We start from the raw sequence: 113,948 nt of genomic DNA, 5'->3' as shown, positions 1-113,948 counted from the left end.
TGTTCGGCGTATCCATGCATCTCATCCTAGGAGCGCCGAGAGGTTATGCCGTCCTGCCGCGCACCACTGTGCGAGATCGTGTCAAAAGCGCCGCGAGCAGGGCCGCGAGGATCGGCGGCACGATCAGCGCGAGGCCCGGTTGCGACCACGGAATCACCGGTTCGGGGGCATGCGGCAGGCTCTCGGCCTCGGCGGACATCACGTCCCACAGGGCGGACTTTTCGCCCCGCCGCACGACCACCCCCAAAGCGGATCAGCCGGCGAACGGGCCAGTCGTCAATGGTCGTTGGAGATCCCGTTGCGGCAGTTGAAGTTGAACGTGTACCGCTCGGTCTGGGCGTTGGCGACCGGTTGCAGGATCAGCAGCTGCACGACCCCGCTCACCTCGCCGAAGAGTTGCGGCGGGATCCGCCAGGGGAGCGGAATGGTCTGCTGACGCGGGCCGCTACCGGTGAAGTGCAGGATGTCCGGTGTCATCGTGAACGGCACATCGGATACCCACTGGAAGATCACGTCACCGGGGCCCTGCCCGTCCACGACCACGGTGCCGAGGAACTCCACCTGGTCGATCCCGTTGCAGCGCACCCAGGAGCCGTTCGCCCGGTCGGCGCCGAGCCGCAGGTCGCTCACCCGGAACCGCTGGCCCAGCGGTGGCGGCGCGGTCGGCGAGGCGCCGCCGGGGCCGGCCGTCGTGGTGGTGCCGCCGGATCCGCCGGACTGCCCGCCGGGAGCCCGCGTGGCGGGCGAGTCTCCCGGCCGATCACCCGAGGCGGGAGCGTTCCCCGGCGGTGCGGTCACCGTCTCGGTCACGGTGACCGTCGGCACCGGGACGGGCTGTCCGTTCGGGGTCGGCGATCCGCCGGACGTGGGCGCGGCGCCGGAGGGCACCGGGGTCGCCTCGATGCTCTGGTCCTGGGCGGGCAGTTGCGGTGGGATGCCCGCGGGTGAGGGGCCGGCTCCGTTGTGCCGGGCCTGCATTCCGGGGCCGGAGCCGCAGACGTTCGTGAGCACGAGCAGCGTGATGAGGGTCAGCGCGATGATCGTCGGGCCCAGCGGTATCCGCCTGTGAAACCCGCCGATCGACCACATCACGCCTCCTTCCCCCACCACCGGTCGGACGTTTCCGGAAGGTACCGATGTATCACGATCCGCATCCTCGACGAGCCTGCACCCTTCATCCGCGATGCGCCAGACACACAGTCTGCCCGGCTGGACCGACGCCCGTCGCGACTCTCAGCGTTGTCGCGTCGCCGGAAAACACCGGACAAGCAGTCCACCGGCGCAGACGATACCGGCTCCTCCGAGGGCGATCAGAGTCAAATTCACAACGGATGGACCGGTTCTGGGCAGCGTGGACGGCGCATCGAAGGCCGGAGGGGTGACAGGAGTGGAGGCGTCGGTCGAGGCATTCGGGTCGGACTCGATCAGATACCGCGCCACGATTCGCCCGCCGGAGCGCACGGCGTACACCCCGGGCCGATCGTCCTCGGTGATCTCCGCCCCCCAGGAGCGGAGTTCGTCCAGGCCGTCGGTGCCCCCGGTGAGCAGGAGTTCGTGCTCGACGTCGAGCACCGCCCGGCCCGACTCGTCGGTCAGCGGACGGGCACCGTGTGCGGCCAGCCGGTCCAGGAATCGATCCCACTCCTGTTGCGTCGGCGGGTCCGTGACCGGGGCCGGCTTCGGCGGGCCGGTGGGCTCGGCCGGCGCATGCCCGTGTACCGGTGGATCGGGGTGCAGTTCGGCCGCGGCCGGCGCCCGACCGCGTGGGGAGGCGGCCGCGTCCGCGTCGCCGGTCGGGGCGCTCGCCGGCGGCGACCCGCCGATCGGGGCGGGCGGGGGAGCGGACGCCGCGCTCGCGCGGACCGGGACGGCAGCCGGCGACGCGACACCGGGAAGCGCCGACCCACCGGCGAGCGCATCGGTCAGGGCCGGGGCACCGGAAAGGGCGAGGGCCGCCGCGAGCACACACCCGGCAGCCAATCGACGTGCGAAGCCGCCGGGGGTAGGCATGCCGCCAGACTAAGGAAAATCGACAAAAGACCCATCCAGCGACATTCGCCGCACCGGGATGGTCATCCGATTTTCATTCGTCCGGCGGCAGGCCGGCCCGACCGCCGCACCGGCACCCACCCGCGGCGCCGTCTCGCCCCGCCCGCGACACCCCGACGGCCCGCGCCCGCCGGGTCAGCGCACCTTCAGCAGCACCTTGCCGATGTGCCCGCTCGCCTCGACCACGCGGTGCGCCTCGGCCGCGTCGGCCACCGGCAACACCCGATCGATGATCGGCCGGATCCGGCCCGCGTCCAGGAGCGGCCACACGTGCTCGCGTACGGCCGCCACGATCGCGGACTTCTCCGACATCGGGCGCCCCCGCAGCGAGGTCGCCGCGATCGCGGCCCGCTTCATCAGCAGCTTGTTCAGGTCCAGTTCGCCGCGGGCACCACCCTGAAGACCGATCACCACGAGCCGGCCGTTGACCGCAAGCGCGTCCACGTTGCGATCGAGGTACTTGGCGCCCATGTTGTCCAGGATCACGTCCACCCCGGCCCCGTCGGTGGCCTCGCGGACCCGGGCCACGAAGTCCTCGTCCCGATAGTTGATCGTGACGTCGGCGCCCAGTTCGCGGCAGCGGGCCAACTTGGCCGCCGACCCCGCCGTGGCGAACACCCGGGCACCCGCCGCCGAGGCCAACTGGATCGCCATCGTGCCGATGCCACTGGAGCCGCCGTGCACCAGGAAGGTCTCGCCCTTGCGCAGGTGGGCGACCATGAACACGTTCGACCAGACCGTGCACACCACCTCGGGCAGTGCCGCGGCCGAGACCAGGTCCATCCCGTCGGGCACGGGCAGCAGTTGGCCGGTGGGCACCCGGACCCGCTCGGCGTACCCGCCACCCGCGAGCAGCGCACACACCTCGTCGCCGACCGCCCAGCCGGACACCCCCGCGCCGACCTCGACGATCCGGCCGGACGCCTCCAGACCGGGGTGGGCGGACGCACCCGCGGGTGGATGGTAGAACCCCTGGCGCTGCAACAGGTCGGCCCGGTTGACCGCCGACGCGGCCACCTCCACCAGCACCTCGCCGGGTTCGGGTTTCTCGTCCGGAACCTCGGTCCAGGTCAGTACCTCGGGCCCGCCCGGTTCGGCAATCGTGATCGCGTACATGGCATCCAGCCTATGAGTCGCCCGTCTTCGGCTGCGGTTTGTGTGTTTTGATCACCACGAGTCGGTCGCCTGCCCCGAGTACCGCTGCCTCGGGGTCATCGTGCCGCAACGTACGGTGTCCGCGCACCACGGCCACCACCAGATCGCCGCACTCGCCCGGCGACTTGCCCGCCTCGCGCTTGTCGATCGGCCGCTCGACCAGGTCCATGCCCTCGCCGTAGTGCATGAGGTCCTCCATCACCTCACCGACGTTCGGGCTGAGCAGCGAGACCCCGAGCAGTCGGCCCGCCGCGCTCGCGGTGGTGACCACCGAGTCGGCTCCGCTCTGCCGGATCAGCGGCGCGTTCTCGTCCTCGCGCACCGCCACCACGATCCAGGCCCGCCGGTTCAACTGCCGCGCGGTCAGCGTGACCAGGGCCGCGGTGTCGTCCCGGTTGACCGAGACGATGATGTTCCGCGCCCGCTCCACCTCGGCCCGGCGCAGCACCTCCGCCCGGGTCGCGTCGCCGGAGACCACCACGAGCTTGTCGTCGTCGCTCGCCTCGGTGACCGCCTCGGGGTCGGAGTCGACGACGACTATGTTCTCGCGCGAGATCCCCTGTGCCATCAGCGTGTGCACCGCGCTGTATCCGGTCGTGCCGTAGCCGACCAGGATCGTGTGGTCGCGCAACGTGGACCTCCAACGGTTGAGCCGCAACTGCTCCCGCGTGCGCTCGGTGAGCACCTCGAGGGTCGTGCCGACCAGGATGATCAGGAAGATCACCCGCAGCGGGGTGATCAGGACGACGTTCACCAGGCGGGCGCCGTCACTGGCGGGGGTGATGTCGCCGTAGCCGGTCGTGGACAGGGTGACCGTCGCGTAGTAGATCGCGTCGAGCAGCGAGACCCGCTCGTCCACGGCATCGCGGTAGCCGTCCCGATCGAGGTAGACCACCAGGATGGTGACCGCCAGGACCAGCAGCGCCATCCCGAACCGGCGCAACACCTGCATCAGCGGACCGGGACGGTCCTTGGGGATGTGTACGGTCGCGCCCGCCTGCCCGGCCAGGCCCGCCGGTTCGTCGGAGCGTTTCTTCAGCGCCGGCAGCGGCCGGGCGAGCGCGCCGCGCGGCCCGCGGCGATCGGCCGGCCGGTCGTCGGGAAAGCGCACGGTCTTCATCGCGGTGCCCCGAGCACCTCGACCCGCTCGCCCGCACGCGCGCCGCCGGGCGGCACCACCGCGATGCCGTCGGCGATCGCGAGTCCGCGCAGCATCGCCGGGCCGGAGAAGGCCAGCGGGCGATCCCCGCGCATCGGCACCAGGCGGGTGTCGCACGGGTGGCCGGCGATGTCGACGCCGACCCTGATCCGGCGCGGGCGCGGTTCCGGGCGCCCGGAGAGCCGGCGCAGCAGCGGCACCGCGAGGGTGAGCATGCCGGCCACCGCGGCCAGCGGGTTGCCGGGCAGGCCGACCAGATAGCGGCCCGCGCCCGGGCGCTCGCCGGGCAGGTGGGCGAGCAACATCGGATGCCCGGGCCGGACCGCCACGCCGTCCACCAGGATGTCCGCCTCCAGATCGGCGAGCAGCCGGTGCACGTGATCGCGCGGGCCGTCGGCGGTGCCGCCGGTGGTGATCACCACGTCGGCGCGGGATGCGCTCACGAGTCCGCGCAGCGTGTCCAGGTTGTCCCCGACCCGGCGAACCCGCAGCAGGTCGGCGCCGAGGGTACGCAGCCACGGCGTGATCAGCGGGCCGAGCGCGTCCCGGATCCGGCCCTCCCTCGGCAGCCCGGCATCGAGCAACTCGTCGCCCAGCACCAAGAGTTCCACCCGCGGCCGGTCGACCACCACGAGTTCGTCGTAGCCGGAGGCGGCGGCCAGCCCGGTGACCCCGGGGGTGACCGTGGTGCCGGCCGGCAACAATTCGTCGCCGCGCCGGCACTCCTGACCGCACGCGCGGATGTCGGTGCCCTGCTGGATGTGCACGTCGGCGAACAGCGTGCGGCCCTCGACCCGGCTCTGCTCGCTGCGCAGCACGGCGGTGGCCCCGTGCGGGACCCGCGCGCCGGTGGCGATCTCGACCGCGTCCCCGTCGCGCATCACGCCGATCTCCGCGCCCGCGTCGCCCGCGAGCAGCCGCCCGCGCACCCGCCACGGCCCGGGGCCGGCGACTGCCCACCCGTCCATCGCCGAGGTGTCGAAGGAGGGCAGATCGGTGAGCGCGACGATGGGCCGGGCCAGTACGTGATCGCGCGCGTGGTGCAGCGTGCGCGAGACGGCGGGCAGCGGTCGGCCGGCCGCGCGGGCGGTGGCCCGGGCCTCGGGCCAGCCCAGTGCCTGTTGCGGGTGCGGCTCGGAACGCGCCATGGTCCGACTCTCCCGAGAGATCATCGGGCGTCCGGCTCGGAGCCCGTGCCGCGGCGCTCGGCGAGGTCCTGTGCCTGGCGCAGTGCCTCGGCCACCGCCGCCGCGCCGCCGCCCCGACTCGCCGCCGCGTAACCGACCAGGAAGGAGGTGAGCGGCGCGGCCGGTCGCTGTACGTTGTGCGCCGCCACCCGGGTCATGTCCAGCAGCGCCGCGATGTCCACGTCCAGCTCGATGCCCAGTTCCTGCTTGACCGCTTCGGTCCACTCTTCCAAGCCAGTCATGTCTCTCCTCTTCGGGGCTGTGTCCATCCTCCCCGACCGTGCTCGCGCGTCGCGCACATCGGCCCAGGTGTCGCAGTCGAACACGGCGTCGGGGTCGGCCCGGATCCGGCGCGGCGCGAGCGGCTCGACCACCCGGCGCAGCGGCGCCCCGGCCGGTTCGGCCAGGGCCGCGACGCCGGCCCGGAGCGCGGCGGTGCGATAGGCGCCGAGCAGGATCTGATCGCGCCCGTCGGCATCGACCGCGACCGCGCCGGCCGGACCGGGCTCCCGGTCCAGCGCGGCCACCAGGCGCTCGATCAACTCGGCGGGCACGAACGGCAGATCTGCGGCGAGCAGCACCACCACCTCGGCCCGGACCAGCGGCAGTGCGGCGGCCAGCGCGGCCACCGGGCCGCCGCCGGGCGGATCCTCGCGCACCCACACCACCTCGCGCCCGGTGGCCCGGCGCGGCCCGGCGACCACGATCCGCTCGGCCCCGGCCAGCGCGGTGAGCACCCGGTCGAGCAGCGAGACGCCCGCCACGAGCAGGCCCGGCTTGTCGGCGCCGGCCAGCCGACGGGCCGCGCCGCCGGCCAGGACGACCGCGTCCCAGCCGCTCACGTCGGTGCGTTCGCGGAGGTCGTGGACCAGCGGAAGAGCGTCATCGCGACGCTGGTCGCGAGGTTGTAGCTGGACACCTTCGGCCGCATCGGGATGGCCACGAGCCGGTCGGCGCGCTCGCGCAGCGCCGCCGAGACGCCGTGTCGCTCGGTGCCGAACGCCAGGATCGCGTCGTCCGGGATCTCGATGTCGCGCAGGTCGGCGCCCTCGGGATCGAGCACGAAGACCGGTCCGGCCGGCAACGCGTGCGGATCCACCCGGGCGACCGTGGTCGCGAAGTGCAGCCCCGCACTGCCGCGGACCACGTTGGGGTGCCACGGGTCCAGGTCGCCGGTGGTCAGCACGGCGGCGACGCCGAATCCGGCGGCCAGCCGCACCACCGCCCCGACGTTGCCCAGGTTGCGCGGGTTCTCCAAGAGCACGATCGGCGCGCTGCGGGCCCGTCCCGGCTCGGGCTCGGGGCGACCGGCCAGTGCCACCACCCCGGTCGGGCTGCCGCGCGGGACCAGGTCGCGCAGGAACGGCTCGGACACCTCGTGCGCCGTCTCCTGCAGGTAATCGCCCACGTCGGCCGCGAGTTCGTCGGCCAGGGCGACAACCGCCGCCCGGTCGGTGGTCACCACGAGTTCGATCTCGGCGCCGAACCGCAACGCGTGCTTGACCGCGTGGAAGCCGTCGAGCAGCACCGCCCCGGGCGAGGCGGCCCGCCACAGTGCGAGGGTCTGCGTCTCCTGGGGGTTCATGGCAGCAGCGTAGGACCTGTCGAACCGGGTCCCGGACGCGCGGCGGCGGCATGCGCCGCCCGGCCCGGGACCCTGCGGGCACGGTCGGATCAGGCCCGGCTCGACGCCGAGGCCACCCCTTCGAGTCCGTCGGACGTATTTTGCGCGGGTGGCTCCGTGCCGACCACGGGCGCCGGTTTCGCCGCGGCCGGTCCGCGGCGCAGCCGAGCCGTCAGCCGGGTGAGCACTCGCGATCGGGTCCAGATCAGGAACGCGGTGGGCAGGAACAGCGCGTCGCCCACGGACATGGACGCGGAGAATGCGGGCAGGCCCAGCATGATCGCGATGCCGAAGTGCATGCCGAGCAGGATCACGATCGCGACGTACTTGACCCGCTTGGCGAACAGCATGAACACGAAGCCGACCTGGATGAACACCGTGAGGTAGCTGATCAGCACGCCCATCTCGGCGTTCTCGCCGAGCATGTGGCTGAGCCCGGGCCACGGTGCGAAGTACTCCAGGTTGAGCACGTAGTGCATCGCTGTGCCGTCCTGCCAGTACGAGCCCTGCACCTTGTACAGCCCGGCCGCGCCGTAGATGAAGCACACCTCGGCGGCGATCACGAACAGCGCGCAGTTGTGCACGGCGGTCACCAGGCCGGCCCGTACCTGCTCGACCTGGCGGGGCAGCCGCCACAGCGCGCCGAAGGCGATCGCGATCCCGGGGATCCAGATCCAGCGGCAGACGAACGCGAAGGAGAACTCCGGGTCCAAGGCCCACGAGTCGCCTCGGCAGGTGGTGCCGAGCGCGACCATCGCGATCAGCGCGACCAGCACGCCGATCTCGTGTCCGGGTCCGGTGCCGGGGCGGATCCCGGTGCGCCTGGCCCGGCGGGCGTCCAGCGACCAGACCCGTCCGCATGCGGTGAAGGCGAGGTAGATCGACATCAGCAGCAGGACGGTGTCGCCGCCGTCGGTCATCAGGATGGACCGGCTGTTGAAGGACACGACCATGATCGCGAACAGGATGCTCGTCGCCCGGGTGTGCCATCCGAGCACGAACAGCGCGCTGATCACGATCGCCGCGATGTAGACGCCTTCGAACCACATCCGCGAGTCGCTCTCCAGGAGCAGGCTCACCCCGCCGATGCCGCCCAGCAACTCCCGGGCCATGTCCGGCGACCAGGCCGACTGGTCGCCCCAGATCTCCCGGCGGTTGAAGTACTCGCGGATCAGGCCGACCAGGAAGACCAGGCCGTAGCCGATCCGCAGCAGGGCCGCCTGGTGCACGGCGAAGGTACGGGTGCTGACCGTGTCGAGGGCGTGCACCAACCACCCGCCGACGGCGTCCTCGACCCGGCGGTACGCACTTGCCGCGCCGCGCGGCTGCGGCTCAGCGGAAGTCATCGGGCTTCGTCTCCCACCAGCCGAGCGTGCGATACGAGGTTTCCGGCCCGACCTTCGCGTCCGGCTTGCCGATCGGCGTGGTCGCGACCCGGATCCGGACGGATTCGAGTCCGCGGCCGGCTCCCGCGTCCTGGAAGCGGTGCACCACGATCCGGCGCAGGTAGCGCTGGGTCAGCGGGCCGCGCGTGCCGATCGCCGACTCGTCCTTGGCCTCGTGCGCGTCGGCATAGCTCGACCACGCGCGTCGGATCATGTTCTGGTCGGCCTTGCTGGGATAGGGGTTGCCCCGGATGTGCTCCAGGTCGTTTCCGGTCAGGTCGGACCAGTCGGACTCGACGACGCTGCCGTCCGCGCCGCGTATCCGCGACTGGGCCTGGAGGCGGAAGTTCTCCGACATCGGATTGGGCGCGAACAGCGCCCAGTTCTGCTCGAAGTACGGGTAGATCCAGGTGCCGGTCGGCTTGCGGTACTCCTGGCTCAGCGTGTTGCTCGGGGCGACGTGCAGGAAGACGAAGAACACGTGCACCAGGGTCACCAGGATCGCGAGCACGGCGAACAGCGCGGAGATCGAACGCACCGCGGTCGAGCGCTGTTCGTCCGAGGGCACCGCCGTCTCGATCGGGGTGTCCACGGGGGCGCGTTCCCCCGCCTGTGCCGGGATCCGCGCCGGCGGCCGGTCCGGATCCGGTGCCGGGCCCCGGTCCGCCGTCGTGTCGGCGGTCGAGGTGCCCACCGCCGCCGCACCCGCCTCGAGTCCGGGCTTCGACCGATCCGCCGGTTGCCCGGGCGTCGCGTCGTCAGGCGACTGCATGCCTCTCCCGTGGTCGATGGGCCCACCGGTCCGGACCCGTGCTGCCGGCACGCTACCGGGTCCGGTCCGCCGGTCGTACCGAAACCGTTGCCAACCACTCGGTCGAGACGGTTTCCGTGACCATAGAACGTGTTCTACTCTGAGCGGCGGTGCGATCCCGGCCCGACCACGATGTCCGGCACGGGGGTGCGGGCATACCGGGCCGGGGTCGCACCGTCACGACCGAGTCACCGGCTCACCTGCTCACAGGTCCAGCACGCCCTCACGGCCGTGCGCCCGATAGCGGCCGAGCAGTTCCTCCCGCCCCGCGTCGTCGAGCAGCCGGTACGCCGCGCCGCGCTCGGGCCGCCACCACACCTGCCCCGCCGCCCGGAAGCCCGCCCGCCGCAGGCCGACCTTGTGCACCTTGTTGGTCGCGGTGGTCGGCACCTCGTCCACCACCCGCACGAACATCGGCGCCATCTTGGTGCCCAGGTCCGGCTGCTCGGCCATGAAGGCGGCGAACTCCCCCGGGTCGAACTCGGCGCCCTCGCGCACCTGCACGCACGCCATCACCTGGTCCCCGGTCACCGGGTCCGGAACCCCGTACACGACCACGACCTCGAACGGCGCGAAGCGGGCGAGGATGCCCTCGATGCCGGCCACCGCCAAATTCTCGCCGTCCACCCGCAACTTGTCATCGGCGCGGGCGGCGAAGTAGAGGTATCCGGCCGCGTCCCGGTAGAAGTGGTCGCCCGTCCAGTACTGCCCGTCGCGCGCCCGGGCCGCCGACGCCTCCTCGTTGCGCCAGTACCCCTCGAACCCGTTGCGCCCGGTGTTGACCAACTCCCCGATCGCCGCGTCCCCGTTGACGAGTCGACCCGCCGCGTCGAACTCGGCCCGGGCGCACTCCCGGCCGGTCGCCGGATCGAGCACCGCGGCGTGCTCGGGACACGGCCCGACCGCGCCCGCGGGCGTGCCCGGCCGCCAGTTGACGCTCATGCCGCCCTCCGAGGAGCCGTACCCCTCGGTCAGCGCGCACCCGAACCGGGCCTCGAAGCGCGCCATGTCCACCGCACCCGCCTCGGTGCCGAACCCGGCGCGCAGCGGATTGTCCCGGTCGTCCGGCCGCTCCGGGGTGGCCAGCAGATAGGAGATCGCCCGGCCCACGTAGGTGAAGTAGGAGGCGTTGTAGCGGCGGATGTCGGGCAGGAACGCGGACGCCGAGAACCGCCGGCGCAGCGCGACCGCACCGCCCGCCCGCAGCGCCGGCGACCAGTTGGCCATCAACGCGTTGCCGTGGAACATCGGCATGCAGATGTAGTTGACGTCGTCCGGCCCGAAGCCGAACTGCTCGGACAACACGGTCCCGGCGCCGGCCAACCGGCCCTGCGAGCAGACCACGCCCTTGGGCGCGCCGGTGGACCCGGAGGTGAACACGATCAGCAGGCGATCTGCGGGATCCGCGACCAGGGCGGGCAGCGCGGCGTCCGCGTACGGGCGCAGCAGGTCGTCGTACGCGGGGTCGTCGACCACCAGGATCCGCTCCGCCGGGATCCCCAGGTCGAGCCCTTCGAGCAGGGGCAGGTGGGCGCGCTCGGTGACGATCACCCGGCACTCGGCGTGCGTGATGTCGCGCGCCAGCTCCGCGCCGCGCCGCGTGGAGTTCACCCCCACGAGGGTGGCGCCCGCCACCGCCGCGCCGGAGAGCCAGTGCGGGAACTCGGGCACGTTGTCGAGCAGGACGCCCACGTGCGGCTCGGCCCCGCTCGGGAGCAGGTCGGTGAGCAGCGCCGCCCGGGCGGCGGCGGCTCGGGCGAGTTCGTGGTGCGTCCAGGTCCGATCCTCGAAGTACAGCCCGGTCCGTTGGTCGCCCCACTGGTGATGGACGAGTTCCGCGATCGTCACCATGCCGCACTCCCTCACCGAGATCCGGTCGAGCCAGATCTGATAGACCGTTAGATCTGATGCACCGTCATATTCTTTGCCCGCATTCTTGGCAAGATCAAGAAAAGTGTCACGGAGGTACGGGTATGAACTCGAACACCAGGCCGCTGCCGCCGGCCTCGGCCACCGCACTCGCCGAGCTGATGGCCGGCAATCTGCCCGGCCCCGACGACGTGACCGCGGAGGCGCTGGACCTCGCCGACCGGGTGCGCGATCTGGTCGAGGCGGTGGTGTGGACGGACGTGGACGCGGCGGTGCGCGCGGACGCCGCCCGCCGGGTCGCCGAACTGACCGCGCTGCTGAATGCCGCCCGGCGCCCGCAGGCGGTGTCGCTGATCCGGCATCCGAACGGCCGGCTGGAGCACCTGACCCAGATGGGCTCGGGTCGGCTCAACCCGCAGGCGCCCAGGCTGATCTTCGAGGAGGTCGAGCCGAGGCCGGACCCCACGGCCGACCCGGAATCGGTGGAGATCCGCGCGCACTGCACGCTGACCGCGGCCCACGGCGGGCCGCCCGCCCGGGCGCACGGCGGGATCGTGGCGGTCGTGCTCGACCAGTTGCTCGGCGTCGCCGCGTCCGCGGCCGGGGCGCCCGGGCTGACCGCCGGGCTGGACATCCGCTACCGCCGGGCCACGCCCTACGACGTGCCGCTGGAGCTGACCGGTCGCTGGACCGGTCGCGAAGGGCGCAAGAGCTTCGCGACCGGTGAGATCCGCGCCGACGGCGAACCGACCGCCGAGGCGACCGCGGTGTTCATCGCGGAACGCCGGTCCTGACCTGGCCTGCGGCCGGTCCTGCGGTCACACCACCACAGGGGCGGCCTGCGTCTCGCTCACCATGGGCCGTCCGGCGGCCTCCCACGCCAGCATGCCGCCGTCGACGTTGACCGCGTCCCAGCCCTGCTGACCCAGATAGTGGGTGACCTGGGCGGATCGGCCGCCGACGCGGCACATCACGTACACACGCGTGTCGTGCGGCACCTCGTCGATCCGCTCCAGGAGCGTGCTCATCGGGAGGTGCCGGGCACCGGCGACATGACCGGCGTCCCATTCGTGCACCTCCCGTACGTCCAGGACGAAGGCGTCGTCAGGGACCGCGGCGGCGGGCACGGCCGGCGGGGGCGACAGGTGCATCGAATCTCCGGGAGGTCAGGCGTCCGGAACCCGTCCGGCCGCGCTCATCGCACATTGTCGGCCATCGGCGCCGTGCACACGTGCCTCGAAAGAGCGAACCACCCGGCCCACGCGCACGACACGCGGCCGAAATGACGGCTGTGTGCCACCGGGCGAGCAGGATGGGCGAGCGGCGAGGGCCGCAACCCTCCCGGGCCGGCCGACGCCCATCCGGCCGGCCCGGGAGGGTCGCCGGCGCGCCGCGATCCGCTCGGCGCGGCCCCGCCGGGAGCCGCCGGACGGGCCGGAGCAGCGGTCAGGGATCGACCAGCGTGCCGAGCACCTTCTCCTTCTCCGCGATGTCGTGCAGGAGCTGATCGGCCAGGTGCTCCAGCAGCCCGTCGGGGTCGTTCGGCGCGAGCTGGAGCAGCTGCCCCATCGCGCCCTCCATCAGCTGATCGCGCAGGCCCGCCAGCTCGGCCCGCCGGTGGGTGAGCCAGGCCAGCCGGCTGCGCAGCCACTGCCCCCGACTCTCCGCGTCCGGACCGATCGCGCCCTCCGGGGAGGTGGCCCATTCCGTACCGAGAGCGAGCAGCTCGGTCACGTCGCCGCGCGCGTAGGCGGCGTTCACCCGGGCGATGAAGGTGCCTCGGCGCTGCTTCTCCTCGGGATCCTGGACCAGGTCCGGGTGGGCCCGCCGGGCCAGCTCGCGAAAGAGCTTGCGCGCCTCGGCACCGGGGCTGACCCGGTGCACCTCCGGCACCGGCATCGGCTCTTCGGCCGCCTCGCCGGCGCCGCCCGACGCCCCGCCCGACCCCCCGCCCGCGCCGTCGAGGGCGCCCAGCAACGAGTCCAGGTCCGGCATATCCGTGACCACACCACGCAATTCGACCGCGCGCCGGATGTCCGTGGGATCGCCGGTGTGCGCCGCGATCGCCTCCGCGATCAGCGCGTCCAGCTCGTCGAGTCGCTCGTACAGCGGTCCCAGTCGGCGGTGGTGCACGATCGCCAGGTTGTCCAGCTCGACCTGAAGGGTCGTCACATCCACTTCGTCGTCGAGCAGCGCGGTCTCCGCGGCGGCGACCTGTCGTTCCAACTCGGCGATTTCGGGGTCCGACCAGGGGGTCGGCGCGCTGACCTCGTCCATCACGTCCCTTGTGTGCTGTTCTGTTCCCGCGCGACACCGGCCGGCGGGCGCGTCTGCCGGACTTTGAAGATCAAATCACTCGCAACACCCCCCAGCAGCCTATGTGGTAGGGCAGCATGGTCAGGCCGTCCCTGGCCAGTCGATCCAACAAAGCAGTTGGCTAGAGGGGATAAGATCCAGCCATGCCGCCCGACACCGCACGCACCCGAGCCAAACTTCTCGACGCCGCCCGCGCGGAGTTCGCCGAGCACGGCATCGCCGGCGCCCGCGTCGACCGCATCGCCCTGCGCGCCGGGGTGAACAAGGAGCGCATCTACGCGTACTTCGGCAACAAGGAGCAGCTCTTCCAGCACGTGCTGACGGAGTCGCTCCAGGAACTCAACACGGTCGTCACGATGCCCAACGACGACCCGGCCGAGTACATCGCCCAGGTCTACGACTTCTACTGCGCCCGCCCGGAGCTGCTCCGGTTGCTGGTGTGGGAGGCGTTGTACTACGGCCACGACCCGGTTCCGGACGAGGAGCGGCGAGTCACGAGCTACGCCGCGAAACTTCAGGAGTTCGCCGATCATCTCGGCGTGAAGCCCTCGCCGGAGGTCGCCCAGCTGCTCTTCTCGCTCATCGGCGTCGCCGCCTGGCAACAGACGATGCCGCAGATGTCGCGGGTACTGCTGGGGGCCGACTCGGAATCCGAGGAGGCCCGGGCGAACCGGCGCAAGCACCTCATCGAGTTCACGCGAGCGTCCATCGCGTCGATGAAGCAGTCATAGGCGCACGGCCGGATGAAGGGTCCACCCTTCATCCGGCATGCCCACGCAATACCGTCCTTCCCATGACTCCCCCGGGGAAGGCGCACCCGAGGTCCTGCTCGTCCCCGCGGATCCCCTGAACCCCCGTCGCACCGACCCGCACTTCGTCCCCGAGGCAACGGCCGCGCTCGCGTCGGGGATCCCGGTGGCGCGGGTGGACCACGAAGCCCTCGTGCGCGGCGACGCGCACGAGGCGCTGCACCGCGCGTGCCCCACGATCGGGGACCGCGCCGGCGGCACGGTTGTTCGCCGGCCGCCCGTGACCCTGGGTCAGACCCCGGTCTCGGCCGGCAGCCGCCCCGATCGCACGGCCGCGAGCAATTGTTCGTGGTCGGCCTCGGTGCGATCTGCGTAGCGCACCGCGAACCGCGCGAACGCGTCGTCCAGCCGGTCGCTCTTGCCGCAGTAGCCCGCGAGCACCTTGGGGTCCACCGAGTGACTGTGCGCGCGGGCCAGCAGCGCGCCGGTCATCCGGGCGTAGTCGTCTATCTCGTGCGCCGCCAGCACGCTCGGGTCGATGCTCCCCTTCATGTTGCGGAACCGGCGCACCATGTACGCGCGCCCGTCGATCGAGGTCCACCCGAGCAGCGAGTCGGTACCGGCCTGCATCCATTTCTGGCCCACCACGACCCGGCGCCCCTCGTGCTCGACGTGCGCGGGCGGCAGATACGGCGCGAGCGCCGAGGGCCGGGCCTCCTTCACCTGGAGCACCAGCGGCTCGTCACCGTTGCCCAGCAGCAGCACCACGTAGGCCCGGGTACCGACGCTGCCCGTGCCCACCACCCGAAACGCCACGTCCTCGATCGCGAACCGGGCCAACAGCGGCCGGCGTTCGGTGGAGAGCGTGTCCACATAGCTCTCCAGGCCGGCCGCCACCGCGTGGGCGAGCGCGTCGTCCACCGCGGTGAGCACCGGCGGCTCCGGAACGAAGTGCCAGGTGCCGTCGGAGCGCCGCCGGGTCGCCTTGGCCGCGAACCGGGCGCTGGTGTTGCGCCGGGCCTTCGCGGTGACCTGGGCCAACAGACCGGACAGTTCGGCCGCGTCCGCGTGCGCCACCAGCGACTCGTCCGCGATCGCGTGCCACGCCTGCAACACCGGCATCTTCGCCAGCACCTTCATCGTCTTGCGATAGGAGGCCGCGGCGTCGTAGGCCGCCCGGTGACACGCGTCCGCATCCAGACCGCCGACCCGGCCGGCCACCACGAGCGAGGCGGTCAGTCGTTTCAGGTCCCACTCCCACGGGCCCTGTACGGTCTCGTCGAAGTCGTTGAGGTCCATCACCAGCCGGCCCTCGGCGGTGCCGAACACCCCGAAGTTCCCGGCGTGCGCGTCACCGCAGATCTGCCCGGTCAATCCGGTGACCGGCTGCGCCGCGAGATCGGCCGCCATCAACCCGGCCGAGCCGCGCAGGAACGCGAACGGCGAGGCCGCCATGCGGCCGATCCGCAGCGGCACCAGGTGTTCGAGCCGGCCGAGGTTGGCCCGCTCGACGCTCTCCACCACGTCGGGCCGGTCCACCGCGGGTTCGAAACTCGCGTGCGCGGCCCGCGACACCCGCTCGCGCAGCCCCTTGCCCAGCGCCTTCGACGCCACATCCGACCTGTCCCGAAAACCCGGAACGATGAATTCCCGCCCCACCGAAGTCCCCGACATGTACCGATCCTCCCCGGATCAAGCGCACGGCCCACCACCACGACACAGCCGGGCTCCCCCGGCCGGAGATACAGAAAGGCCCCAGGTCGATGACCTGGGGCCTTTGCTCGGTGCGCGAGGGGGGAGTTGAACCCCCACGCCCTTTCGGGCACTGGAACCTGAATCCAGCGCGTCTGCCTATTCCGCCACCCGCGCGAGCAATCAAAGATTAGCACGGGCTCCAGGCCCGATACGAATCCATACCCGCAGGCCCCACCGCTCACACCATGAGCATCCGTATGGACACCCACAGCAACCAACGGTTCATCTTTGTGGACCGGGATCCCCACGACCCCCGCCTCTCCGGCATGCTTGCCCTGCACCGTACGGTGAACGGGCTTCGACCCCGGCCACGCACACGGTCGCGGCACAACTACTGCAAGCGAGCCACGGAGGGGGCAACAGGGTGTAGGAATCCCTGTGAAAGCCAACACTCCTTACAGTGGCCACGGTAGGGAACCGCGCCCGTTTCCCACGCGTGGATACGATCAGTGAGCAGACTGTAGGACCGGACCGGCCGATCGCGTACGGAAGGAGGTGCCCGTGGGTCCCCTGAAGAAGTTCGAGCAACGGCTTGAGGGCCTGGTCAACGGCGCCTTCGCCAAGGCGTTCAAGTCGGATGTCCAGCCCGTCGAGATCGCCAGCGCGCTCAAGCGCGAGTGCGACAACAACGCGACGATCTGGAACCGCGACCGAACCATGGTCCCGAACGACTTCGTCGTCGAGCTCGGCCAACACGACTATGAGCGCCTGAGCCCGTACGTGCAGCAACTCGGCGGCGAGCTGGCGACCGTGGTGCGGGACTACGCGCAACAGCAGCGCTATTCCTTCATCGGTCCGGTCGAGGTCCACTTCGAGCATGCCGACGACTTGGACACGGGTCTGTACCGTGTGCGCAGTCAGGCACTCGCGGGCAGTCAGTCGCACGAACTACAGCAGCCCCCACAACAACCGCCCTTCCCGGGCGGGGGGCCGCAACCGGAGCAGCCACCGCAGGGTTACGGATACGGTCGACCCGGCGGGCCACCCCCGCCCGGGGTGCCCGCACCACCGCCCTTCGGTCCGCCCGGGACCCCGGGAACGCCGACGCCTCCCCGGCCGCAGCCGGGGGAGCAGGCCGCCTACGGCCAGAATCCGCAGCCCGCACCACGGCTGCGTACCTGGCTGGAGGTCAACGGGGTACGTCACGAGCTCACTGCCCCGGTCGTGAAGTTGGGCCGCAGCACCGATGTGGAAGTTCGCGTGGACGATCCGAGCGTCTCGCGGCACCACGCCGAGATCCGCATCGGCGCTCCGGCGTCGATCACGGACCTCGGTTCGACCAACGGGATCGTCGTCGACGGCCAGCACTGTCAGCGTGCCGGTCTGCGGGACGGATCGCGCATCGTGCTCGGCAGCACCACTGTCGTGTTCCGCCAAGCCGAGGGGTGACAACGGGCGCATGTCTGAGCTGACCCTCACCGTTATGCGGTTGGGTTTCCTCGCTGTGCTGTGGTTGTTCGTGATCGTCGCCGTACAGGTGATCCGTAGCGACCTCTTCGGCACACGCGTGACCCAACGACCCGCGCGGCGCAGAACCGCCGCGCCCGCCGCCGGTGGAGGAGGTGCCGCTCCGCCTCAGCAGGCGCAGCCGGCCCCGCCCCCGCAGCGGCAGCAGGCCCGGCCCCGCCGCGGCCAGCGCAACAATCCCAGCAAGTTGGTGATCACCGAGGGCTCGCTGACCGGCACGACGATAAATCTGACGGATCAGCAGATCACCATCGGCCGGGCGCACGACTCGACCATCGTGCTCGACGACGACTACGCGTCGAGTCGGCACGCCCGCATCTACCCTGCGCCCGACGGCAGCTGGGTGGTCGAAGACCTCGGGTCGACGAACGGTACCTACTTGGACCGTACGCGCCTGACCGGTCCGACCCCCGTACCGCTCGGAGCGCCGATCCGTATCGGCAAGACCGTTATCGAGCTGCGCAGGTAGCCTGAATGAGCCTCTCTCTCCGCTTCGCCGCCGGATCCCACAAGGGCATGATCCGAGAAGGCAACGAGGACTCCGGCTACGCCGGCCCTCGCCTGCTCGCGGTCGCCGACGGCATGGGCGGGCAGGCAGCGGGCGAAGTCGCCAGCTCCGAAGTCCTGTCCACCATCGTCGAACTCGACGAGGACGTGCCCGGAGCCGATCTGCTGGACGCGCTGCGTTCGGCGGTCGATCGCGCCAACGACCGACTGCGTGTGATGGTCGACGACGACCCCCAGCTCGAGGGCATGGGGACCACGTTGACCGCGCTGCTGTGGACGGGGAGCCGACTCGGCCTCGCCCACATCGGCGACTCCCGTGCCTACCTCCTGCGTGACGGCGTCCTGGAACAGATCACCCAGGACCACACCTGGGTGCAGCGCCTGGTCGACGAGGGCCGCATCACCGAGGAGGAAGCCGACCACCATCCGCAGCGCTCGCTGTTGATGCGTGCCCTGGACGGGCGCGGCCACGTCGAGCCGGACCTGTCGGTGCGCGAGGCCCGCCCCGGCGATCGTTATCTGATCTGCAGCGACGGCCTGTCGGGGGTGGTCAGCCGGGAGACCATGGAGGCCACCCTCCTGACCTACGCCAACCCCGGCGACGCGGTGCAGGAGCTGATCCAGCTCGCGCTGCGCGGCGGCGGCCCCGACAACATCACCTGCATCGTCGCGGATGTGGTGGACCCGGCCGATCAGCCCTCCGACAGCCCGATCGTGGTCGGCGCGGTGGCCAGCGTCGTGGACGACACCACGACACTGCCGACCACACCCGCCTCCCGGGCCCGCGAGTTGACCGCCGGCGAGTACGAGACCGAGGCCCTGGTCTCCGAGCCGGGCAGTCGGCGCAAGCCCAAGCCGAAGTCCACGCTGCGCCGGACGCTGCCGATCTGGGGCGGGGTCGCGGTGCTCGTGGCCGCTCTCGGCGGCGCCTACTACTGGACGCAGACGCAGTACTTCGTGGCCGACAAAGGAGACCACGTCGCGATCTACCGGGGGATCGACTCCAAGATCCTGGGCCTCAACCTCGCGAGCACCTACCAGAGCTACGACGAGCTGAAGCTCACGATGATCGGCCAGACCAACCGGGACGCGGTCAACAGCACGCTCGACGCGGCCAGCCTGACCGAGGCCCGGCACACCATCGACCGGCTCAAGCGGCAGGCCGACGTGTGTCGCAGGGCGTATGCGGCGGACGACGCGAAGAAGGCGATCGAGGGCAACCCGGGCGCCCAGCCCGCGGGCAGCGTGGACACGTTCCCGCAGCAGAACCCGGGCTTGCCGGCCGCGCTGCAGACCAACGCGCCGGTCGCCAAGCACACCCCGACCACCGCATCGCGAAGCACTCGAAGCTCGTCCACGGCCGACCCGGGATCCAAGGGCCGCGGTGCCACGGCGACCAGCCCGACCGCACCGACGAGTTCGGCGCCACCGAGTTCGCCGCCGCCGGCCGCGGTGCCCGAGGCGCCCGGATCGAAGCTCTCCGCCGAAGAGGCCGACCTGGCCAAGCAGTGCTATCCGCGACTGCCCGGAACCACCGGAACGAACTGAGGGGAGCGCCGTGAGCAACACGACGATCACCCCCCAAGCCGCACCGAATCGCCGCAACACCGAGTTGATGATGCTCGGCTTCGCGGTTCTGGTGCCGATGCTGGCTTATGCCAACGTGGGACTGGCGGGGGACGGGTCACTGCCGGTGGGGAGCCTGGTCAAGTACGGGCTCGGCCTGGGCGTCTTCGCGGGCCTCGCGCACCTGTTGGTGCGCAAGTTCGCGCCGTACGCCGACCCGCTGCTGCTGCCGTTGGCCACCTTCCTCAACGGCATGGGCCTGATGTTCATCAATCGGCTCGACCTGGACATCGTCAAGGGGGTCGGCCTCCCCGGCAACCTCAAGGGCACCGCGGCGGCCGGATCCCAGCTGATGTACTCGGCGATCGGTGTCGCACTGTTCGCGGTCGTGGTGGTCGCCTTGCGCGACCACCGTCTGCTGCAGCGCTACACCTACACGTTCATGGCGTTGGCCCTGGTACTGCTGGTGTCCCCCATCCCGTTCCCGGGTGACACGTACGGCGCCAAGATCTGGATCCGACTCGGACCGTTCTCGATCCAGCCCGGCGAGTTCACCAAGATCGTGATCACCATCTTCTTCGCGGGCTACCTGATGGCCAAGCGCGACGCGCTGGCGCTGGCCAGCCGCAAGGTGATGGGCCTGTACTTCCCGCGTGGCCGGGACATGGGCCCGATCATCGTGGTCTGGTTGCTGAGCATCCTGATCCTGGTCTTCGAACGCGACCTCGGTACCTCGCTGCTGTTCTTCGGCGTCTTCGTGGTGATGCTCTACGTCGCCACGGAGCGCACCAGTTGGCTGCTGTTCGGTGTCGTGATGGCCGTTGCCGGCGCGGTGGTGGTCGGCACGCTCGAACCGCACGTGCACGACCGGGTCGCGGCCTGGATGGACCCGATGGACGCGTACGCGAACCCGGCACCGGGCAAGTCGCAGCAGCTGGCCCAGGCACTGTTCGGTTACGGCACCGGCGGCCTGCTCGGCACCGGTCTCAACCAGGGTCACCCCACCGAGATCGGTTTCGCGGCGCGCAGCGACTTCATCCTCACCACAGTCGGTGAAGAGCTGGGTCTCGCCGGAATGATGGCCATCTTCATGGTGTACGCCCTGCTGATCGAACGCGGCCTGCGTACCGCGTTGGCCGCTCGCGATCCGTTCGGCAAACTGCTCGCGGCGGGCCTGTCGATCGCGCTCGCGCTCCAGGTCTTCATCGTGGCCGGCGGTGTCACCGGACTGATCCCGCTCACCGGTATGACGATGCCCTTCCTGGCGCAGGGTGGTTCGTCCGTGATCACCAACTGGGCCCTGGTGGCGATCCTGATCCGGATCAGCGATACGGCCCGCCGACCGGCGCCACCGCCCGGCGCGTTCGACCCGAGCGAGGGCGTCGCACCCAGGCGCGGCTCGCGTGCCTCGGGCCGGGGCGACACGCCCGCCGCCGGCTCCACCCCGCCGCCGCCGAGTTCGACACCGGCCGAAGGCTCCGCCTCCCCCGAGGCGCTGACGGTCGCGGGCGGGGTGCCGAGCGCACCCGGCGGGCCGGCACCCTCGGGCGGATCCCCGACGCCACCCAGACCATTCGTTCCGCCGCCGAGTCCCGGCGGCGGAACGCCATACGGCCCACCGGGCCAGAGCGGCACCGGCGGGCAGAACCCGTGACCGCCGCCGCAACGCACGCCCAGGGGAGGGACATACCGTGAACAAGCCTTTGAGGCGGGTCTCCGTCTTCTGCCTGATCCTGGTCGCGGCGCTGATGCTGCGGGCCAACTGGGTCCAGGTCGTCAAGGCCGACGACTACGCGGACAACAAGAACAACAGACGCGCGGCGTACGAGAAGTACTCGCACCCACGCGGCGACTTCCTGGTCGAGGGCAAGCCGATCACCAGCTCGGTCAAGACCGACAATCGGCAGTACGAGTACCTGCGCAAGTACGAGTTCGGCCCGATGTACGCGCCGATCACCGGCTTCATCTCGCCCTACGTCGGCAGCAACCTCCTGGAGAACCTCGAGGACGACATCCTCAGCGGCAAGGACAGCCGGCTGTTCGTCCGCAAGGTGCTCGACACCGTGACGAACAAGGGCACCCGGGGCGGCAACGTCGCGCTGACGATCAACGCCAAGGCCCAGGAGGCCGCGTTCAACGGCCTCGACGGCAAGACCGGCGCCGCGGTCGCGATCGACCCCGACACCGGCAAGGTGCTCGCGATGGCCAGCACGCCGTCCTACGACCCGAACGCACTTGCCTCCAACGACCGCAACGCGGCCGCGAAGGCGTACGACGAGCTGACGTTCGACAAGGACAAGAAGGACGACAAGTTCGACCCGAAGAAGCCGATGGACAACCGGGCGATCCGGTACACCTACGCGCCCGGCTCGACCTTCAAGCTGGTCACCGCCGCGGCGGCGCTGTCCTCGGGGCAGTTCAAGCCGGAGACCGTGCCGAACGTCCCGCTCGTGGGGGGCAAGCTGTTCTACCCGAACTCGACCCAGTTCCTCCCGGACTCGCACCCCACCGAGTGCGCCGGCGCAACGTTGCAGAAGGCGCTCGAACTGTCCTGCAACACCGTGTTCGCCAGCGTCGGTCAGCAGTTGTCCCAGGAGAAGGTGAAGGCCCAGGCCGACGCCTTCGGCTTCAACAACTTCGGCAAGGGCACCAACCAGAACCCGTTGGACATCCCGAGCCGGGTCTCCCCCAGCGTGTTCCCCGCCGGGCTGGACCAGGGCCAGCTGATGCGCTCGTCGATCGGCCAGGACAGCGTGGCCTCGACCCCGATGCAGATGGCCATGGTCGTCGCCGGGATCGTCAACAACGGCAAGGTGATGAAGCCCTACGTCGTCGACGAGTTGCGTGCGCAGAACCTCTCGGTGCTGGAGAAGACCCAGCCGCAGGTGGCGAACCAGGCCATCACGCCCGAGGTCGCGCAGATGCTCCAGGACATGATGAAGGGCGTCGTCGAGAACGGCACCGGCAAGTCGGCCCGGATTCCCGGGGTCACCGTCGGCGGCAAGACCGGCACGGCGCAGCGCGGGGTCAAGAACAGCGAGCCGCCCTACGCGTGGTTCGTCTCCTACGCCAAGGGCGCCGACGGCAAGAAGGTCGCCGTCGCGGTCGTGGTGGAGGACAGTGACGCCGAGCGCAACGAGGTCAGCGGCAGCAGCCTCGCCGCTCCGATCGCCAAGGCAATGATGGAAGCCGTGGTCAAGAAGTGAGCCATGGCCTGCAATCACACCGATAGCAACTCCGACCACTACTGCAATCAGATACCGACGTGTCCTGGTGACTCGGGTGTGACGACGACCCGGGCCGTCACACCGGTACCGTGTCGGAGAACGTGCCGGACCGGTCGGGCAACCGCCCCGGTCCCGGCCGGCCGAAGACCGAAGGCCGTGGACCGGTAAGGGAAGGGCTGGAAGTTATGGAAGAGCCGCGTCGCCTCGGCGACCGGTACGAGATCGGCGCGGTCCTCGGCCGTGGTGGCATGGCCGAGGTGTACATGGGCCGTGACATTCGTCTGGGACGCAGTGTGGCGGTCAAGACACTGCGCGCCGATCTCGCCCGTGACCCTACGTTCCAGGCCCGGTTCCGCCGCGAGGCGCAATCCGCCGCCTCGCTGAACCACCCGGCGATCGTCGCGGTCTACGACACCGGCGAGGACTACATCGACGGGATCTCGATCCCGTACATCGTGATGGAGTACGTGGACGGCTCGACGCTGCGCGAGCTGTTGCACTCCGGTCGCCGGCTGCTGCCCGAACGGGCGCTGGAGATGACGGCCGGCGTGCTCCAGGCTCTGGAGTACAGCCACCGCAACGGAATCATCCACCGCGACATCAAGCCCGCCAACGTCATGCTGACGCGGCAGGGCACGGTCAAGGTGATGGACTTCGGCATCGCCCGGTCCATGGCCGACAACGGCATGACGATGACCCAGACCGCGGCCGTGATCGGCACCGCCCAGTACCTCTCCCCGGAGCAGGCCCGCGGCGAGACCGTGGACGCCCGTACCGACCTGTACTCCACCGGCTGCCTGCTCTACGAGCTGCTCACCGAACGCCCGCCGTTCATCGGCGACTCGCCGGTCGCGGTGGCCTATCAGCACGTCCGCGAGGACCCGCTGCCGCCGAGCACCTTCGACCCGGAGGTCTCGCCGACGATCGACTCGATCGTGCTCAAGTCGCTGGCGAAGAACCCGGACAACCGGTACCAGAGCGCCGACGAGATGCGAGCCGACATCGAGCGGGCCCTGCACGGGCTCCCGGTGGGCGCGCCGAGCGTGATGGCCGCGCCGATGGGGGCCGACCCGGCGACGCAGTACCTGCCGCCGACCGCGGGCGGGGCGACCCAGGTCATCCCGGCGCACGGCCGCGGGCCGAACACCGGGCAGTACGAGCTCGACGACAACGATCGCCACCGGGACGAGCCCGGGAAGTCCCGCGGCGGCGCGTGGATCCTGCTCGCCCTGGCCTGTATCGCCGTCCTGGTCGCCGCGTTCTTCGTGGGCAAGACCCTGATGGGCGACGGCGAGGACAAGTCGGCGAGCACGCCGACGCTGGTCGGGAAGAGCCTGGACGAGGCCAGAACGGCGGTGGAGAACGCCGGCTTCAAGATCAACTTGAACGACGATCCGTCGAAGTGTCCGCCGGGCGCCACCGGCACGAAGGGGAACATCTGCGAGCAGACCCCCAAGGCCGGCACGAGTGCCAAGAAGGGCGACACGATCCAGGTGTGGGCCTTCGGCGGCCCGAAGAAGACCACCGTGCCCACCGGCCTCAAGGGTCTGTCCGAGGAAGAGGCCACGGCCAAGCTCAAGGCCGCGAACCTGGTGGCCGAGGTGACGCGCAGCCAGACGCTGACCAGCTGCCAGCGCGACACGGTGTGCTCGACCAGCCCCGACTCCGGCACCGAGCTGAACGAGGGCAGCACGGTCAACCTGACGATCTTCAGCGGCAAGCAGCAGGTACAGGTGCCGAGTGTGGTCGGGCTCTCCTACGAGGAAGCCAAGGCCAAGCTCGAGAACCTCGGGTTCAAGGTCACCAAGTCGCCCGACCAGTACTCGACGGACAAGCCGGTGGGCCAGGTCATCAAGCAGAGCGAGACCGCGAACTCGAAGATCAACGAGGGCAGCACGGTCAACCTGACGGTGTCCAAGGGCCCGCAGCCGGCCAGCACATCGCCGCCGCCCCCGACGGGCAACCCCGGCGGCAACACCGGCGGCACCACGTCCCCGCCCCCCTCCGGTGACAACCGGGGCGGTGGCAACCCGATCATGGGCGGCGACCTCCGCGGCGGCCACGGCAACTGGCCCAACTGAGCCGAGCGTCACTCCACACCGAGGCCCGAGGCCCCGGAAGCGTTGCTTCCGGGGCCTCGGGCCTGTTCATTGCGCGGATATCGTGCACGTCCCTCGGCGGCGCGATCGGCGGGGCGACGCAGGAGCACCCGTCCCGCTCGGTGGCGCACCTCGCTCAGTGGCGCAGCGCCGCCGGCTTGGATTTGCCCTGTTTGGCGTCGGTGGCGGTGAGTTCGCCCCAGTAGATCATCCGGTTCCGGGAGGTGAACTCCGGATCGCACGTGGTCAGGGTGATCAGCCGACGACCGGCCGGGCCGCCCAGGTCCGGCGGTCGCGCGGTGAGCACCGAGCCGTTGGAGGGCTTGGTGATGAACGGGCCCTTGACGATCGTGTAGGTGAACCACTGGTTCTTGGTCTCGACGACCACCTTGTCGCCCGCCCTGAGCTTGTTGAGGTACCGGAACGGCTCACCGTGTCCGTTGCGGTGCCCCGCGAGCCCGAAGTTGCCCGGGCCACCGGGGCCGATGTAGGGCGGATAGGTGTAGTGGCCGACGCCCTTCGACAACGATGCCAGGCTGGATCCCTCGATGATCGGCTGGGCCCAGTCCGAGCCGAGTCTGGGAATCCACAGGATGGCCAGCGTCTCACCGCGAATACTGTACGAACCGGGCACCCGCTGGCCGTCCTTGCCACCGTCGACGCTGACGTCGGTGGGGCCGTCCACGACGTCGCTCGGCGGCAGCGCCTCGGGCACCGCAGACTCCGGCGCGGAGACCGGCGCGGGTGCCTTGGCCCAGTTCTTGCGCAGTTGCTCCACTTCGCTGCGGGCCTCGGCCCGGGCCTCGAAGTTGGTCCAGTAGAGCTGGTGGACACACAGCAGCAGACCGACCAGGCCGAGTGTCAGGAGGAGTTCCGCCCCGACGCGAATCGTCTTGCGTACAACGCCCATGAGCCGACAGCTTGGCATAGCCAAGCAGTTAGGTCAGGTCCCGGAGACCGGAATGTGATGCATCCTCACTTGGCCGCGGCGAGCAGCGCGTCCGGTTTCCCCTGCGACCGGGGCCGCTCCTCCTCCAGATGTCCCCAGACGATCAGCCGGTAGGTCGACGCCCCATCGGGGGTACACGTGGTGAGCGTGATGTACCGGCCGGCCTTCTTGTACGGCCCCTGGTCCGGGATCGGGTCGATCACCTCGATGTGCTGCGGCGAGGTCTGCGGCAGGTCGGCGTCGACGGTGTACGTGAAGTACGTCGTGGCGGTCTCCACGACCAGCTTGTCGCCGGGCTTGAGCTTGTTGATGTAGCGGAACGGCTCACCGTGCCCGTTGCGGTGTGCGGCCACCGCGAAGTTGCCCTGGGCATCCCACGGCATCGCCGTCTGCGGGTCCGTGTAATGGCCCACCAGGCCGTTGTTGAGCACCTTGGCCCGATCGGTGCCCTCGGCTATCGCCTGCTTCTCCATCCCGATCCGGGGGATGTACAACAGCGCGAACCCCTTGTTCGGCGCGACGAATTGGCCGGGGTTGCGGGGATCCACCGCGGCCGGGTCGCCCCAGCTCTGCTGTATGTTGTGCGCCGTGTCCCGGGCCTTCTCCTCCGCCACGATGTTCGTCCACCACTTCAGGTAGACCACGTAGAGCACGAGCAGCAGGCCCACCGTCATGGCGAGTTCGCCGACGAATCGGGCACCCGCGGTCAACACCCGCGAACCCATCGACGGCTTGGCGGCCCGACGTCGGGCGGCCCGACCGGCCCCCTCGGCGACCGCCGGGCCCGCGGGCGGCCGGCCGCCGGTTCGACCGGGCTTCCTCCGTTGCGCCTTGCGCCGGGCCGCCCGCCCGCCGGGGGTGCTCGAAGCCGCGGTCGTCGGACTCGACCGCACCGCCGGGGCGGGGGACGGGTCGAGCGCCGGTTCGACGACCGGGTCGAGCACCGGCCCGCCGATCGGTACCTGCGCGTCGACCCGAAACCACGCGTCCGGGCCGTCCGTCGGCTCGGCCGCAGACGGTCGAGCCGCGGGCACTCCCGACACCGGTCGAACGGCCGGCAACCCGGCCGCCCCCGGCGTCGCGGGAAACGACCGCGTCGGCGCGTCCGGCGGTGTCCCGATCGGAGTCTGCGCCCCGGCCGCGGCCGCCCGGCTCTGCGCCGCCCGCCGCCGGGCCGCGCGACCACCGGGCATCGGCTCGGAAACGGCGGGTAGGGCCGTGGTCGGCGGTTCCGCGAAGCCGGGCTGGACCAGGTCGCCCGAGTACGCTCCGGCCGCGTACGGGGCGATCTCACCGGATCCGTACCCGCTCTCGGGTATCGGGGCGGCCTCGGTCAGGTCGGGAGCGGCGTGCGCCCGACGACGGGAGCCAGTCCCGCCGACCGGGCCGGCGCCGTCGGGTCCCCGCACGTCACCAGCCAGTTCGCCAGCATCCGGTGGCCGTACTCCGTCAGCACCGACTCCGGGTGGAACTGCACGCCTTCGACCGGTCGGTCGCGGTGCCGCAGGCCCATGATCACGCCGGTCTCGGTCCATGCGGTCACCTCCAGTTCGGCCGGAATCGTGTCCGGATCCACCGCGAGCGAGTGATAGCGCGTCGCGGTGAACGGCGACGGCAGGCCGGCGAACACGCCCGCCCCCTCATGCACCACAGGGCTGGTCTTGCCGTGCAGGAGCTCGGGGGCTCGGCCAACGGTAGCGCCGTGCGCCGCCGCGATGGACTGCATGCCCAGGCACACCCCGAAAACCGGCACCCGGCCGCCCTCGCGACGGACCATCTCCATGCAGATCCCGGCACCCTCGGGCGTCCCGGGGCCGGGCGAGAGCAGTACGCCGTCGAACTCCTCGGCCTCTTCGACGGTCACCGCGTCGTTGCGTCGGACCTCGCAGGTCGCGCCGAGTTGGTACAGGTACTGCACGAGGTTGAAGACGAAGCTGTCGTAGTTGTCCACGACGAGAACGCGCGCGCTCATCCGGGCAGCCCTCCCGGCAGCGCCGCGGGGGAGGTCCCACCGGTCGCACCGGCCGGGAGCGGTGCGCCGCCGGGACCGGTGGTGTTCGTGACGTTCTCCTGATCGACCGTCACATCGCTGAACGGGAGCAGGGGTTCCGCCCACGGGAAGACCCACGTGAACAGCGCGTACACGATCGCCAACACCAGGAGCAGGGAGATCAACAGCTTCACCCACGCGTTTCCCGGCAGAGTGCGCCAGATCCAGCCGTACATCAGGCCCAGGCCCTCTCTCGCTCGCCGCCCGCGCGGCTCGACTCGCTCATCCCTGCAACGCCGCCGGCTTGCCCGCAGCCAACGGAGTACGCGACTCCAGGTGGCCCCAGACGATCAACCGGTGCGTGCTGCCGAACTCAGGTTCGCAGGTGGTCAGGGTGATGTATTGCCCGGGAGTCGTATAGGCCTTCTCCGGGACCGCGTCGAGCACGTGCACGTCCTCGGGGATGGTCTTCAGGACCGCCTTGTCACCGCTGAGGCTGACCGGCTTGTCGATCGAGTAGACGAACCACTCGGTGATGCCCTCGATCACGATCTTGTCGCCCACCTGCAGCTTGGGCACGTTCAGGAACGGGTCGCCGTAGGTCTTGCGGTGCCCGGCGATCGCGAAGTTGCCGTCCTCGCCCGCCTGCGCGCTGCCCTTGTACCAGCCCAGGCCCTTCTGCAGTTCCTTGGGCGTCACGCCGGGGCGGATCGTCTTGTACCAGTCGCTCCCGAAGCGCGGCACGTACATGGTGCCGAACGGCTCGCCGTCCTGGTACGGAGCCTGCTTGGGGGTCTGCGCGACCGGTGTGTCCTTGGGCATCGCCGCCACGGTCCGCTTGCGCGCCTCGTCGAGCTTGTGCATCTCGTCGGCCCGCGCCCGATCGGCCAGCACGCCGGTCCAGTAGAGCTGATAGACGACGAACAACAGGATGACGACGCCCAGCGTGATGAAGACCTCCCCGAGGCCCCGCATCGTGGTCCGCAACACTGCCGTCAGACTCCCCTCGGTTCACCGCTGCCGATCACGTCCCGGAGACTTTCGCATACTCCAGGCCGAGGGGGCCCGTATACCCCGGCGCGTCCAGGCGCTTCCTGTCCTCGACCTTCCAGCCGAGTCCGAACGCCTCGACGTAGTCGGTGTAGTTGGACACGCTCTTGCTCTGGTCCAACGCGCGCCGCAGGGCACCGGTGTCGCCCACCGCCGAGATCACGTACGGCGGCGAGTACACCCGACCGTGCAGGATCAGCGTGTTGCCGACACACCGCACGGCGGAGGTGGCCACGATCCGCTGGTCCATGATCTGGATCGCCCGGGCGCCGCCGCTCCACAGCGCGTTCACCACGCCCTGGATGTCCTGCTGGTGCACCACCAGGTCGTCCGCGGTGGGCTCGCGTACCCCGGGCACGCGCGACTTCGCGTCCGGCGGGGCGTCGGTCAGGGTCACCGTCAGCCCCTCCCCGGACACCGGGGTGACCCCGGCCGGATCCGCGACCGCGTCGATCCGACCGCGTGCCTGCGGGTCGTTGGCCTGCTCCTGCACCAGCGAGTCCACGTCCTTTTGCAACTCGGACAGATCCTGCTGGGCGCTCTCGTTGCGCCTGCCCTGGTCCCGGATCACATCGGACAGCCGAAGCATCTGCGCGTCGCTGCGCAGATTGGTGCCGTGCGAGGTGTCCGCGCTGATCCAGAACAGCAGCCCGGCCAGGGCGAACACCACAAGAGCGGACAACCGGGGTACGATCGCACGCCAAGTCGTTCCGAACGGCCGCATGGCGAAGATACGCACGTCGCCGTACCCTCCTTCCGGACCTGACAGCGACTACGCTAACCGACACATCACCGGATCGTGTCGCGTGTGCTGCGCACCCACTCGTCCGGCTACATCGACAGGAGAGACTCTCGTGCCGAAGTCCCGGATCCGTAAGAAGGACGACTTCACCCCGCCGCCGCCCAAGAAGACGACCATAAAGCTGGACTCGCGCCGCTGGGTGGCGCCGTTCATGCTGGCTCTCTTCGCGATCGGCCTGCTGTGGATCGTGGTCTTCTACGTGACCGACATGCGCTTCCCGGTCGAGTCCCTGAAGAACTGGAACATCGTCGTCGGCTTCGGCTTCATCGCCGCCGGCTTCGGTGTGTCCACCCAGTGGAAGTAGCGCATCGGCGCAGCTCAGCGAGTTTTCCCCGGAAGACTCCACAGAGTTATCCACAGTGGGGATAACCCGGCAGATCCTGTGGATAACCCTTCATGGTCCAACGAGCGACCGGGATGCGGGCAACGGCTCGCATCCCGGATTCATCACTTCGGGTCATTGGAATGATTCACTGAGTAACCGCTTGGCGGCCTGGGTCGTTCGATCAGGCGATCTGCGCGGTCCGGACCAGCACGATCACCACGATGACCGCGGACACCGCGAGCAGTGTCCCCACCTGGATCAGCGTGCGATTGCGCTGTGGTGCGTAGACCAGGCCGATCGCCGCGAGGGTGCCCGCGACGAGTCCGCCGATGTGCGCACGCCAGTCGATCGTGCCCATGTTGAGAAACGTGATCATCAGGTTGAGCGCGAGCAGGATGCCCAGTGGTCGCAGGTCGTACCGGAGTCGGCGGCCGAGCACGATCATCGCGCCGAACAGCCCGAACAGCGCCCCGGAAGCACCCAGCGAGCCCTGCCGCGGGTCGGCGATCAGGTACGACAACGCGGTGCCGCCGAACGCGGAGACCAGATAGAGGGCGACGAACCGGGTACGGCCGAGCGCGGCCTCCAGCGGAGGCCCCAGCATCCACAGGCCGACCATGTTCAACCCGATGTGCCACACCTGCTGATGCAGGAACGCCGCGGTGAGCAGGCGGTACCACTGACCCTCGGCGACCCCTTGCCACTCGCCGCCGTCGAAGAACCGGCCGACCAGGATCATCCTGTCGACGAACTTGTCGCCGACCACCAGGACCAGCAGGAAGACCGCGAGGTTGAGCCCGATCAGGGTCTTGGTCACGATCGCGTTCGCGGTCGCGGTCGCCACCCGGCCGCCCGCCACGGTGCGCGCCTCGCGAACCTGACGGGTGCCCTGCCGTACACAGTCCGGGCACTGGAAACCGACCGACGCGCTCACCATGCAATCGCCGCAGACCGGGCGCTCACAGCGGGTACAGCGGATGTTCGTCTCGCGGTCGGGGTGCCGGTAACACACGGGCGGACCGGCCGGTCCGGCCGTACCCGGTCTTTGTTCGTCGGGGCTCATGCTCACCTTCGGGCACGTGACGCGGGCCGGGACCCGAAGGCCCCGGCCCGCGTACTCGGGGTTCAGGACGTGACGGTCTCGACCTCGACGGTGTTGATCAGGACATCGGAGGTCGGACGGTCCCGCATGTCGGTCTCGGTGCCGGCGATCGCGTCGACGACCTTGCGGCTGTCCACGTCGGCGACCTCGCCGAAGATGGTGTGCTTGTGGTTCAGGTGCGGCGTGACACCCACGGTGATGAAGAACTGGGAGCCGTTGGTGCCCGGTCCCGCGTTCGCCATCGCCAGGAGGTACGGCTTGGAGAACTGCAGGTCCGGGTGGAACTCGTCGGCGAAGCGGTAGCCGGGGCCACCGGTGCCGGTGCCCAGCGGGTCACCGCCCTGGATCATGAAGCCGGCGATGACGCGGTGGAAGACGGTGCCGTCGTACAGCCGGTCGGTGGTCTTCTGCCCCTTGCCGGGGTGGACCCACTCGCGCCGGCCCTGGGAGAGCTCCACGAAGTTCGCGACCGTCTTGGGTGCGTGGTTCGGGAACAGCCGGATACGGATGTCCCCGTGGTTGGTCTTGATGGTGGCGAAAAGGTCCTCGGCCACTGGTGCGCCTTCCCTACGGTTACACGGACGGTCTTCTTGAATCCTCGAAATCCTCGCACGCCGCGGTCGGCTCCTGCCACGAGACCACCGCGGGCACCTGTCCACCGTACGGATCCCCGGCCGATGCGCGGCGCATGATCCCGGGATCGTCGGGAACAGATAGCGGATGAACCCGGCGAGTAGGAGGATGTCGTGACCCGCATGGATCCGGTACGTGAGGCGACCGGCAGGACCAGGGAGCGGCTCGCCCCACACGCCGCCAACGCGAAGGACGCGGCGGCACACTACGCGGGCGCGGCTCGTGACCGAGCGGTCGAGACCACCCGCGAACGAGTGGTCCCCGCCCTGATGCATGCCAAGGACAGCGCCGCCCCGCGTGTGGAGCACGCCGTGGAGGTGGCCCGGCACCGGGTCCGCAACGACGTGGTGCCGCGCGTGTATCAGGCGGTCGACCAGGCCCGCGTGGCCGCCGAGCCGGTCCGCGACGAGGCCCTCTCCAGGGCCGGCGCGGCGCTTTCGGTGATCAAGGGCGAGGTGACGGCGGCGGAGATCGAGAAGGTCGCCCGCAAGAAGCGGCGGCGCGGACGCGGCCGGCGCTTCCTGCTGATCACCGCGGTCGCGGGCGGCGGCTACCTGGCCTTCACGTGGTGGCGTCGACGCAACGCACAGCCCGAGTGGCTGACCGACGAGCCCGATTCCACGTTCCAAGGCGCCGCGACCACGCCGAAGACCGCCGAGTCGCTCGACAATCTCGACAACGAGGCCAAGCCCGCAGAGGACGAGTTCCGCTCGACCACCCCGAAGAACGACTGACCAGCACGACCCCCGCGCCGCAGGGCCCGCCGCACCATCCGGTACGGCGGGCCCTGCGGCGTACGCGCGGGCGGGGCCCTGTGTGCGGGGATGCGGGGGTGCGGGCCGGCGTCGTGCGCGTGGGCCGGGCCGACGGTCAGGCCGGCCGGCCCAGCGCCGCCGCGTTCGCGCGTTCGCGGCGGTGTAGACGATGACCAGCTCGTCCGGGTCGCCCTTCGGTTGGAACGCCTCCCAGGCCAGGTCCAACGTTCCGACGGGTGGACGGTTGAGGTGGGTGATGTCGTGCGTGTGGTCGAGCACGAGCTGCGCCGCCCACAGCCGCCGGAAATCCGCGCCGGCCTCGGCCGGTTCCTCGATCTGCCGGGACAGTGCCGCGTCGTGCGGCCGTTTCCCCGACTCGGTCCGCAGGTAGGCCACCGCCTCCCGGGCCTTCACCTCCCAGTCCACGTAGAGGAGGCGGGCCCGGGGATCGGTGAAAACGAGCCGACCGACGGTGCGCCGAGCCGTCGGCACGCGCGCGAAGTCGACGAAGACGAGCACGGCCATGCGGTTCCAGGCGAGGATCGCCCCGCCGCGGCCGACGAGGTAGGCGGGCGTGTCGCACGCTGACGTTCCCGAGGACGGCGACCTCTTCCCGGCGTAGCCCCCGCACCCGGCGCATTCCCTGCCGCGGCAGCCCCAGATCCCGCGTCGGCGTCACCCGATCCCACCGACGATGGCTGGATCTGCGACGGCTACTACACGATCGGCACCTCCAACGGCATGGTGTTCGACATCTCGTTGGGCCACGACAACGCAGGATCGGTCCTGCAGTACCGCTACTGGGGTGGATACAACCAGCAGTGGCGGGTCTGCCACTGGCCCGGCGACACGGCCCAGTACATCTTCAAGTCCCGACACAACGGCAAGTGCCTCACGCTGTGGGCCCAGGAGGAAGGCGAGTGGGTCACCGAGGGCGACTGTAACGGCTGGATCTACGGAAACCAGATCTTCTGGCTATCCCGCGATGCCGCCACCGGCAAGGTCGCCCTACAGGCCGAGCACTCCGACATGTGGCTGACGACGGAGGCGGGCAAGTACACCGTCGAGCGATCCCACATCGTCCAATCGGCCACCCGAGCCGGCGCCTTCACGCTGAATCCCGTCTGATTCGATCACGCCCGATGCGATCAAAAAGACCCCGCCGACTGCGTGGTCGCAGTCGGCGGGGTCTGATCCTGTGGAGCCTAGGGGAGTCGAACCCCTGACATCTGCCTTGCAAAGGCAGCGCTCTACCAGCTGAGCTAAGGCCCCTCGGTGCCGAACCAGGTTACCGGTAATCGCGGTCGGCGTTGGACAATACCTCACCCGGGGAAACGGGCGTTTCACGTGAAACGTGCGTTTCCCCGGGCGGGTCAAGCTTCTGCGGGGTCTCCCACAGGATCTGCTCAGCGGGTGGCAGTACCCGCCGGAACCGCGTCCGTCGCCTCGGTCCACAGATCCTGCTCGGCCCGATCCGCCTGGATCTGGCGGTAGACCAACAGGCCACCTACAGCAGCCAAAGCCACCAGGATCAGCTTCTTCATCAGCGTGGCCTCTCCGTCCTGCGAGTGACGTTCGTGCACCTGTCCGCACGCCTGAGGCGCCGCGGTCGGGTTGGGCTCGACAATAACAGGTGCATCAAGGCACCGACCAATACCGAAAGACCCGGTCAGGCGCCAGTCGAGCCCCCCACGAGAACCGCGCGCCGACGAGCGCCGACCACCGGGCACCCCCACCCGCCCCCGGAAACGATCAAGGGCCCTTCCCCGAATCGCGGGGAAGGGCCCTTGAACTGCTTGCGCGAAAGTGGGCCTAACAGGACTTGAACCTGTGGCCTCTTCCTTATCAGGGAAGCGCTCTAACCGTCTGAGCTATAGGCCCGCGTGCGTGCTCAGAGAGCGTACCGCACCGCTTGCCCGCCTCCAAAATCGTTAGTCCTCCTCGGCCAGCGTGACCTCGATGCCACCCGTGAACGACGCGGTGAGGTTGTAGAGGAATGCTCCGAGTGTGGCCAGCGCCGTCACCAGGATGACGTCGACGATGGCCACGACGCCGCTGAAGAAGAGGGTGTTCTTCAGGGACAGGAAGTGCTGGAGATCGAAGCCGGCGTTGTTCTCCGACTGGGTGGCTTCCTTGACTGTGTCACCGACCGAGGCGAACACCCCCAGGCCGTCCAGGACCAGCCACAACACGGTCACCGCGACCATCAGCACCACGCCCAGTGCCAGGGACAGCAGGAAACCGACCTTCATCACCGACCACGGGTCCACCCGCGCCGCTCGCAGCCGGGCCCGCCGGGTGCGCGCGATCGGTCGGACCTGCGCCTCCGGCCCGGTCCGCCCTTGCTGCGCCATGGGCTGCCCCACTCGGTGAGCGGTCGACGGCGCACCGCCGGCCGGGGTGCCCCGGGTCGGGCGCGGCGAGGTCATCGTGCCGCCACCCGTCGGGCGGGTGGCGGCCTTGCTGCCGTTGACCGCGGCCGGCGGCCGCTCCGTGCCCTCGCCCGCCGCTGCCGCGGGCGGGAAGGGCGACGTGAACGGGGTGGGCGCCGAAGGACGCGGCGGGCGAGCCGCCGCGTCCCCGGTGGGCCCGGCCCCGCGCACGGGGGGTGGGGCCGCCGGCTTCGGCGGCACCGGTCCCGTGGGAGGCGGTGCCGCCTCGTTGCGGCTCGTGCTGTCAGCGCGCCCGCCGGCCCGACCCCGGTCGGCGCGCTCGCCTCTCCCGCCGGCCGACTTCCGGTCTGTGCTCACGCGTCACCCTTCCTGCCCGCCGGGCGCGACCTCCCCTTCGACGGTGGAGGTCGGCTCGTGCGTGCCATCGGCCGCACCGGCTTCGGCCCCGTCGACCTCAGGGTCGATCTCGGCCTCGGGCTCAGGTTCGGCGTTACGTGCGATGCCGACAACGGCGTCGCCCTTACCCAGGTTGATCAGCTGCACACCCATCGTGTCACGTCCGGTGTGCCGGACACCCGCGGCGCGGGTGCGGATCACTCCACCGCCGAGTGTGATGGCGAGGATTTCATCCGTGTCGTCCACGACGAGCGCCCCGACGAGTGAACCTCGGTCCTCGACGATCTTGGCAGCCTTGATACCCAGGCCGCCACGTCCCTGGACGCGATACTCGTCCACACTGGTTCGCTTTGCGAAGCCGCCATCGGTGGCGGTGAACACGAAAGTACCCTCGCGCACCACATTCATCGACAGCAGTTCGTCGCCTTCGCGGAAGCTCATCCCCTTCACTCCGGATGTCGCCCGACCCATCGGTCGCAGCGTCTCGTCCGTTGCGGTGAACCGGATCGACTGTGCCTTCTTGCTCACGAGCAGCAGATCGTCGTCCGCGGAGACCAGTTCGGCGCCGATCACCTCGTCGTCGTCACCGGCCTCGTCCGAGCGCAGGTTGATCGCGATCACGCCGGCCGCGCGGTTGGTGTCGTACTCCTTGAGCGCGGTCTTCTTCACCAGACCGGCCTTGGTCGCCAGCACCAGGTACGGCGCGACCTCGTAGTCGCGCAGGTCGAGCACCTGGGCGATCTTCTCGTCCGGCTGGAACGCGAGCAGGTTCGCCACGTGTTGTCCACGCGCGTCGCGACCGGTGTCCGGCAGCTCGTACGCCTTCGCCCGATAGACCCGGCCCTTGTTGGTGAAGAACAGGATCCAGTGGTGCGTGGTGGTCACGAAGAAGTGGTCGACGATGTCGTCCTGCTTCAGCTGCGCGCCGCGCACCCCCTTGCCGCCACGCTTCTGCGAGCGGTACAGGTCGGTCCGGGTGCGCTTGACGTAACCGCCGCGCGTGATCGTGATGACGATGTCCTCTTCGGCGATCAGGTCCTCGATGGACATGTCGCCGTCGAAGGGCACCAGCGCGCTGCGCCGGTCGTCGCCGAACTTGTCGACGATCGCGGCCAGTTCCTCGCTGATGATCTGCCGCTGCCGGTCCGGCGAGGCCAGGATCGCCTGGTAGTCGGTGATCTTCGCCATCAGCTCGTCGTGCTCGGCGGTGATCTTCTGGTGCTCCAGGGCGGCCAGCCGGCGAAGCTGCATCTCCAGGATCGCGTTGGCCTGGATCTCGTCGATCTCCAGGAGCCCGATCAGGCCGGTGCGCGCCTCGTCGACCGTGTTCGACGCCCGGATCAGCGCGATGACCTCCTCGATCGCGTCCAGGGCCTTGAGCAGACCACGCAGGATGTGCGCGCGCTCCTCGGCCTTGCGCAGCCGGAAGCGGGTCCGCCGGACGATCACCTCGATCTGGTGCTCCACCCAGTAGCGGATGAAGAGGTCGATCGAGAGCGTGCGCGGGACACCGTCCACCAGCGCGAGCATGTTCGCGCCGAAGGTGTCCTGCAGCTGGGTGTGCTTGTACAGGTTGTTCAGCACGACCTTGGCCACCGCGTCGCGCTTGAGCACGATCACCAGGCGCTGGCCGGTGCGCGAGGAGGTCTCGTCGCGGACGTCGGCGATGCCGCCGATCTTGCCGTCCTTGACCAGGTCGGCGATCTTCTGCGCGAGGTTGTCCGGGTTGACCTGGTAGGGCAGCTCGGTGACCACCAGGCACTGCCGGTTCTGGATCTCCTCGACCTCGACCACCGCGCGCATGGTGATCGAGCCGCGGCCGGTGCGGTACGCGTCCTCGATCCCGCGACGGCCGACGACGAGCGCGCCGCTGGGGAAGTCCGGGCCCTTGATCCGCTCGATCAGAGCGTCCTGGAGCTCTTCCGCGGAGACGTCCGGGTTCTGCAGGAACCACTGCGCGCCGGAGGCGACCTCACGCAGGTTGTGCGGCGGGATGTTGGTCGCCATGCCGACCGCGATGCCCGCGGAGCCGTTGACAAGCAGGTTCGGAAAGCGCGCCGGCAGGACCGTCGGCTCCTGGTTGCGGCCGTCGTAGTTGTCCTGGAGATCGACGGTGTCCTCGTCGATGTCCCGGAGCATCTCCATGGACAGCCACTTGAGCTTGCACTCGGTGTACCGCATGGCCGCGGCCGGGTCGTTGCCCGGCGAGCCGAAGTTGCCGTTGCTGTCCACCAGCGGCATCCGCATCGACCACGGCTGGGCCAGCCGGACCAGCGCGTCGTAGATCGAGGTGTCGCCGTGCGGGTGGTAGGTGCCCATCACGTCGCCGACGACGCGGGCGCACTTGTAGAAGCCCTTCTCGGGCCGATAGCCGCCGTCGTACATCGCGTAGAGCACGCGGCGGTGCACCGGCTTGAGGCCGTCGCGCACGTCGGGCAGGGCGCGCGAGACGATCACGCTCATCGCGTAGTCGAGGTAGCTGCGCTGCATCTCGGTTTCGAGCCCGACGGGCTCGATCCGCAGACCGCCGGTGCTGTTCACCGCGTCCGCCGGGTCGCCTTCGGGCGCCGGGGTGTTCTCTTCGGCCATTGCTGGTCAAAGTCCTTTCGAGGTGTGGCGTGGGGCCGACTCGGAGGTGGACATCCGCGCTGCCGCGGATCCCCCCGGCTGGTCAGATGTCCAGGAACCTGACGTCCTTGGCGTTGCGCTGGATGAAGGAGCGGCGGGCTTCGACGTCCTCGCCCATGAGCACCGAGAACAGTTCGTCGGCCTGGGCCGCGTCGTCGAGCGTGACCTGGCCCAGGACCCGGTGGTCGATGTCCATCGTGGTCACCCGAAGCTCCTCGGCGTTCATCTCGCCGAGACCCTTGAAGCGCTGGATCGAGTCGTCCTTCGCGCGCTTGCCGGCCTGTCGGCCGAGTTCGAGCAGCGCGTCGCGCTCTCGGTCGGAGTAGGCGTACTCGAAGTCGTCCCGGCTCCACTTGATCTTGTAGAGCGGCGGGCGCGACAGGTACACGTGACCGGCCTCGACCAGCGGGCGCATGAAGCGGAACAGGAAGGTCAGCAGCAGGGTGTTGATGTGCTGGCCGTCGACGTCGGCGTCCGCCATCAGGATGATCTTGTGATAGCGCAGCTTCTCGATGTCGAAGTCCTCGTGCACACCGGTGCCGAAGGCCGAGATGAGCGCCTGGACCTCGGTGTTCTGCAGGATCTTGTCGATCCTGGCCTTCTCGACGTTCAGGATCTTGCCGCGAATCGGCAGGATCGCCTGGTACATCGGGTCACGGCCGGACTTGGCCGAGCCACCGGCCGAGTCGCCCTCGACGATGAAGATCTCGCACTTGGACGGGTCGTTGCTCTGGCAGTCGCTCAGCTTGCCCGGCAGCGAGGCGGTCTCCAGGAGGCCCTTGCGCCGGGTCAGGTCGCGCGCCTTGCGGGCGGCCATCCGCGCGGTCGCGGCCTGGATCGACTTGCGGATGATGTCCGCGGCCTCGCTGGGGTTGCGGTCGAGCCAGTCGGTGAGGTGCTCGTGCACGACCCGCTGCACGAAGGTCTTGGCCTCGGTGTTGCCCAGCTTGTCCTTGGTCTGGCCCTCGAACTGCGGGTCGCCGAGCTTGACCGAGATGATCGCGGTCAGACCCTCGCGGATGTCCTCGCCGGCGAGGTTCTCGTCCTTCTCCTTGAGCAGCTTCTTCTCGCGCGCGTAGCGGTTGATCAGCGCGGTCAGCGCGGACCGGAAGCCCTCTTCGTGGGTGCCGCCGCCGTGCGTGTGGATCGTGTTGGCGAAGCTGTGCACACCCTCGGTGTACTGCGAGTTCCACTGCATCGCGACTTCCACCGAGATGGTCCGGGCCTTGTCCTCGGCCTCGATGTCGATCACCGACGGGTGGACCAGCTCGCCCTTGCGCGAGTTGAGGTAGCGCACGAAGTCGGCGATGCCGCCCTCGTAGTGGTACGTGACCGTGAGCTGCTCGCCCTTGTCGTCCACGTGGTCCGGACGCTCGTCGGTGAGCGAGATGGTCAGGCCCTTGTTGAGGAAGGCCATCTCCTGGAAGCGCCGGGAGAGCGTCTCGAACGAGTAGACCGTGGTCTCGAAGATGTCCGCGTCGGCCCAGAAGGTGACCTGGGTGCCCGTCTCGGTGGTCGCCTCGTGCCGCTCCAGCGGCGCGGTGGGCGTGCCGAGCTTGTAGTCCTGCGTCCAGCGGTAGCCGTCGCGGCGGATGTCCACCGCCAGGCGCGAGGACAGCGCGTTGACCACGGAGACGCCGACGCCGTGCAGACCACCGGAGACCGAGTAGCCGCCGCCGCCGAACTTGCCGCCCGCGTGCAGGATGGTCAGCACGACCTCGACGGCGGGCTTCTTCTCCACCGGGTGCATGTCGACCGGGATGCCACGCCCGTTGTCGACCACGCGCACGCCGCCGTCGGCGAGGATGGTCGCCTCGATGTGCGTCGCGTGGCCCGCGAGCGCCTCGTCGACCGAGTTGTCCACCACCTCGTAGACCAGGTGGTGCAGGCCGCGCTCACCGGTGGAACCGATGTACATGCCCGGGCGCTTCCGGACCGCGTCGAGGCCCTCCAGGACCTGGATGTCACTCGCGCCGTACGACTGCGAGTTGATCGCGGCAGAGGTTTCCGGCGAGCCGGCCACGTCATTCTCCTTGGGGTTGCCGGAATCGGCCACGAAGCGCCCTTTCTGGCACAGCACGGCTCCCTGCCCGGGAGCAGGATCGGCAGGGAGGGTCGGACGGCAGGCAGCCGGCCCGACACGCCCCCGGGCACGGAGCCGCGGAAGTCGAAACAGGATCCGCATGAGCGGTATTGCTGGTTCAGTCTACCGGTCGGGGCGACACAAAGATGGGTTCCCAAGGGCCCTGTGTCCGCGTGTGGCGCCCTGATGTGCCCTGTCGCATGTCCCCCTACTTGCCCCGGGGTCCCGAATCGCTCTCATGGCTGTCCACGCGGCGCGAGCGACTCGGACGGTAACAGCGTGTCAGACCGGTATGACACCGGACACATCGTCCCCGCCGACCCGGCCGATCGGAGCGGATGCCGACCGGGGAGTGCACGCCGGCGGTACAGCCCGTGGCCGAAAACCGCCTACGGCTGTGCGCGCCACTGTCCCCGGCGGCGCTCCTGCGCCGGGCCGAGGACCCGAATGAAGGTGACGGTGCCGTCGCCCAGCTCCTGATTGAGGCGGGCGAGCAGTTTCGGCGCGAGCCAGCGCACGTGGGTCGCGTAGTTGTCGGATTCGGCGCGGACCACCAGTTCGCCGTCCTCGAAGCGCTCCGGGCGACAGTTGGCCGCCATCGCCGGGCCGACGATTTCCGGCCACCGCTGGAGTACGCCGTGCACCGCCGCCGGGGTCTGCCAGCCGCGCTCGGTGACCAGGCGCCCCATGATCTGACGCAGCGGCTGGGGGTCGCGGTCGTCGGGTCCCGAACCACTGCGTTTCAAGCCACGCCGTGCCTGGTTCTGATCCTGCCGAAGATCGTGTCGGGTCCGTGCCTGGGCGCGGGCCTGGGTCAGCGCCGCGCGGGCCAGGTCGATCCCGCGGACCGGCTCGGCGGGCGGCTGCTCGGCCCGTCCGGGACCGCCGGGAGACGGGATGTGGGCCTCGTCACTCATCCTCGACCCTTCGCACCTCACCCGCGGCGACGTCGTAGCGCGCACCCGCGAGCGCGGGCGGCACATCCTCGGCCACCGCGGCCGTGACCAGCACCTGTTCACCGTGCGCGACCATCTCGGCGAGTCGCGCGCGACGCGTGACGTCCAGTTCGGCGAACACGTCGTCGAGCACCAGGACCGGCTCACCGCCGTCCGCGCGCAGGAGTTCGTAGGAGCCCAGCCGCAGGGCCAGCGCATACGACCAGGACTCGCCGTGGCTGGCGTAGCCCTTGGCGGGCAGCGGGCCCAGCCGCAGCACGAGATCGTCGCGGTGCGGGCCGACCAGCGTCTGACCGCGCTCGACCTCGGCCGCCCGGCCGGCCGCGATCGCCGCCGTGAGCACCGCGTGGATGCCCGCCCGGTCGGTGGGCAGCGGGTCCTCCGACATCGAACTGCGGTAGTCCAGCACGATCGGTCCACCGCCTGTGGACAACGCGTCGTACGCCTTGTCCACCAACGGTTGCAGCGCGGCGACCAGATCGAGCCGGGCGAAGGTGAGTTCGGCGCCCGTGGCGGCCAGGTGCTCGTCCCACACGTCCAGCGTGCTCAGCGCCCCGCTGCGCCCGCCGCCCGCCCGCCGGGCCAGGGCCGCGGTGCGCAGCAGTGTGTTGCGCTGCTTGAGCACCCGGTCGTAGTCCTGCCGCACGCCCAGCAGGCGCGGGGTGCGCGCGGTCAGCAACTCGTCCAGGAACCTGCGGCGTTCGCCCGGGTCGCCCTTGACCAGGGCCAGGTCCTCCGGCGCGAACAGCACGGTGCGCAGCAGGCCGAGCAGGTCGCGCGGGCGGGTCGCGGACGAGCGGTTGATCCGGGCCCGGTTGGCCTTGCCGGGGTTGATCTCCAACTCGGCCAGCGCACTGCGGCCGTCCTCGCGGACGATGCTCGCCCGTACGTACGCCCGCTCGGCGCCGAGCCGGACCAGGGGTGCGTCCGAGGCGACCCGGTGGCTGCCGAGCGTGGCCAGGTAGCCGATCGCCTCGACGAGGTTGGTCTTGCCCTGGCCGTTGGGTCCCACGAACGCGGTCACGCCCGGTTCGAGGGGGAGCTCGATCCGGGCGTACGACCGATAGTCGACGAGTGACAGGTGCGCTACATGCATGGGCGGGCGGGCCGATTGCTCAGCCTGCGTCGGCCTCCTTCGGCGGCGTGGTGTCGGCGCCCGGGGCGTCGGCCCCCTTGTGCGTCGACGCGGCGGTGACCGCGTGCCCACCGAACTGGTTGCGCAGCGCGGCGACCATCTTCATCTGCGGCGAGTCGTCCTGCCGGGACGCGAATCGGGCGAACAGCGACGCGGTGATCGCGGGCAGCGGAACGGCGTGGTCGATCGCCGCCTCCACGGTCCAGCGGCCCTCGCCGGAGTCCTCCGCGTAGCCGCGCAGGCCCTCCAGGTGCTCGTCGTCGTCCATCGCCCGCACGGCCAGGTCGAGCAGCCACGAGCGGATGACGGTGCCCTCCTGCCAGCTGCGGAACACCTCGCGCACGTCGGTGACCACATCGGCGGCCTCCAGCAGTTCCCAGCCCTCGGCGTAGGCCTGCATCAGCGCGTACTCGATGCCGTTGTGCACCATCTTCGCGAAGTGCCCGGCGCCGACCTTGCCCGCGTGCACGAAGCCCGCGGGGCCCTCGGGCTTGAGTGCGTCGAAGATCGGCTGGACCTTCTCGATGTTCACGGCGTCGCCGCCGCACATCAGCGCATAGCCGTTTTCCCGGCCCCAAACGCCGCCGGAGACACCGCAGTCGACGAAGCCGATGTTCTTCGCGGCCAGCGCCTCGGCGTGCTTGATGTCGTCCGTCCAGCGCGAGTTGCCGCCGTCGACGAGCACGTCACCGGGGGACAGCAGTTCGCCGAGTTCGTCGACCGTGGCCTGGGTGGGCGCGCCCGCGGGCACCATCACCCACACCACGCGCGGCGTCGGGAGTGCGTCCACAAGTTCCTTGAGGCTGTGCACATCCGCGATGTCCGCGTTGCGGTCGTAGCCCACCACCGTGTGGCCCGCGCGGCGCAGACGCTCGCGCATGTTGCCACCCATCTTGCCGAGGCCGACGAGTCCGAGCTGCATCCTGAAATCCTTCGTTCGCTGCTGCGATGCCGGGTGGGGCACCGCCGAGGCCGCTTCCGCACCCCTTGTGGGGGCTTTTCACCGCGTCGACGGTACGCGGGTAGCGGTTGCCCGTGCTGCCGCGGGGTCATGCACGGCGGACCCGTACGAACCCGGAGCCCGTTCGGCCCGGTTGAGCCGCGGCCCTCGGTCAGCCGGACAGGCGCACCGGCATGATCAGGTAGCGGTACTCGTCGGTGGCCTCGGCCTCGACGTCCGGCTTGCCGGTCATCACGGCCGGCTTCGTGGACGTGGTGAAGGAGATCTGGGCGACCGGCGAGCCGATCGCGCTCAGTCCTTCGAGCAGGAACGTCGGGTTGAAGGCGATCGAGATCTCCTCGCCCTCCAGCGTCGCGTCGATCGCCTCGGAGGCCTGCGCCTCGTCGCCGGAACCGGCTTCGAGCACCAGTCGGCCGTCGGAGAAGGACAGCCGCACCGGGGTGTTGCGCTCGGCGACCAGGGACACGCGCTTGACCGCGTCCACGAACGGCGCGGTCTCCACCGTCGCGACGGTCTCCGACTGCTCCGGGAACAGCGCGCGGTACTTGGGGAATTCGCCTTCGAGCAGGCGGGTGGTGGTGCGCCGGCCGGCGCCCTCGAAGCCGATCATGCCCTCGCCGATCTTGTCCCCGGACAGCGCGATCTGCACGCTGTCGCCCTGGGTCAGCGACTTGGCGGTGTCGTTGAGGGTCTTGGCGGGCACCAGGGCCACCGCCGAGGAGAGTCCGTCGGCCTCGGGCTTCCAGTGGAACTGGCGGACCGCGAGCCGGTATCGGTCGGTGGCGGCGAGGGTGACCAGGTCGCCCTCGATCTCGACCCGGACGCCGGTCAGCATCGGCAGCGTGTCGTCGCGGCCGGCCGCGATGGCCACCTGGGCCACGGCGGCGGCGAAGACGTCGCCCTCGACGGACCCTGCGGCGGTGGGCATGTCCGGCAGCGCCGGGTAGTCCTCCACCGGGAGGGTGGGCAGGGTGAACCGTGCGCTGCCGCAGACCACGGTCACCTTGGCGCCGTCGGTGGACACCTCGACGGGGCGGTTCGGCAGGCTCTTGGAGATGTCGGCGAGCAGTCGCCCGGACACCAGCACCCGGCCCGGCTCGTCGATCTCGGCCTCGACGCCGCCACGGGCGGAGACCTCGTAGTCGAAGCTGGACAGCGTCAGTCGCTGGTCCGCTGCTTCCAGGAGCAGTCCGGCGAGGACGGGAACCGCCGGCCGCGCCGGGAGACTCCGCGCGGTCCACGCCACCGCATCAGCGAGAACGTCACGCTCGACCCGGAACTTCACCGGTTCACCGCCTCCTGCCGTTACCGGCCGTCTGTCTGTCGTGTGTCTGCCGTTCGTTCGTTCGTTCGGCATCGGTGGCAGGCCGTCGGGGCCTACCACCGGCACACAGTCTGACGCACCGCGCCGACAGCCCGCGCAGCCCCCGGCAAACCGGCAGTCCACAGATTCGGGCCGACCCGACCGTTTTCCGTGGATCTCTCTTGAACTACGTGTGGTCGTAGTAGTAGGGGGTGTGGATACCGTGGATAACCGGTATACGCGCAGGTCAGGGCCGGTTTTTTGTCCACTTCGAGGTGTGGGTGAACCCGTGGATAAACCCCCTGTGTCTGTGGATGCCCGAATTGGCTCCACAGGCCGTCCCCAGCCGTACCCGTAGTTGTCCCCAAACAATCCCCAGGTCGAGGGCCACTTGTCCCCACCCTCTGCGGATGCCTCTCGGCCCGGGATTCACCGTAAGGGGTGAAACCGGCCCGACTGTGGACAGATCCGTGGACAACCTGGGGACAAGCGCGGAATTTCGGTGGACGGGACGTGGACAACCGGACAACGCGGCGGTGGACGGTGTGCGGCGGGAAAGTTATCCACAGTCTGTGGAGGAATTCATTCCACATCACCACAGGAACCTGACCTGCCGGCTCGCCGGCTTTTTCCCCAGGTTCCCGCAGCCATTGTGGGGAACTCCGGGGTGGATGCGTCATCCCCATGGTGTGGATGCCCGAGTCGGCGCCGATCGGTGGATAACTCGGCCCCATTTCGGGCAATGTGACCAAGGTCACATCGCACATGCGAAGGCCGGCGGCCCCAAAGGGGAACGCCGGCCGGTTCTCTGCGGTGATCGGGTGCCGTTTCAGCTCTTGATGCGGTTCGTCAACTCGGTCACCTGGTTGTAGATCGAGCGCCGTTCGGCCATCAACGAGCGGATCTTGCGGTCCGCGTGCATCACCGTCGTGTGGTCGCGCCCGCCGAACTGGGCGCCGATCTTGGGCAGCGACAGATCGGTCAGCTCACGGCACAGATACATCGCGATCTGGCGCGCGGTGACCAGCACCCGGCTGCGCGAGGTGCCGCACAGGTCCTCGACGGACAGGCCGAAGTACGCGGCGGTGTGCGCCATGATCGTGGTCGCCGTGATCTCGGGCCCCGCGCTGTCCGGGATCAGGTCCTTGAGCACGATCTCGGTGAGCTGCAGGTCCACCGGCTGGCGGTTCAGGCTGGCGAACGCGGTCACCCGGATCAGCGCGCCCTCCAGCTCGCGGATGTTCCGGGAGATCTTGCTGGCGATGTACTCCAGCACGTCCGGCGGCGCGTTGAGACCCTCCTGGATCGCCTTCTTGCGCAGGATCGCGATCCGGGTCTCCAACTCGGGCGGCTGGACGTCGGTCAACAGTCCCCACTCGAATCGGTTGCGCAGCCGATCCTCCAGCGTCACCAGCTGCTTGGGCGGCCGGTCGGAGGAGATGACGATCTGCTTGTTCGCGTTGTGCAGCGTGTTGAAGGTGTGGAAGAACTCCTCCTGGGTCTGCTCCTTGGTCTCCAGGAACTGGATGTCGTCCACGAGCAGGACATCGACATCCCGATAACGTCGACGGAAGCCGTCGGCCTTGCCGTCGCGGATCGAGTTGATGAATTCGTTGGTGAACTCCTCCGAGCTCACGTAGCGCACCCGGGTACCCGGATACAGGCTCTTCGCGTAGTGCCCGATCGCGTGCAGCAGGTGTGTCTTGCCCAGCCCCGACTCGCCGTAGATGAACAGCGGGTTGTACGCCTTCGCGGGCGCCTCGGCGACCGCCACCGCGGCCGCGTGCGCGAACCGGTTGCTGGAGCCGATGACGAACGTCTCGAACAGGTATTTGGGGTTCAGCCTGGCGGCCGGCTCGTGTTCCACCACTCCGTGCTCGCGCCCGGTGCCCGGCCGGGCCAACCGCAGCGGTCGCCCGCCGGGCGCATCGGCCGGCGGTACGGGCGGGGACTGGCGGGGCGGAGGGGACTGCTGTGGTGGTTGCGCGGCACCCGGCGACTGGTCTCTGTCGCCGGATTGATGTGTCGAATTATCCACAAAGCTGTGGACGGAAGGTGTGGAAAAGCCGGGCGGCCCGAACAGGTCCTCGCGGTCCGCAAAGAGGGTTCCATCCGATGGCGGAATTCCCGGGTGATCGGAGGGAACGTTCGGATTGCCCCCGTATCCGTATTGATCGCGCGAATCCCGTGGATCCCGCGGATCGCGGGCGTCCCGCTGCTCGCGCGGCTCCCGCGGATCGCGCAGGTCGCGCTGCTCCCGGGCATCGCGCGCATCCCGGGGGTCCCTGGGGTCGCGCTGCTCGCGCGGATCCCGGTACGGTCCGGGCGCGTACCGCTCGTGCGGGTAGTCCTGCTGATACGGCGGCTCGGCGTAGGGATCGCGGTCCTGGCGGTAGGGCTGCTGGCCGTACGGCTCCTGCGGGTAGCCGTCGCGGCCGTAGCGGTCGCCGCCGTAGGAGGAGCGACCGTAGGGGCCGGGGTTGTAGTCGTCGTGCCGGGGCGAACGGTCGTGCCGCTCGGGCACCGGCTCCGGCTCGCCCGCACCCGGCTCGACGCTGACCGCGAACCGGATCGGCCGCCCGAAACCGTGGCTCAACGCGTCCGTGACCACCTGGCGGAGCCGGGTCTCCAGGACTTCCTTGGCGAACTCGTTCGGCACCGCGAGCAGCGCGGTGTCGGAGAAGAGGGTCAGCGGCTGTGTCCGCTGGAGCCATCCTTTGTCCTTGGCCGTGACCGAGTCGTCGGTGGCCAGTCGTTCCAGGAACCGTGCCCAGACTGCGGCGAGGTCGCTGGTGATGTCAGCCACAGTGCACGCTCTTTCATTGCATCGACGCAGGTCTCGGGAGGGCTCCCAGTGTCCCGGACCCCGGGAGCGAGCGCTCCGGTCCGACCCACCTGTTCACGGTAGTGGCGCCCGGTAGCCTGCTCAACCCGTTGTCCACAGGCTGTGTACAGCCTGCCCCGAACGGTGTTTCCGCAGGTGGGCGACGTGCCCCGGATCCCCCATTTGACCCCGTCGCCTGTTGGTACGTACCGTGGGCCGGTCTAGTTGTCTGACGACCGCTGCCGCATGTCCGAGATCATGTCGATGCGGACGTACGGTGGTGGCCGGCGGTCTTTTCTGCCGGCCCACGATTCAAATCCTGGAGCCCCCGAGTGAGCAAGCGCACCTTCCAGCCGAACAACCGTCGCCGGGCGAAGACCCACGGGTTCCGGCTGCGCATGCGCACCCGTGCCGGTCGCGCCATCCTTGCTGCCCGCCGCCGCAAGGGCCGCGCGGAGCTTTCCGCCTGAGTTCGCGGATCTCTCCGTGCTGCCTGCCGATAACCGGCTGAGGCGGCGCGAGGACTTCGCGATCGCGGTTCGCCGCGGGCGTCGAGCCGGCCGTCCCCATCTGGTCGTTCACCTGCACCGTCAGGAGACGAGCGGACCAGTGACGTCCGATCGCACCCCGGCGACCGCACCGCCGTCCGAGCCGGACACCCTGCGCCAATCTGTGGCAGAGGACCCGCACGCGGATGTGGAGCACGCTCCACCACCGCGTGCGGGTTTCGTCGTGAGCAAGGCCGTCGGCCCCGCGGTTGTCCGTAACGTCGTCAAGCGTCGGCTACGCCACCTCATACGCGATCGGATGGCCCTGCTCCCGGCAGGTAGCCTGGTCGTGGTACGGGCATTGCCACCCGCAGCCCAGGCGGACCATTCCGTCCTGGCACGGGATCTGGACGCAGCGTTCGACCGGCTCCTGGGCCGGGCCGGGCGCCCTGTCGCGGTTCGAGCGGATGGGCCCGCGGCCAAGCCTGGAGCGACGGCGTGAAGTACCTGTTCATGGGGTTCATTCGGGTCTATCAGTGGACGATCAGCCCGATGCTGGGGCCGGTGTGTCGCTTCTACCCGTCGTGCTCGCATTATGGGTACGAGGCGATGTCCGTGCACGGCGCCTTCAAGGGCACCTACCTCACCGTGTGGCGCATCCTGCGCTGCAACCCCTGGAACTCTGGCGGTGTCGATCCTGTGCCGCCGCGCACACGCCGACCGTGGCGACTCCCCGAGCGGAAGTCGCGCTCGGAGTCGGAGCCGCACGAGCGGCAGCAGACGTCCAGCACCGGCCGTACCGAGCCCGCGCCCGGTGCGAACACCACCGCCCGAGGAGCTTGACCGTGGGGATTCTTAACCCCCTATATACCGCCGTCTCGTGGATCATCGTTCAGTTCCACTCGTTGTTCAGCCCGATCTTCGGCAAGAGCAGCGGTTGGTCCTGGGGCTTGTCCATCGTCTGCCTCGTGGTCGTCATCCGGATCTGCCTGATCCCGCTCTTCGTGAAGCAGATCAAGGCGACCCGTGGTCTCCAGGCGCTGCAGCCGCGGATCAAGGAGGTCCAGAAGCGGTACAAGGACGACCGTGAGCGTCAGTCCCAGGAAATGATGAAGCTCTACAAGGAGACGGGTACCAACCCGCTCTCGAGCTGCCTTCCGATCCTGGTCCAGTCGCCGTTCTTCTTCGCCCTGTTCCACGTGCTGCAGCGCGTCTCGCAGAACCGCACGGTCGGCGTGATCGACCGCGACCTGGTGAACAGCGCCCAGCAGGCGCACATCTTCGGCGCCCCGATCGCCGCCAAGTTCACCGACTCGGCGGGCAAGATCGACGGCCTCGGGGCCGACCTGACCACCGTGCGCATCGTCACCATCGTGATGATCGTGCTGATGTCCGGGTCGCAGTTCTTCACCCAGCGCCAGCTGATGACGAAGAACACCGACCCCGCTTCGCTCGTGGGCAACCCGTTCGCGAAGCAGCAGAAGCTGATGATGTACGCGTTCCCGATCATGTTCGCGGTCTTCGGCATCAACTTCCCCGTCGGTGTGCTCATCTACTGGCTCACCACCAACGTGTGGACGATGGGTCAGCAGCTGTTCGTGATCAACCGCAACCCCACGCCCGGCAGCCCGGCGTTCAAGGTGCGGCAGGAGAAGCTCGCGGAGAAGGCGCGCAAGCAGGGCAAGGTGCTGCTTCCCGACGGCAAGTTGATGGACGCCGCCGAGTACGAGGCCCAGCAGGCCGAGCTGAAGGCCCAGGCCGCCCGGCGCCAGCAGCCCACCAGGCTCACCAAGTCGCAGCGCAAGGCCCGTGCCCGGGACGACGCGGACGCGGCCGCCAGGGACGCCGAGGAGGGCTCGGAGGCCGGCGCTGCGGCGAGCAACGGCACGTCCGGCACCGCCCGCTCGAACGGCTCGGTGAAGGGCTCGACCGCGCGGACACCGCACTCGGGTGCGCGTAACGCCGGCCCGCGCAAGCAGACCCAGAGCCGGAAGCACCACCCGAGGAAGAAGTGACCGCCCTCGACGGGGCGGCCGCCCTCTCCACCGACTCGCTCACTCGTCCACAAAGGAGTTCCCCTGTGACGGAAGGCACGACCCCCGCCGTCGACTCACCCGCCGCCTCGCGTCGGATCACGCTCACCGCGGAGGAGATCAGCCGTCTGGAGCAGGAGGGTGAGATCGCCGCGGACTACCTGGAGGCCCTGCTCGACATCGCCGACCTCGACGGCGACATCGACATGGACGTCGAAGGCGGGCGCGCGGCGGTCTCGGTGATCGCCGGTGAAGAAAGCGAATCCTCCGGTGCCGACCTCAAGCGGCTCGTCGGTCGCGATGGCGAGGTCCTGGAAGCCCTCCAGGAACTGACCCGGCTGGCCGTGCACCGCGAGACCGGCGAGCGCAGCCGGTTGATGCTCGACGTGGACGGCTTCCGTGCCGCCAAGCGGGCGAACCTGGCGGAGATCGCCACCGAGGCGGTGGAAGAGGTCAAGGCGGCGGGTACGTCCCTCAAGTTGAAGCCGATGACCCCGTTCGAGCGCAAGGTCGTGCACGACACCGTCGCGGAGGCCGGACTGCGCAGCGAGTCGGAGGGCGAGGAGCCCAATCGCTGCGTCGTCGTACTGCCCGCCTGATCGGATCCCCGGATCCGTTTCCGCAAACCGTCGCGCCGGCCCCACCCGCATCACGGGTGGGGCCGGCGCCGTTCCTGGGATGATGTTCCACGTGAAACGTCAGGACGACACGACCCCCGACCCGCCGGCGGACGAGCGCGCGCCCGAGGCACCGGAGGCGGCGGCTCGCCTCTTCGGTGCCAACCTGGACCGCGCGATCCGCTATGCCGATCTGCTGGCCGGTCCCGGTGTACGCCGGGGCATGGTCGGCCCACGCGAAGTCGGCCGGCTCTGGGAGCGGCACCTGCTCAACTGCGGGGTGGTCGCCGAATTGATCGCGGAGAACGCGATCGTGCACGACGTCGGTTCGGGTGGTGGCCTGCCGGGCATTCCGCTCGCGCTGGTCCGACCGGACCTGCGGATCACCCTCGTCGAGCCGTTGTTGCGGCGCACCACGTTCCTCGACGAGGTGGTCGAGGAACTCGGCCTCGACAACGTCGAGGTGCTGCGCGGGCGCGCCGAGGAACTGCGCGGCCGTACCTCCGCCGACGTGGTGACCGCACGTGCGGTCGCGCCGTTGGCCAAGCTGGCCGGGTGGGGCCTGCCGCTGCTCGGCTCGGGCGGCGAGATGCTCGCCCTCAAGGGCGACTCGGCCGCCGAGGAACTCCTGGAGTCCGAGGCGGACTTGCGCAAGCTCGGCGCGGTGTCCTGGACGGTCGCGCACGCGGGTGCCGGAATCGTGGACCCGCTGACCACCGTGGTCCGGGTGCGGATCGGCACCGCCGTGGCCAAGGAGTCCAAGGCGACGAAGGCGCGCCGGGCCGCGAAGGCAACGCGGCGGCGTCCCGGGAAGTAGCAACGCCTCCGGGTTGGGCCGGACGGCTGAAACGCCGTTCCTGCCCGCTCGGGGTGTGTCGTGAGCGCCGTGGCATCGCCGCACCCGGGATCGTGTTTCACGTGAAACGTCTTCCGTGGAAACGCTTCTACTCGCCTGAGGCGCGCCGGAACGTGACACCCTCTGAGGGTGCCGCCGCAGTGCGTGGTCATTCCGTCGGCCCGAGTTCCCATGTCGCCGCGGCAGGAGAGGAGAGTGGACCGTTGCCGTCCGAGTATCCGACAGCCTCGATGCCGGCGCCCCGAGTAGGCGCCGGCGTCGACGTTTCACGTGAAACAGAGGCCCCCGGTATCGAAGACACGCCCATCGCTCGAGCGGCCAGACAGGCCGTCGAGACGATGGGCCGCGCTTCGGAGGGGCTACCGCGCCCGGAGCGCACCCGGGTCATGGTGGTCGCGAACCAGAAGGGTGGCGTCGGCAAGACCACGTCGACCGTGAACCTCGCGGCGGCGCTGGCGATGCACGGCGCCCGGGTGTTGGTGATAGACCTCGACCCGCAGGGCAACGCCTCCACGGCGCTCGGGGTGGACCACCACGCGGGTACGCCGTCGATCTACGAGGTGCTCGTCGAAGGCCGCGACCTGGCCGAGGTCGTCCAGCCGGTGCGCGACGTCGAGGGCCTGTTCTGCGCGCCGGCCACGATCGACCTGGCCGGCGCCGAGATCGAACTCGTCTCCCTGGTCGCCCGGGAGAGCCGGCTCCAGCGCGCCATCGCGTCTTACGAGCAGCCGTTGGACTACATCCTGATCGACTGTCCGCCCTCGCTCGGCCTGTTGACCGTCAACGCGCTCGTGGCGGGTGCCGAGGTGGTCATCCCGATCCAGTGCGAGTACTACGCGCTGGAGGGACTCGGCCAGTTGTTGCGCAACGTGGAACTGGTCCGCGCGCACCTGAATCCGGACCTGGCCGTGTCGACGATCCTGCTCACCATGTACGACGCCCGCACCCGGCTGGCCTCGCAGGTGGCCCAGGAGGTGCGCGACCACTTCCCGGACGAGGTGCTGCCGACCGCGATCCCGCGCTCGGTGCGGATCTCCGAGGCACCCAGCTACGGCCAGACCGTGATGACCTACGACCCGGGCTCCACCGGTGCGTTGTCGTATCTTGAAGCGGCTCGGGAGATGGCGCTGCGCGGCGTGGCGAAGGCGAAGGAGGAAGTATGAGCGGACAACGCAGGGGTTTGGGCAAGGGGCTCGAATCGATCATCCCCACTCGGGCGCTGAAGCCGTCGTCCTCCGCCGCGGAGACCCTGCGCAGGATGGCGGAAATAGCGACCGACGAGCCGGCCATGTCGCCGGCCTCGGTGCCGGTCCAGGAATCGCCCCGGGCCGGCAGGACACCGGTGCAGCCGGCCGCGCTGTACGCCGAGTTGCTGCTCGATGTGATCACGCCGAACCCGCGCCAGCCCCGCGAGGTGTTCGACGAGGGTGCGATGGCCGAGTTGGTCCAGTCGATCCGGGAAGTGGGTGTGCTCCAGCCGGTCGTGGTCCGTGCGTCGGGTGACGGCACCTACGAACTGGTGATGGGCGAGCGACGGTGGCGGGCCTCTCGCGAGGCGGGGCTGACCCACGTGCCGGCCATCGTCCGGGTCACCCAGGACGACAAGCTGTTGCTCGACGCGCTCCTGGAGAACCTGCACCGTTCCGAACTCAACCCGCTCGAAGAGGCCATGGCCTACGAGCAGTTGCTGGAGGAGTTCGCGTGCAGTCACGACAGCCTCGCCAAGCGGATCGGGCGCTCGCGCCCGTATGTGTCGAACACCCTGCGGCTGTTGAAGTTGCCCACGGAGGTGCGGACCAGCCTGGCGGCCGGGACGCTGCTCGCCGGGCACGCGATCGCGCTGCTCAAGATCGAGGAGTATCCGGACGAGCTGGCCAAGCTCGCCAAGCGCATCATCCGCGAGGGCATGACGGTGCGCACCGTCGAAGAGATCGCCTCGCAGATCAAGGGTGAGGCTCCGGCGCGGCCGGCGAAGGCGCAGAAGCCGCGCCCCGGTGGGATCGTCGCGCCGGCCCTGAACCAGCTCGCGGATCGGCTCAAGGACCGCTTCGAGACCGAGGTGAAGGTGGTCCTCGGCCCGAAGAAGGGCAAGATCGTCGTCGAGTTCGCGTCGGTCGAGGATCTGGAACGCATCCTGGCCTCGATGGCGCCCGGTGAAGGCGACCAGTTCGCCAAGCGGCTGAGTGAGCCGCAGGGTCAGGCACGACCCGAGTCGCCACCCGAGTCGACCCCGGCCGAGTCCACCGCGGCCGACGACCAACCCTCGGTGCTGGTCCCGTAGTCGGCACCGAAACACCGAAGCACCGAAGCACGGAAGCACCGAAATACGAGAGCACGGAAACACGGGGAAGGGGCCCGCGGTCGTTGACCGCGGGCCCCTTCCTTGCTTGTGTTTCACGTGAAACGTGCCGCCTGCTCGATGCGGCGGTGCTGCTCGCTCACGTTTCACGTGAAACGTGGCACCCCTGGAGGGGCGATGAGGTCGATGCGTTGGATCGTCGCGGGTCTGGGAGTGGGTGCCGTCGGCGGATTCGTCGGCGGGCTGCTCGGCGGTTCGCCGCCTTCCCGGGTGTCGATTCCCGCGCCGTGGACGCCCGATGGGCCCGCGATTCCGGTCCATGCGCTGCCGAAGGGCTCACGTCGGCCGGTGGATCGGGTCGTCCTCGACGAGGCGGCGCTCGCTCGAGCGAGGGCCGATCGGCTCGGGTACTGAGTGGCTCGGGTGCCGACTCGGGTGCCGGTCGACTCGGGTGCCGGCCGACTCAGGTGAAGACGGGCAGTCGCAGCATGCCGGTGGGCACGTCCTCGTCCGGCGGCAGGTAGAGCCGCTGGAGGGCCACCACGATCGACTCGGCGGCGTGGTCGCGGAATTCCGACCCGGCCAGTCGGGCCGCGTCCTCCGCGTTGGTGAGGTAGCCCAACTCGATCCGCACGGCGGGCATCCGGGTACGCCGTAGCAGCGTCCACGCCTTGCCGTGGGTCCGACCGTCGACCAGGCCGGTACGCGCGACGAGTTCGCGCTGAACCAGGCTCGCGAAGTGCTCTCCGGTCGGCGAGCGTCGCCCGTACCGGTCGCTTCCGCTGCCGTAGTAGTAGCTGGAGACGCCGCTCGCCCGCGGACTTTCGTTGCGGTCCGCGTGCAGGGATATCACCAGGTCCGCGTCGGTGGCATTGGCGAAGGCCGCACGGTCCTCCTCGCCGATGCCGTCGGAGTCCAGGCCGCGGGTCAGGTACGCCTGGACGCCGAGGGCGGACAGCCGACCCTCCAGTCGCCGGGCGAGATCCCACACCACCTCGGCCTCGGCCAGCCCGTGTGCCACCACGCCCAGGTCCGTACCGCCGTGGCCCGGGTCGATCACCACGGTCTTGCCGGCCAGCGAGGGGCCGGAGCGGTGCAGCAGTTCGGATTCGCGCATCGCGTGCGGCTGGCCGCCGACGACCGTGCGCGCGAGCCGGTCGAGGGCTCGGAACGTGGCCGGTCCACACGTGCCGTCTGCGCCCAGCCCGTAGTTGCGCTGGAATTCGCGCAGCGCGCGCTCGGTGGCGGGGCCCAGGATGCCGTCCACCCGGCCGCAGTCGAAGCCCATGTCGAGCAGCCGCTGCTGGAGGGTGGCCACGTCGTCCCCGACCGTCGGGTGACCGATCGAGTAGGACAGCATGCGGTCGCCGAGGCGCCATCGTGCCTCGTCGAGGTGACGGTAGGTCTCCGGGCCGACGATGCCGTCCACGGTCATTGCCCGCTGTTGCTGGAAATGCCGGACGGCGAGATCCACGGAGTGGTCGAACACCGCGTCCGCGTAGCCGCCGTGGCCGTCCCCGTCGCCGTTGCCGGCGACCGCATGGGCACCGGCGGGCAGGAGGCCGAGCAGCACCAGTTTGGACCTGATCTCGGCCACTGCGGGGCCGGTGTCACCGCGTCGGTACCGCCGCTGCATGGTCATGGAAAGAAGTCCTCCCGAGTTTTGACGCAACACTCGATCGTACGCGCGCATTCGGTCGTTCCCGTACCGGAGCGGGGCTCTCGGGGTCCGGATTCCGGCCCGGGCGGGCGATCCGCCGTCCCGGGCCGCCCGCCGGTCGTCGGTACGCCCTGACACGCGCGAAGGGCGCTCCCCGGTTCCGGGAAGCGCCCTTCGGATGCCGCGCGGCCGCCGCGTCGATCGGTCGACTCAGACGTACTCGGCGAGCTCCTTGAGGAGCATCGACTTCGGCTTCGCACCGACGATCGTCTTGACGATCTCGCCGCCCTTGAAGACGTGCAGGGTCGGGATCGACATCACGCCGTAGCGGGTGGTGATCTCCGGGTTCTGGTCGATGTTGAGCTTCGCGACGGTGAGTTTGTCACCGTTCTCGTCCGCGATCTGCTCGAGCGCCGGGGCGATCTGGCGGCACGGGCCGCACCACTCGGCCCAGAAGTCGACGAGCACTGCCTTGTCGCTCATCAGGACGTCGGTGTCGAAGGTCTTGTCGGTGACGGTGACGGTGGCCCCGGCCATGGTTGCTCCTCGGTGTGCTCGGGTGGAAGGAAGGGGGACGGGTTGTGGGTCAGGCGACGGCGCCGTCGGCGAGCGAGGCGAGGTAGCGCTCGGCGTCGAGCGCGGCGGCACAGCCGGTGCCGGCCGCGGTGATCGCCTGCCGGTAGGTGTGGTCCACGACATCGCCCGCCGCGAAGACGCCGGTGAGGTTGGTGTGCGTGGTCGGGGCGTCGACCTTGATGTAGCCCTCGGCGTCCAGCTCGATCTGGTCGCCCAGGAGTTCGGTGCGCGGGTCGTGGCCGACCGCGATGAACAGGCCGGTCACCGCCAGGTCGCGCAGCTCGCCGGTGCCGGTGTCACGCAGTTTGACGCCGGTGAGCTTGCCGTCGCCCACGATCTCGGCGACCTCGCTGTTCCACGCGAACGAGATCTTCTCGTCGGCGAACGCCCGATGTTGCATCGCCTTGCTCGCGCGCAGCTCGTCCCGACGGTGGATGACGGTCACCGAGCGGGCGAAGCGGGACAGGAACGTGGCCTCCTCGATCGCCGAGTCGCCACCGCCGACCACCGCGATGTCCTGGTCCCGGAAGAAGAAGCCGTCGCAGGTGGCACACCAGGAGACGCCGCGACCGGAGAGTGCGTCCTCGTTGGGCAGGTTGAGCTTGCGGTACGCGGACCCGGTCGCCAGGATCACCGCGTGCGCCTTGTGCACGGTGCCCGCGCCGTCCGTGACGGTCTTGACGGCGCCCGTGAGGTCGACGGCCACGACGTCGTCCGGAATCAGCTCGGCGCCGAAGCGCTCGGCCTGCTTGCGCATGTTGTCCATCAGATCCGGACCCATGATGCCGTCCGGCCAGCCGGGGAAGTTCTCGACCTCGGTGGTGTTCATCAGTGCGCCGCCCGCAGTGACGGCGCCTTCGAAGACCAGCGGCTTCAGGTCCGCGCGTGCTGCGTAGACGGCGGCCGTGTACCCGGTCGGACCCGATCCGATGATGATCACGTTGCGGACGTCGCTCACGCTGAGCCTTTCCTGGTTCCTTGTCGAGCCTCGTGCCGGAGGCCGGCCTCGGCTGTGCGGGTCTGCGAGCCCCGCGCCCCGATGAGATGCGGTGTCTCGTTCGACAACGGATCCTAGGTGCGCACCATTCCCGGCTCCCAACGCCGCGAGCACGGCGTGCCGGGGATCACCCTCGGGGGACCACGGTGCTGAGCAACACGGAGCCCGTGACGGGGCCCGACGGGGCCGCCGAGAGCTGTGTGGCGCAGGACGCGTCCACGATGTACACCCGGACCCGGTCGGCGCTCGGGCCGTCCAGGACCACGACCCGGACCGGCTTGCCGGCGTAGCGGCCGTCGTCGGTGGCCAGCGGTCGGGCGGCGTCCGGACCGATCGCGGCGGCGACGCAGCCGGGCAGGTCCGCGAGCGAGGTCGCCGGGGTGCGGCGCAACAACTGCGCGACCTGCTCGGGCAGTCCGGCGGCCGTGTACTCCCGGGGAGCCGCGATGGACGGCCGCTGCGGCGTCTGCGCTTCCGACTTCGCGCCCGGTTGCTCGCCCGCCTTGCCGGACGGCGCGGGCTTGTCGGCACCCTGGGGCGCGGACACGGCGGAGTTGTCCTTGGCGGCGGCCGGCTTGTGGGCGCCGTCGTCGTCGCCCCCGGTGCCGACCAGGACGGTGACGCCCAGGGCCACCGCCGCCACAGCGGCGGCCGCGAGCAGCAGCGGACCGCGGCGCCGCCGGCGACGGGCGGCGTCCAGATGGACGACGTCGTGGTCGAAGGCGTGCTCGGACGCATGCGGCGCCGTGGTCGGCGCGGGCGGTGCCGCGGCGGCCGGGACGCTCGTGCGAGGGATGCCCACCGAAGGTGCCTCGGCGGGTCGCGGCGGCGGGAGCGCGGCCAGCGCGAGCGCGTCGTCGATCCGCGCGATCACGTCGGCGGGCATCGGTTCGGCGGGCTGTCCGCCGAGCAACTCGCGGACCTCCGCGAGCGCGTCCCGGGTGTCGCGACACTCGGCGCACTCGGCGAGGTGTGCGTGCACGGCGGTCGCCTGCTCCGGATCGAGCAGTCCTTCGACGAGGTCGGACAGCACCTCGACGTCGATGTGCTCGCTCATCGTGTGCCACCTCCCTCCATGCTCGTGCCGCCCGCGTCGGGGGCCGGACCGCCGGTTCTCGGTCGGTCGTCCGTCGATGGGACGGATTGTCCGGCTCCGGGGTTCCCGGACGCCCGGGACGGTCCGGGCGGCCCCGCCTCGCGCAGGTGCCGCACCAGCGGCAGCAGCTTGGCGCGACCGCGGGCACAGCGGCTCTTGATGGTGCCCGAGGCGACCTGCAGGATCCGGGCCGCCTCGTCGACGGGGTAGCCCTCCATGTCCACCAGCACCAGTGCGGCCCGCTGCTCGGCCGGCAGCGTGGCCAGTGCGGCGAGCACCTCCGCGCGGGTCTCGCCGCGGATCGCCGGGTCCTCGTGCACGGGCGCGGGCAGCCGCTGGTCGAGATCCTCGGGCAGCGGTACGGCCGGCCGGGCGGCCCGACGCCGGGCCCGGTCCAGGCAGGCGTTCACCACGATCCGGTGCAGCCACGTCGTGACGGCCGCGCGGCCCTCGAACCTGCCCGCGGCACGGTAGGCGGATACCAGGGCGTCCTGGAGGGCGTCAGCGGCTTCCTCGCGGTCGCCCAGCGTGCGCAGGGCCACCGCCCACAGCCGGTCGCGGTGCCGACGGACGACTTCGCCGAACGCGTCGGGGTCGCCGGCGGCGTGCCGGGTGAGCAGATCGGCGTCGGTGACGTCCGCATACGCCGATCCGGTCTGCTCGGTACTCACCGCCTACCTCCCCTGGGCCCGGGGTCATCCTGGCACGGGCCGCCGGCGCCTTGGAGAGGGGTTCGCCTCGATCGCCCGAGCAGGGGTCAGCCGTCGACGGTGAAGGTGACCTCGCGCCAGGCGTTCTGATGGCCCGGGGTGTAGATGTTGTAGTCGCCGACGTCCTGCAGAACCTTGGGCATCGTGGTCATCAGAACCAGCACGTAGCGGGTCTTGATCGCCTTGTTGCCGACCACGTTGAGCTGGGCGTCGTCGGTCGCCTTGCTGCCGATGGTGGTCCCGTAGGCTTCCTGGTTCGTCGGCATCGTCGCCCCGGCGCCGGGCGCGGCCTTGAGGGTGACGGTGGTGGTCCGCCCACCGGCGCCGAGGGCGATGTTCACGCCCCGCACGTCCATCGGTTCGCCGAGGTCGTAGACGATCCCGTAGCCCTTGCGGCCGTTGAAGTTGACGGTCGGGCCGTCGACCATCATGTTCGTGTGCCAGTAGGTCTCACGCTTGCCGTCGTAGGTCGACGCCACGCTGTCCGGATCGGTGGGCGCGGCGCCGATCGAGATTTCCGTGCCGGCCTTCGGGGTGACCGGATGAGAGGTCGCCGGTGCCGCCGGAGGCTGGGTCGGCGTGCTCGACGGGCCGCCTCCCTGCCGCTTCAACGGGTCCGGCTTCTCCTCCCCGTCCCCCACATGGCTGGCCACCTGCCACGTCACCAGGACGATCGCGAGCACCACGAGCACCGCGACCGCACCCTTGACCGTCGCGCCGAACCGGCCGCCCAGCGGGGGCGGCGGTGCGACCTGCGGTCGGACGGAGCCGTTCGAGCCGCCGCCGCTGTAGCCGGCCGACGTGTAGACCGTCCGGGTCGGCGTCGGCGTGTAGACGGGGTACTCGTCCTGCTCCGGGCCGCCGACGATCTCGCCCTGCTCGGGCGGATGGATCTCCGGGATCGCGCCGATCGCCGCGGACAGTTCGCCCGGTGTTTCGAACGCCGGTTCGTGCTTGACCTCGTGGCCCAGCGCCCGCATCGCCAGCGCGGCCAGCGTGTCGTCCACACCGGCCCGGATCTGGCCGGGCGCGCACAGCCTGCCGCCGGTGAACGGCGCGGCCTGTAGGCCGTATTCGGTGCCGTCGACCCAACGCCGGGTCAGCGCCGCGTACATCAGCCTGCCGACCGCGTGTGTGTCGTCGCGGGCCGCGTCGGTGGTGTCGTGTCCGTAGAGGGCCGCCTCGACCGCCAGGCCGACGATCTTGTACTGGCCGGTGTGCATGCGCAGCACGTTCTCCGGCGTCAGGCGCAGGTGCGACAGACCGGCCCGGTGCGCGACGGACATCGCCTGGGCGACCGCGCGGGAGAGTTCGTACACCTCGTGCGGCGGCAGCGGCGCGCTCTCGAAGACCTTGGTGAGGTTGTCCGCGTCGGGCAGCCACTCCTTCACCACGTAGATCAGGCCGTCCTGTTCGGCGCAGTCGAGCACCTGGACGAAGCGTGGGTCGCCCATCAGCGCGGCGGCACGGGCGGCGGCGATCACGGCCCGGCCGTGCTCCCCGCCGGCGGGGACGATGTGCACGCCCACGGCGCGCCGGAGCTTCTCGTCGACGGCGCGCCAGGTCTCGCTGCGGCCGTTCTGCGACAGGCGGTGTTCGAGCCGGTAGCGGTCGGCCAACCGGGTGCCGCGACTGACCCGCGGCGGTGCGGGTTCCGCGGCCGGCGCCGGCTCGGCCGGCTCGGACTCGGCGGGTTTCGGGGCGGCCGGCTCGGGGTTGCTCGCCCTGCCGGCCCGGGCGGTGGAGGCGGCGGGCCTTTTCCGCTTCGCCCGCTTGTGCGTTACCGGTTCGTCCTCGGCCGACTCGGCATCGGACTCGCCGGCCACGGACACGGCGGCCACGGACGCTGCGGGCGGGGCCTCGGCAGCGGGGGCCTCGGAGGGCGCGGCGGACCCGGCGGCCGGGGCAGGTGCGGCGTCCGCGATCTCGGCCGAATCGCCGTCCACAGAGCCGTTGTTCACACCGGCGCCGGTCACGGACTCGCCGGCTTCGGTGGATGTGGCGGCTTCGGATCCGACTTCTTCGCCCGAGTCGGGTTCGGATTCCGCACCGACGGGCAGAACCGTGGTGGTACTTCCCGAGACCACTGCGACATTACCGCCGGAGACCTTGCCGTCCGAACCGACCGGATTGTCCGACGATGTATCAGAAGCCTTTGGCGGTACGGGGTTTGCCTCGTCCGTCGCTAGGTCGACGGATCCTGCGGTTCGGTCCGTCACCTCGGCCTCATCCTCCTCGTCGGCATACTCATCGTAGAGGTGAGGCATCTCGGGCCGTAGGTCAGGGACGACCTCTACACACCATGAGACTCTCCGGCCCCACTTCGGGTTGCCTCCTCGCAAGATCCGTAAGGAAACCGAGACCGGCGTATCGGGAGCTTTACCCCGGTTCCGGCGTGCGGCACACCCTCACTCGCCCATGGTGGTACATCCCACACCGTTCCGCCCGCCGAATTCCCGGTGCGGGATCCGGCGGGCGGTGGTCCGTGCGGGGTCGAGTCGGCGGTCAGCGGCCGAGCCGGCCCTTGATCATCCCGGTCATCGCGGTCATCTCCTCGACCCGCATCCGGTTGGCGGCGATGAAGAACACGACGAACATCGTCACGATCCCCGCGCCCACCGCGATCGCCGAGCCGCCCATGCCCGAGCCGAAGTGGCCCGTGCACACCCGGGCCACGAAGAACGCCGCGGCGCCGCCGACCGCGGCGGCGATCGACAGCCGGGTGTAGGTCCGGGTGACCCGGCGGCCGTCCAGGTCGCCGAGCCGCTTCTTGAGCCGTTGCGCGGCCAGCACCACGCCCACCAGGTAGGCGAGGCTGTAGCCGCCCGCGATGCCGACACCGGCCCACTTGGTGGGCAGCGCGACGTAGGCCAGACCCGCGAAGGCCGCCTGGGCGCCCGCGATCCATACCGTGTTCAGGAACGGTGTCCGGGTGTCCTCGTACACGTAGAACCCGCGCAGCAGCACGTATTGCGCCGAGTACGGGATCAGTCCCAGGCCGAGCGCCATCAGCATGTAGCCGATCCAGTGCGCGCTCTGTTCTCCGGTCGGGGCGAAGATGAAGCCGCCGATGTCGCGCCCCAGCGCCACGAAGATCGCCGCACACGGGATCATCGCCACCGCCGACAACCGCAGCCCGGAGGAGATGTCGCCACGCACGCTGGCCTGGTCGCCGTCCGCGGCGGCCCGGCTCATCCGGGGCAACATCGCGGTCATCACCGACACGGTGATCACCGCTTGCGGCAGCTGCCAGATCAGCAGCGCGCTGCTGTAGGCGGTGAAGCCGACGCCGAACTGGATGTTCTGGTCCCGCGCGTCCACGTCGATCGCGGTGGCGAGCTGGGTCACCACCAGGTAGCCCGCCTGGTTCGCGAGCACGAACAGGAACGTCCACTTGGCCAGCCCGAGTGCCTTGCCCATCCCCGAGCCGCGCCAGTCGAACCGGGGCCGGAAGCGGAACCGGGCCGCCTTCAGGTACGGGATCATCGCCATCGACTGCACGACCATCCCCAGCAGCGTGCCCAGGCCCAGCAGCCGGATCTCGTCCGGGGTGATGGTGTCCGAGTTCTGCCCGGTGTTCTTCGCGGTGCCGGCCACCCAGATGTACAGGCCGAACGTGGCGATGATGACGATGTTGTTCAGGACCGGGGTCCACATCATCGGGCCGTAGCGCTCGCGCGCGTTGAGGATCTGCCCGAACAGCACGTGCAGACCCATGAAGAAGATGATCGGCAGGCAGTAGCGGGCGAAGGTGATCGCCAGCTCGTAGTCCTGGTGGTGTTTCGCCAGCGAGTTCGCGAAGGCCCGGATCAGCAGCGGCGCGCCCAGCCAGGCGATCACCACCAGCCCCGCGAGCACCGTCATGACCAGGGTGAGCAGGCGGTTCGCGTACGCCTCGCCGCCGTCGTCGTCCTGGCGCATCGCGCGCACCAGCTGCGGTACGAAGACCGCGTTCAGCGCGCCGCCGCCGACCAGGATGTACAGCAGCGTCGGCATCGTGTTGGCGACGTTGTAGGTGTTCGCCAGGATCGCCGTGCCCAGCGCCGCCGCGGCGACCAGGTTGCGCACGAAGCCGGTCATCCGGGACACGATCGTGCCCGCCGCCATCACGGCGGAGGATCGCATTATCCCGCCGAGCTTGCTGCCCTTCTTGCCCTCGCCGCCGACCGGGATGCCGGCCATGCGCTCCTCGGCGCCCGAGCCGGGCATCCGGTAGACGGGCGACGTGGAGGGGTTCAGCGGGACCGGCGGGGCGTCCAGAACCGCGCTGGCGGACATCGACGCGGCCGCGGCCTCGGCCCGGTGCTGGGTCTCGTAGCGCTGGTACGCCTCGGTGTAGGAGGGCATGCCCGCGACGTCGCCGGCGAGGCCGAGGTTGATGCCGGTCAGCGTCTGGTCCATCAGCCAGCCGCCGGGCCGGTCGTAGTCGCCCCAGCCACCCTGCCCCTGCTGCGGGCTCGGCTGCTGCGGGACGTACGACTGCTGCTGCACCGGCTGCTGGTGTGGCTGCTGATGCTGCTGGTGTTGTTGATGCTGTGGCTGCTGCTGGTAGTTCTGCGCCGGCGGGGCTTGGTGCTGCTGGTACGGGTCGCCCGAGCCGTATCCGCCGCCGCCGTAGTGCTGCCCCTGGGCGGACGGGTCGTACGGCACGCCCGGGTCGTACTGCGGGCCCGCGTCGTAGCCGCTCGGCGCCTCCGGGGTGAAGAGTTCGTCCACGCCCACGTAGGGATCGTTCGCCGGCGGGTCGCTCAACTCGTCCCGGAACCACGCGCCGCCGCCCTGGTCGGGCTGCTGCGGCGGAGGCTGCTGGGCGTACGGGTCGTAGCCGCCCGCGTTCGATCCGGAGCCGTACGGATCCCCGTAGACCGGTTCGGGCCCGGAGCCGTAGCCGCCCTGCCCGGGGTAGCCCTGCTGCGGGTACGCCGCCGGCTCGCCGTACCCCGGGTGGGGTGCGTTCGGGTCGGCATAGCCCGGATCGCCCGGCTGCGCGTACGGGTCCGGAGGCTGCGCGGCATAGGGATCGGCCGGCTGTCCGTACGGATCGACGTACTGCTGCAGGTAGGGGTCGGCGGGCGGCCGACCCCGGTAGGGATCGTCGTGCGCGCCGTCGTCCGGCTCGGCGGAGCCGCCGGTGTACGGCTGACGTTCGTCGCTCCGGTCGCTCATGCGGGCGGGCCCTCGTCTTCTCGGTCAGGTTGAGTGTCCGGTGCCCACTTTCTCATTCGGGGCGGTCGGTCGTGGATCTAGACGGTGTGTGTCCGTGCGGGTCGGCCGGATCCGGCGGTCCGTTTCCGCCGGCGTAGGGCCCCGTGAAGTGGGCCGGCGGCCACCCGGATGCCGGTCGGACCGCATCCGGGCCGGGCTCCTCCGGGAAGCCGGCGTGCGACGGCGTGTCGTCGCCGTCCTCACCATCCTCGTCGTTCGTGTCCCCGGCAAGGGCCGCTTCCCGACGTTTGCGCAGGAAGGCCCGCAGCGAGAACACCGCGAGCAGGAAGGCGAGGCCGCCGATGATCCAGCGGGTCAGCGCGTCGATGGTGGTGGTGTTGACGAAGAACGACTCGGGCGGCCGGACCGCCCGTCCGTCCGGCGTGAGCAATTGGACATCGACCATGACCTTGCCGTTCGCGGCCGACTTCGCCGAGATCGGCACCTCCCGCCGGCGCCCGTCGGGCACCGTCACGGTGATCGGGTCGCCGAGTTTGAGCCGGTTGGGCTGATGCGAGCCCACCGCGATCCGCACAGTGACCGGTTGCTGGAGGTTGTTCACCACGGTGACCGGGATGTTGCCCTCGTCGCCGGACAGCGTCACGCCGGTTCTGCGGATGATGTAGACCAGCGATTGCAGTTCGCGCAGGCCACGGGTGACGCCGAGCCGATAGCGGTCCATTCCCTGCGGGTCGCCGCGCCACTCGGTGGACAGCAGGCGCAGCAGCGCCGGGTTGAACGGGCCGGTCACCCGCTCGGGGCGGGTCAGTATCGAGGCGAAGGTCTGCATCGAGCGGACCAGGTTGTCGGTCTCGGTGAGGTACTGCAACGACGGCTCGCTTGCCCGGACCGCCTTGGGATAGCCGGCGAGCTTGCGGGCGGGCAGCGGGGCGGGCTCGGCGGCGAGCTCGGCCAGGGTGCTGCTGCGGGTCCAGTCGGCCGAGGCGTTGAGCACGTCCTTGAGCACGTTGGCCAGCGCGGCGTCCATGGTGCGCGGCGGGGCGATCAACAGGCTGCGCGAGGCCGAGGGCTCCTGGAGCACGATCGTCAGCAGCTCGGCCAGCAACTGCTGCGTGGTCAGCACGCCCTGCCCCGGCGCCTTGGCATCCACGGCCAGGATCTTGTCGATGTCCGGGTCGGTGACCAGCGCGGTGCCCTTGTCGGACCCCGGCAGGGCGGAGGTGGCCGAGGGGGTGACCCTGGGTTCCTTGGTCGGCGCCAGGGACGCGCCGGAGGCGATCACGGTGCTTGCCCCGGTGCCGCTCGCGAGCTGGACGATCGAGGAGTCCAGCGCACCGCCGGCGGGCCAGGCGACGTCGGTGCGTACCGGGCGGGCCAGGGTGCGCTGCATGACGGTGGCGGATTCGGCCAGGGCCTCGCTCAGTTGCGGGCGCAGGTCCGCCCGGCCGGCATCCAGGGCGTGTGCGACCGCGGCCAGATCGGTGTCGGCGTACGGCAGCGCGATCACCGGCTGGGTCCCGAGGCCGGCCTTGAGCCGGTCCAGCCATCCGGCCGCGACCTGGCCGCCCCCGCCGGCGAGGGTGTTCGTGGTCTGGTTCGGCGTCGCCTTGGCGGTGTCCTCCTCGCTCGGCGGCTTGCCGTTCCGGGACTTCTTCGGCTTGTCCGGGTCCAGGCTGCCGGGCGGCGCGACCCGATAGCCGCCGGCCATCTCGGCGGCGGAGTCCAGCAGTTCGGGATCGATCGCCCAGTCCACCTTCATCCCGGTGCCGATGTTCACCAGGTCGTACAGCCGCCCGCCCGGGGCGAACTGCGCGGCCAGGCCGTCGTCGCGGAACACCGGCGTCTGGGCCTCGTCGCCGAGCGTGGTGCCGTCCCGATGCGGGCGATCGACGAGCGGCCAGACCGTGGCGATCCGCAGGTTCTGGACGTTCTTGAGGCCGTTCTTGGGAATCCACGGCAGGAATGTGCGGGCCGCGCCGACCGTCTTGCCGCCGGTCCTGGCCTCGATCCCGAGCGGGTACGCGCCGGCCGCGCCCAGGCCCAGCGGGTCGGCGGGGAAGGTGAACGTCCACGGCTGGGCCGCGCCCGGCCCGGGGGCCAGGTTGTGCACTACGACCGGCTTGGGGGTGCGCAGCAGGGTCCCGGTCGACTGGGCGTCCTCGGGCGAGCCGATGCCGCTTCGAAAGAGCGGCTCGGAGGTGCGCAGGCGCACCGCGACCTCCATCGAGTCGATCGCCCTGCTGCCGGTGTTCAGCACCTGGCCCTCGATGGTGACGCTCCCGCCGGCCTTGGCCACCGGGGTCATCTTGGTGATCAGGACCTGGATCCCGTCGCCGTCGGCGGCGCGCGCGGCCGTCGGCGGGAGCATCCCGAGCAGGCCGGCGGCGAGCACCAGGGCCAGTATCAGCACCGCGAGCATCCGGCCGCGAAGCACGATGACCCCGGATCCGGGCCGGGATCGGCGATTGCTCACGCGCTGTCCGCCAACAGCTCCGGGGCGAGCGTGACCAATCGCCGCTCGTCGGGGTAGGCGAGGCGCGCCGTGAGCGCGCCGAGCGGAACCCAAGCCACCGCTTCGACCTCGATGTCGTCGTCCGACAGATCCCCGCCCGCCGCCTCCATGAGGTAGTGGTGGACGGTCTTGTGCACCCGCCGATCCGGCGCGGTGAACCAATAGTCGATCACCCCGAGCGGGGCCAGCACCCGACCCACGATGCCGGTCTCCTCCTCGACCTCGCGCAGCGCGGCGTCGACCACACTCTCGCCGCTCTCGATGTGTCCCTTGGGCAGCGACCACAACAACCGGCCGCGGCGATCCCGACGCGCGATCAACGCCGCACGCAGGGTGAGTCGATCGACCACCAGACCACCTGCCGAGGTCTCCTCGACCACCTGCAGCCGACGGCGCGGCGGCGTGGTCTCGGAAGGCATCCGCCAAGCTTAGTGCGACATGCGCCACGCCATCACGCCATGATCACCCCATCGCACGGCCCGTTCGCGGATGCGGCCCCGACGTAATGCGCGCGAGACCCGCGGCCTCGACCCGTAACCTTGTCTCCCGTGCCGAACGCCAAGAACACACCCCACCCGGACGACCCGCCGGCCATCGGCGAACTGAGCGCCGTACAGCGCCGCGCCGTCACCGAACTGTTGCGCGTCGCCCCCGTCGCCGACGACCTCGCCCGCCGCTTCGAGGCGGCCGGGCACACGCTCGCGCTGGTCGGCGGCTCGGTGCGGGACGCCCTGCTCGGTCGGCTCGGCAACGACCTCGACTTCACCACCGACGCGCGCCCCGAACAGGTGCTGGCGATCGTGCGCCCGTGGGCGGACGCGGTGTGGGACGTGGGGATCGCGTTCGGCACGGTGGGATGCCGCAAGAAGCTCGCGGGCTCGCCGGACTACCAGATCGAGATCACCACCTACCGCTCCGAGGCGTACGACCGCACCTCGCGCAAGCCCGAGGTCTCCTACGGCGACTCGATCGACGACGACCTGGTCCGTCGGGACTTCACGGTCAACGCGATGGCGGTCGCGCTGCCCGGGATCACCTTCGTCGACCCGCACGGCGGGCTGGAGGACCTGGCCGCGCGGGTGCTGCGCACACCGGGCAGGCCCGAGGACTCCTTCGGCGACGACCCGCTGCGGATGATGCGCGCCGCGCGCTTCGCCGCGCAGCTCGACTTCGAGGTCGCGCCCGAGGTGGTCGCGGCGATGACGGACATGGCCGAGCGGATCGAGATCGTCTCCGCCGAGCGGGTCCGGGACGAGCTCAACAAGCTGATCTGCTCCGACCACCCGCGCAAGGGCCTGGAACTGCTGGTCTCCACCGGACTGGCCGCGCGGGTGTTGCCCGAGCTGCCGACGCTGCGCCTGGAGGTGGACGAGCACCACCGGCACAAGGACGTCTACGAGCACACGCTCACCGTGCTCGAACAGGCGATGGCGCTGGAGTCGCCGGGCGAGCCGGACCTGATCCTGCGGTTGGCCGCGCTGCTGCACGACATCGGGAAGCCGCGCACGCGGCGCTTCGAGCCGGACGGGCGGGTCTCGTTCCACCACCACGAGATGGTCGGTGCGCACATGACGCGCAAGCGGCTGAAGGCGCTGAAGTACCCGAAGGACGTCACGGACGACATCACGCGCCTGGTCGAGCTGCACCTGCGCTTCCACGGCTACGGCACGGGCGAGTGGACCGACTCGGCGGTGCGCCGATACGTGCGGGACGCGGGGCCGCTGCTGGATCGGCTGCACAAGCTGACCCGGTCGGACTGCACGACGCGCAACAAGCGCAAGGCGGCCACGCTCGCGCGCGCCTACGACTCGCTGGAGGAGCGGATCGCGCAGCTCGCCGAGCAGGAGGAGCTGGACTCGATCCGGCCGGACCTGGACGGCAACGAGATCATGAAGCTGCTGGAGGTGCCGCCGGGCCCGCTGGTGGGCAGGGCCTACCGGCACATGCTGGAGATGCGGCTCGAACACGGCCCGATGGACCACGAAGCGGCGGTTGCGGCGCTGCGGGAGTGGTGGGCGGCGAACGCCGAGGCGTGAACGCGCGAAGCCCGCCGGGGGGACGACCGGCGGGCTTCGGAATGAGCGGGAAGCGGGACGCTACTCGAACTTGGCGCCCTTTGCCTCGAGTGCCTTCTTGGTCTCCTCGAAGTCTTCGTCGGTACGGCCCATCGTGCTGATCGGGTCGAACGCCTTGACGTCGGCGAGCGTGGTCTTCGAGGTGAAGGCCAGGCAGACCACGCCGTCCTTGGAACCGGACCAGTAGAAGGTTGCGAAGACACCCAGGTTGTCGGGGAGACCTTCACACTTGCTCTTGTCGGAGCTGCCGTCGACCTTCTTGACGACCTTCCACTTGGCGTCCGGCGAGTCGCACTTGGCGATCTTCGGCATCTTCTTCTTGCCGATGCCACCCTCGATGCGGGCGAGGCAGTCGCCGGCCTTGGCGCTCGACGCGTCGTCCTTCTTGAGCGCGCCCTTGACCACGAAGGCGACGATCCCCACCACCACGAGAACGACGAGCGGGATGAGGATCTTCTTGATTTTGCTGCTGCGCGGCGGAGGCGGCGGCGGGCCGCCGTAGAAGCCCGGCTGACCACCCTGCGGGAAGCCCCCGGGCGGCGGGAAGCCGCCCTGCGGCTGCTGCGGCTGACCAGGCTGCTGACCCCAACCCTGCTGGGGCTGCTGGGGCTGGCCCGGCTGTTGGTTCCAGCCCTGGTTCGGCTGCTGGGGGCCGTTCGGGCCGGGCGGGAAGGGATTGGACATGGGGACGATCTCCGTTGCAGGGGACTGGTGAGACAGTCCGGAACACTAGGGGTCCGGCCGGACACCCGCTGCGGGGATTCCCCTTGTACCGGTCGAATGTGAGCGGAATAACGGGCATAGAGGCGTTATTCGGCTGTGCCGCGGATTATTTCCGTGCGGCGAGACACAGGACGAAGCTCTCCACGGTGGGGTCCGAGGCCAACGCGATGGGATCGCCCGGCACCGAATCGCAGACCCCCGAGAACGTGGTCCCCTGAACCCGCTCGACCACGATGAATCGCGCCGCCGCGTCCTCGCACTTCACCGGGTCCTGGTCGACGGTCGCCTTGTTCCGCAGGCAGTCCCCCTCGTGGATCCGCGGTCCACCGTCCTCCTTGTGCACGTACCACCAGCCCCCGGCGGCGGTGCCGCCGACCAGCAGCACGGCCAGCACCGCGATCCATGCCCCGCGCCCGGGTCCGGTCCGCCGGCTCGGCGGGGCGGCCGCCCGGCGTGCCGCGCGTCCGTCGCCCGGCGCCCGGCGAATCACGGGCGCGTGCGACATCGACGCTTCCTGCGGCGGGAGCGCGTGCCCGTGCGGCGGGGTGTTCTCGGTCCATGCCGGTATGTACGGCAGAGGATCGTTTTCACCCGAACCGGCGTTATTGGACATGGAGTATCTCCAGAGGTGCCGAAAATCGCTGGATGTGCAGATTAGAACTTCGCTCTCGCCATTGCACTACCCGCAGGTAATTTCCTGGACATGTAGCCGAGGAAAATAAGCCCCGAGAGGTATCAAAAGGGATATCAGGGCCGGCGACTGTCCATCGGAGGGGCCGTGATGATCACCGGAGGGTGCCGGCGCGCTGCCAGTGTGTACAGGACACCGGTCGACGCGTACACCGCGGCCACCCCGAGCAGCACCGCCGGCGAGCGGCCGTCGTCGGGCAGCCCGAGCGCCGCGACCGCGGCCGCGCCCACGAAGGCGACGTTGAACAGCACGTCGTACACGGAGAACACCCGGCCCCGGTACGCGTCGTCGACCGTGGTCTGCACGATCGTGTCCACGCCGATCTTGGCGCCCTGCGAGGTCAGCCCGAGCAGGAACGCGCCCACCACCATCGGCGCGAACGCGAACGGCAGGCCGAGCGCGGTCTGACACACCGCCCCCGCGAGCGCGCACGTGCCGATCCAGGCCGCGACGCCGATCCGGGTGGTGATCGCGGGCGTGGCCACGGCCGCGACGAAGAAGCCGAGCGCGGAGACGGTGACCGTGATTCCGAAGGTGGCCAGTCCGCCGTCGGGGTCGCTCGGATCGTTGAACGTGTTGCGGCAGAGCAACACGGTCATCACGGTGAGCACGCCGTAGCAGAACCGCATCGCGGTGATCGCCGCCAACGCGTGCGCGGGCGCCCGACGCCGCCACACGTGCGTCGCGCCCTCGCGCAGCCCGCGCGCCACCGAACGCAGCGCCTGGCCCACCCCGGGCAACACCCGGTCCGGGTCGGGCCCGAGCAGATCGGCCGGCATCGTGGCCGCGACCGCCGCCGAGCCCAGGTACAGCAGCCCGGACACCACGATCACCAGCGCGGTCGCCCCGGAGCCCTCGGCCAGGAACGTGTGCACGAGCACCGCCGCCCCGCCGCCGATCGCCGCCGCGACCGTCCCGGCCGTGGGCGACACCGAGTTCGCGGTCACCAACTGCTCGGCCGGCACCACCCGCGGCAGCGACGCGGACAGCCCGGCGAGCACGAACCGGTTCACCGAGAGCACCGCGAGCGCCGCCGCGTAGAAGACCGGGTCCGGCACCCCGAGCAGCACCAGGCCCGCGGTCGTCGCGACCAGCACCGCCCGCAGCAGGTTGCACAGCACCAGCACCTGCCGGCGCCGCCACCGGTCGAGCAGCACCCCGGTGAACGGTCCGACCAGCGAATAGGGCAGCAGCAGGACCGCGAATGCGGTCGCGATGTCCGCCGCCGAGGTCTGCTTCTCCGGCGAGAAGAACGCCTGGCCCGCGATGGCGACCTGGAAGGCCCCGTCGGACAGCTGTGAGGTCAGCCGGGTGGCGAAGAGCCGACGGAAGTCGCGCAGCTTCAGCAGCGAGCGCAGATCACGGATGAGGGCCACGGCGCCCACCGTAGCCGGCGGCCGGTCCGCGGCCGGAAACGGCACCCGGCTCCGGCGGGTACGCCGAAGGCCCGGCTCCTGGACGGGAGCCGGGCCTTCGATTGCCCGGGTGCGTGCACCACGAGGGTGCGCGTCGGGCGGAGCGGGTCAGCGCTCGATGTCGCCCTTGATGAAGGACTCGACGGCGTTGCGGGCCTCGTCGTCGAAGTACTGCACCGGCGGGGACTTCATGAAGTACGAGGACGCCGACAGGATCGGGCCACCGATGCCGCGGTCCTTGGCGATCTTCGCGGCGCGCACGGCGTCGATGATGACACCGGCCGAGTTCGGCGAGTCCCAGACCTCGAGCTTGTACTCCAGGTTCAGCGGGACGTCACCGAAGGCGCGACCCTCGAGGCGCACGTACGCCCACTTGCGGTCGTCGAGCCACGCGACGTAGTCCGACGGGCCGATGTGCACGTTGTCCGCGCCGAGGTCACGGTCGACCTGCGAGGTGACGGACTGCGTCTTGGAGATCTTCTTCGACTCCAGGCGCTCGCGCTCCAACATGTTCTTGAAGTCCATGTTGCCGCCGACGTTGAGCTGCATGGTGCGCTCCAGCAGGACACCGCGGTCCTCGAAGAGCTTCGCCATCACGCGGTGCGTGATCGTGGCGCCCACCTGCGACTTGATGTCGTCGCCGACGATCGGCACGCCCGCCTCGGTGAACTTGTCCGCCCACTCCTTGGTCCCGGCGATGAAGACCGGGAGAGCGTTGACGAACGCGACCTTGGCGTCGATGGCGCACTGGGCGTAGAACTTGGCCGCGTCCTCGGAGCCCACCGGGAGGTAGCAGACGAGGACGTCGACGGCCTGGTCCTTGAGGACCTTGACCACGTCGACGGGGGCCTCGGGCGACTCCTCGATGGTCTCGCGGTAGTACTTGCCGAGACCGTCCAGGGTGTGACCACGCTGCACGGTGACACCCGACGGCGGCACGTCGCAGATCTTGATCGTGTTGTTCTCGCTGGCACCGATGGCGTCCGTGAGGTCGAAGCCGACCTTCTTGGCGTCCACATCGAAAGCGGCCACGAACTCGACGTCACGCACGTGATACTCGCCGAACTGCACGTGCATCAGGCCGGGGACGCGGCTGTTCGGGTCGGCGTCCTTGTAGTACTCGACGCCCTGCACCAGCGAAGCGGCGCAGTTGCCCACGCCGACGATGGCTACGCGAACCGAACCCATTCCGGTTGCTCCCTGTGATCTCGACGAAGCCGCCATGAACCGGCGACCTCAGTTGTTGGATGCGGACGGGTCCGAGGCCACGTCCTGGGTGGGGGTCCGAAGTCGGTCGGCGTCCTTCGACGCGTCGACCGGTGCCTCGGGTCCGGCGGCGTCCGGAGTGGCTCCGGCGTGCCGCTCGGCGGTGATGAGCTCGTTCAGCCAGCGCACTTCGCGCTCGACCGACTCCAAGCCGTGTCGCTGCAACTCGAGGGTGTATCCGTCGAGCTTCTCCCGCGTCCGGGTCAGCGACCCGCGCACCCGGTCGAGGCGTTCCTCGAGCCGGCTGCGCCGACCCTCGAGGATACGCATGCGCACCTCGTGGTCGGTTCGACCGAAGAAGGCGAAGTGCACGCCGAAGTTCTCGTCCTCCCAGGCCGAGGGCCCGGACTCGGACAGCAGTTCTTGGAAGTGCTCCTTGCCCTGTGCCGTCAGCTGGTAGACGATCCGGGACCGCTTGCTGCCGGCGAGTGCCGTCACCTCCGGAACCTCCTCCGCGAGCCAGCCCCGTTCCAGCAGGGACTTCAGGCACGGGTAGAGGGTGCCGTAGGCGATGGCACGGAACGAGCCGAGCACGGTGTTGAGCCGCTTGCGCAGTTCGTAACCGTGCATGGGGGAGTCGTGCAGCAGGCCGAGGATCGCGAATTCGAGGACGCCACCGCGCCTGCTCATCGCCTTCCTCCATCCACTGCGGACCGGACCGGACGTGGATCCTCCGCGACCGTGGGATACGGTCGCAGCCGACCTTCGTCCGGCCGGGGCTCCTGTCGCCCCCGGCTCGATGTACCGGCCCGATGTATCGAACCGATACATCGAGACGATAGGTCTCCTTGCCGTGTGGTGGCAAGGCGGTCGCCGGTGACTCGGGTCACAGGCAGGTCACAGTGAGGTCGCGAAAGCGGTTCCGCGTAGTCTGTTCCGCCGTGTGGAACCTCAAGCCCCGCTTCCTGCGGAACCGCCCCCCGCGCGTGTGCGTCCTGGGGAGCGGAGAGCCACGACCCGTGCGTCCGACCTCCGCGTCGTACGGCCGAGGAGTAGCGAACGCATGAGTGAACATCGCCGTAGATCACAGCAACCGCGCCCCGAGGGGCGCGGTGACTCGTATTCGGGGGGCGCGGGTGCTGCCGGGGGCGGGACGCCACCCGGCGGCTCGTCGCTGCCCGCCGGACCCGGGGGAGGCGACGAGGAGCGCCCGCTCTCGCGCGTGGAGGCCCGACAGGCCGCCCGTTCGGGTGGTCGGCGCGCCGCCAACGGCGCCGCGTCCGGCGGCCGATCGCGAGCGGAGGCCGGCCCGCCCCGGAAGAAGCGGTTCATCGACTACCCGAGGTACGGCAAGACCGGCGTACGCCGCTGGTTGCCGTCCTTCAAGCAGATCCTGGCGATGATCCTGTTCTTCCTCGCGTCGATCATGGGCCTGGCGGCCCTGGCGTACGCGATGGTCAAGGTGCCGGACCCGAACGCGAACACGACCTACCAGTCGAACATCTACTACTACGCCGACGGGAAGACCGAGATCGGTCGGACCGGGCAGGTCAACCGGCAGAACGTGACGGTCGACCAGATCCCCAAGCATGTACAGCGGGCCGTGATCGCGGCCGAGAACCGGTCGTTCTACAGCGACTCGGGCGTCTCGCCGAAGGGCTTGCTGCGGGCCGGGGTCACCATGGTCAAGGGCGGCGACACGCAGGGTGGTTCGACCATCACCCAGCAGTACGTCAAGAACACCTACCTGACCCAGGAACGGACCTTCAAGCGCAAGTTCAGCGAGATCTTCATCGCGCTCAAGGTCGACCGGCAGATGCGCAAGGACGACATCCTCGTCGGCTACCTCAACACCGCCTTCTACGGCCGCAACGCGTACGGCATCCAGGCCGCCGCCCAGGCCTACTACGGCAAGAACGTCGGCGAGCTGAACGTGGCCGAGGGCGCGTATCTGGCGACCCTGCTCAACGCGCCGGGCATCTACGACGTGATCGAGTTCCCCGGCCAGATCGACAAGGTCAAGGGGCGCTGGGCCTACGCGCTGGACGGCATGGTCAAGGAGGGCTGGCTGACCAAGGCGGAACGGGACACGCTCCAGTTCCCGATGCCGATCAAGCCCAAGCCGGCCACGAACAAGGCCGGTCAGGCCGGATACCTGATGAAGGTGACCGACCAGTACCTCAAGGCCAACAACGTGATCCCGGAGGCCAACCTGGCGCGGGGCGGCTATCGCATCGTCACCACGTTCGAGAAGCCCAAGCAGGACGCGGCGGTCGCGGCGGTCAAGGACCAGTTGACCTCCGAACTCAAGCCGGAGAAGAACGAGGCGGATCGCTACATCCGCACCGGTCTGGCCTCGGTGGTGCCCGGCGACGGGGCGGTGGTCGCACTGTACGGCGGCCCGGACTTCGTGCAGCAGGAGTACAACGACGCGGTCAGACAGGACATCCAGGCCGGTTCGACGTTCAAGCTGTTCGTACTCGCGGCGGCTCTGCGTGACGGCGGGGCGGACGGGAAACCGATCGGCCCGGACAGCATGTACAACGGTGACAGCAAGATTCCGATCAAGCTGCAGAACGGTCAGGTCTTCAAGGACGACAAGTCCGGCAAGGAGTACCTGGCGCCGAACGAGGGTGACGTCGACTACGGTCCGGTCCCGATCACCAGAGCGATGGAGAAGTCGGTGAACACCGTCTTCCTCCAACTCGCCGCCGATGTCGGTCCGGAGAAGGTCAAGAAGGCCGCGATCGACGCCGGTCTGCCGCCGAACCTGACCTCGTTCGAGCCGACCCCGACGATGGCGCTCGGTGTCGCGCCGCCGAGCGCGCTGGACATGGCAGAGGCGTACGCCACGTTCGCCGCCCGCGGCCTGCACGCGGATCCGTACTTCGTCAGGGAGGTCACCCACGATGGCTCGAAGGTCGACCTGCCCAAGCGCGAGCCGAAGCAGCTCTTCGACAAGAACGTCGCGGACACCGTCAACCAGGTCATGCAGCGGGTCGTGGACAACCCGCCGCTCAACGACGGCACCGGACGGGCGGCGAAGGCGCTGTCCCGGCAGGTGGCCGGTAAGACCGGTACCACGGACGGCAACAACTCCGCGTGGTTCGTCGGCTATACGCCCAACCTGGCCACGTCGGTGGCGCTGTTCCGGGAGGACCCGAACACGCACGCCCGCCTGTCCCTCAAGGGACTCGGCGGTCGTGACTCCGTGCACGGTGGTGACATCCCCACGCTGGTGTGGACCGCGTACATGAAGAGCGCGGTGCAGGGCATGCCCTCGGCCGACTTCGCGACGCCCGGCGAGAAGTACGAGGACAGGGACAAGGTGACGATCCCGCCGACCACCGCGCCGCCGACGACGCGCACACCGACGACGCCGCCGCCCTCCAGCGTGCCGCCGACCTCGCCGGCAGTGCCGACCACCACCGCACCCGGCGGCCCGCAGGGCGGCGGCACGGGTGACCCCGGGGGTGGCGGCCACACCACCAAGCCGCCGGCCACCAGTACCAAGCCATCGAGCACGGATCCGCCCGGAGGCTCACAGGGCGGCCCCCGAGGCGGTGGCGGAGCCAACGGCTTCATCATCGGTGGCCGGGGCGGCTGACCGATGGAAGTGCGGCACCCGCACTAGCCTTACGCGTGCCCCATCGCTTCGGCGGTGGGGCACGCGTTGTCGTATCCGGCCGGCGAGGGCAGCTTCCTCGGGGAGCGCGAGAGGATGGGCGCCATGACGCCGACATCGACCGAACCCGTCCTGCCCACGCGGGACGACCCCGTGGTCCGGGCGGGCAGCGAACTCGTCGGCGGACCGGCCGGCCGCCGGATCCGGTTCGTGCCGAACCGGTGGTGGACCCCCGTCCGGGTGCTCGTGCTGCTCGCGGTGGTCTGCTTCGCGCTGGGGATCATGCAGAAGAAGCCCTGCTACGACGGCGGCTGGTTCTCCGGCACCACGCAGTACTCGCACGCCTGCTACAGCGACATGCCGCATCTGTACGTCAATCGTGGTCTCGCGGACGGGAAGATCCCGTACTTCCAGGAGACCGGCGACAAGGACATGAGGTTCCTGGAGTACCCGGTCATCACCGGTGGGGTGATGGCCTTCGCCGGGACCGTGGCACGGGCGGCCGGGGACATCACCGGGGGCGATCTCCGGGACGAGCAGCTGTGGTTCGTGATGATCAACGCGTTGATCATGATGGCCTGCGCCGTGGTGACCGTGATCGCGGTCAAGGGCACCTCCGGACGTCGCCCCTGGGACGCCGCGATGGTGGCGTGTGCGCCCGCGTTGGCTTTGAACGGGCTGATCAACTGGGACCTGGTCGCGGTCGCGCTGACGGCGGTGGCGATGTGGTCGTGGGCGCGGCGCAACGTGGTGGTCGCCGGCGTGCTGATCGGCCTGGCGACCGCGGCCAAGCTGTATCCGGTGCTGTTGCTGGCCCCGCTGTTCCTGTTGTGTCTGCGCTCGGGCCGGATGTCGGCCTTCGCCAGGACCGCGGCGGCGGCGACGGTGTCCTGGCTGGTGGTGAACCTGCCGGTGATGGCGGACTTCGACGGCGGGCTGCACATCCGCGAGGGCTGGAAACTCTTCTACACGTTCAGCCAGGACCGCCCCGCCGACTACGGCTCGCTGTGGTTGATCATCCAGCAGCGCGACGGTCGACCACTGGAACACCTGAACACCTACGTCACGCTCAGCCTGGTGCTGTGCTGTCTGGCGATCGCCGCGCTGGCGATGTACGCACCGCGCCGACCGCGGTTCGCCCAACTGGTGTTCCTGATCGTGGCCGCCTTCATCCTGACCAACAAGGTCTATTCGCCGCAGTACGTGCTGTGGCTGATCCCGCTGGCGGTGCTCGCCCGGCCGCGCTGGCGGGACTTCCTGATCTGGCAGGCGTGCGAGGTGACGTACTTCATCGGTGTGTGGATGTACATCGCCTCGTTCTCCGGCAAGGGCCTGTCGCAGAACGCGTACCACGTGGTGATCCTGCTGCACCTGCTCGGCACCGCGTACCTGTGCCTGGTGGTGGTGCGCGACATCCTGCGCCCGGACCGGGACCCGGTGCGCGCGGACGGCGGCGACGACCCCTCGGGCGGGGTGCTCGACCGGGCGCCGGACGTCTTCGTGCCGACCTCGGTCCTGGCCCGCATGCAGGGCTGAACATGTCGAAGCGGCCCCGGTCGCGGCGGGCGAACCGCCGCGACCGGGGCCGCTTTCTTCTTTGTCCGATCGGCCTTCGCCGTTCGGCACTGCGTCGTTCGGCGCTGCGTTGTTCGGGCCGGCGCCGCGTTGTTCGGGTCAGCGCAGGGCGATCCGGTCGAAGTGCGTCGTGGTGTGCCGCAGCGCGGCCTCCAGCTCGTCGCCGGGCTTGGGCGGGGCCACGTCGTTGGCCAGGAACAGCAGGCTGACCTGCATGTGCGGCGGCTCGGCGAACCAGCGCTGCTTGCCCGCCCAGGTGAACGGGGACAACGAGCGGTTGACGGTGGCCAGGCCGGCCCGGGCGACGCCCTTGGCTCGCGGCATCACCCCGCGCACGGTCTTGGGGGCCTCCAGGCCCACCCCCTGGGCGGTGCCGCCGCTGACCACCACCAGGTGTCCGTCACTGGGCGCCTTGCGCTGGCGGTAGCCGAACCGCTCGCCGCGCGCGATCCGCACCACGTCCAGCACGGTGCCCCGACTGGCCAGCGCGTCGTGGTCGCCCAGCCACAGGTCGGTGCCGATCCGCGGCCGGAACTCGGTGTCCGGGTGCCGTTCGCGCAGCGCCGCGAGCTCGGGCGCGGTGAGGTGGCTGACGTACATCGTGCGCACCGGCAGCCGGGCCGCGCGCAGTCGCTCGACCCAGCCCACCACCTCGGCCACCGGGTCGTAGCCGTCCGGGTGGTCCAGCGGCAGGTGCAGCGAGAAGCCCTCCAGGCGCACGTCGTCCATCCCGGTGCGGAGCTTGACCAACTCCTCCTCGGTGACCCCGTCGCGCTTCATCGTGGTCATGCACGCGACCACCACCCGGCAGCCCACCAGGTCCCGGGCGGCCTGCACCGAGGAGACCGTGCGGATGGTGCGATCCGGCAGCGGGACCGCCTCCTCGCCGCGCAGGTACGGCGTGAGCACCAGGACCTTGCCGTCGAAGTGGTCCTTGACCACCGCGGCCTCGTACGTGGTCCCCACGGCCACGGTGTCCACGCACATCCGGGCGGCCTCCTCGGCCAGCCTGGGATTGGTGAACCCGTACCCGTTGCCCTTCATCACCGGTACGAGACCGGGGAACGTGTCGCGTACCTCGTCCTGGTGCTTGCGCCAGCGGGCGGCATCGACGTAGAGCGTGAGCGACATGGGCGTTTCGGGGCCTTCCGTGTGCGGGACTTGCCCTTGGGAACGCAGGGCGGAGGCGGGGAACACACGACGCCGGTTGCGTCGCGACGAGCACGTATCAAGCCGACGACACAGGTGCCGCCGGTGTTGCGTCAGCGACGTGACATGTACATGTCCAGTGCCTTGTGCAGCATCTTGTTGAGCGGGAAGTCCCACTCGCCGAGATACTCGACGGCCTGACCACCGGTGCCGAGCTTGAACTGGATGAGCCCGAAGAGGTGGTCGTTCTCGTCCAGCGTGTCGCTGATGCCGCGCAGGTCGTAGGCCGAGGCGCCGAGCGCGTACGCGTCCCGCAACATCCGCCACTGGATCGCGTTCGAGGGCCGGACCTCGCGCTTGTGGTTGGCCGATGCGCCGTACGAGTACCAGACGTGGTCGCCGACGGTGACCATCGTGGTGGAGGCGAGCACCTCGCCCTCGTGCTTGGCCAGATACAGCCGCATGCGCTCGGGGTCCTCGGCGTTGAGCGCCTTCCACATGCCCTGGAAGTAGGCCAACGGCCGCGGGGTGAAGTGGTCGCGTACCGCGGTGACCTTGTAGACCTCGTGGAAGACGGGCAGGTCGTCGTAGCCGCCCTGGACCACGTCCACGCCGGCCTTGGTGGCTTTCTTGATGTTGCGTCGCCACAGCTGGTTGAAGCCCGCGTGCACGTCGTCCAGGCTGCGTCGGACCAGCGGCACCTGGAACACGTAGCGCGGCTGCACGTCGCCGAAACCGGCCCCGCCCGACGCGTCCTGCTGCCAACCCAGGCCGCGCAGTTGCCGCTCCAACTCGGCGCCCCGGTCGTCGGTCCAGTCCGGGGTCAGATCGCGCAGCCGGTTCGCCGACTTGGCCGCGATCGCCTTCTTGATCGTGTCCGCCTCCCAGCGGGCGATCACCACCGGCGGGCCCATCTTGACCGAGAACGAGCCGCGGCTCTTGAGGTGCGCGAGCATCGGGTCGAGCCACTTGCGCAGGTCGCCGTCGAACCAGTCGATGACCGGGCCCTCCGGCATGTACGCGAGATAGCGCTTTATCTTCGGCAGTTGCCGGTACAGCACGAGTGCCGCGCCCACGACGGCGCCCGACTCGTCGATCCAACCGATGCTCTCGGATCGCCACTCACTCTTCACCGCGCCCCACGAAGGGCACTGAAGAAAGCTCACGGAGGGCCTGCCCTTGATGAAGGCGAGGTGCTCCTCGGCGGTGAGCGTCCTCAGGCGCAAAGACATGTAAGAGCTCCTCGAAATCGGTTCGGCCGTGACAGAGGTTACTGCGCCTTTGGGCGCTATGGATCGTGCCCGGCGACCCGAGTCGGACCGTACGAGGACGAGGCGGACCTTACCTGTCGAAACGGGTGCTCCCGCGGGCTCGCGCCCGACCCGGACGCGCACTCGACTCGGCCCGCCGGTTTCCTGTCCGGCGGGCCGAGTCGGTCGGGCGCGTGCGCGGGTGGAGCAGGTAAGGCAGGTGGGGCGGGTGGAGCCGTCAGTACAGTCCGCCGTGGAACATGTTCATGAACAGGGCCACGGCGGACACGCCGAGCGCGACTATCGTGACCACCCGTTCACCCGTGGTCGCGGAGAACATCTGGCTGACCAGGCCGGTCACCACACCCGCGAGCGCGGTCCACGCGCCCAGGATGTGCATGTTCTCGAAGATCGCGCAGATGCCCCCCACCAGCGCGAACAGCACCACCGTGGCCACCAGCGCGTTCTCCCGCGGATGGGCACGGCCGTCGGAGTTGAGGGTCAGCCGGGGTCGATGCGCTCCCGCGGTGGCCGCGGTTCCCGTACGGCGGATCGTATGTGCCATCACGCACCTCCGGTGAGTGACTGCGGGGCGGACGTTTTGTCCGTATAAACATCCCCCGCGGTGGCCGGCGTCATGCTCGGATTTCAAGACTGTGACCGGGGCCGGGTACGCTGTACCGTCCGCTGCACTCTCGGCACCCCCGTGTGTTCACGAATCGGGGCCGCCTTGGCGTGGCGGCATTACGCAAGCCCTCCTGCCACGGAGATTCCGTGGCCGATCAGTCCACAGGAGGTGGGTGTTCACATGCGTAGCTACGAACTCATGGTCATCCTCGACGCGGACCTCGAAGAGCGCGCGGTCACGCCGCTGCTCGAGCAGTTCCTCAATGTCATCCGCAACGACGGTGGCAAGGTCGAGAAGATCGACACGTGGGGCCGTCGCCGGCTCTCGTACGAGATCAAGAAGAAGTCCGAGGGCATCTACGCCGTCGTGGACCTGGCCGCGGAGCCCGCGACCGTCAAGGAACTCGACCGTCAGATGAACCTCAACGAGTCGGTGCTGCGGACCAAGGTCCTGCGCCCCGACCAGCGCTAGTCCGAGCTCGCGCGCACCACCAACCGCACCGCACGTCGAAACGCAGCACTGCGCTGAAATCAGCGAAGGGGTCAGCATGGCAGGCGAGACCATCATCACTGTTGTCGGAAACCTGACTGCCGACCCGGAACTGCGCTTCACGCCCAGCGGTGCCGCTGTCGCGAACTTCACCGTGGCGTCCACGCCGCGCACGTTCGACCGTCAGACGAACGAGTGGAAGGACGGCGAAGCGCTGTTCCTTCGTTGTTCGGCCTGGAAGCAGCTGGCGGAGAACGTCGCGGAATCCCTCCAGCGCGGCACGGGCGTCATCGTCCAGGGCCGGCTGAAGCAGCGGTCCTACGAGACCAAAGAGGGCGAGAAGCGCACCGTCGTGGAGCTTGAGGTCGACGAGATCGGCCCGACCCTGAAGTGGGCCACCGCCAAGATCACCAAGACCAGCCGCGGAGGCGGCGGTCAGGGTGGGTACGGCGGCGGTCAGCAGCAGGGCGGCGGCGGTTACGGCGGTCAGCAGGGCGGCGGACAGCAGGGCGGCGGTGGCTACGGCGGCCGTCCCCAGCAGGGCGGTGGCGCACCCGCCGACGACCCGTGGGCCACTCCCGCAGGGGGCGGCCAGCAGCAGGGCGGCGGCGGCGCGGGGGGCTGGGGTCCCCCGCCGGGCGGCTACTCGGACGAACCCCCCTTCTAGGCCGCACGGCCGAGGGATCGGTTCGCACCCCGAGCTGAAGACTTCTGAAACGATCTGGAGAGCACAATGGCGAAGGCGCCTGCGCGCAAGCCTAAGAAGAAGGTCTGCGTGTTCTGCAAGGAGAAGATCTCCTATGTGGACTACAAGGACACCAACCTGCTGCGGAAGTTCATCTCCGACCGCGGGAAGATCCGCGCTCGTCGCGTGACCGGTAACTGCACGCAGCACCAGCGTGACGTCGCCGTGGCTGTCAAGAACAGCCGCGAGATGGCGCTGCTGCCGTACACCAGCACTGCTCGCTGAGAAAGGGTGATCTTGTCATGAAGCTCATCCTCACCCACGAGGTGACCGGTCTCGGTGAGCCCGGCGACATCATCGAGGTCAAGGACGGCTACGGCCGCAACTACCTCATCCCGCGCGGCTACGCGATTCGCTGGAGCCGTGGCGGCGAGAAGGACGTGGCGGCCATCCGTCGCGCCCGCAAGGTCCGCGAGATCCGTACGCTCGACCAGGCCGCCGAGGTCAAGGGTCAGCTCGCGGGTCTCAAGGTGACGCTCCAGACGCGCGCCGGCGAGACGGGCCGACTCTTCGGCTCGGTCACCGTCGCGGACGTCGTGTCGGCCATCAAGGCCGCCGGCGGTCCGGACATCGACAAGCGTCGCGTCGAGATCGGCACGCCGATCAAGACCGTCGGGTCGCACCGCATCACGGTCCGCCTCCACCAGGAGGTTTCGGCCGCGCTCGACCTCGACGTCGTGCCTGCCTGACCTGAAGCACCCGAACGGCCCGACCCCTTCCGGGGGTCGGGCCGTTCGGCGTTTCGAGTAGCCGACTGAGTAGCGGTACTCATGTCCCGAACACCCCTGTCGCCGCAGGCTGGAGACACACGCCGGGCGGGCCGGCGGGGCAAAGGGGCGGACGGTCATGGCCAGGTTCATCCGACAGTGGTTGCTGCGTGTGGTCAGCTTCGCGCTGACCGGTCTGTATCAGCTCTACCGCGTCCATCCCGTCGTGTGGCGCTGGACCGCGCGCAACTATCGGCCGTGGATGCAGCGGTTCGCCCGCCGACACGCGTGGATGACCTGCCAGTTCGCCGCGCTCGACGTCCCCGCCTACCGCGACTTCCTGCGCCGGCACCGGTGGCGCTTCCGCTGGTTCGACCTCACCTCGTACCCGGAGACGTCCAAGGAGAACTACGTCAAGGCGTACCCCGAGGACACCCGCTGCTGGCTGGGCACCCTGGAGGTGGCCGGGACGGTGGTGGACGAGTCGTCCGGATCCTCCGGGACGCCGCACAACTGGCTGCGGTCGCGGCGCGAACTCAAGTCGGTGCACCGCAACGTGGCCGGCTACACCTCGCTGGTCTTCCCCCGGCGCAAGTTGTTCGTGATCAACGCGTACTCGATGGGCGCGTGGGCCACCGGGACCAACACCGGGATCGCGATGGCCCGGGTGGCGATGGTCAAGAACACCGGTCCGGACATCGACAAGATCGTGGACACGCTGCGCCACTTCGGGCCGCGCTTCACCTACCTGGTCACGGCGTACCCGCCATTCCTCAAGCACCTGCGCGACCGGCTGGACGCCGACGGCTTCGACTGGCGTCGGCACGCGATGTACGGCTTCGTCGGCGGTGAGGGCATGACCGAGGCGCTGCGCGACTACCTGGAGGAGCGCTTCGTCAAGGTGCGCTCCGGCTACGGGGCCTCGGACCTGACCATCGGGATGGCCGGCGAGAGCGACGCGACGGTGTGGCTGCGCAAGCGGCTGCTGACCGACGAGCGGCTGCGGGCGCAACTGCTGGGGCCGGACGAGGGCCGGGTGCCGATGGTGTTCCAGTACAACCCGCTGGAGACGTACCTGGAGACCAACGCCGAGGACGAGGTGATCTGCACGATCAACTCGACCGCGGTGATGAGCCCCAAGGTGCGCTACAACATCGGCGACGAGGGCCGGTTGCTGACCTTCGCGCAGGTCGAGGAGATGATCCGGCCGGACGCCCGGGCATGGGTCGACTGGGAGCGCGCGGCCCGGGTCGAGGGCATGCGGCTGCCGCTGCTGCTGCTGTTCGGACGCAAGGACAGCACCATCTCGTACATGGGCGCCAACATCTATCCGCAGGACGTCGAGTACGGGCTCTATCAGGACAATCCGATGGCGGCACACCTGGAGGGGTTCTGCCTGACCGTCGACGAGTACGCCGACCTGGAGAGCCGGCCCGTGGTCAATCTCCAACTGCGCGACGGGACTTCGTCGGACGACGTGGACCGGGACAAGCTCGCCCGGGTGTGCCGCGAGGGTGTGGTGCGGCACCTGGCCCGGGTCAGCCGGGACTTCGCCCAATCGCTCGCGGAGGATCCGACGTCGGCCGATGTGCGGGTGCTCGTGCACGACTTCGGGACCGGGCCGTTCCTGCGCGGCACCAGCCGGATCAAGAACGTCTACCTCGTGGAGGGGGAGCAGGGATGAGGACCACCGACTTCTCGGCGGCGCCGCCGCAGGCACAGGGCGAGGCGTTGTTCATCGGGGCCACGCACTACAGCGGACTGCGCTCGCTGCTCTCGCTGGCCCGGCCGTGGTTGCGGATGGTGCGCACCATGAAGCGGATGGACGGCTACCGCTGGCACAAGGTGTACCGGCAGGGGCGGTTCACGCTCGGCACGGTCGCGGTGTTCGCTGACCGGGACGCGCTGTTGCGGTTCGCCCGCTCCAAGGCGCACCGCGACCTGATGTGCTGGATGACCGATCACGGCGACCGCAACGGCACGGCGGGCTTCATCCGGCTCTTCGACGCGCAGCCGGCCGGCTACAGCAACGGCACGTGGCGGGCCGAGGGCAACGAGATGGCGCACATCGAGGAGTTCACCCCGATCGGATCCGAGCCGAGCGGCGCGCCGGTGCACCGGAAGGCGAAGTCGTGACGCTCACCGTGGAGCGGGTCGCCTCCCGTCGCGCGCTGCGCGACTTCTGCGCACTCCCGTTGCGGCTGCACCCGAAAGACCGCTACGTGCCGGTACTGCACGGGCAGGTGCAGCAGTGGCAACGGGCCGGGATCGAGTTGTACGTGGTGCGCGACCGGGCCGGTCGGGCGGTGGGCCGGACGTGTCTGCACACCGACGGGCGCTTCGACGCCAAGCTGCGCGGCCGACACCAGTTGTTCGGGCTCACCGAATTCGCCGACGACCCGGCGGTGTTCGCGACCCTGGTGGAGCTGATGGAGCGGCAGGCCGCGCGGGCCGGCCGCGACACCCTGTTCGGGCCGGTCGCGCTGCTGCCGAACCAGACCGGTGGGGTGATCACCTCCGGGTTCACCGAGCGCGGCTTCGTGGACTCGGCGTGGAATCCGGCGCGGTATTCGCAAACGTACGAACGGGCCGGATTCTCCCGGCGGTTCGCCGCGTCCACCTGGATCTGTCCGGACCTGCAAGGGCGCACCGACGATCCGGACACGACGTATGTGTTCGACGACGCGCGGATCGCCGCCGAGAAGTTGGTGATCCGGCGCGGGTCGCGTCGTCGGTTGGCCGAGCAACTGCCGATCCTGCACACGATGTTGAACGCGAGTTTCGGGCAGCTGGGCTACTACACGCCGATCGAGTTGGACGAACTGCGGGCGCAGACGGACGGGTTGGCCCATCTGCTGGACGAGTCGCTGCTGCTGTGGCTGGAGCGGGCGGGCGAGCCGATCGCGTTCACCCTCGCGGTGCCGGACATCTCGGAGTTCCTGATCCGGATCGGCGGCGATCTGCATCTCGCGAACCAGCTGAGGCTGTTGGCCACCCGCGGGCGCTATCGCCGGGAGGCGGTGCTGATCATCAAGGGCACGGTGCCGGCCGCCCAGGGGCGCGGCTATCTGACGCTGCTGGCGCGCGAGCAGTATCGGGCGCTGCGGGCGGGCGGCTACGACACGTTGCGCAGCACGTGGGTCGAGGACGACAACAAGGCGTCGGCCGCGCAGTATCGCCGGATCGGCGGCCACGAGCTGCACGGGCACACGTTCTACCAGCGAACCGTGGGAACAGTGGGGTTCACCGGATGAGTACCCAACTCGCGGAGCTGTTGCGGTCGGCCGGGCGGGCGCCCAGCGCGCACAACACGCAGCCCTGGACGGTGACGCCGAGCGGCGCGCTGGGCTACGCGCTGTCCTGGGACGCCGAGCGCGAGCTGCCGGTCGGGGATCCGACGCGGCGGGACCTGTTCCTGGCGCTCGGCGCGTTCACGGAGGCGTTCCTGATCGCGTCCGCGGCGCTGGAGGTGCCGCTGCGGGTGGAGTGGGGCCAAGCGCCGGAGCGGGGTGCGGTGGCCCGGTTCGTGCGGGCGGAGGAGTGTTATCCGACGCCGTTCACCGCGGCGGAGTTGGCGGGGCGGCGCAGTGCGCGCGGGGCGTACGTGCCGGGGACGCTGCCGGACTCGCTGTTCGCCGCGGCCAGGGAGGCGCTTGCCGGGTCGGCGGGTCTGTGGCGGGGTGGCACCCGGGCATTGGCGCCGTTGCTGGACGAGGCGGATCGCCGGCTGTTCGCGGACCCGGCACTGGTCGCCGAGCTGCGCCGGTGGTTGCGGTTGCGGCCGGCGCCGGCCGGTCGCCCGGACGCCCGGGACGGGCTGACCGGGCCGGCGTTGGCGCTGTCCCGGTTTGAGGCGCGGGCGCTGCACACGGTGCTGCGCCCGGGCGCCTATCGGGTGTTGCGGCGGGTCGGGTTGGCGCGGGGGTTGGCGGCGGCGTCGCGGGGAGTGTTGCGGTACGACGGGAGTGTGCTGGTGCTGACCGCGCCGAGCGGGCCGGTGGGTGCGGTGGACCTGCTGGAGTCGGGGCGGGGGTTGCTGCGCTGTTGGTTGACGCTGGCCCGGCACGGTTACGCGACGCATCCGCTCAGCCAGGTGATCGACTGTGCGCGGACGGCGGCGGAGGTGGAGGCCATGGTGGGCGCCACGGCGCTCGCGGTGTTCCGGGTCGGGCGGCCGGTGGCCGAGCCGGTGCGTTCCGCGCGGTGGACGGACTGAGCAGGGGTTCGGTGCCGGGTCCCTCGAACGGGTGGGCGGATCGACTTGCCTCGATACCCTAGGGGGGTATAAATTCGTCGTCGTGGGGCCGATCATGGTCCTCGTGTCGACGAAAGGATCACCGTCATGAGCACCGCCACCTTCACCGTCAGCGGGATGACCTGCGGCCACTGCGTCTCGTCCGTCACCGAGGAGGTCTCCGAGGTCTCCGGCGTGACCGACGTCAAGGTCGAGCTGGCCTCGGGTCTGGTGACCGTGACGTCCGAGAAGCCCGTGGACGCGGACGCGGTGCGTGCGGCCGTCGTCGAGGCGGGTTACCAGGTCGTCGGGGCGTGAGGCGTTGTCGTCCCGTCGGCCCGGCCGACGGGACGCAGCCGAGGGTGCGGGAGGTCGTGGTCCGGTGAGATGCGGCCTTCCGCCGGCCGCGCCCCGGTGCTTCAGCGCCTGCCGGTCACCAGCCAGGCGTCCCCGTACGCTCGCCTGCCGAGCAGGAGCGCCCGGGTGACCATGAAGGTGCCGATCGCCCACCACCACACCGCGATCAGGCCGCCGCCCAGGGCCAAGACGGTGCCCAGCGCCGCGCAGAACGCGGCCAGCACGACGGGCATGGTCAGCGCGAGGTAGCGGCCGTCGCCCGCCCCGATCAGCACCCCGTCCAACACGAACACCGCGCCGGCCAGTGGCTGGAGCGCGGCCACCGCGAGCAGGGTGCCGGCCAGCAGGTCCCGCACCGCCGGGTCGGTGGTGAACAGCGGGATGTACAGCGGGCGGGCGGCGATCACCACGATCGCGAACAGCACGCCCGTCCACATCCCCCACACCAGCATCCGGCGGGTCGCGGCGCGGGCGCCGCTCGCGTCCCCCGCGCCCAGGGCCCGGCCCACGATCGCCTGCGCCGCGATGGCCAGGGCGTCCATCGCGAAGGCCAGGAACGTCCACACCTGCCAGGCGACCTGGTGGGTGGCGATCGAGGTGTCGCCCATGTGGGTGGCCGCCACGGTGGCCACGATCAGGATGGCCCGCAGGCTGACCGTACGGACGAACAGCGGCGCGCCGGCCGAGGCGGAGGCCCGGATGCCGGCCGTGTCCGGGCGCAGCGAGGCGCCGTGTCGGCGGGCGCCGCGGACGACGGTGACCAGGTAGACCAGGGCCATCGCGGTCTGGGCGAGCACCGTGCCCCACGCGGAACCGGCGATGCCCCAGTGCAGGCCGTACACGAACCCGACGTTGAGCAGCAGGTTGGCGCCGAAGCCGAGGACCGCGACCACGAGTGGGGTCCGGGTGTCCTGGAGGCCGCGCAGCACGCCGGTGGCGGCGAGCACGATCAGCATCGCGGGGATGCCCAGCGAGCCGATCCGCAGGTAGGTCACCGCATGCGGCGTCGCGCTGTCCGAGGCGCCGAACGCCGCGACGATCCACGGGGCGCCGACGAGGCCGACCACGAGCAGCCCGATGCCCAGCAGCGCGGCCAGCCAGACGCCGTCCAGGCCCTGGCGGATCGCGGCGCGCGGATCGCCCGCGCCCATGAGTCGGGCGACCGCGGCGGTGGTCGCGTAGGCGAGGAACACGCACAGGTTGACCAGGGTGGTCAGCATCGTGCCCGCGACGCCCAGACCGGCCAGCTGGGGTGTGCCGAGCCGGCCGATGATCGCCGAGTCGACGAGCACGAACAGCGGCTCGGCGACGAGGGCGAAGAAGGCCGGTATCGCCAGGCGCAGGATGTCGCGGTCGTGGGCGCGGCGCTGCGTCCGGGCGGTGGGCGGTGAGGCGGGCCGGGGGTTGGGCTTGGCGGCGGGCTTGGTGGTGGGCTCGGCGGGCTTGGCGGCCGGCTCCGGGACGGGCGGCTCTGGGGGCGGGGACGGGACCGTGGACGGCACTCGTCCACCGTAGTCATCCACAGGTAAGGGTCACAATGCGCTCCTGGTCATTACCGGCGAGCGCGGGGCGTACGCGGGTGCACACGTGGGGCGATAGCCGCATGATTCGCCCAACAGTTTTTCACATACACAGCCGGTGGATAGAGAAATCGCAGGTCAGGGCGGTTTGTGGACATGATTGCGAAGCGTTGACGGCTGACTGCACACAGCTTGTGCACAGCTGGACCCACCTCTCTCCACAGGTTGTCCACAGTTATCCACAGGCCCTGTGTATGACGGTCTTGGCCGTCCCCGGGTCCACCCGTACGGTGAAGGGCCGCACGCCGCGTCGCGCGGCGGATCTGTCGGCCGTGTGGCGTATGAAGGACACGGTGTACTGCGGTGCGACCTCGCGCGAGCCTTTGTGAAAGGAGACCCCGGGCATGAGCGTCTCCGAGTTCGAAGAGACCAGGCCCGAGCCGGCCCGCGAAGGATTCGAGCGGACCCCGCCCCAGGACATCGCGGCCGAGCAATCGGTGCTCGGCGGCATGATGTTGTCCAAGGACGCCATCGCCGACGTCGTGGAGAACCTCAAGCCGATCGACTTCTATCGGCCCGCCCACGAACTCGTCTACAACGCGATCCTGGACCTGTACGCGCGCGGCGAACCGGCCGACGCGGTCACCGTCGCCGCCGAGCTGACCAAGCGCACCGAGATCGGCCGGGTGGGCGGCGCCCCGTACCTGCACACCCTGATCTCGTCGGTGCCCACCGCCGCCAACGCCGAGTACTACGCGCGGATCGTGCGCGAACAGGCGGTGCTGCGCCGCCTGGTCGAGGCGGGCACCCGCATCGTGCAGATGGGCTACGCGGCCGACGGCGAGGTCGACGACATCGTCAACAACGCCCAGGCCGAGGTCTACAAGGTCACCGAGCAGCGCACCACCGAGGACTACGCGCCGCTGGCCGACATCATGGAGGGCGCCCTCGACGAGATCGAGGCGATCAGCTCCCGCGGCGGCCAGATGTCCGGCATCCCCACCGGCTTCACCGACCTCGACTCCCTCACCAACGGCCTCCACTCCGGCCAGATGATCGTCATCGCAGCCCGCCCGGCCATGGGCAAGGCGTTGGCGCTGGACACGCCCCTGCCGACGCCGACCGGCTGGACCACGATGGCCGAGGTGCGCGTCGGCGACCTGCTCGTCGGTGCGGACGGGGCACCCACGCGCGTGGTGGCGGCGACCGAGGTGCTGACCGATCGACCCTGCTATGAGGTCGAGTTCTCGGACGGCGCGGTGATCGTCGCGGACGGCAGCCACCAGTGGGTGACCCAGACCCGCGCCGAGCGCCGTGCGGCGCGCGACGACCGCGACGGGAGCCCGGTCGTCGGGACGGTACGCACCACCGAGGAGATCGCGGCCACCGTGCTCTGTGCGACCGCCGACCGGCGGTTGAACCACGCCGTCCGCGTGGCCGCGCCCGCGCAACTCCCCGAGCGCGACCTGCTTTTGCCCCCCTACGTGCTGGGGGCCTGGTTGGGCGACGGACACAGCGCGGGGAGCCGGTTCACCACCGCCGATCCCGAGATGATCGACAACATCGAACGCGAGGGCATTCGCGCCGTCCCGAGCTCGAGTCCCATGCTGTACAACCTTCGCCTTCCGGAACCGGCGGCCGTCGGGGAACGCGCGTGTGTCGTCTGCGGGAAGCCGTTCGTGCCGGGCACCTCGCAGGTGCGTTCGTGCGGCAAGTCCTGCGGTGGCAAAGCGAAGGCGGTTTCGGCACCGGTCGGCGAGCCCGCGTGCGCCGACTGCGGCGGACCGTCGAGCGGGTTGGTGCAGTGCCAGGCGTGTCGCGACCGGCACGGCACGGTTCCCGCGATCCTGCGTACCCTCGGTGTGCTGAATGACAAGCACATTCCCGAGGAGTACCTGCGTGCGTCCGAACGGCAGCGGCGCGATCTGCTCGCCGGGCTGCTCGACACCGACGGATACGTGAGTCCGAGCGGCACCGTGCAGTTCGCGGTGACCAATCGCAAGCTTGCCGAGGGTGCCCTCGAACTCGTGCTGAGCCTGGGCTACCGCGCGACGATGCGCACGAAGCCGGTCGAGGGACGCAGCGCCGAATCGTCGACCTGCTACCAGGTGAACTTCACGCCGGCGGACAAGGTCTTCCGGTTGTCGCGCAAGATCGCCCGGCAGAGCACCCTGGCCCACCCGACCACCCGGCTGCGCTACGTCAGCGCGGTGCGGCGTATCGACTCGGTGCCGGTGCGGTGTGTGGAGGTGGACAACGAGGACCATCTCTACCTGGCCGGCCGCTCGTGGATCCCCACTCACAATTCGACCCTCGGCCTGGACATCGCGCGTGCGTGTTCGATCAAGAATGGGCTTGCCAGTGTGATCTTTTCGCTGGAGATGGGCCGCAACGAGATCATGATGCGGCTGTTGTCGGCGGAGGCTCGGGTCGCGTTGCATCACATGCGGTCGGGGAGCATGACCGACGACGACTGGACGCGGCTCTCCCGCAAGATGGGCGAGGTCACCGCGGCGCCGATGTACATCGACGACTCGCCGAACCTGTCGATGATGGAGATCCGGGCCAAGTGTCGCCGGCTCAAGCAGAAGCACGATCTGCGGCTGGTGATCATCGACTACCTCCAGCTGATGCAGTCGGGCGGTTCGCGCCGGGCGGAGAACCGCCAGCAGGAGGTCTCCGAGATGTCGCGAAACCTCAAGCTCCTGGCCAAGGAACTCGAGGTCCCGGTCGTCGCGATGTCCCAGCTGAACCGTGGCCCGGAGCAGCGCACGGACAAGAAACCGATGGTTTCCGATCTTCGCGAGTCCGGTTGTGTCACGGCGGCGACCCGGGTGTTGCGGGCCGATACCGGTGCCGAGGTCTCCATGGGCGAACTGCTGGCGACGGGCGAGCGGGACATTCCCGTTTGGTCCCTGGACGAGCACTTGCGGCTCGTTCCGCGCACCATGACCCACGTCTTTCCCAGCGGGGTCAAGGAGGTCTTCCGCCTGCGACTGGCATCCGGACGGGAGATCGAGGCCACCGCGAATCACCCCTTCCAGACCTACGACGGGTGGAAGCCGCTCGGGGAATTGACCGTGGGCGCACGTGTCGCCGTGCCTCGACGGATCGATGCTCCTGCACGTCCGGTTGCCTGGCCCGAGGCCGAAGTGGTCATGTTGGCGCACCTTCTCGGCGACGGTTGTGTCGCTCCGGGGCAGCCCATTCACTACACGAGCAATGATGAGGCCAACCTCGGTGCGGTGGAGGAGGCGGCAGCTCACTTCGGGATCACCCCGCGCCGTGAACAGCAGCAGTCGTGGTGGCACGTCTACCTCCCGGCCCCTCGGCGCCTTGCCCGAGGGCGGCGGAACCCGATTGCGGCGTGGCTCGACCGATTCGCTCTGTACGGCAAGCGATCGCACGAGAAGTTCCTGCCCTCGGAGATTTTCGGGTTGCCCGACGATCAGGTACGACTGTTCCTGCGGCACCTGTGGGCGACCGACGGCTCGGTCACGGTGTCGGCGGCGGGTGCGGTTCGCGTCTACTACGCGAGCACGAGCGAGCGACTCGCCCGTGACCTGCAGCTTTTGCTCCTGCGGGTGAACCTTCGCGCGAGGCTGCGCAGGGTGGGCAACACCAAGGGACGCCCGGGCTGGACGGTGGATATTTCCGGGGTCGAGGACCAGCGTCGGTTCCTGAACGACGTCGGGGTGCATGGCGCGCGCGGGGAGTGCGTGACAAAGGCCCTGAACCGGCTTGACGGGGTGATGGCGAACACGAACCTGGACACCGTCCCTCGGGAGGTCTGGGAAGCCGTCAAGACGGCCATGCAGGGTCGGCGGATGACCACACGGGCCTTCCAGGCGGCCCTGGGTACCAAGTACTGCGGCACGGCTCTGTACAAGGCGGCACCGAGCAGGACGAGGCTCGCCACCGTCGCGAGCGTGCTGGAGCACGCGGACCTGGAACTCCTCGCCACCAGCGACGTGTTCTGGGATCGGGTCACCGAGATCGAGAGTCTCGGCGAGCAGAAGGTCTATGACGCCACCGTGCTCGGTACACACAACTTCATCGCCAACGGGATCAACATCCACAACTCCATCGAGCAGGATGCCGACATGGTCATTTTGTTGCATCGTGAGGATGCCTACGAGAAGGAGTCGCCGCGGGCCGGGGAGGCGGATCTGATCGTGGCCAAGCACCGCAACGGGCCGACGGCGACGATCACCGTTGCGTTTCAGGGGCACTACTCGCGCTTCGTGGACATGGCGCAGAGCTGAGCTGCGGCGGGCCCGGCCGGCCACTCGGTCAGATGTCGCGCCGGCGCAGGGCTGCCCAGCCTGCGAGTTGGGCGGCCAGGGCCCACCCGGCGAGGATCGGGCCGCCGGCGGCGTCGCCGTCGAGCAGGTCCATCCCGGCCCGACCGGGAAGGAAGTCGGCGGCCGAGGCGGCGATCAGCATCGGCAGCGCGAGCATCACCGTCAGCACCACGCTCAGCGTGGCCACCGGGCTGCGCAGGAGCGCACCCAGGCCGACCGTCAGGATCGCGGTGAGCACCAGGTAGGCGGTGATCGCGGCGATGTCACCGGCCACCGCGGCGGAGCCGGTGACCCCGTACGAACCGAGTGCCAACCCGCCGATGCCCACACCCGTCAGTGCGAGCAGTGCGGCCAGCGGTGCGGTCACCGCGACCACCACCGTCGTCTTCGCGAACAGCACCCGGCCCCGCCGCGGGTCGGCGGTCAGCGTGGTGCGGATTCACCACGTGGAGCGCACCGACCACAGCTTGATCCACTCCGAGGCCACCGCCGCGCGCAGCGCGAGCGGTCTGGCCCGAACAGGCTCCCGGACCCGACGCGCCGCCTCAACCGGCCGCATACTCCACCGCCTTTTCCGTCAGTTCCAGATACGCCTGCTCCAACGAGGCCCGTCGAGGGCTGAGTTCGTACAGCGGTACGCCGAGCGCGTGGGCGGCCCGGCCGATCTCCTCGATCGACACGTCGGCGTAGCCGCAGGTCTCCCCGTCCGTCGCGACGACCCGCGCGCCGGTTCCGACCAGGTGCTCGGTCAGCCGGGCCAGGCCCGCCCGATCCGGGCTGCGGACCAGTACCCCGGAGGCGCCGGCCGCGTCGATCACCTCGGCGATTGGCGCGTCGGCGATCAGCCGTCCCCGGCCCATCACGACCAGGCGATCCGCGGTCTGTTCCATTTCGCTCATCAGGTGGCTGGAGACGAACACCGCGCGTCCCTCGGCCGCGAGCGAGCGGATCAGCTCGCGGAGCCGGCGCACGCCGTCGGGGTCGAGTCCGTTGATCGGCTCGTCCAGGACCAGGGCCCGCGGATCGCCGAGCAAGGCGCCCGCCACGCCCAGTCGTTGGCTCATGCCCAGCGAGAACAGGCCGGTCCGGCGGTTCGCCACGTCGGACAGGCCGACCAGGTCCAGCACCTCGTCCACCCGCCGGGGCGCGATGTCGTGGGTTCGGGCCAGGGCGCGCAGGTGCGCTCGCGCGGTTCGTCCGGGATGCACCGCCTTGGCGTCGAGCAGTGCGCCGACCTCGTGCAGCGGCCGGCGCAGCCGTGCGTACGGTCGGCCGTCGATCCGGGCGTGTCCCGATGTCGGTCGGTCCAGCCCGAGAATCATCCGCATCGTGGTCGACTTGCCGGCGCCGTTGGGTCCCAGGAAACCGGTCACTTGGCCGTTTCGCACGGTGAGCGTGAGTGCGTCGACGGCGGTGTGTTCGCCGTATCGTTTGGTCAGCCGTTCCAAGGTGATCATCGTGCCCCTTCGTCGTCTCCGAGACGAAGCTAGGAGCGCGACGCGGGGTGCGGCATCGCTCGTTCGACAGACCCCACCCGGGACTTTCGACAGAGGCGCAGACGCAGACGCCGGCGGGCGGGCGAGGAATCGTGGGCCTGTGGCGGCGCAACATGGAGCCCGGTCGCGCCGGCGCCGAGGAGTGCGATGCCGGTCGGGTACGCCGCAGCCTGGGGCCGCACCACCGCCGCCTGCCGGACGCTCCCCGTCCCGGCGGGCGGCGGCGTGCGTGGCGGGGCCCGGTGGGCGGCCGAGGGGGGCGGTCCGGAGCCCCTCCCCCTCGGAAGGCTCCGAACCGTCCCGGTGCGGCGGACCCGATCACGGGGTTGTCCGGGCCCGCCGCATGCCGTCGATCATGGTGGGCCGCGCTTGGGATTCGTTGGGCGCGTGCTTGGCGTTCACCTGCCGCGCTCGGCGTCCCGGCCCCGACGCGCGTCGCTCATTCCCGCGCACGAGCTTTGGATACTCCCGCTGTAGTACGCCGTGGTACTGGCGTCTGCGAGGGCGGTGCGGACCTGTAGTTCCGGGGGCGGAACTTGCCGTCCGAGGCCCGGTTTCATTTGAAGTGCCCGTTCGGCCTGCCTACCTTCGAAGCCGACACCACCAGCGTTCTCTCGGGTCGTGCGGCGGTCGGTGGCCGCGCAGCTTGGTGGCCCCGTGGTACCCGATGCCGGCGGTGTCCTGGGCTTCGTCTCGACCATGGGTGCGACCGTCTTCGTCTTCCAGACGTTGCTGGGCAACTCCGGGGTGATGTTCATGCTGCCGGTGATGATCTACATGTTCGTGGTGGCCATCGGCACCGACTACAACATCCTCATGGTCGCCCGATTGCGCGAGGAGGCGAAGGAGGGCAACGAGCCGCGGGAGGCCGCGGCCCTGGCCGTCGAGCACGCGGGTCCCTCGATCGCCGCCGCGGGTGTCATCCTGGCAGGGACGTTCGCGTCGCTCATGATGGCGGGCATCGACATGATGACTCAGATGGGCTTCGCTGTCTCGGTCGGCATCTGCATCTCGGCCTTCGTGATGTCGATGTTCCTGGTTCCCTCCGTGACCGCCCTGATCGGGCATGCGGCGTGGTGGCCCGGGCACGCCGACCGTGCGTCGGGCCCGGTCGGTCGAGGCGACCGGGATCGGGAGCCGGTAATGGCCGGGGACCGCTGATCAGGGAGTACCCGAGGAGTACGGATGTCCGTGGAAGGCCCCGCGCGAGTCGCCGTGCGGGGCCTTCCCGCGTCCGCGAACGGTTCCCGCCCGAGCGAGTCGGTCGAGCCCTGGCTGCTGCCGGTGCCCAAGCCGCTCGCGCGATGGCTGCCCTGCCGGACCTGGGTGGGCGAACTGCTGATGGTCGCCCTGGTGCTGCTGTGCGTGATCGGCGGCTCGGTCGGCGGGTCCACCAGGGATCACAACCCCGGACATCCGAACGCGCTCAACCTGGTCATCGCCGGGATCACCTGCCTGGTGCTGCTGGGCCGGCTGCGGTGGCCGTTGACGGTGTTGGCGCTGACCGAGGCGGGCCAGGTGTTCTACCTGGCCGCGGACGGTCTGGACGGCCCGATCCTGATCCCGACCATGGTCGCGCTGTACACGGTGGCCGCCAGCGGGCAGCTGCGCCGCTCGGTGCTGATCGCCTCGGCGGTCGCGGTGGTGCACACGGGGATGCGGATAGGGCTGACCCCGGACGGGTTCCTCTCCCCGGAGAAGTACCTCTCGGGCATCTGGATGTACCTGCCGGTCGCCATCGGCGAGGCGGTCCGCGCCAAGCGGGCCTACTGGGCGGAGGTGCAGGCCCGGTTGGCGCGTGCCGAGCACGAGCGCGAGGACGAGGCCCGGCGCCGGGTCACCGCCGAACGCATGCGCATCGCCCGCGAGCTGCACGACGTGGTCGCGCACAGCATCGCGATGATCAACATCCAGGCGGGAGTGGCCGCGCACGTGATCGACCGGGACGTGCCGCAGGCCAAGGAGGCGCTCGTGCACATCAAGGTGGCCAGCCGGGACGCGCTCGCCGAACTGCGCACCACGCTGGGCGTGCTGCGCCAGGACGGCGACAACGATCTGCCCACCGAGCCGACCCCGGGTGTGGAGGACGTGGAGGCCCTGGTGGCCTCCTACCGCAACGCGGGCCTGCCGGTGCTCCTGGAGGAGTCCGGCGAGGCCCGGAACCCGTCCGCGCCGGTCGGCCTCGCGCTGTACCGGATCGTCCAGGAGTCGCTCACCAATGCGATGAAGCACGGCGGCGACGGTGCGTCGGCGATCGTGCGGGTCGTGTACGGCGAGCACGCGGTGGAGGTGGACGTGCTCGACGACGGTCGGGGCACCCCCGGGACGGACTCGGTCAAGGGCGCCGACGGCACCGGACACGGGTTGCTCGGCATGCGGGAACGGGCGGTCGCCGTGGGCGGTTCGCTCGCGGTGGGACCCGGCCCCCATGGCGGTTTTTCGGTACACGCGGTGCTGCCGCACCACAAGGGCGCGCTCGTCGCGCGTCGGGACGGAGATTCCTCATGACGGTGCGCGTGCTGATCGCGGACGACCAGTTGCTGGTCCGGTCGGGCTTCAAGGTGCTGGTCGGCAGCGACCCCGAGCTGGAGGTGGTCGGCGAGGCGGCGAACGGCACCGAGGCACTGGCGCTGGCCAAGGAGACCCAGCCGGACGTGGTCCTGATGGACATCCGGATGCCCGGCATGGACGGCCTGGAGGCCACCCGCCGGATCGTCCGCGACGACGACCTCGCGGGCGTGCGGGTGCTGGTGCTGACCACGTTCGAGGTCGACGAGTACGTCTTCGAGGCGCTGCGGGCCGGGGCCAGCGGCTTCCTGGTCAAGGACACCGACCCCGAGGACCTGCTCAAGGCGATCAAGACCGTCGCGACCGGCGACGCGCTGCTCTCGCCGGGGGCAACCCGGGCGCTGGTGGCCCGCTTCCTGTCCCAGCCCGAGCCCAAGGTGGCCGCGCCGGATCGACTGGAGGCGCTCACCGACCGCGAGCGCGAGGTGCTCTCGCTGGTCGCGGCCGGGATGAGCAACGACGAGATCGCCGAGCACCTGTTCGTCTCGCCGCTGACCGCCAAGACCCACGTCAGCCGGGCGATGGTCAAGCTCGGCGCACGCGATCGGGCGCAGCTGGTGGTGATCGCGTACGAGTCGGGCATGGTCCGGCCGGGACGCGGCTGAGCACCGCGCCCCGGACACGGCCTAGCCGAGATCGTTCGCCAGCAGGGTGTGGATGCCCTCGATGTTGGCCCGGAGATAGGCGGCCAGGCTGGCCGGGACCAGGCCCACCGAGGCCAGCCCGGAGGGGGTGAAGGGCACCCGCACGATGTCGTACTCGCCGTTCGGCTCGTCCACTTCGGGGCCGTGCCGCAGCGCCGGGTCCATCGATTCGAGCCGGCATGCGAAGAAGTGCTGGATCTTGACCCCGCCGGGCTCGGGCACGGTGTCCACGAACGCGGGCACCGGCCGGCCGATCTTGCCGCCGAGTTCCTCGAACACCTCGCGGCGCAACGCCTCGGTCACCGTGGCGTCCTCGGGTTCGACGCCGCCGCCGGGGGTGATCCAGTACGGGGGGCTGTCCGGCTTCGTGCGTTTGATCAGCACCATCCGGTCCTCGTCGTCGAGCAGGATCGCGCGTGCCGTCCGCTTCACCACTGAACGCATCGTCGGTGCCCTCTGCTTTCTTGCCAGGCGTTGCCCCCGTCTGAAGTCTCCCTTTCCGGTCGGACGGGTGGTTTATGCCTGTGCGGCGCCACCTTCGGGATCACGCCCAGCGCGCGGCGCGCGCGATCAGCTCGCCGTGCAGATGCGAGATGTGCGGTTGGCTCAAAGTGCCCTCCCGAACCGCGAGGAACACCGTGTGCAGCGGTGGCAGTTCGGGCTCCAGGAGGGCGACCACCGCGCGCCGGTCCAGCGCCTCGGCGCACAGGTAGCGCGGCAGCACCGCGATGCCGTGTCCGGCGCGTACGCACTCCAGCACGGCGCGCAGGTCGGGCACCGTCACCGCGGCCGGGGTGGTGGGCTTCGCGTCGAACACGGTCGTCCAGTAGCGCCGGATCAGCGGTTGCTCCTCGGCTTCGCCGATCAGCGGCACCCCCTCCAGCGCGGCCGGGCCCCGGGCCCGGATCCGGCTCGGCGGCAGCCGCGCGGCCCAGTGCGGAGCGCCGATCAGGACGTACTCCTCGTCGGTGAGCGGCGTGCCCACTATCCCGCGGGCGCGCGGGCGCACATCCGAGATCACCAGGTCGTGCCGGGCCGCCGCCAGGCCCGCGAGCAGCACGTCGCCGGGGCCCAGGGTCACCCGTAACCGCAGGCCGCGCCGGACCAGGTCGGCCAGCGACGGCAGCACGCGCAGCGCGGTCAGCTCGGTCGGGCCGCCCAGGTGCACGGTGCGCCGCAGCGGGTCCACGCCACGCACCTCGCGGGCCGCGATCTCCTCGATCGCGTCCAGGTGCGGTGCGAGCCGGCGGGCGAGTTCGTCGGCGGGACCGGTGGGTGCCACGCCGCGCGGCAGCCGTTCGAACAGCTGCTTGCCGACCTGCTTCTCCAGGGTGCGGATCTGCGCGGTTATCGCCGGCTGCGAGAGCCCGAGCGACGCGGAGGCCCGGGTGAAGGAACCCGCGCGGTGTACGGCCAGGAAAGTGCGCAACAGCGTCAGGTCCACGGGTCCCCCGTCTCGTGTCCCCCGACCACTCCCGAGAGTCGGGGACATCACGTGATCTTGCCCGAAGTCGCAGGTCAGCCCGGGGAGGCGGGGTCCAGGGCGCGCAGGATGTCCGCGACGAGATCCGCGGTGTCCTCACAACCGGCCGAGAACCTGACGAATCCTTCCGGCACATCGTTGCCGGCCCACCGGGCACGTCGTTCGGCCATGCTGTGCACACCACCGAAGCTGGTGGCGTCGGAGACCAGTTCGAGCGCACCCAGGAACCGACGAGCGGTGTCCGCGTCGGCGAGCGTGAAGCCCACGACGCAGCCGAACCGCCGCATCCGACGGGTGGCCACATCGTAGGCCGGATCGCCTTCGAGTGCGGGGTGGCGGACGTCCGTGACGTCGGGGCGTTCGCTCAGCGCTCGGGCGACGGCCAGCGCGTTGACGGCCTGCCGGTCCACCCGCAACTGCAGGGTGGACAACGAGCGATGCGCCAACCAGGCCTCCATCGGCCCGGGCACCGCGCCGGTGAGCGAGCGCCAGGAACGCACCCGGGCGCCGAGGTCGGCGCCCGCGCAGGAGACGTAGCCGAGCAGCACGTCGCTGTGCCCGGTCAGCGCCTTGGTGCCGCTGGCCGCCGAGATGTCGGCGCCGAGGGCGAGCGGGAGTTGGCCCAGCGGGGTGGCCAGGGTGTTGTCGACGGCCACCAGGGCGCCCTGCGTGTGGGCGAGGGTCGCGATCCGCTCGATGTCGCACACGTCCAGGCCCGGGTTGCTCGGAGTCTCCAGCCACACCAGGCGGGCGCCGGTCAGGGCCTGTTCGAGCTCGGCGCCGGCGGTGGGCACCAGCCGTACGGTGATCCCGCGAGCGGTGAGGTGCGCGCCGACCGCGCGGGTGGCCGGGTAGCCGTCCGACGGCAGTACGACCACGTCACCCGGCTCGGTGAGTCCGATCAGGACGGCCGAGACGGCGGCCATCCCGGACGCGAACGTGACGGTGTCGGCGGCCCCCTCCAGCGCGCCGATCGCCTGCTCCAGGCCGACCCAGGTCGGGTTCGCGTAACGCCCGTACTGGTAGGGCCCGTTCACTTCGCCGGGCATGTGGTACGTGCCGGCGAACACCGGTCCGGGCAGGAAGGGGTCGCCCGGCGCGTGGCCCGGACTGCCGGCCCGGACCGCCCGGGTCCCGTCGCTCCATTCGGCGGACAATCCCGACTCCCTCACTGCCTGTTTCACGTGAAACCTCGACCGAGCCATCGTGGCGCGTGGCCGTCAATCGCGGTCCAGGATCATGCTCAGGAACCAGCTCACGATGCTGATCACCAGGGCGCCGAGCAGCGCGGTCCAGAAGCCGTCGATGTGGAAGTCGAGATCCAGCTTGTTGGCGATCGCCTCCGTCAGCCACAACATCAGCGCGTTGATCACGAACGTGATCAGGCCCAGCGTGAGTACGAAGAGTGGCAGTGAGAACAGCTTCACCACCGGTTTGATTATCGCGTTGACGATCCCGAAGATGAGCGCGACGAAGATTATCGTCTTGGCCTTGGTGCCGGCCGAGGCGCCGTCGGCGAGGTCGATTCCGGATACGAGCCAGCCGGCGAACCAGATGGCCAGTGCGTTGGCACCCAGCTTGATGATCAGGCTTTTCATATCCTGATGCTGGCATCCGGCAGGTCCTTCCCGCTTGAGCCGTGGGGGAAATGTCGGTTTGTGTCGGTAAGGAGTTGGTCACATGAAGGTCTTTCGGCTCGACGATCTGGACGCGGAGCGCGCGTTCGAACAGGGCGCGTACCTGAAGTTTCTCAGTGAGCGGAACTTCTCGATGGGCCTGTACGCGCTGGAACCGGGCGAGAGCGACACCCAGAAGCCGCACGGCCAGGACGAGGCGTACGTGGTGATCAGCGGTCGGGCCACGCTCACCGTCGGTGAGGAGTCCACCGCCGTGGCGCGCGGCAGCGTCGTGTACGTACCGGCGCAGGTGCCGCACCGCTTCCATCGGATCACCGAGCCGCTGCGGGTCCTGGTGTTCTTCTCGCCGCCGGAGGGCTGAGCGGGAGGGCCGGCCGCGCGGAGACGGGCGCGTGGGGCGGGCGCGGGCGCGGGGCACATGGGGCCGGAGGTGTGGGGCCGGGCGCGGGACGCGTGGGCCGGCCGCGTGGGCTGGGCGGTGGGCGGTCCGGACCCGTGTACGACAATCGGACCTTGGGATCCAGCGATCGGGTCTCGGGATCCGACGATCGGGAGTACAACTGATGGCGCTGCGCGACGAACTCTGGGCTGCGATCGAGGACGTCTACGCGGCGATCCTGGACCACCCGTTCATCCACGGGCTGACCGACGGCACGTTGCCGCGCGAGGCGTTCCGGCACTACGTCGTGCAGGACTCGCACTACCTGCGCGACTACGCCAAGGCGCTCGCGGTGTGCGCGGCCAAGGCGCCGGACGAGGCGACGACCGTGCAGTTCGCGGGTGACGCGGCCGGTGCGATCGCCGCCGAGCGTTCGCTGCACGAGGGTTTCATGGTCGACTTCGGCAGCTCGGTGGCCGACGCCACCGCGACCGAACCGGTACTGCCGAGCACCCGGGCGTACGTCAGCTACCTGCTCGCCACGGTGCACAACGGCTCGTTCGCCGAAGGGGTGGCGGCGGTGCTGCCCTGCTACTGGATCTACGCCCGAGTGGGCGACGCACTGTTGGCCAAGGGCTCGCCCGACGAGCTGTACGGACGCTGGATCGCCACCTACGGCGCCGAGGAGTTCCAGGCGACGGTGCGCGCGGTGCTCGATCTGGTGGACCGGATCGGCGAGGACCTCTCGGCGACCGAACGGGCGCGGATGATCGAGCACTTCACCACCACGGCACGCTACGAGTGGATGTTCTGGGATGCCGCGTGGCGCGGCGAGCGTTGGCCGGTCTGAGCGGGTCCGGGGCGACCGGATCGTTTCCGGGCGAACAGGAACCGGTGCGCCCGGGTACGACGTGTCCTCCCGGGGAATGTGCTCCCCGGGTGTGCACGTCTCGCGGGAGTTCGCGTGACTGGGGGTTGGACGATGGAGACATGGCCGGGATGGGCGCGCATCGGCGTACCGGTGCTCGTGCTGGTGTTGCTGTGCTGGTTGCTGATCTGGCTGTTCTCGGCCTTCCTGATGCTCATCGTCAAAGGCGTCGTCGGGCTGTGCGTCACGGTCGGGATGGTCGTGCTCGCGCGCACCGCGGTGGTCGGCCGAGGGCCGCGCGACCCGCTCGGCTGAATCCGGCGCTGGTCGTGCGGGCGGCGGTGTGCCAGGGTGGGGGCGCACCACACGGAGATACACGGGAGCTCGGGGCACCGGGCTGAGAGGGCGCTGAGGCCGCGCCGACCGCAGAACCTGACCGGGTAATGCCGGCGTAGGGAGCCTTCCATGACCTCGCACGACACCTCGCTGCCCGCTGCCCCGTCGGCCGACCCGGCCGCCGCGCGGACGGTCACCAGCGGACCGATTTCCCCCGCCCACCACCGCGGCTACGTCGCCGGATCGCGCGAGGACCTGCGCGTTCCGGTACGCACGGTGCATCTGACCAACGGCGAGACGGTTCGCCTGTACGACACCTCGGGCCCGTACACCGACCCCGCCTTCGAGGTGGACGTACGGCGCGGCCTGCCCGCGCTGCGCGAGCCCTGGATCGAGGAGCGCGGCGACACCGCCCGCTACGACGGCCGGATCGGCGCACTGACGCCGGCCGGATTCGCGGGGCCCGGCGCGGGAGCCCGACCCAGGCGTGCGTCCGGATCCGAGGCGGTGACCCAACTCGCCTACGCGCGACGCGGGCTGGTCACCCCGGAGATGGAGTTCGTGGCGATCCGGGAGGGGCTGACGCCCGAGCTGGTCCGGGACGAGATCGCCGCCGGTCGGGCGGTGTTGCCCGCGAACATCAACCACCCCGAGATCGAGCCGATGGTGATCGGCAAGAACTTCCTGGTCAAGGTCAACGCGAACATCGGCAACTCGGCCGTCTCCTCCTCGATCGAGGAGGAGACCGACAAGCTGGTGTGGGCGATCCGCTGGGGCGCGGACACCGTGATGGACCTGTCCACCGGCAAGGACATCCACACCACCCGCGAGTGGATCGTGCGCAACTCGCCGGTCCCGATCGGCACGGTGCCGCTCTACCAGGCACTGGAGAAGGTGAACGGCAAGCCCGAGGAACTCACCTGGGAGCTGTACCGGGACACCGTGATCGAGCAGTGCGAGCAGGGTGTGGACTACATGACGGTGCATGCCGGCGTGCTGCTGCGCTACGTGCCGCTGACCGCCCGGCGCAAGACCGGCATCGTCTCGCGCGGCGGCTCGATCATGGCCGCGTGGTGCCTGGCGCACCATCGGGAGAACTTCCTCTACACGCACTTCGCCGAGCTGACCGAGATCCTGCGCGCGTACGACGTGACCTACTCGCTCGGCGACGGACTGCGTCCGGGCTCGATCGCGGATGCCAACGACGCGGCGCAGTTCGCCGAGTTGGAGACGCTGGGCGAACTGGGCCGGATCTCCCGGTCGATGGACGTGCAGGTGATGATCGAGGGCCCGGGCCATGTGCCGATGCACAAGATCAAGGAGAACGTCGACCTCCAGCAACGCATCTGCGACGAGGCGCCGTTCTACACGCTCGGCCCGCTGACCACGGACGTCGCGCCCGGCTACGACCACATCACGTCGGCGATCGGCGCGGCGATGATCGGCATGTGGGGCACCGCGATGTTGTGTTACGTGACGCCGAAGGAGCACCTGGGCCTGCCCGATCGGGATGACGTCAAGGCGGGCGTGATCGCCTACCGGATCGCGGCCCACGCGGCGGACCTGGCCAAGGGCCACCCGGGTGCCCAGGCGTGGGACGACGCGCTCTCCGATGCCCGCTTCGAGTTCCGTTGGCAGGACCAGTTCGACCTGGCGATGGACCCGGATACCGCGCGGGCCTACCACGACGCCACGCTCCCGGCGGAGCCGGCCAAGACGGCCCACTTCTGCTCGATGTGTGGGCCGAAGTTCTGTTCGATGCGCATCTCGCACGACATCCGCGCGGAGCATGGCGACGGGGCTGCGGCCGTGGCGGCGGAGGCGGATGCCGAGGCCGGGATGCGGGCCAAGTCGGCGGAGTTCGCCGCCGCGGGCAACCGAGTCTACCTGCCGCTGGCCGACTGACGTTCGGGTGCGGCACGACGTCTCGGGGACCGGGCGGTTCCCGGGGCGTCGTCAGGCCGGTCCGGGCGGGTCGCCCGCGCCGGCGACGGCGAAGCACGTCAGTCGGTCCGGTTCGCGGCGTGGGTTGGTTGGTGGAATGCCGAGGTAGTAGCCGATCGCTGCTGGAGCGCGTTGTAGGCGGTCACAGGGGTGCTCGTTGGCCTTCAGGTTGCGAGCAGGTGTCCGTGGGTGTTCAGCAGTCGGCTGACCTCCGGAACATCTCCGAGTGGTCGGAGGAGGCTCAGAATCACTCGAACTCGGCTCGATGTGCGCCGGCTTGCGATGTCCCGGGAGATGTCGATCATCCGTTCCGCGGTGGCGGCAGCCTGCTCGGGCTCGTTGGCGTGGGTGTATGCCTCGGCGAGCCAGGACAGGTAGAGAGCCATCTCGCGAGTGTGCGTCAGGGCGTAGCTCCCGAGAACGTCGGTCAGGAGTGGCACTGCTCGCAAAGGGCGCCGGAGTTCGGTGAAGGCGCGGGCTTCCATGACCTGTAGCTCCCCCGCGTCGACCCAGTACAGGTAACCGGGTTCGTCCGCTCCGGGCTCGTACTCCGCCAAGGCGTCGGCGGCCGATTGCATTTCTTTCATGGCGCCTTGGTCATTGTGTGCCTTCGTATGTGCCCAAGCGGCACGATCGTGTGCCAGTGCGCGGGCTCGTGCCGGCGATGCGGGACCCGTCACCTCCAAGGCGGCCTGCGAAAGCGTCACCGCGTCCAAGGGTCGGCCGTTGTTGGCGTGGTGGTACGCCAGGCTGCCCATCAGGTTTCCCGCCAGAGTGTCGTCTCCGGCCTCCATGGCGGCACTGATCCCGAGTCGGTAAGCCTGCTCCGCCTGCCGACCATGGCCTGCGTCACTCGCGATCCATCCGGCGATCTGCGCGAACTCGCCGATGGCGGTGAGCAGGGAGCGGCCCACTGCTTCCGTATGTGTGCTCTCCCGATACAGACGCACCGCGTGACGAAGATCGCGAAAGGCCGGGCCGATCAGATCCTCGCCGTAGATCACGTCGTCGGCGAGGCGCAAGGCATGGGCTCTGCCCATCAGATCGGCGACGGCCTCTGTTCCGATCCGCCTTCCACCGGGCCCACCGGCGGACGTAAGTGCCTCCGCCGCTGGGGGCAACAGCTCGGCCAATGTCGCTGCGGGCCGACGCGGTTCTTCGCTGAAGATTTCGCCGCAGGTGGATTCTTGGGACGCCTGCGGGTCTGCGGTCGCCGGGTGCGTTGTGGTCCAGCCCAGTTCCGCGAAGGGCAGGCCGGTGGCGCGTTCGAGAATCCTGCGATAGGCCGGACCGGGCATGCTCACGGTGCCGTCTTCGAGGTGCGCAACGTAGCGCCATGAGCAGGCGCAGTTCTCACCGATTTCCGCAGCGGCCTGAGCCATGGACAGCGCAAACTCTTCCCGCGTCTGATGGCGAACTTCTTCGCGTAGCCGACGCAAGAGGGTGTTCGGCCTTCTTTGCTTGCCCTCGTTGGTAGTCAAGGCGACTCCGACCCACATAGGTACTACGTGGCTATCCACGGTAGCGCTGTGCCCCTGATCGGTTACCGCGAATTCGATCATCGTCATGGCGTGCCTCGGAATGGCATACGAATGGCATGCGGTGGTCATGGACCTCGGACAGCCTCCGTCCAAGGCTTGTCTCATGAGAACCACTCAGGCAAATCGGGCGGGTCTGCGGCATGTGATCAGGCGGGAGACGCCGGCGAAGGAAGAACGGGACGTCGTTTCGGAGGCGTGGTCGGAGGCGGATGGGCGGGTGAGTCCGGGTGAGCGGTGGTTGGGGGCCGTGCTTCGGGGGCCGGGGTGGGAGCCGGTGTGGGTTCGGCAGCGGGCGTGGGAGTCGCATCCGGCGGCCGTGCGGGAGGTGCGGGCGCTGACATGGGCCGCCATGGCGGATTGGAACCTGCTCGAACTGACCGACGAGGCGATGTTGTGCGCGTCGGAGTTGGCGACCAATGCCGTCGTGCACGCGATGATGCCCGATCAGCATGTGGACTGGTTGTGGCGGACGTTCACGGTGCGGCTGTCGTTTTGGCCCAAGCGGGCGATGGCGATCGAGGTGCGCGATGCCGACCCCCGTCTGCCGGTGGTGCCGGGACCGGGGGTGCTGCGCCCCTCGCCGGCCGAACCGGAGCGGATCGGGGGGTCGTTGCGGGGCTTGCGGATGGTCGAGGCGGTGTCGGACCTCGTTTCGTGGGGGCCGGTCGCCACGGGCGGCAAAACCGTCTGGTGCCGCTTCGACCTCGTACCTCGTGGACTGGCAAGGCCGTTCACGATGACCGGAAACCGATAGCCGAAAGTCCGTGGCGCGCGTCGAAGCCGGAAGTTCCACCACCGGCCCCGACAACCTCAGCCGCAGCCGGACCCTGGGTCCTCGGGGCCGGCCGCGGAGGGGAGTTCGTGGTCAGTTTTCCGGGGTCTTCGCGAGGCGGAGGTCCGGTTCCGGTTCCGGGGTCGGGTCGACCTCGATGCGGACGGACTCCTTGGGCGTGGTGTCCGTCGTGGGCTTGGCGCCGTTGCCGTTGCCGCCGGCCAGGAGTTGGCGGGCGATGCCCAATCCCGTGCCGCCCATGGTCAGGGCCTTGGCGAACAGATCGCCCATGCCGTCACCGCCGTTGAGCAGGACCATGTGGTCCACGTTGCCGAAGGCCTCGGCGCCGGCCCGGACGATCTCCGGCCAGTTCTCCGCGAGTTGCTGGGCGACGACCGCCTCCTGGTTCTCCGCCAGGGCCGCCGCCCGGGCGGCGATCGCGGCCGCCTCGGCGAGGCCCTTGGCCTTGGCCGCCTCGGCCTGGGCCTTGCCGGTCGCCAGGGTGGCCTCGGCCGCGGCCAGCCCGCGCACCTTGGTCGCCTCCGCGTCGGCGATCGCGGCCAGTTCGGTCTCCCGGGCGCTCGCCTCGGCCGCCGAGATCCGCGCGTCGCGCTCGGCCTGGGCCCGGGTCCGGGTCTCGTACGCCTGCGCGTCGGCCGGCTTGCGCACGTCCGCCTGGAGCTGCTGCTCGCGCCGCATGGCCTCCAACTCGGCCACCCGGGTCTCCTGGACCACCACCTCCTGCTTGGCGGCGGCATCCGCCAGCGGGCCCGCCTGGCGCGAGCGCGCGGTGGCCTCGTCCCGCTCGGCCTGGTAGCCGGCCTGCTGGATCTCGCTGTCCCGGGTGGCCTGGGCCATCCGCGCCTTGGCGTCCTGCTCGGCCTCGGTGGCCTTGCGGGTGGCCAGTGCCTCGGCGATCCGCGCGTCCCGGATCACCGCCGCGGTGTGCGGTGCGGCCATGTTCTTGATGTAGCCGGTCGGGTCCTCGATCTCCTGGATCTGCAGGCTGTCCACGATCAGCCCGAGCTTCTCCATGTCCGATCCGGACGCGGCGCGTACGTGCGCGGTCAGCTTCTCCCGGTCGCGGATCATGTCCTCGACGGTCAACCCGCCGACGATCGAGCGCAGATGACCGGCCAGCACCTTGCGGACCCGGGACTCCATCTGCTTCTGCTGGTCCAGGAAGCGGCGGGCCGCATTGGCGATCGAGACGTAGTCGTCGCCGATCTTGAAGATCACCACGCTCTGCACCCGCAGCGGAATGCCCTGGGTCGTGACGCATTCGACCGAGAGTTCCGCTTCGTTCAGGTCGAGCGAGAGCTTGCGTACCGCCTGCACGAACGGCAGCACGAGCGTGCCGCGCCCGGTGACGATGCGAAATCCCATGCCCTCGCCCAGGCCCTCGGTGTGGTGCCGGGAGCCGGAGATGACGAGCGCCTCGTTGGGCTCGGCGACGCGCCACATGAGTTTGAAGACCACGATCAGGACCACGAGCAGACCGAGCACGGCGAGCACGGTGTAGAGCACGGAGCATTCCCCCTTTGGCCTGTTCCGGAGTGTCCTCGCCACCGGTGGGGACGCCAAGAGGGAGCTCCCCAGGGGTGGTTGCCCTCGCGCCGGGCTTGCCGACCCGCCCCCGCCGCCCCCGCTCGACCTCAGCCGAAAGCCGCCGCCACGTACACCGTGCGCGGCGGCAGGTACTCCACGATCACCACCAACGTCCCCACCGCATGCTCCTCGCCGGGCAATGCCGAGTACGCGAGGAATGCCTCCACCCCACCGCGCACCTCGATCATGACCTCGCCCACCAGCCCGGGTCCGATTCCCCCGGTGACCTTCCCGCGTTTGCCGACCATGCCGCCCATGCCGCCCATTGTGTGGCCCAGCCGGATCCGCCGGATCCCGACGGCGTGATCCGGCCCTCCCGCCCCGAGTGGGTGGGAGAGCCGGCGCCGATCGTCGGTCAGCCGAGGAGGGTGGTGCCCTCGTCGGATGCCTCACGCAGGCGCGAGCGCATGAACGGCAGGATGCCCCGGTGCAGGATCGCCCGGCGCCATTCCTCGCGCGCCAGGTACACCTCGACCTCGCCGGTCGGCCGGGCCCGATTGCGCGCGGCCACCGCCAGCATCGCCAGTCCCCCGATTGCCGCCGCCCCGAGCGAGATGCCCACGGCCGCGAGCGAGGCGAGTTGCATCGTGTGCTGCATCGTCGAGTCGTCCATCGTGAGCGGCAACAACACGTAGCCCACGATCAGGAAGACGACCGCCGAGATACCGGCCACGATCACCGCCATCGCGGTGGCGAGCGCGAACCAGCCGAAGCCCTCGCCGACCTCGATCATCGATGCGCCGAAGTCCTGACGGATCCCCGACTCGAAACGCTGCTCTGTACGTTCGTAGCGGTCGTACTCGTCGCGTGCCGCGTCCGCGATCGACGGGGTCGCGTCCAACGTGGCCGTCCGCAGCTGCTCGACGTTCAGGTTGGGTACCGCCGCAAGACCGGAGAGGGTCTCCTCCAGGTGCAGCGCGTCATCGACGAACTGCTCGTACTGACGGCGGTGCTCGTCACTTCCAAACCAGTGTTGCATCGGATCCCCCGAATGAGGCCGCGCGGGCGTTTCCCGCGTCCGCCGGGCCCGTCAGGGGACCCGTGCAAGCTGTCGGTGGATCAACGACCCGCAAAAGCACCTGACGGTGTCGAGGCGGATACCAATGATGATAAGGTGCTTCCCCGGCTTTTGGGCAGGGAGTTCCCTACGCTCCGGCTACGACTGCGGCTCTCCGCCGAGGTCCCCCAGGTCGTACACACGACCCTGCGTCTCCTCCAACGCGCTCGGCAGCGCGCCCGGTTGGGCGGTGGCCAGCGGCAGGCGCGCGACCAGGCACGGGCCGCCCAGGTAGATCCCGCCATCCAGGTTGACCACCTGTCCGTCCGCGTACACGCGCGGCTCGACGATCGTCGAGGGGTCCTCGCCCGTCTGGTACGGGATGGGGGTGTGACCGTGCACGATCCGTCGGCCGCCCAACTCGCTGAGCAGGTCGGCCGCCGCGTACGGGCCCACCTCGCCCATGAAGGCGCCGCGTCGGGTCAGGTTGCGGAACAGGTCCCACCACGCGAGCGGGTCCGGCTCGCGCAGTATGTCCGCGACCGCGCCGTCCACCTCCTCGATGGTGTCGCCGTATTCGAGGTAGGCGTTGCTGTCGGAGTGGATCAGCAGGTGTCCGTCGACCACGGCCGCGACCGGCTGCGCGGCCAACCAGCCGGCCTGTTCGTCGGTGAAGCGGTCCAGGTCGGACTGCATGCCGCCGTTGCGCAGCCAGATCTCGCGGAAGGTGGTCGACCCACCGGCCACCGGCACCGGGTGGTCGCCGAAGCGGAACACACCCAGCAGCAGGATCTCGTGGTTGCCGAGCAACATCCGGGTGCTGCCGCCGGCCTCGGCCGACTCGCGGGCCAGCGCCATCGCCAGTTCGACCACGCCGATGCCGTCCGGACCGCGATCGGTGAAGTCGCCCAGGAACCACAGTCGGGCCCGGCCGCCGCACCAGTGCGCGTCGGCGTCGATCAGGTCCCGGGCCCGCAGGGCGGCCTTGAGCTCCTCCAGATGACCGTGGACGTCGCCGACCACGTACAGCGGGGCGTCCTGCTCCGCTGCGGCGCCCGTCGGGGCCGGTGTAGCCGAGACGTTGCTCACCAGAAGGGTCCTTTCTTCACGATCCGCACCACCGTACGGCGGCGATGCCGACACCCGTTGTGAACCAAGACGCACAACAGCCGGGTTCGGCTGCGGCTCACCCGGTCCGATTCGGATGATTCCTGGACCGTATCTCTCGTGCGGGCACGGCGGAACGGACCACGCTCAATTGTGCGTGCCGCCGTGCCGGTCGCGCCCGGCGGCCCCGACCGCGGCCGGCGGGCCGGACGGGCGCATGCGGGTCAGCGGCGGGTGGAGGAGTCGCGCACCGACAACCGGGTGGGCACGGTGCGCTGGGCGGGCAGCAGCGACCCCGCCCCGGCGTCCTCGATCACGCCCACCAGCAGTTCCACCGCCCACGCGCCGGCCAGTGCCGGTTGCAGGCTCAGCGAGGTCACCGACGGGTCGGCCCCTTCGCCGCAGCAGGCCAGGAGCAGGTCGTCGGGCACCCGCAGCTCGCGGGCCCGGGCCGCGGCGAGCAATTCCGCCGCACAACCCTCGTGCAGTCCGAAGACCGCGTCCGGCGCCCGGTCCAGCAGCCGGGTCGCGGCGGCCCGACCGGCGCCGGGGCTGCGCGCCTCGTACTCCTCGGTGATCGGCGACACACCCCGGTCCGCGCACCACGCGCGGTAGCCCGCGAGGCCCTTGCCCGCGCCCGGCCCGTCGGAGGCGGCGAGCAGTGCGATCCGGCCGGCGCCGGCCTCGGCGAGGTGGTCGAGCACGGAACGCACCGCGGCCACATGGTCGTTGTCCACCCAGCCGTAGACCGGGGTCGAGCCGGGATGGCCGCCGCTGACCACCGGCACGCCCCGGCGCAGCAGCTCGTGCACGAGCGGATCGTCGTCCACCGGGTCGACCACGATCGTGCCGTCGAGCGCCACGTTGCCCCACACGTCGTGCGGCGAGGAGGCGGGCAACACCACCAGCGCGTAGCCCAGGTCCAAAGCGGTGGCGGTGGCCGAGCGGACCAGCTCGGCGAACCAGGCGAACTCGGTGAGGGCGAACGGCTCGGTCGAGCGCATGGTCGTGGTCAGCCCGAGCAGCCCGGACCGGCCGGTGCGCAGCGTGCGGGCCGCGGCCGAGGGGCGGTAGCCCAGCCGGTCGGCGACCTCGCGCACGTGCAGCCGGGTCGTGTCGGGCAGCCGACCCTTGCCGTTGAGCGCGTCGGAGACGGTCGTGATCGACACCCCGGCGGCCGCTGCGACGTCCCGGATGCCCACCCGGATCCGCCGCCCCACACGCGGTACATCTGGCGCTGTCATCGTCCCGACAGTAGGCCGAATGCGCCGCCCTGGCCCGGTTCATGTCATTGCTTTACGAAGAAACGTATCCCCCCATACCTGCCCCTGAACGTTCGGCGGAGGTCGTGATCCGCCCGCCCATCCACTCCCGAGCGGACGGACCATAGAGTTGAGACGACCGGGACGTGCGCCCAGGCACCCCGACCAGTATGCGAGGAGGACGGGCGTGACCCAGCACAACGCCCCAGGCACGGACGACAGCGGCATTCCGAGGTTCCGGGCGGTCCTGGCCGAGGTGCCCGTCTACAAGGCGGGCCAACCGCCGGTGGCGGCGGAGGGCGTACCGGCGTACAAGCTCTCCTCCAACGAGAACCCGTACCCGCCGCTGCCCAGCGTGCACAAGGTGGTGGCGGACGCCGTCGGCGAGATGAACCGCTACCCGGACCCGGCGAACACGGAGTTGGCGCAGACGCTCGCCGAGCGGTTCGGGGTGCCCGCGTCGCACATCGTGGCGGGCACCGGTTCGGTGACCGTCGCGCAGCAGCTGGTGAACGCGACGGCCGGCGAGGGCGACGAGGTCGTGTTCGCGTGGCGCTCGTTCGAGGCGTACCCGCTCCTGGTGCTGCTCGCGGGCGCGACGCCGGTGCAGATTCCGCTGCTCGCCGACGAGAGCCACGACCTGGACGCGATGGCCGCCGCCGTCACCGAGCGCACCCGGCTGATCTTCGTGTGCAACCCGAACAACCCGACCGGCGCGGTGATCCACCGGGCCGAGCTGGAACGTTTCCTGGACCGGGTGCCGCGCGACGTGCTGGTCGTGCTGGACGAGGCGTACCGCGAGTTCATCCGGGACGAGCAGGTTCCGGACGGTGTGGACATCTACCGCGACCGGCCCAACGTGGTGGTGCTGCGCACCTTCTCGAAGGCGTACGGTCTGGCCGGCCTGCGGGTGGGCTTCGCGATCGCGCACGAGCCGGTCGCGGACGAGCTGCGCAAGACCGGGATGCCGTTCTCGGTGAACCGGCTGGCCCAGGTGGCGGCGATCGCCTCGATCGGCGCCGAGGGCGAACTCCTGGAGCGCGTCGACGCGTTGGTCGCCGAGCGGGAGCGGGTGCTGGAGACGCTGATCGGCCAGGGCTGGACGGTCTTCGACTCGCAGGCCAACTTCGTCTGGTTGCGGCTGGGGGAGCGCACGAACGAATTCGCCGCGATGTGCGAGGCGGCCGGGGTCACCGTACGGCCGTTCGCGGGCGAGGGCTGCCGGATCACCATCGGCGAGACCGAGGCCAACACGATCTTCCTGGAGACCGCCGCGCGGTTCATGAACGTGTAGGCGGGCTGCGTCCGGCCGCCGGTCGTCGTTTGGGTCCGTTCGGACCACTTCGAGCCCTCTCGGGTACCCCCCTCAAGGGGTGTCCGGGAGGGCTCGCTAGTGTTTGTGAACGGATGCACAAGCTCGACTTTGTGAACCCATTCACAAAGTCGAGCGGGTGAAACCGAACATCCCTCCCGGTTCCTCCGGGTTTGCTCGACGAAGTGTCGGGCGGGGTGCGCGGAAGCGCCGTGTGCATCGTGAACCAAACGCGCGCTCGCGTGCGAGACGCGTCCGGCGATCAGGAGGAATGAGGGGCCCATGGACCTCGCCGTCGAAACACTCGACGTAGCCCGGTGGCAGTTCGGCATCACGACCGTCTACCACTTCCTCTTCGTCCCGCTCACGATGGGTTTGTCCATCCTGGTCGCGTGTCTGCAGACCGCGTGGGTGCGCACCGGCAAGGAGCACTACCTCCGGGCCACCAAGTTCTGGGGCAAGCTCTTCCTGATCAACTTCGCGCTCGGCCTGGTCACCGGCATCGTGCAGGAGTTCCAGTTCGGGATGAACTGGTCCGACTACTCGCGCTTCGTCGGCGACATCTTCGGCGCCCCGCTCGCCATCGAGGCACTGGTCGCCTTCTTCCTGGAGTCGACCTTCCTGGGCCTGTGGATCTTCGGCTGGGAGCGGCTGCCCAAGCGGATCCACCTGGCCACGATCTGGGCCGCGGCGATCGGCACGATCCTGTCGGCCTACTTCATCCTGGCCGCGAACTCGTGGATGCAGCACCCGGTCGGATACCGGATCAACCCGGAGACCGGCCGCGCCGAGCTGACCGACTTCATGGCGGTGCTCACCAACAACACCGCGATCGCCGCCTTCCTGCACATCCTCCCGGCCGCGTTCCTGGTCGCCGGCGGGTTCCTGATCGGGATCAGCTGCTGGCACCTGCGCAAGCGCAACGAGGTCGCGGTGTTCCGCCCGTCGCTGCGGCTGGGCCTGTGGGTCTCGGTGCTGGCGGGCGCGGGCCTCGCGCTCACCGGTGACATGCAGGGCAAGCTGATGTACGAACAGCAGCCGATGAAGATGGCCTCGGCCGAGGCGCTGTGGGAGACCTCGA

Annotated in this window: 102 protein-coding genes, 3 tRNA genes and 3 pseudogenes (2 of these 108 only partly in view); 42 read left to right on the top strand and 66 right to left on the bottom strand. The window is 70.0% G+C overall.

The window, feature by feature from the left end:
* From ACZOOI_RS14405 to ACZOOI_RS14350, 12 genes are all read right to left on the bottom strand, one after another.
* Positions 1 to 16, bottom strand: partial view of a bacterial proteasome activator family protein gene (locus ACZOOI_RS14405; RefSeq protein WP_026219578.1) — the beginning only. The gene continues 518 nt to the left of window position 1, outside the view; the window shows 16 of its 534 coding nt (coding positions 1-16); its start codon is at positions 14 to 16; its stop codon lies beyond the left edge, outside the window.
* Between the two features lie 27 nt (positions 17 to 43).
* Entirely contained in the window at positions 44 to 235 is a 192-nt protein-coding gene (locus ACZOOI_RS14400; RefSeq protein ID WP_465281010.1) for a hypothetical protein, read from the bottom strand.
* A gap of 41 nt (positions 236 to 276) precedes the next feature.
* The gene (locus ACZOOI_RS14395) at positions 277 to 1,089 is read right to left on the bottom strand and encodes a hypothetical protein (protein WP_465281009.1); all 813 of its coding nucleotides are present in this window, start codon (positions 1,087 to 1,089) and stop codon (positions 277 to 279) included.
* Between the two features lie 144 nt (positions 1,090 to 1,233).
* Positions 1,234 to 2,010, bottom strand: a complete 777-nt coding sequence (locus tag ACZOOI_RS14390) for a hypothetical protein (protein ID WP_465281008.1) — start codon at positions 2,008 to 2,010, stop codon at positions 1,234 to 1,236.
* Between the two features lie 174 nt (positions 2,011 to 2,184).
* Complete coding sequence (locus tag ACZOOI_RS14385; protein ID WP_465281007.1) at positions 2,185 to 3,165, bottom strand: NAD(P)H-quinone oxidoreductase; 981 nt, start codon at positions 3,163 to 3,165, stop codon at positions 2,185 to 2,187.
* A 10-nt stretch (positions 3,166 to 3,175) separates the two neighbouring features.
* Positions 3,176 to 4,324, bottom strand: coding sequence for a potassium channel family protein (locus ACZOOI_RS14380; RefSeq protein ID WP_465281006.1), 1,149 nt, complete (start codon positions 4,322 to 4,324; stop codon positions 3,176 to 3,178).
* On the bottom strand, positions 4,321 to 5,511 hold the full coding sequence (locus ACZOOI_RS14375; RefSeq protein ID WP_465281005.1) for a molybdopterin molybdotransferase MoeA: 1,191 nt from the start codon (positions 5,509 to 5,511) through the stop codon (positions 4,321 to 4,323). The genes ACZOOI_RS14380 and ACZOOI_RS14375 overlap by 4 nt, the downstream gene beginning before the upstream one ends.
* Before the next feature lie 20 nt (positions 5,512 to 5,531).
* Complete coding sequence (locus ACZOOI_RS14370; RefSeq protein WP_465281004.1) at positions 5,532 to 6,392, bottom strand: NTP transferase domain-containing protein; 861 nt, start codon at positions 6,390 to 6,392, stop codon at positions 5,532 to 5,534.
* On the bottom strand, positions 6,389 to 7,135 hold the full coding sequence (locus ACZOOI_RS14365) for a TrmH family RNA methyltransferase (protein WP_465281003.1): 747 nt from the start codon (positions 7,133 to 7,135) through the stop codon (positions 6,389 to 6,391). The genes ACZOOI_RS14370 and ACZOOI_RS14365 overlap by 4 nt, the downstream gene beginning before the upstream one ends.
* Positions 7,136 to 7,224: 89 nt before the next feature.
* Positions 7,225 to 8,520, bottom strand: coding sequence for an HTTM domain-containing protein (locus ACZOOI_RS14360; RefSeq protein WP_465281002.1), 1,296 nt, complete (start codon positions 8,518 to 8,520; stop codon positions 7,225 to 7,227).
* Positions 8,507 to 9,331 (bottom strand): DUF5819 family protein, encoded by an 825-nt coding sequence (locus ACZOOI_RS14355; RefSeq protein ID WP_465281001.1) that lies wholly within the window; start codon positions 9,329 to 9,331, stop codon positions 8,507 to 8,509. Before ACZOOI_RS14355 ends, ACZOOI_RS14360 begins: the two co-directional genes overlap by 14 nt.
* 243 nt (positions 9,332 to 9,574) lie before the next feature.
* Positions 9,575 to 11,221, bottom strand: a complete 1,647-nt coding sequence (locus tag ACZOOI_RS14350; protein ID WP_465281000.1) for an AMP-binding protein — start codon at positions 11,219 to 11,221, stop codon at positions 9,575 to 9,577.
* 122 nt (positions 11,222 to 11,343) lie between these two features.
* On the opposite strand from ACZOOI_RS14350, the gene ACZOOI_RS14345 reads away from it, so the two are divergent.
* The gene (locus ACZOOI_RS14345) at positions 11,344 to 12,033 is read left to right on the top strand and encodes a PaaI family thioesterase (protein WP_465280999.1); all 690 of its coding nucleotides are present in this window, start codon (positions 11,344 to 11,346) and stop codon (positions 12,031 to 12,033) included.
* A gap of 24 nt (positions 12,034 to 12,057) precedes the next feature.
* Here the strand turns inward: ACZOOI_RS14345 and ACZOOI_RS14340 are convergent, their stop codons facing one another.
* Both ACZOOI_RS14340 and ACZOOI_RS14335 read right to left on the bottom strand, forming a co-directional pair.
* Positions 12,058 to 12,390, bottom strand: a complete 333-nt coding sequence (locus ACZOOI_RS14340; protein ID WP_391587288.1) for a rhodanese-like domain-containing protein — start codon at positions 12,388 to 12,390, stop codon at positions 12,058 to 12,060.
* Positions 12,391 to 12,685: 295 nt separating this feature from the next.
* Complete coding sequence (locus ACZOOI_RS14335; RefSeq protein ID WP_465280998.1) at positions 12,686 to 13,516, bottom strand: hypothetical protein; 831 nt, start codon at positions 13,514 to 13,516, stop codon at positions 12,686 to 12,688.
* 182 nt (positions 13,517 to 13,698) lie between these two features.
* Between ACZOOI_RS14335 and ACZOOI_RS14330 the strand changes: the two genes are divergently transcribed.
* A complete protein-coding gene (locus ACZOOI_RS14330; protein WP_391587286.1) occupies positions 13,699 to 14,286 on the top strand; it encodes a TetR/AcrR family transcriptional regulator in 588 nt (195 codons plus the stop codon).
* Positions 14,287 to 14,595: 309 nt separating this feature from the next.
* On the opposite strand, the gene ACZOOI_RS14325 is transcribed toward ACZOOI_RS14330, so the two are convergent.
* A complete protein-coding gene (locus ACZOOI_RS14325) occupies positions 14,596 to 15,978 on the bottom strand; it encodes a DUF2252 domain-containing protein (RefSeq protein WP_465280997.1) in 1,383 nt (460 codons plus the stop codon).
* A 111-nt stretch (positions 15,979 to 16,089) separates the two neighbouring features.
* Positions 16,090 to 16,173 (bottom strand) — tRNA-Leu (locus ACZOOI_RS14320).
* Positions 16,174 to 16,560: 387 nt separating this feature from the next.
* On the opposite strand from ACZOOI_RS14320, the gene ACZOOI_RS14315 reads away from it, so the two are divergent.
* From ACZOOI_RS14315 to pknB, 6 genes and pseudogenes are all read left to right on the top strand, one after another.
* Positions 16,561 to 17,448: an FhaA domain-containing protein gene (locus tag ACZOOI_RS14315; RefSeq protein WP_465280996.1), complete on the top strand. Its 888-nt coding sequence runs from the start codon at positions 16,561 to 16,563 to the stop codon at positions 17,446 to 17,448.
* Between the two features lie 10 nt (positions 17,449 to 17,458).
* A complete protein-coding gene (locus tag ACZOOI_RS14310) occupies positions 17,459 to 17,995 on the top strand; it encodes an FHA domain-containing protein FhaB/FipA (protein ID WP_360311291.1) in 537 nt (178 codons plus the stop codon).
* A gap of 5 nt (positions 17,996 to 18,000) precedes the next feature.
* Positions 18,001 to 19,581, top strand: coding sequence for a PP2C family protein-serine/threonine phosphatase (locus ACZOOI_RS14305; protein WP_465280995.1), 1,581 nt, complete (start codon positions 18,001 to 18,003; stop codon positions 19,579 to 19,581).
* Positions 19,547 to 20,977 (top strand): annotated as a pseudogene (locus ACZOOI_RS14300) (FtsW/RodA/SpoVE family cell cycle protein); the annotation flags it as partial. The gene ACZOOI_RS14305 and the pseudogene ACZOOI_RS14300, both read left to right, overlap by 35 nt.
* A gap of 313 nt (positions 20,978 to 21,290) precedes the next feature.
* Positions 21,291 to 22,805 carry a peptidoglycan D,D-transpeptidase FtsI family protein gene (locus ACZOOI_RS14295; protein ID WP_465280994.1) on the top strand — a complete coding sequence of 505 codons (1,515 nt, stop codon included), beginning with the start codon at positions 21,291 to 21,293 and terminating at the stop codon, positions 22,803 to 22,805.
* A 206-nt stretch (positions 22,806 to 23,011) separates the two neighbouring features.
* On the top strand, positions 23,012 to 24,907 hold the full coding sequence (gene pknB / locus ACZOOI_RS14290; RefSeq protein WP_465280993.1) for a Stk1 family PASTA domain-containing Ser/Thr kinase: 1,896 nt from the start codon (positions 23,012 to 23,014) through the stop codon (positions 24,905 to 24,907).
* A gap of 154 nt (positions 24,908 to 25,061) precedes the next feature.
* Here pknB and ACZOOI_RS14285 read toward each other — a convergent pair whose 3' ends face one another.
* The 6 genes from ACZOOI_RS14285 to ACZOOI_RS14260 all read right to left on the bottom strand — a co-directional run bounded on the left by ACZOOI_RS14285 (position 25,062) and on the right by ACZOOI_RS14260 (position 29,638).
* The gene (locus ACZOOI_RS14285; RefSeq protein ID WP_465280992.1) at positions 25,062 to 25,835 is read right to left on the bottom strand and encodes a class E sortase; all 774 of its coding nucleotides are present in this window, start codon (positions 25,833 to 25,835) and stop codon (positions 25,062 to 25,064) included.
* Between the two features lie 65 nt (positions 25,836 to 25,900).
* Positions 25,901 to 27,283: a class E sortase gene (locus ACZOOI_RS14280; protein ID WP_465280991.1), complete on the bottom strand. Its 1,383-nt coding sequence runs from the start codon at positions 27,281 to 27,283 to the stop codon at positions 25,901 to 25,903.
* Positions 27,208 to 27,846 (bottom strand): aminodeoxychorismate/anthranilate synthase component II, encoded by a 639-nt coding sequence (locus ACZOOI_RS14275; protein ID WP_465280990.1) that lies wholly within the window; start codon positions 27,844 to 27,846, stop codon positions 27,208 to 27,210. Before ACZOOI_RS14275 ends, ACZOOI_RS14280 begins: the two co-directional genes overlap by 76 nt.
* Positions 27,843 to 28,100: a hypothetical protein gene (locus ACZOOI_RS14270; RefSeq protein WP_465281343.1), complete on the bottom strand. Its 258-nt coding sequence runs from the start codon at positions 28,098 to 28,100 to the stop codon at positions 27,843 to 27,845. Before ACZOOI_RS14270 ends, ACZOOI_RS14275 begins: the two co-directional genes overlap by 4 nt.
* 46 nt (positions 28,101 to 28,146) lie before the next feature.
* The gene (locus ACZOOI_RS14265) at positions 28,147 to 28,854 is read right to left on the bottom strand and encodes a class E sortase (protein ID WP_465280989.1); all 708 of its coding nucleotides are present in this window, start codon (positions 28,852 to 28,854) and stop codon (positions 28,147 to 28,149) included.
* 34 nt (positions 28,855 to 28,888) lie between these two features.
* Complete coding sequence (locus ACZOOI_RS14260; RefSeq protein ID WP_396008162.1) at positions 28,889 to 29,638, bottom strand: DUF881 domain-containing protein; 750 nt, start codon at positions 29,636 to 29,638, stop codon at positions 28,889 to 28,891.
* Between the two features lie 130 nt (positions 29,639 to 29,768).
* Here ACZOOI_RS14260 and crgA point away from each other — a divergent pair, with 130 nt between their 5' ends.
* Complete coding sequence (crgA, locus tag ACZOOI_RS14255) at positions 29,769 to 30,020, top strand: cell division protein CrgA (protein ID WP_020557121.1); 252 nt, start codon at positions 29,769 to 29,771, stop codon at positions 30,018 to 30,020.
* Between the two features lie 202 nt (positions 30,021 to 30,222).
* Here the strand turns inward: crgA and ACZOOI_RS14250 are convergent, their stop codons facing one another.
* The gene (locus ACZOOI_RS14250; protein ID WP_465280988.1) at positions 30,223 to 31,104 is read right to left on the bottom strand and encodes a rhomboid family intramembrane serine protease; all 882 of its coding nucleotides are present in this window, start codon (positions 31,102 to 31,104) and stop codon (positions 30,223 to 30,225) included.
* Positions 31,105 to 31,166: 62 nt separating this feature from the next.
* Positions 31,167 to 31,697, bottom strand: coding sequence for a peptidylprolyl isomerase (locus tag ACZOOI_RS14245; protein ID WP_465280987.1), 531 nt, complete (start codon positions 31,695 to 31,697; stop codon positions 31,167 to 31,169).
* A 201-nt stretch (positions 31,698 to 31,898) separates the two neighbouring features.
* Between ACZOOI_RS14245 and ACZOOI_RS14240 the strand changes: the two genes are divergently transcribed.
* A complete protein-coding gene (locus tag ACZOOI_RS14240; protein ID WP_465281192.1) occupies positions 31,899 to 32,510 on the top strand; it encodes a DUF5324 family protein in 612 nt (203 codons plus the stop codon).
* A 180-nt stretch (positions 32,511 to 32,690) separates the two neighbouring features.
* Here ACZOOI_RS14240 and ACZOOI_RS14235 read toward each other — a convergent pair.
* Positions 32,691 to 33,194 (bottom strand): annotated as a pseudogene (locus ACZOOI_RS14235) (MmyB family transcriptional regulator); the annotation flags it as partial.
* A 39-nt stretch (positions 33,195 to 33,233) separates the two neighbouring features.
* On the opposite strand from ACZOOI_RS14235, the gene ACZOOI_RS14230 reads away from it, so the two are divergent.
* Positions 33,234 to 33,659: an RICIN domain-containing protein gene (locus ACZOOI_RS14230; protein WP_465281191.1), complete on the top strand. Its 426-nt coding sequence runs from the start codon at positions 33,234 to 33,236 to the stop codon at positions 33,657 to 33,659.
* A 71-nt stretch (positions 33,660 to 33,730) separates the two neighbouring features.
* Here ACZOOI_RS14230 and ACZOOI_RS14225 read toward each other — a convergent pair.
* The 11 genes from ACZOOI_RS14225 to dnaA all read right to left on the bottom strand — a co-directional run bounded on the left by ACZOOI_RS14225 (position 33,731) and on the right by dnaA (position 47,192).
* Positions 33,731 to 33,803 (bottom strand) — tRNA-Ala (locus ACZOOI_RS14225).
* A 134-nt stretch (positions 33,804 to 33,937) separates the two neighbouring features.
* Positions 33,938 to 34,075 carry a DLW-39 family protein gene (locus ACZOOI_RS14220; protein WP_020557117.1) on the bottom strand — a complete coding sequence of 46 codons (138 nt, stop codon included), beginning with the start codon at positions 34,073 to 34,075 and terminating at the stop codon, positions 33,938 to 33,940.
* 263 nt (positions 34,076 to 34,338) lie between these two features.
* Positions 34,339 to 34,412, bottom strand: a tRNA-Ile gene (locus tag ACZOOI_RS14215).
* A 50-nt stretch (positions 34,413 to 34,462) separates the two neighbouring features.
* The gene (locus ACZOOI_RS14210) at positions 34,463 to 34,885 is read right to left on the bottom strand and encodes a DUF3566 domain-containing protein (RefSeq protein WP_465280986.1); all 423 of its coding nucleotides are present in this window, start codon (positions 34,883 to 34,885) and stop codon (positions 34,463 to 34,465) included.
* A 399-nt stretch (positions 34,886 to 35,284) separates the two neighbouring features.
* Positions 35,285 to 37,909 carry a DNA gyrase subunit A gene (gyrA, locus tag ACZOOI_RS14205; protein WP_465280985.1) on the bottom strand — a complete coding sequence of 875 codons (2,625 nt, stop codon included), beginning with the start codon at positions 37,907 to 37,909 and terminating at the stop codon, positions 35,285 to 35,287.
* Between the two features lie 82 nt (positions 37,910 to 37,991).
* Positions 37,992 to 40,028 carry a DNA topoisomerase (ATP-hydrolyzing) subunit B gene (gene gyrB / locus ACZOOI_RS14200; protein WP_391587268.1) on the bottom strand — a complete coding sequence of 679 codons (2,037 nt, stop codon included), beginning with the start codon at positions 40,026 to 40,028 and terminating at the stop codon, positions 37,992 to 37,994.
* A 392-nt stretch (positions 40,029 to 40,420) separates the two neighbouring features.
* Positions 40,421 to 40,948, bottom strand: a complete 528-nt coding sequence (locus ACZOOI_RS14195) for a DciA family protein (RefSeq protein WP_465280984.1) — start codon at positions 40,946 to 40,948, stop codon at positions 40,421 to 40,423.
* Positions 40,941 to 42,083, bottom strand: coding sequence for a DNA replication/repair protein RecF (gene recF, locus ACZOOI_RS14190; RefSeq protein WP_465280983.1), 1,143 nt, complete (start codon positions 42,081 to 42,083; stop codon positions 40,941 to 40,943). The genes ACZOOI_RS14195 and recF overlap by 8 nt, the downstream gene beginning before the upstream one ends.
* Positions 42,084 to 42,102: 19 nt before the next feature.
* Positions 42,103 to 43,044, bottom strand: coding sequence for a phosphogluconate dehydrogenase (NAD(+)-dependent, decarboxylating) (gnd, locus tag ACZOOI_RS14185; RefSeq protein WP_465280982.1), 942 nt, complete (start codon positions 43,042 to 43,044; stop codon positions 42,103 to 42,105).
* 190 nt (positions 43,045 to 43,234) lie between these two features.
* Positions 43,235 to 44,368 (bottom strand): DNA polymerase III subunit beta, encoded by a 1,134-nt coding sequence (gene dnaN, locus ACZOOI_RS14180; protein ID WP_360311326.1) that lies wholly within the window; start codon positions 44,366 to 44,368, stop codon positions 43,235 to 43,237.
* Positions 44,369 to 45,215: 847 nt separating this feature from the next.
* Positions 45,216 to 47,192, bottom strand: coding sequence for a chromosomal replication initiator protein DnaA (dnaA, locus tag ACZOOI_RS14175; protein WP_465280981.1), 1,977 nt, complete (start codon positions 47,190 to 47,192; stop codon positions 45,216 to 45,218).
* Between the two features lie 350 nt (positions 47,193 to 47,542).
* Between dnaA and rpmH the strand changes: the two genes are divergently transcribed.
* From rpmH to ACZOOI_RS14135, 8 genes are all read left to right on the top strand, one after another.
* Positions 47,543 to 47,680, top strand: a complete 138-nt coding sequence (gene rpmH / locus ACZOOI_RS14170; protein ID WP_010849920.1) for a 50S ribosomal protein L34 — start codon at positions 47,543 to 47,545, stop codon at positions 47,678 to 47,680.
* Positions 47,681 to 47,696: 16 nt separating this feature from the next.
* Positions 47,697 to 48,200: a ribonuclease P protein component gene (gene rnpA, locus ACZOOI_RS14165; RefSeq protein ID WP_465280980.1), complete on the top strand. Its 504-nt coding sequence runs from the start codon at positions 47,697 to 47,699 to the stop codon at positions 48,198 to 48,200.
* On the top strand, positions 48,197 to 48,541 hold the full coding sequence (gene yidD, locus ACZOOI_RS14160; RefSeq protein ID WP_020557146.1) for a membrane protein insertion efficiency factor YidD: 345 nt from the start codon (positions 48,197 to 48,199) through the stop codon (positions 48,539 to 48,541). Before rnpA ends, yidD begins: the two co-directional genes overlap by 4 nt.
* A 2-nt stretch (positions 48,542 to 48,543) precedes the next feature.
* Positions 48,544 to 49,713: a membrane protein insertase YidC gene (gene yidC / locus ACZOOI_RS14155; RefSeq protein WP_465280979.1), complete on the top strand. Its 1,170-nt coding sequence runs from the start codon at positions 48,544 to 48,546 to the stop codon at positions 49,711 to 49,713.
* Between the two features lie 65 nt (positions 49,714 to 49,778).
* Positions 49,779 to 50,330 (top strand): Jag family protein, encoded by a 552-nt coding sequence (locus tag ACZOOI_RS14150; protein WP_465280978.1) that lies wholly within the window; start codon positions 49,779 to 49,781, stop codon positions 50,328 to 50,330.
* 82 nt (positions 50,331 to 50,412) lie between these two features.
* Entirely contained in the window at positions 50,413 to 51,165 is a 753-nt protein-coding gene (gene rsmG / locus ACZOOI_RS14145; protein WP_465281190.1) for a 16S rRNA (guanine(527)-N(7))-methyltransferase RsmG, read from the top strand.
* A 269-nt stretch (positions 51,166 to 51,434) separates the two neighbouring features.
* A complete protein-coding gene (locus ACZOOI_RS14140; protein ID WP_465281189.1) occupies positions 51,435 to 52,367 on the top strand; it encodes a ParA family protein in 933 nt (310 codons plus the stop codon).
* Entirely contained in the window at positions 52,364 to 53,485 is a 1,122-nt protein-coding gene (locus ACZOOI_RS14135) for a ParB/RepB/Spo0J family partition protein (protein WP_465280977.1), read from the top strand. The genes ACZOOI_RS14140 and ACZOOI_RS14135 overlap by 4 nt, the downstream gene beginning before the upstream one ends.
* A gap of 481 nt (positions 53,486 to 53,966) precedes the next feature.
* On the opposite strand, the gene ACZOOI_RS14130 is transcribed toward ACZOOI_RS14135, so the two are convergent.
* The 9 genes from ACZOOI_RS14130 to ACZOOI_RS14090 all read right to left on the bottom strand — a co-directional run bounded on the left by ACZOOI_RS14130 (position 53,967) and on the right by ACZOOI_RS14090 (position 66,639).
* Positions 53,967 to 55,145: an N-acetylmuramoyl-L-alanine amidase gene (locus ACZOOI_RS14130; protein WP_465280976.1), complete on the bottom strand. Its 1,179-nt coding sequence runs from the start codon at positions 55,143 to 55,145 to the stop codon at positions 53,967 to 53,969.
* A 228-nt stretch (positions 55,146 to 55,373) separates the two neighbouring features.
* Positions 55,374 to 55,700, bottom strand: coding sequence for a thioredoxin (gene trxA, locus ACZOOI_RS14125; RefSeq protein ID WP_396008030.1), 327 nt, complete (start codon positions 55,698 to 55,700; stop codon positions 55,374 to 55,376).
* Between the two features lie 49 nt (positions 55,701 to 55,749).
* Positions 55,750 to 56,697, bottom strand: coding sequence for a thioredoxin-disulfide reductase (gene trxB / locus ACZOOI_RS14120; RefSeq protein WP_391587256.1), 948 nt, complete (start codon positions 56,695 to 56,697; stop codon positions 55,750 to 55,752).
* Positions 56,698 to 56,863: 166 nt separating this feature from the next.
* Positions 56,864 to 57,793 carry an anti-sigma factor family protein gene (locus ACZOOI_RS14115; RefSeq protein WP_465280975.1) on the bottom strand — a complete coding sequence of 310 codons (930 nt, stop codon included), beginning with the start codon at positions 57,791 to 57,793 and terminating at the stop codon, positions 56,864 to 56,866.
* Entirely contained in the window at positions 57,790 to 58,503 is a 714-nt protein-coding gene (gene sigM, locus ACZOOI_RS14110; RefSeq protein ID WP_396008026.1) for an RNA polymerase sigma factor SigM, read from the bottom strand. The genes ACZOOI_RS14115 and sigM overlap by 4 nt, the downstream gene beginning before the upstream one ends.
* Before the next feature lie 86 nt (positions 58,504 to 58,589).
* The gene (locus ACZOOI_RS14105) at positions 58,590 to 60,809 is read right to left on the bottom strand and encodes a protein kinase family protein (RefSeq protein WP_465280974.1); all 2,220 of its coding nucleotides are present in this window, start codon (positions 60,807 to 60,809) and stop codon (positions 58,590 to 58,592) included.
* A 238-nt stretch (positions 60,810 to 61,047) separates the two neighbouring features.
* A complete protein-coding gene (gene murJ, locus ACZOOI_RS14100; protein WP_465280973.1) occupies positions 61,048 to 63,708 on the bottom strand; it encodes a murein biosynthesis integral membrane protein MurJ in 2,661 nt (886 codons plus the stop codon).
* A gap of 52 nt (positions 63,709 to 63,760) precedes the next feature.
* Complete coding sequence (locus tag ACZOOI_RS14095) at positions 63,761 to 66,181, bottom strand: DUF6049 family protein (RefSeq protein WP_465280972.1); 2,421 nt, start codon at positions 66,179 to 66,181, stop codon at positions 63,761 to 63,763.
* Positions 66,178 to 66,639 (bottom strand): NUDIX hydrolase, encoded by a 462-nt coding sequence (locus ACZOOI_RS14090; RefSeq protein ID WP_391587250.1) that lies wholly within the window; start codon positions 66,637 to 66,639, stop codon positions 66,178 to 66,180. The genes ACZOOI_RS14095 and ACZOOI_RS14090 overlap by 4 nt, the downstream gene beginning before the upstream one ends.
* Positions 66,640 to 66,768: 129 nt before the next feature.
* On the opposite strand from ACZOOI_RS14090, the gene ACZOOI_RS14085 reads away from it, so the two are divergent.
* The gene (locus ACZOOI_RS14085) at positions 66,769 to 68,256 is read left to right on the top strand and encodes a CCA tRNA nucleotidyltransferase (RefSeq protein WP_391587249.1); all 1,488 of its coding nucleotides are present in this window, start codon (positions 66,769 to 66,771) and stop codon (positions 68,254 to 68,256) included.
* 60 nt (positions 68,257 to 68,316) lie between these two features.
* Here the strand turns inward: ACZOOI_RS14085 and ACZOOI_RS14080 are convergent, their stop codons facing one another.
* The 5 genes from ACZOOI_RS14080 to ACZOOI_RS14060 all read right to left on the bottom strand — a co-directional run bounded on the left by ACZOOI_RS14080 (position 68,317) and on the right by ACZOOI_RS14060 (position 73,020).
* Complete coding sequence (locus ACZOOI_RS14080) at positions 68,317 to 68,979, bottom strand: LppU/SCO3897 family protein (protein WP_465280971.1); 663 nt, start codon at positions 68,977 to 68,979, stop codon at positions 68,317 to 68,319.
* A 145-nt stretch (positions 68,980 to 69,124) separates the two neighbouring features.
* On the bottom strand, positions 69,125 to 69,523 hold the full coding sequence (locus tag ACZOOI_RS14075; RefSeq protein ID WP_465280970.1) for an LppU/SCO3897 family protein: 399 nt from the start codon (positions 69,521 to 69,523) through the stop codon (positions 69,125 to 69,127).
* 242 nt (positions 69,524 to 69,765) lie between these two features.
* Positions 69,766 to 71,085: an MFS transporter gene (locus tag ACZOOI_RS14070; RefSeq protein WP_465280969.1), complete on the bottom strand. Its 1,320-nt coding sequence runs from the start codon at positions 71,083 to 71,085 to the stop codon at positions 69,766 to 69,768.
* Positions 71,086 to 71,232: 147 nt separating this feature from the next.
* Positions 71,233 to 72,312: an inositol-3-phosphate synthase gene (locus ACZOOI_RS14065; RefSeq protein ID WP_020557165.1), complete on the bottom strand. Its 1,080-nt coding sequence runs from the start codon at positions 72,310 to 72,312 to the stop codon at positions 71,233 to 71,235.
* A 48-nt stretch (positions 72,313 to 72,360) separates the two neighbouring features.
* Positions 72,361 to 73,020: a PadR family transcriptional regulator gene (locus tag ACZOOI_RS14060; RefSeq protein ID WP_391587245.1), complete on the bottom strand. Its 660-nt coding sequence runs from the start codon at positions 73,018 to 73,020 to the stop codon at positions 72,361 to 72,363.
* Between the two features lie 532 nt (positions 73,021 to 73,552).
* Here ACZOOI_RS14060 and ACZOOI_RS14055 point away from each other — a divergent pair.
* Together ACZOOI_RS14055 and ACZOOI_RS14050 are read left to right on the top strand one after the other, a co-directional pair.
* Entirely contained in the window at positions 73,553 to 75,937 is a 2,385-nt protein-coding gene (locus ACZOOI_RS14055; RefSeq protein ID WP_465280968.1) for a transglycosylase domain-containing protein, read from the top strand.
* A gap of 114 nt (positions 75,938 to 76,051) precedes the next feature.
* On the top strand, positions 76,052 to 77,491 hold the full coding sequence (locus tag ACZOOI_RS14050) for a glycosyltransferase family 87 protein (protein ID WP_465281188.1): 1,440 nt from the start codon (positions 76,052 to 76,054) through the stop codon (positions 77,489 to 77,491).
* Positions 77,492 to 77,629: 138 nt separating this feature from the next.
* Here ACZOOI_RS14050 and ACZOOI_RS14045 read toward each other — a convergent pair whose 3' ends face one another.
* The 3 genes from ACZOOI_RS14045 to ACZOOI_RS14035 form a co-directional block, all read right to left on the bottom strand.
* Positions 77,630 to 78,661, bottom strand: coding sequence for an alanine racemase (locus ACZOOI_RS14045; protein ID WP_465280967.1), 1,032 nt, complete (start codon positions 78,659 to 78,661; stop codon positions 77,630 to 77,632).
* Positions 78,662 to 78,792: 131 nt separating this feature from the next.
* Positions 78,793 to 79,911, bottom strand: a complete 1,119-nt coding sequence (locus ACZOOI_RS14040) for a lipid II:glycine glycyltransferase FemX (RefSeq protein ID WP_026219593.1) — start codon at positions 79,909 to 79,911, stop codon at positions 78,793 to 78,795.
* Positions 79,912 to 80,167: 256 nt separating this feature from the next.
* Positions 80,168 to 80,494, bottom strand: coding sequence for a hypothetical protein (locus ACZOOI_RS14035; RefSeq protein ID WP_465280966.1), 327 nt, complete (start codon positions 80,492 to 80,494; stop codon positions 80,168 to 80,170).
* 243 nt (positions 80,495 to 80,737) lie between these two features.
* On the opposite strand from ACZOOI_RS14035, the gene rpsF reads away from it, so the two are divergent.
* The 9 genes from rpsF (at position 80,738) to ACZOOI_RS13990 (ending at position 87,050) form a co-directional block, all read left to right on the top strand.
* Complete coding sequence (gene rpsF, locus ACZOOI_RS14030; RefSeq protein WP_020557172.1) at positions 80,738 to 81,028, top strand: 30S ribosomal protein S6; 291 nt, start codon at positions 80,738 to 80,740, stop codon at positions 81,026 to 81,028.
* A gap of 76 nt (positions 81,029 to 81,104) precedes the next feature.
* Positions 81,105 to 81,713, top strand: a complete 609-nt coding sequence (locus ACZOOI_RS14025) for a single-stranded DNA-binding protein (RefSeq protein WP_020557173.1) — start codon at positions 81,105 to 81,107, stop codon at positions 81,711 to 81,713.
* A gap of 66 nt (positions 81,714 to 81,779) precedes the next feature.
* Entirely contained in the window at positions 81,780 to 82,016 is a 237-nt protein-coding gene (rpsR, locus tag ACZOOI_RS14020; RefSeq protein WP_020557174.1) for a 30S ribosomal protein S18, read from the top strand.
* 17 nt (positions 82,017 to 82,033) lie between these two features.
* Positions 82,034 to 82,480 carry a 50S ribosomal protein L9 gene (rplI, locus tag ACZOOI_RS14015; protein WP_020557175.1) on the top strand — a complete coding sequence of 149 codons (447 nt, stop codon included), beginning with the start codon at positions 82,034 to 82,036 and terminating at the stop codon, positions 82,478 to 82,480.
* Positions 82,481 to 82,637: 157 nt separating this feature from the next.
* A complete protein-coding gene (locus ACZOOI_RS14010; protein WP_465280965.1) occupies positions 82,638 to 84,182 on the top strand; it encodes a phenylacetate--CoA ligase family protein in 1,545 nt (514 codons plus the stop codon).
* A complete protein-coding gene (locus ACZOOI_RS14005; RefSeq protein WP_465280964.1) occupies positions 84,179 to 84,634 on the top strand; it encodes a DUF4188 domain-containing protein in 456 nt (151 codons plus the stop codon). The genes ACZOOI_RS14010 and ACZOOI_RS14005 overlap by 4 nt, the downstream gene beginning before the upstream one ends.
* Complete coding sequence (locus tag ACZOOI_RS14000) at positions 84,631 to 85,752, top strand: hypothetical protein (RefSeq protein WP_465280963.1); 1,122 nt, start codon at positions 84,631 to 84,633, stop codon at positions 85,750 to 85,752. Before ACZOOI_RS14005 ends, ACZOOI_RS14000 begins: the two co-directional genes overlap by 4 nt.
* Positions 85,749 to 86,714 carry a nitroreductase family protein gene (locus ACZOOI_RS13995; RefSeq protein ID WP_465280962.1) on the top strand — a complete coding sequence of 322 codons (966 nt, stop codon included), beginning with the start codon at positions 85,749 to 85,751 and terminating at the stop codon, positions 86,712 to 86,714. Before ACZOOI_RS14000 ends, ACZOOI_RS13995 begins: the two co-directional genes overlap by 4 nt.
* Before the next feature lie 72 nt (positions 86,715 to 86,786).
* Positions 86,787 to 87,050 (top strand): heavy-metal-associated domain-containing protein, encoded by a 264-nt coding sequence (locus tag ACZOOI_RS13990; RefSeq protein WP_465281187.1) that lies wholly within the window; start codon positions 86,787 to 86,789, stop codon positions 87,048 to 87,050.
* 101 nt (positions 87,051 to 87,151) lie between these two features.
* Here ACZOOI_RS13990 and ACZOOI_RS13985 read toward each other — a convergent pair whose 3' ends face one another.
* A complete protein-coding gene (locus ACZOOI_RS13985; protein WP_465281186.1) occupies positions 87,152 to 88,435 on the bottom strand; it encodes an MATE family efflux transporter in 1,284 nt (427 codons plus the stop codon).
* Positions 88,436 to 89,013: 578 nt separating this feature from the next.
* On the opposite strand from ACZOOI_RS13985, the gene ACZOOI_RS13980 reads away from it, so the two are divergent.
* The gene (locus ACZOOI_RS13980; protein WP_465280961.1) at positions 89,014 to 92,874 is read left to right on the top strand and encodes a replicative DNA helicase; all 3,861 of its coding nucleotides are present in this window, start codon (positions 89,014 to 89,016) and stop codon (positions 92,872 to 92,874) included.
* A gap of 28 nt (positions 92,875 to 92,902) precedes the next feature.
* Here ACZOOI_RS13980 and ACZOOI_RS13975 read toward each other — a convergent pair whose 3' ends face one another.
* Complete coding sequence (locus tag ACZOOI_RS13975) at positions 92,903 to 93,313, bottom strand: hypothetical protein (protein ID WP_465280960.1); 411 nt, start codon at positions 93,311 to 93,313, stop codon at positions 92,903 to 92,905.
* Positions 93,314 to 93,458: 145 nt separating this feature from the next.
* Positions 93,459 to 94,370, bottom strand: coding sequence for an ABC transporter ATP-binding protein (locus tag ACZOOI_RS13970; protein WP_465280959.1), 912 nt, complete (start codon positions 94,368 to 94,370; stop codon positions 93,459 to 93,461).
* Positions 94,371 to 95,049: 679 nt separating this feature from the next.
* On the opposite strand from ACZOOI_RS13970, the pseudogene ACZOOI_RS13965 reads away from it, so the two are divergent.
* The 3 genes and pseudogenes from ACZOOI_RS13965 to ACZOOI_RS13955 all read left to right on the top strand — a co-directional run.
* Positions 95,050 to 95,570, top strand: a pseudogene (locus ACZOOI_RS13965) (MMPL family transporter); the annotation flags it as partial.
* 24 nt (positions 95,571 to 95,594) lie between these two features.
* Complete coding sequence (locus ACZOOI_RS13960) at positions 95,595 to 96,917, top strand: sensor histidine kinase (RefSeq protein ID WP_465280958.1); 1,323 nt, start codon at positions 95,595 to 95,597, stop codon at positions 96,915 to 96,917.
* Positions 96,914 to 97,582: a response regulator gene (locus ACZOOI_RS13955; protein ID WP_465280957.1), complete on the top strand. Its 669-nt coding sequence runs from the start codon at positions 96,914 to 96,916 to the stop codon at positions 97,580 to 97,582. Before ACZOOI_RS13960 ends, ACZOOI_RS13955 begins: the two co-directional genes overlap by 4 nt.
* 21 nt (positions 97,583 to 97,603) lie before the next feature.
* Here the strand turns inward: ACZOOI_RS13955 and ACZOOI_RS13950 are convergent, their stop codons facing one another.
* From ACZOOI_RS13950 to ACZOOI_RS13935, 4 genes are all read right to left on the bottom strand, one after another.
* Complete coding sequence (locus ACZOOI_RS13950; RefSeq protein WP_465280956.1) at positions 97,604 to 98,065, bottom strand: NUDIX domain-containing protein; 462 nt, start codon at positions 98,063 to 98,065, stop codon at positions 97,604 to 97,606.
* A gap of 100 nt (positions 98,066 to 98,165) precedes the next feature.
* Entirely contained in the window at positions 98,166 to 99,065 is a 900-nt protein-coding gene (locus ACZOOI_RS13945; protein ID WP_465280955.1) for a LysR family transcriptional regulator, read from the bottom strand.
* 74 nt (positions 99,066 to 99,139) lie between these two features.
* Entirely contained in the window at positions 99,140 to 100,288 is a 1,149-nt protein-coding gene (locus ACZOOI_RS13940) for a cystathionine gamma-lyase (protein WP_465280954.1), read from the bottom strand.
* Positions 100,289 to 100,324: 36 nt separating this feature from the next.
* On the bottom strand, positions 100,325 to 100,702 hold the full coding sequence (locus ACZOOI_RS13935; RefSeq protein WP_465280953.1) for a phage holin family protein: 378 nt from the start codon (positions 100,700 to 100,702) through the stop codon (positions 100,325 to 100,327).
* A gap of 82 nt (positions 100,703 to 100,784) precedes the next feature.
* Here ACZOOI_RS13935 and ACZOOI_RS13930 point away from each other — a divergent pair, with 82 nt between their 5' ends.
* The 4 genes from ACZOOI_RS13930 to thiC all read left to right on the top strand — a co-directional run bounded on the left by ACZOOI_RS13930 (position 100,785) and on the right by thiC (position 104,229).
* Positions 100,785 to 101,102 (top strand): cupin domain-containing protein, encoded by a 318-nt coding sequence (locus ACZOOI_RS13930; RefSeq protein WP_396008000.1) that lies wholly within the window; start codon positions 100,785 to 100,787, stop codon positions 101,100 to 101,102.
* Positions 101,103 to 101,304: 202 nt separating this feature from the next.
* Positions 101,305 to 101,970 carry a thiaminase II gene (tenA, locus tag ACZOOI_RS13925; RefSeq protein WP_391587221.1) on the top strand — a complete coding sequence of 222 codons (666 nt, stop codon included), beginning with the start codon at positions 101,305 to 101,307 and terminating at the stop codon, positions 101,968 to 101,970.
* A gap of 132 nt (positions 101,971 to 102,102) precedes the next feature.
* On the top strand, positions 102,103 to 102,303 hold the full coding sequence (locus ACZOOI_RS13920) for a hypothetical protein (RefSeq protein WP_465280952.1): 201 nt from the start codon (positions 102,103 to 102,105) through the stop codon (positions 102,301 to 102,303).
* A gap of 150 nt (positions 102,304 to 102,453) precedes the next feature.
* Positions 102,454 to 104,229, top strand: coding sequence for a phosphomethylpyrimidine synthase ThiC (thiC, locus tag ACZOOI_RS13915; protein WP_465280951.1), 1,776 nt, complete (start codon positions 102,454 to 102,456; stop codon positions 104,227 to 104,229).
* A 203-nt stretch (positions 104,230 to 104,432) separates the two neighbouring features.
* On the opposite strand, the gene ACZOOI_RS13910 is transcribed toward thiC, so the two are convergent.
* Positions 104,433 to 105,749, bottom strand: coding sequence for a transcriptional regulator (locus ACZOOI_RS13910; protein WP_465280950.1), 1,317 nt, complete (start codon positions 105,747 to 105,749; stop codon positions 104,433 to 104,435).
* 85 nt (positions 105,750 to 105,834) lie between these two features.
* Here ACZOOI_RS13910 and ACZOOI_RS13905 point away from each other — a divergent pair, with 85 nt between their 5' ends.
* A complete protein-coding gene (locus ACZOOI_RS13905) occupies positions 105,835 to 106,563 on the top strand; it encodes an ATP-binding protein (protein ID WP_465280949.1) in 729 nt (242 codons plus the stop codon).
* 111 nt (positions 106,564 to 106,674) lie between these two features.
* On the opposite strand, the gene ACZOOI_RS13900 is transcribed toward ACZOOI_RS13905, so the two are convergent.
* From ACZOOI_RS13900 to ACZOOI_RS13880, 5 genes are all read right to left on the bottom strand, one after another.
* Positions 106,675 to 108,045: a flotillin family protein gene (locus tag ACZOOI_RS13900; RefSeq protein WP_465281185.1), complete on the bottom strand. Its 1,371-nt coding sequence runs from the start codon at positions 108,043 to 108,045 to the stop codon at positions 106,675 to 106,677.
* 191 nt (positions 108,046 to 108,236) lie between these two features.
* The gene (locus ACZOOI_RS13895; RefSeq protein ID WP_391587211.1) at positions 108,237 to 108,446 is read right to left on the bottom strand and encodes a hypothetical protein; all 210 of its coding nucleotides are present in this window, start codon (positions 108,444 to 108,446) and stop codon (positions 108,237 to 108,239) included.
* 98 nt (positions 108,447 to 108,544) lie between these two features.
* Positions 108,545 to 109,168 carry a hypothetical protein gene (locus ACZOOI_RS13890; protein WP_465280948.1) on the bottom strand — a complete coding sequence of 208 codons (624 nt, stop codon included), beginning with the start codon at positions 109,166 to 109,168 and terminating at the stop codon, positions 108,545 to 108,547.
* 177 nt (positions 109,169 to 109,345) lie between these two features.
* Positions 109,346 to 110,275 carry a metallophosphoesterase family protein gene (locus tag ACZOOI_RS13885; protein WP_465280947.1) on the bottom strand — a complete coding sequence of 310 codons (930 nt, stop codon included), beginning with the start codon at positions 110,273 to 110,275 and terminating at the stop codon, positions 109,346 to 109,348.
* Positions 110,276 to 110,517: 242 nt separating this feature from the next.
* Entirely contained in the window at positions 110,518 to 111,537 is a 1,020-nt protein-coding gene (locus ACZOOI_RS13880) for a LacI family DNA-binding transcriptional regulator (protein WP_465280946.1), read from the bottom strand.
* Positions 111,538 to 111,781: 244 nt separating this feature from the next.
* Between ACZOOI_RS13880 and hisC the strand changes: the two genes are divergently transcribed.
* Positions 111,782 to 112,849, top strand: a complete 1,068-nt coding sequence (hisC, locus tag ACZOOI_RS13875) for a histidinol-phosphate transaminase (RefSeq protein WP_465281184.1) — start codon at positions 111,782 to 111,784, stop codon at positions 112,847 to 112,849.
* 300 nt (positions 112,850 to 113,149) lie between these two features.
* Positions 113,150 to 113,948 carry the 5' portion of a cytochrome ubiquinol oxidase subunit I gene (locus ACZOOI_RS13870; protein WP_465280945.1) on the top strand. It continues 638 nt past the right edge of the window, so only the first 799 of its 1,437 coding nucleotides appear in the window; its start codon is at positions 113,150 to 113,152; its stop codon lies off the right edge, out of view.

Source organism: Embleya sp. L77, from assembly GCF_055557415.1.
Note: the sequence above shows the minus strand (reverse complement) of the source record. Positions and strands in the feature narration are given on the sequence as shown.

What these genes read in the sequence shown, in the direction of transcription:
- gnd (WP_465280982.1), bottom strand. Translation starts at nt 43,044, where the DNA reads ATGCAGCTCGGACTCGTCGGCCTCGGCAAGATGGGTGGCAACATGCGC.
- ACZOOI_RS13905 (WP_465280949.1), top strand. Translation starts at nt 105,835, where the DNA reads ATGGCGTGCCTCGGAATGGCATACGAATGGCATGCGGTGGTCATGGAC.
- ACZOOI_RS14390 (WP_465281008.1), bottom strand. Translation starts at nt 2,010, where the DNA reads ATGCCTACCCCCGGCGGCTTCGCACGTCGATTGGCTGCCGGGTGTGTG.
- ACZOOI_RS14105 (WP_465280974.1), bottom strand. Translation starts at nt 60,809, where the DNA reads ATGCCTCACCTCTACGATGAGTATGCCGACGAGGAGGATGAGGCCGAG.
- ACZOOI_RS14305 (WP_465280995.1), top strand. Translation starts at nt 18,001, where the DNA reads ATGAGCCTCTCTCTCCGCTTCGCCGCCGGATCCCACAAGGGCATGATC.
- ACZOOI_RS14045 (WP_465280967.1), bottom strand. Translation starts at nt 78,661, where the DNA reads ATGTCGCTCACGCTCTACGTCGATGCCGCCCGCTGGCGCAAGCACCAG.
- ACZOOI_RS13880 (WP_465280946.1), bottom strand. Translation starts at nt 111,537, where the DNA reads ATGACAGCGCCAGATGTACCGCGTGTGGGGCGGCGGATCCGGGTGGGC.
- ACZOOI_RS14140 (WP_465281189.1), top strand. Translation starts at nt 51,435, where the DNA reads ATGCCGGCGCCCCGAGTAGGCGCCGGCGTCGACGTTTCACGTGAAACA.
- ACZOOI_RS14005 (WP_465280964.1), top strand. Translation starts at nt 84,179, where the DNA reads ATGAGGACCACCGACTTCTCGGCGGCGCCGCCGCAGGCACAGGGCGAG.
- ACZOOI_RS13930 (WP_396008000.1), top strand. Translation starts at nt 100,785, where the DNA reads ATGAAGGTCTTTCGGCTCGACGATCTGGACGCGGAGCGCGCGTTCGAA.
- ACZOOI_RS14240 (WP_465281192.1), top strand. Translation starts at nt 31,899, where the DNA reads ATGGATCCGGTACGTGAGGCGACCGGCAGGACCAGGGAGCGGCTCGCC.
- rpsF (WP_020557172.1), top strand. Translation starts at nt 80,738, where the DNA reads ATGCGTAGCTACGAACTCATGGTCATCCTCGACGCGGACCTCGAAGAG.
- ACZOOI_RS14050 (WP_465281188.1), top strand. Translation starts at nt 76,052, where the DNA reads ATGGGCGCCATGACGCCGACATCGACCGAACCCGTCCTGCCCACGCGG.
- ACZOOI_RS14285 (WP_465280992.1), bottom strand. Translation starts at nt 25,835, where the DNA reads ATGGGCGTTGTACGCAAGACGATTCGCGTCGGGGCGGAACTCCTCCTG.
- ACZOOI_RS14010 (WP_465280965.1), top strand. Translation starts at nt 82,638, where the DNA reads ATGGCCAGGTTCATCCGACAGTGGTTGCTGCGTGTGGTCAGCTTCGCG.
- tenA (WP_391587221.1), top strand. Translation starts at nt 101,305, where the DNA reads ATGGCGCTGCGCGACGAACTCTGGGCTGCGATCGAGGACGTCTACGCG.
- ACZOOI_RS14350 (WP_465281000.1), bottom strand. Translation starts at nt 11,221, where the DNA reads ATGGTGACGATCGCGGAACTCGTCCATCACCAGTGGGGCGACCAACGG.
- ACZOOI_RS13980 (WP_465280961.1), top strand. Translation starts at nt 89,014, where the DNA reads ATGAGCGTCTCCGAGTTCGAAGAGACCAGGCCCGAGCCGGCCCGCGAA.
- murJ (WP_465280973.1), bottom strand. Translation starts at nt 63,708, where the DNA reads ATGAGCGACCGGAGCGACGAACGTCAGCCGTACACCGGCGGCTCCGCC.
- rpsR (WP_020557174.1), top strand. Translation starts at nt 81,780, where the DNA reads ATGGCGAAGGCGCCTGCGCGCAAGCCTAAGAAGAAGGTCTGCGTGTTC.
- ACZOOI_RS14275 (WP_465280990.1), bottom strand. Translation starts at nt 27,846, where the DNA reads ATGAGCGCGCGCGTTCTCGTCGTGGACAACTACGACAGCTTCGTCTTC.
- ACZOOI_RS13900 (WP_465281185.1), bottom strand. Translation starts at nt 108,045, where the DNA reads ATGTGGCGCGTCGCCGAGCCCAACGAGGCGCTCGTCATCTCCGGCTCC.
- trxA (WP_396008030.1), bottom strand. Translation starts at nt 55,700, where the DNA reads ATGGCCGGGGCCACCGTCACCGTCACCGACAAGACCTTCGACACCGAC.
- rsmG (WP_465281190.1), top strand. Translation starts at nt 50,413, where the DNA reads ATGTTCCACGTGAAACGTCAGGACGACACGACCCCCGACCCGCCGGCG.
- ACZOOI_RS14310 (WP_360311291.1), top strand. Translation starts at nt 17,459, where the DNA reads ATGTCTGAGCTGACCCTCACCGTTATGCGGTTGGGTTTCCTCGCTGTG.
- ACZOOI_RS14220 (WP_020557117.1), bottom strand. Translation starts at nt 34,075, where the DNA reads ATGAAGAAGCTGATCCTGGTGGCTTTGGCTGCTGTAGGTGGCCTGTTG.
- ACZOOI_RS13895 (WP_391587211.1), bottom strand. Translation starts at nt 108,446, where the DNA reads ATGGGCGGCATGGTCGGCAAACGCGGGAAGGTCACCGGGGGAATCGGA.
- ACZOOI_RS14335 (WP_465280998.1), bottom strand. Translation starts at nt 13,516, where the DNA reads ATGGACGAGGTCAGCGCGCCGACCCCCTGGTCGGACCCCGAAATCGCC.
- ACZOOI_RS14075 (WP_465280970.1), bottom strand. Translation starts at nt 69,523, where the DNA reads ATGTCGCACGCGCCCGTGATTCGCCGGGCGCCGGGCGACGGACGCGCG.
- ACZOOI_RS14325 (WP_465280997.1), bottom strand. Translation starts at nt 15,978, where the DNA reads ATGTCGGGGACTTCGGTGGGGCGGGAATTCATCGTTCCGGGTTTTCGG.
- ACZOOI_RS13960 (WP_465280958.1), top strand. Translation starts at nt 95,595, where the DNA reads ATGTCCGTGGAAGGCCCCGCGCGAGTCGCCGTGCGGGGCCTTCCCGCG.
- ACZOOI_RS14355 (WP_465281001.1), bottom strand. Translation starts at nt 9,331, where the DNA reads ATGCAGTCGCCTGACGACGCGACGCCCGGGCAACCGGCGGATCGGTCG.
- ACZOOI_RS14345 (WP_465280999.1), top strand. Translation starts at nt 11,344, where the DNA reads ATGAACTCGAACACCAGGCCGCTGCCGCCGGCCTCGGCCACCGCACTC.
- ACZOOI_RS13970 (WP_465280959.1), bottom strand. Translation starts at nt 94,370, where the DNA reads ATGATCACCTTGGAACGGCTGACCAAACGATACGGCGAACACACCGCC.
- ACZOOI_RS14380 (WP_465281006.1), bottom strand. Translation starts at nt 4,324, where the DNA reads ATGAAGACCGTGCGCTTTCCCGACGACCGGCCGGCCGATCGCCGCGGG.
- ACZOOI_RS13955 (WP_465280957.1), top strand. Translation starts at nt 96,914, where the DNA reads ATGACGGTGCGCGTGCTGATCGCGGACGACCAGTTGCTGGTCCGGTCG.
- ACZOOI_RS14025 (WP_020557173.1), top strand. Translation starts at nt 81,105, where the DNA reads ATGGCAGGCGAGACCATCATCACTGTTGTCGGAAACCTGACTGCCGAC.
- thiC (WP_465280951.1), top strand. Translation starts at nt 102,454, where the DNA reads ATGACCTCGCACGACACCTCGCTGCCCGCTGCCCCGTCGGCCGACCCG.
- ACZOOI_RS14065 (WP_020557165.1), bottom strand. Translation starts at nt 72,312, where the DNA reads ATGGGTTCGGTTCGCGTAGCCATCGTCGGCGTGGGCAACTGCGCCGCT.
- rplI (WP_020557175.1), top strand. Translation starts at nt 82,034, where the DNA reads ATGAAGCTCATCCTCACCCACGAGGTGACCGGTCTCGGTGAGCCCGGC.
- gyrA (WP_465280985.1), bottom strand. Translation starts at nt 37,909, where the DNA reads ATGGCCGAAGAGAACACCCCGGCGCCCGAAGGCGACCCGGCGGACGCG.
- ACZOOI_RS14195 (WP_465280984.1), bottom strand. Translation starts at nt 40,948, where the DNA reads ATGAGTGACGAGGCCCACATCCCGTCTCCCGGCGGTCCCGGACGGGCC.
- ACZOOI_RS14040 (WP_026219593.1), bottom strand. Translation starts at nt 79,911, where the DNA reads ATGTCTTTGCGCCTGAGGACGCTCACCGCCGAGGAGCACCTCGCCTTC.
- ACZOOI_RS14260 (WP_396008162.1), bottom strand. Translation starts at nt 29,638, where the DNA reads ATGCGGCCGTTCGGAACGACTTGGCGTGCGATCGTACCCCGGTTGTCC.
- ACZOOI_RS14365 (WP_465281003.1), bottom strand. Translation starts at nt 7,135, where the DNA reads ATGAACCCCCAGGAGACGCAGACCCTCGCACTGTGGCGGGCCGCCTCG.
- ACZOOI_RS14360 (WP_465281002.1), bottom strand. Translation starts at nt 8,520, where the DNA reads ATGACTTCCGCTGAGCCGCAGCCGCGCGGCGCGGCAAGTGCGTACCGC.
- ACZOOI_RS14375 (WP_465281005.1), bottom strand. Translation starts at nt 5,511, where the DNA reads ATGGCGCGTTCCGAGCCGCACCCGCAACAGGCACTGGGCTGGCCCGAG.
- ACZOOI_RS14090 (WP_391587250.1), bottom strand. Translation starts at nt 66,639, where the DNA reads ATGCCTTCCGAGACCACGCCGCCGCGCCGTCGGCTGCAGGTGGTCGAG.
- ACZOOI_RS14340 (WP_391587288.1), bottom strand. Translation starts at nt 12,390, where the DNA reads ATGCACCTGTCGCCCCCGCCGGCCGTGCCCGCCGCCGCGGTCCCTGAC.
- ACZOOI_RS14385 (WP_465281007.1), bottom strand. Translation starts at nt 3,165, where the DNA reads ATGTACGCGATCACGATTGCCGAACCGGGCGGGCCCGAGGTACTGACC.
- ACZOOI_RS14330 (WP_391587286.1), top strand. Translation starts at nt 13,699, where the DNA reads ATGCCGCCCGACACCGCACGCACCCGAGCCAAACTTCTCGACGCCGCC.
- ACZOOI_RS14080 (WP_465280971.1), bottom strand. Translation starts at nt 68,979, where the DNA reads ATGTCCAATCCCTTCCCGCCCGGCCCGAACGGCCCCCAGCAGCCGAAC.
- ACZOOI_RS14395 (WP_465281009.1), bottom strand. Translation starts at nt 1,089, where the DNA reads ATGTGGTCGATCGGCGGGTTTCACAGGCGGATACCGCTGGGCCCGACG.
- ACZOOI_RS13890 (WP_465280948.1), bottom strand. Translation starts at nt 109,168, where the DNA reads ATGCAACACTGGTTTGGAAGTGACGAGCACCGCCGTCAGTACGAGCAG.
- ACZOOI_RS13950 (WP_465280956.1), bottom strand. Translation starts at nt 98,065, where the DNA reads ATGCGTTCAGTGGTGAAGCGGACGGCACGCGCGATCCTGCTCGACGAC.
- ACZOOI_RS14060 (WP_391587245.1), bottom strand. Translation starts at nt 73,020, where the DNA reads ATGAGCAGGCGCGGTGGCGTCCTCGAATTCGCGATCCTCGGCCTGCTG.
- ACZOOI_RS13995 (WP_465280962.1), top strand. Translation starts at nt 85,749, where the DNA reads ATGAGTACCCAACTCGCGGAGCTGTTGCGGTCGGCCGGGCGGGCGCCC.
- ACZOOI_RS14035 (WP_465280966.1), bottom strand. Translation starts at nt 80,494, where the DNA reads ATGGCACATACGATCCGCCGTACGGGAACCGCGGCCACCGCGGGAGCG.
- ACZOOI_RS14130 (WP_465280976.1), bottom strand. Translation starts at nt 55,145, where the DNA reads ATGACCATGCAGCGGCGGTACCGACGCGGTGACACCGGCCCCGCAGTG.
- pknB (WP_465280993.1), top strand. Translation starts at nt 23,012, where the DNA reads ATGGAAGAGCCGCGTCGCCTCGGCGACCGGTACGAGATCGGCGCGGTC.
- ACZOOI_RS14115 (WP_465280975.1), bottom strand. Translation starts at nt 57,793, where the DNA reads ATGAGCGAGCACATCGACGTCGAGGTGCTGTCCGACCTCGTCGAAGGA.
- ACZOOI_RS13935 (WP_465280953.1), bottom strand. Translation starts at nt 100,702, where the DNA reads ATGAAAAGCCTGATCATCAAGCTGGGTGCCAACGCACTGGCCATCTGG.
- recF (WP_465280983.1), bottom strand. Translation starts at nt 42,083, where the DNA reads ATGCATGTAGCGCACCTGTCACTCGTCGACTATCGGTCGTACGCCCGG.
- ACZOOI_RS14210 (WP_465280986.1), bottom strand. Translation starts at nt 34,885, where the DNA reads ATGGCGCAGCAAGGGCGGACCGGGCCGGAGGCGCAGGTCCGACCGATC.
- ACZOOI_RS13920 (WP_465280952.1), top strand. Translation starts at nt 102,103, where the DNA reads ATGGAGACATGGCCGGGATGGGCGCGCATCGGCGTACCGGTGCTCGTG.
- ACZOOI_RS14270 (WP_465281343.1), bottom strand. Translation starts at nt 28,100, where the DNA reads ATGTACGGCTGGATCTGGCGCACTCTGCCGGGAAACGCGTGGGTGAAG.
- ACZOOI_RS14250 (WP_465280988.1), bottom strand. Translation starts at nt 31,104, where the DNA reads ATGAGCCCCGACGAACAAAGACCGGGTACGGCCGGACCGGCCGGTCCG.
- ACZOOI_RS14135 (WP_465280977.1), top strand. Translation starts at nt 52,364, where the DNA reads ATGAGCGGACAACGCAGGGGTTTGGGCAAGGGGCTCGAATCGATCATC.